The following is a 115,343-nucleotide window of genomic DNA, read 5'->3' as shown; positions in this document are numbered from 1 at the left end:
TTCCCGCCACCGCCGTCGCGCCGTTGCGGGCCTGGCTCACGCACCGCTCCCAGGAGCCCACGGCGCGGGCGGAGGCCATCGCACGCACGGCACACGGCGTCCTCCAGTCCCTGAACGTGCGGGTCCCGGAGCTCGCGGGCGCCGTCGCCATCCAGTACGCGGCCGCGCTACGGCTCACCTCCGCCGTCGACGAGGCCTACGGACACGAGCACGCGCGCGTACGGGAGCGTTTGCAGACGGGGGCCGTCCTCGCGGGCGACGCGCTGAAGCGGTGGCGCAGCTACCCCCTGGACTGCGGCGCGGGCGAGCTCCTCGACGCCGTCGCCGAGAGCCTTGAGGCGCTGCTGCTGTGCGCGGTGACCGCCGCCGACGAGCGGATCGACGAGGCGTGGCGGCGCGAACCGGCGGCCGCCGCCCCCGGCCTCGGCGGCCGTGACCGGTTCATCGAGGGCACGGAGAGCGCCGAGCACCGCATCGGGATGGCGGTACGACGCTGGCGACGCGTCCTGGAGGAGTACGCGGAGGACGAGGTCCGCGGGCTCGACCGGATCGAGAAGAACTTCCTCCCCGACCCCGAGATGGTGGCCGCCCTGCTCGCCACGGCCCTGCTCGGCGGCGACCGCGGACGCTCGGCGGGCGAAACGCTCGCCGAACGGATCGGCGCCCACGGAGCGCTCCGGCTGCGGGACCGGGGCGGACACCTGCTCACCACCTACCTGGACAACGTCCTGGACGCGGAACGCGAGCGACGCCTCGCCCCTCTCGACGCCCTCGACGTGAACCCCGAACCCCAGGCCGACCTGATCGCCGCGCTGTCCGTACTGCAGAAGGAGAGGTGACCCGCGGTGACTGCCGTCACTGATCACACCGAGCACGAGCGTGAGCGCGATGAGCCTCACGAGGAACCGGGGAACCCCGAGGGCGCCTCCGAGGAGACCCGCGGCGGATCCGAAACCGTCTGGGACGACGGGCTGATCGCGCGTCGCGGCGGTGCCACGCGCGAGGACGCCGCTCAGGGGGCCGGCGGTGGCGCGGGATGCGGCGCCGACCCGTATGCCCCCTCACAGACTCCGTCCGGAGCACTGTCCGTTACGCCATCCTGTGCTCCCTCCAGTACGTCTTCCAGTGCGTCTTCCAGCACGCCCTCCGGTACGTCGTCCCATGCTTCGTCCGGTATTTCGACCGCGTACGAAGGGCCTCTGCGCGCCCGGCTGGACGCGCTGCGTGAACTCGTCGGACTCTCCCGCACCCGCCTTGACAGCGCCACGCTCGCCGAGGCGAGCCGGGTACTCGACGAGGCCGCGGCCCGGCGCAGGCTCTCCGGCAGGCACACCGTCGTCGCCATCGCGGGTGCCACGGGGAGCGGCAAGTCGACGCTGTTCAACGCCCTGGCCGGCGTGACGATCTCGGAGACCGGCGTCCGCAGGCCGACCACGGCTGCCCCCATCGGCTGCAGCTGGACCGACGGCGCCGCGGCGCTCCTTGACCGGCTCGGCATCCCGGGACGGCTGCGCAGACGCCCGCTCCAGGGCCCCGACACGAACACCCTGGAAGGGCTCGTCCTGATCGACCTGCCCGACCACGACTCGGCGGTCGGCGAGCACCGCGCGCACGTGGACCGGATCCTCGCCCTCGTCGACGCGGTCATCTGGGTCGTCGACCCCGAGAAGTACGCCGACGCGATGCTCCACGAGCGCTACCTGCGGCCCATGGCGGGCCACGCCGAGGTCATGTTCGTCGTGCTCAACCAGGTGGACCGGCTGCCGGGCGACGCCGCCGACCAGGTGCTCGACGATCTGCGGCGGCTGCTCGACGAGGACGGCATCGCCCTCGGCGAGCACGGTGAACCCGGCGCCACCGTTCTCGCCCTCTCCGCGCTGACCGGAGACGGGGTCGATGAACTCCGGGAGTCCCTCGGCCAGTTCACCAAGGAGCGGGGCGCCGCCGCCCGGCGGATCGCGGCCGACCTCGACGCCACCGCCGACCAGCTGTGGCCCGTGTACGCGGCCGGGGCCGGGTGGCACGGAGGCCGGGGCAGGTCGTGGATCGGGCTCAGCGAAGAAGCGCGCGAGGAGTTCACCGACCGGCTCGCGGACGCGGTGGGCGCGGCGGCCGCAGGGCAGGCCGCGGAACGGGCCTGGCAGCGCAACGCGGGCAAGGCGTGCGGCACGCCCTGGCTTCGGCTGTGGCGTTGGTACGAGGCCCAGCGCGCGCCGCGGGGCATCGGCTGGCCCGTGGCGCAGGTGCCGCCGGACGAGGAGGCCACGGCTCGGCAGCGCGTCGAGCACGCGGTGCGAACCGTGGCCGACGAGGCTGCTGCCGGGCTGCCCCAGCCCTGGGGCCAGGCCGTGCGGGAGGCAGCGGTGCGCGGCGCCGAGGGGCTGCCCGAGGCGCTCGACCAGCTGACGGTGTCGGCCGGGGTGCCGGAGGGGAAGCCTCCGCGGCCCGGGTGGTGGCCGGTCGCGGTTCTCGCCCAGGCGGCGATGACGTTGCTCCAAGTCGTGGGCGGGCTCTGGCTGGTGGCGCAGATCATCGGGATCGCGGAGCCGAACCTGGGTGTGCCGGTGCTGCTGATGCTGGCCGGCATCATCGGCGGACCCTGTGTGGAGTGGGGGAGCCGGATGGCGGCACGGGGGCCGGCGCGACGCTACGGCCTGGACGCGGAACGGCGGTTGCGGGAGGCGGCCGCCGGGTGCGGGCGGGCGAGGGTGCTTGATCCGTTGGCGGCGGAGCTGCTGCGGTATCTGGAGGTGCGCGAGCAGTACGTGCGGGTGACAGGTGCGGCGGTGGGCTGAAAGGGGCGGGCGGGCGCCCCGTTCGGGTGAGGGAGTTTTCCACAACTGGCCGGTAGACCACAGGGCTCAGCGAGATCGTGCCGACCGGTCCACTCTGAGATCGAAGCCGCGGGACCGACCACCGCGGCGGCGGAAGCGGAGTGGACGAGGGAGGGGTTCGACATGAACGAGACCTTGGTGACGGTGGTGGGGAACGTCGCGACGACGCCGGTGTTCCGGGAGCTGCCCTCCGGGCCGGTGGCGCGGTTCCGGCTCGCGGTGACGGCGCGGTACTACGACGCGGTGCAGAACGTCTGGGCGGACGGGCACACCAACTTCTTCACGGTGTGGGCGAGGCGATCGCTCGGCGCGAATGTGCAGGGCTCCCTGACGATCGGTGAACCCGTCATCGTGCAGGGCAAGTTGAAGGTGCGCGACGAGGAGCGGGGCGGCCAGCACTGGACGTCGGCGGACATCGACGCGATCACGATCGGCCACGACCTCTCGCGCGGAACGGCCGCCTTCCGGCGCGTGCTCAAGGCGAACGCGGCACTGACGGATCCGGCGGCGGCACGCGAGCAGGTGCTTGAGCCCGAGCCCGAGCCGGTCGGGTGATGGGCCGTCAGGGGTCAGGCGAGGCCCCGACCGATGTGCGGCTTATCGGCGAGTGGGTTCCGTGGATTTGTCGATAAGACCGGTTCTGAAAGGTTGTTGGCGATAACGATTCCGAGTCGGATCGGTTATCGAACGGTAGGACTGGGGGCCGTGGTGTGCCGCATCCCTAGGATGCCGAGGGTAGCTAATGGGGCAGTTGGTAGTGGAGGCCACGCAGGTGGCAGGTGATTCTGCCCCTTTCGATCTGCTGGCGGGATCACCCCCCTCGAAGTGAACGGGTCCCGTCCGGAGGGGAATTCTGTGTCTTTTGCGCGTTCAGTGTTGTCGGCGTTCTCTGCCTTCTCCGGGGGCCGTGCGTGCTCTGCGCCGTCCCGGGGGAGACGGGGCGCCGGGCGCCTCGCCGCGGTGACGCTTGCGACCGGGGCCCTCGCGGCGGGCGCGATAGCCACCGCGGGTCCCGCCGCGGCTCAAGAGGCTCCGCAGCACAGGGGCGGAGCCGTCGCGACGCTGGGCGGGCTCCAGACGTACGGCCAGGCCGTCATCCGTGACAACGGGGCGAGCCAGCAGGTGCCCGCCGGGCTCTTCGAGATGTCCGTGGAGGACGGCGGCACCCTGCAGACGTACTGCATCGACATCCACAACCCCACGCAGAAGGACGCGGAGTACCAGGAGACCCCCTGGAGCGGCACTTCGCTGAACGGCAACAAGGACGCGGGCAGGATCCGCTGGATCCTGCAGAACTCCTACCCCCAGGTGAACGACCTCGCCGCGCTGGCCCACAAGGCGGGCGCGCGTGCGCTCACCGAGCAGGCGGCGGCGGCCGGCACACAGGTGGCGATCTGGCGCTACTCGGACAGCGCCGAGGTGGAGGCCGTCGACCCGCAGGCCGAGAAGCTTGCCGACTACCTCTACAAGAGCGCTCGCGGCGCGGCGGAGCCCAAGGCTTCGCTGACCCTCGACCCGCCCGCGGTCTCCGGGCGCGCGGGGGAGCGGGTCGGTCCGGTCACCGTGCGGACGGACGCGGAAGCCGTCTCCGTGACCCCGCCCGCGGACTCGGTGGCGAGCGGGGTGAAGATCGTCGGCAAGGACGGCAAGCCCGTCACCTCCGCGGCCGATGGCAGCCAGCTGTTCTTCGACGTCCCCAAGGACGCCCCGGACGGCTCGGCGGCACTCGCCGTGCAGGCGTCGACCACGATTCCGGTCGGCCGGGCCTTCGCCTCCGAGACCCGGAGCCAGACGCAGATCCTCGCGGGCTCCAGCGAGTCCATGGTCTCCGCGACGGCGAGCGCCACTTGGGCCAAGGAGGGCGCGATACCGGCGCTGTCCGCGGAGAAGAACTGCGCCAAGAGCGGCGTGGACATCACGGCGAGCAACACGGGCGACCGGCCGTTCACCTTCCGCCTCATGGGCCTGAAGCACACCATCGAGGCCGGCACGTCGCGGACGGTGACGATCCCCCTGCAGGAGGACCAGGCCTACGACTTCACGATCAAGGGCCCGAACGGCTTCGAGAAGCGGTTCAAGGGCGTGCTCGACTGCCGGACCGAGAGCAGCGCGATCGGCAGCAAGACGGAGCCGGTCTCCGACCCGAGCCCGGCATCGGCAGGCGGCACGAGCACAGGCGGCGGCGACCTCGCGGAAACGGGCGGCTCCAGCGCGACCCCGATGATCGCCGGAATAGCGGTCCTCATGGTCGTACTCGGCGCGGCAGCCATGTTCCTCCTCCGCAAGAAGAAGGACCCCACGACCACGGAGACGTCGACCGAGGACTGATCCGGGAGATCGTCCAGAAGCGAAGTCGAAGTACCCCAGTGGACCGCGTCCGCTGGAGGCGTGGACGCGACGACGCTCGGTATTGGGCTCAAAGGGACATCTATGTGGTGTCCTTGGCGGCCCTCCACCAAGCGAGCCAGGATCTGCATGTACCGACGAGCGTCCAGCGAATCAACCGCGGTCGACTGGCTCACGCCCGAAGAGGTCGCGCGGACCGGTCGGTCACCAAGGCGTCAGGATCCACACTTGCGGCGATTCCCTCGATCTGACACTGACCGTCGAGCATGTCGCTGCCGTGCTTCACGCTCACGTGTTATTTGAAATGCGCGACGCTAGGACATCGGTGGTGGAAAATCCCGACGAGGGAATGAATTTCCACCCCAGCGGCAGCTGTGGCCACAGCAGTCCTGACCTCTGTCGGCTGACCGTCTACGCGGTTCTCCAGTGCGCCAGTGCGCCAGTGCGCTAGTCACGAGTGCCTCAACATTATCCCGCGTGTTCGTATTGTCATCGCTCGCGCTCATAGCTCATGATGTATCGCTGTAGAGCGTCGCTCACACCAACCTGCGGCGTAGTCCCGCGTGGCGTTCCAAGGTCACCGTTTCGCCGGGTCGGCCGGGATCCACCCACCGTGATCTTCCGAATCTGCACTCCCGCGCACTCGAAGTCTCTCCATGTCTCTCCAAGTCTCTCCATGTTTCTGCCAACCGTGTCGGACAGAAGAGAAGGTTGGATGCCTCATGAAGGATTACGTTCCGCTCCTGGAGACCGCTCTGTGGGTGATCCTTGCCATCGCGGTACTGGTCGCGTTTCGGAAGCCGTTGCGTGAGAGGATCGAGAAGGGTTCATATCTCAAATTTGGGCCTGTAGAGATTGGCGAGCTCGTCGAAAAAGTCGACAACGTCCAACAGCGCGTGAATGAGCTTGGCGAGGCTGTGTCCCAGCTGTTTCTGCACACGATGTCGGGCCCTATGTTCACTAACCTGAAGAAATTGGCGTCAGGCAATTTCGGCAACTTCGAGATGAGTGAAGCGCTGAAGCGCGAGCTGTACCATTTGCGGGACATCGGATACATTCAGGTGTACTCGATCAGGTCCGTGCCGGCTAGCGGAGATGATCTCTCTCGATATATTGCAGTAACTCCGGCCGGATTGCAGTTCGTGGAATTGCGAGAAGCTGCACTAACGACGTCCGCGTGAGCAAGAACCTTTCAACGCATGCCCGGCCCGGACCCCGTCGGCCGACCCCGTAGGCGGATCGCGGAGCGTGAGTGGGCGCGCGGAGGCTGCTATGGGCAGGCAAGGGGGCTGGGAAAGCGTGCTGACGCCCAAGTCCCCCCGGAGGACACGTACCAGTTGCCGTGGGGGCTGCGGGGTATCACGGCAGCCATCAGGTGGGCGTTGCCGTGAATGCGCTGCGTGTCAGCGGCGGAAGCTGCTCGCAAGGCACAAGATCCCCGAGCTGAGTGCTGCCGTCTGTTCGCCGGATTCGTCACGCTGCCATGATCGCCGCGTGACTGAGTACAAATGGCCAGAGGGGCCTGAAGCGCCGTCCCCGGAGGAAATCCGGCGAAGCTGGGCGATGACCGTCGAGGTGCTGCCTGTTGGGGCCCCCGTCACAGGGCGGGTCATCGGGCGGCAGCAGTTCGGCGTCTTTATCCGTATCGAGGGTGTGCCCAGCGCTCTGGGCTTGGCGGAGGTCACGTCCATGCCGCAGGGGATGGAGCTGCCCGGCCTGGGGGCCTCCGTCGCCGGTGAGGTCATCTGGCTCGAAGACCGGAACGGCCAAGTGAAGATCAAGCTGGACGAGTGGAGTGGTCGCCAATGATCGTTCCTGGGCCGTCTGTGGGCCGTCCGAGGTCGCTCGGCACCGACCTGCAGCGACAGGCAGTGACAGATCAACTACCCAAGCGACCGGAGAACGTCCAGGTCATGGCCCCCCACCCATACTGGTTTCCCCCGGTAGGTGGCCGTCAGGCAAGATGGGGTGTATCTGCCCACTCACTGATTGCCGGACGGTTTCTCTTGGCTGAGTACATCTACACCATGCGCAAGACGCGCAAGGCGCACGGCGACAAGGTGATTCTTGATGACGTCACCCTGAGCTTCCTGCCTGGCGCCAAGATCGGTGTCGTGGGCCCCAACGGCGCCGGTAAGTCCACGGTGCTGAAGATCATGGCCGGGCTCGAGCAGCCGTCCAACGGTGACGCGTTCCTCTCGCCCGGGTACAGCGTCGGCATCCTCATGCAGGAGCCGCAGCTCGATGAGAGCAAGACCGTCCTGGAGAACGTCCAGGACGGCGCCGCCGAGATCATGGGCAAGCTCAAGCGCTTCAACGAGGTCGCCGAGCTCATGGCGACCGACTACTCGGACGCGCTCATGGAAGAGATGGGCAAGCTCCAGGAGGACCTGGACCACGCCAACGCCTGGGACCTCGACGCCCAGCTCGAGCAGGCCATGGACGCGCTCGGCTGCCCGCCCGGCGACTGGCCCGTCACCACCCTCTCCGGTGGTGAGAAGCGCCGCGTCGCGCTCTGCAAGCTCCTCATCGAGGCGCCCGACCTGCTCCTCCTCGACGAGCCCACCAACCATCTCGACGCCGAGTCGGTGAACTGGCTGGAGCAGCACCTCTCCAAGTACGCGGGCGCCGTTGTCGCCGTCACTCACGACCGGTACTTCCTCGACAACGTCGCCGAGTGGATCCTTGAGCTCGACCGCGGCCGCGCCCACCCCTACGAGGGCAACTACTCCACGTACCTGGAGAAGAAGCAGACCCGTCTCAAGGTCGAGGGCCGCAAGGACGAGAAGCGCGCCAAGCGGCTCAAGGAAGAGCTCGAGTGGGTGCGGTCCAACGCCAAGGGGCGGCAGGCCAAGTCCAAGGCGCGTCTCGCGCGCTACGAGGAGATGGCCGCCGAGGCGGACAAGATGCGGAAGCTGGACTTCGAGGAGATCCAGATTCCGCCGGGCCCGCGGCTGGGCTCGATCGTCGTCGAGGTCGAGAACCTTTCGAAGGCCTTCGGCGACAAGGTGCTCGTCGACAACCTCAGCTTCTCGCTGCCGCGCAACGGCATCGTCGGCATCATCGGTCCGAACGGCGCGGGCAAGACCACGCTGTTCAAGATGATCCAGGGCCTCGAGGAGCCGGACTCCGGCAGCATCAAGGTCGGTGACACGGTCAAGGTCAGCTACGTCGACCAGGGCCGCGCCAACATCGACCCGAAGAAGACCCTCTGGGCTGTCGTGAGCGACGAGCTCGACTACATCAACGTCGGCCAGGTCGAGATGCCCTCGCGCGCCTATGTGAGTGCCTTCGGGTTCAAGGGGCCGGACCAGCAGAAGCCCGCCGGGGTGCTCTCCGGTGGTGAGCGCAACCGCCTCAACCTGGCGCTGACCCTCAAGGAGGGCGGCAACCTGCTCCTCCTCGACGAACCGACGAACGACCTCGACGTCGAGACCCTTTCGTCGCTCGAGAACGCGCTGCTCGAGTTCCCCGGCGCGGCTGTGGTCATCTCCCACGACCGGTGGTTCCTCGACAGGGTCGCCACGCACATCCTCGCCTACGAGGGCGAGTCCAAGTGGTACTGGTTCGAGGGCAACTTCGAGTCGTACGAGAAGAACAAGGTCGAGCGCCTGGGTGCGGACGCGACCCGTCCGCACCGCGCCACGTACAAGAAGCTCACCCGAGGCTGAGGCTGTCATGAGCCGGCATATCTACAGCTGCCCCCTCCGGTGGTCGGACATGGATGCCTTCGGGCACGTCAACAACGCCGTCTTCCTGCGGTACTTGGAAGAAGCGCGGATCGACTTCATGTTCCAGCTGGCACCGGGCGACGGCAGCCCGTCGTTCTCGGGCGGGTCCGTCGTGGCCCGCCACGAGATCGACTACGTACGGCCGTTGGTCCACCGGCACTCGCCGGTGACCATCGAGTCGTGGGTGACGAAGATAGGCGCTGCCTCGCTCACCATCTCCTACGAGGTCAAGGACCCCGAGCAGGTGTACGTGCGGGCATCGACGATCGTCGTCCCCTTCAACCTGGAGGCACAGCGCCCCCGGAGGATCACGGCCGAGGAGAAGGCCGTGCTCCTGACGTTCATGGACGACGCGACCGACGACGGTGCGGAGGCGCTCGTCGCATGACGGCGCAGCTGCACTTCGCCGATGCCAGGGAGGCGGGGGATCTCGCCGCCTTCCTGGCGCGGCTCATCTACTACGACAAGGCCGCCGCGGTGCGGCTGCAGGCGATCGACGACACGCTTGCCGTGTTCGGCAGGCCGCCGTCGTTCGAAGTGCTCGCCATCCGTACGGCGCGGCTCGCCAAGCCGTACGAGCACGGGCTCGATTCCTCGCTCGATGTCACCGTCTCCGCCGGTGAACTACTCGAATCCGTGGGGGAGTCGGCCCAGTCCGTCGAGTCGGCGGGCGTGGCCTTCGTGCCGCAGGCCGTCACCGGGCCGCCGTGGGCCGGCATTCTTCCGCCACGGAGCGGCTGGCGGCAGGAGCAGGGGCTTGTGCCGGCGGACGCCGTCCGGGGCCTCGTGGCGGCCGCGGTCACCGAATTCAAGTCCCGGGTCGAGGAGTTGCCGCAGGAGCGGCGGGTCCGGGCGGAACTCGACCGGCTGGGCCGGGAGATCTGGTCCAGGACCATCGGGGACACGGGTCTGCCCGTGCGGGCCGCGCATGCCGCGCAGGCCCTGGGGTTCTTGCGGGGGGACTCGCTCGACCTGCTGTCCTGCGGTGCGTGGCTGCGACTGCGTACGAACTATGGGTCGATCGCCGTGCGCCGGGCCGGAGTCGGCGGGCTCACGGTGACGCCGGCCTAGCGGCCGGGCCACCGCCACCGAAAGAGCGCCGTAAGCCGTCAGCCCTCGGAGTTGACCATGGACGCCGCCGCGTACGTCAGGTAGTTCCACAGGGTCCGCTCATGCTCCTCGGAGAGCTTCAGCTCCTCGACGGCGGTCCTCATGTGCTTCAACCACGCGTCGTGCGCGGCCCTGTCGACCGTGAACGGGGCGTGCCGCATCCGCAGCCGGGGGTGGCCGCGGTTGTCGCTGTACGTGGTCGGGCCGCCCCAGTACTGCATCAGGAACAGGGCGAGGCGCTCCTCGGCCGGGCCCAGATCCTCCTCCGGGTACATCGGCCGCAGCAGCGGGTCCTCCGCGACCCCCTGGTAGAAGAAGTGCACCAGGCGCCGGAAGGTCTCCTCGCCGCCGACCTGTTCGTAGAAGGTCTGCTCCTGAAGCGTGCCGCGCGGGATCTCTTTCACACCGTCCATGGTCTCAGACGAGGCGGCCGAGGACGGAAGTCTTAGGACCCACGCCCGGATCGGTACGTTTCGCCGCTCGCATCGCGGGCCATACCGCAGCACAGTGGCTATATGGGACCCACAGTCGACCCACTCATCGCCGCGGAGGCCGGATCCGCCCTGGTGCGCGAGATCGAGGCGAGCGGCGCCTGGACGCGGGACCCCGGCCTTCGCGCGGCGTTCGAGCACGTCCCGCGGCATCTGTTCGTGCCGTACTACTACATCGCGTCCTCCGGTGGCGGCTACGAACGCCTCTGGGGCGAGGACCCCGACCCCGCACACCGGGCACGCTGGCTGCGCGGCGCCTACGCGGACGCCCCGCTCGCCACCCGCGTACGCGATGGAGACCTGCTCTCGTCCAGCAGCCAGCCCTCCCTGATGGCGAAGATGCTGGAGGAGCTCGACCTGCGCGACGGCGACTGCGATGTCCTGGAGATCGGCGCGGGTACCGGCTACAACGCGGCCCTGCTCGCCCACCGGGTCGGCGAGGAGCACGTCACCACCGTCGATCTGGACCCGGAGATCACCGAGTCCGCGCGGCGGCATCTCACGGCCGCCGGGTACCACCCGGCCGTCGTCACCGGCGACGGCAGCGCGGGGTGCCCCGAGCGCGCTCCGTACGACCGGATCATCGCGACCTGCACCCTGACCTCCGTGCCGCGCCCCTGGCTGGCCCAGTGCCGCCCCGGCGCCCGCATCCTGGCCCCGCTGGCCACCGGCCTGATCGCTCTGACCGTGAGGGACGCCGAGCATGCCGAGGGCCGCTTCCTGCACACCCCCGCGTACTTCGTGCCGCTGCGCGGAGGCAGCAGAAGGGCCCCGCACGCGCAGCACCTCGGGGGGCTGCCCCGCAGGTCCCTGCAGAACGAACTCTTCCGCTTCTTGCTCGAGCTGACCGCGGGAAGCCTCGACCCTTACGAGGCCCTCGCCCTGTGGCAGCGCGAGGACCGGCCGGTGCGCGAGCGGTTCGGCGTCTCCGTCAGCGGGCCGCACGAGTGGGCCTGGCTCGACGACCCCGAAGGGCCGTACGCCTGGCCACTCGTGTGAGCCCGCGGTATCAGCGGCTCAGCTGTGCCGGATCGTGATCGTCGTCCAGGCGCCCACGTGCACCCGGTCGCCGTCCTGGAGCGGCACCGGCACGAACGGCTGGATGGGCTCCTCGCCGTTGTTGACCGTGGTGCCGTTGGTCGAGTTCTGGTCGACGACCGCCCAGCTGCCGTCCGGCTGCTGGACCAGGACCGCGTGCTGGTGCGAGACGCCCGGGTCCTCCGGCGGCACCGAAAGATCGATGTCCGGGGTGTCGCCGGTGGAGTGCCTGCGCCGGCCGATGGTGATCTGGTTGCCGGCCAGCGGGCGCTGCTGCTCGGGCGAGTACGCGGGCAGGTTCAGGCCCGACGCCTCGGGACCGCTGCGGTGCATCATCGCCATGAAGTACTCACGGTCGGGCCCGATCGTCGCCGACCAGGTGACCGTGCCGGTGCTGGGGCCCGGCACCGCCTGATAGCCGGGAGGGCCCTGCGGCGCCTGCGTCTGCTGAGGCTGCTGCTGGCCCGGCTGCTGCTGGCCCCACTCGCCCTGCTCGGGAGCCTGCGGGGCGCCGGGACCCGGAGCGGACGTCGAGGGAGGCGGGAGCACCCAGTCGTCGCCACCGCCACCGAAGGACGGACCGCCGGGACCCGAGGGACCCGGGCCGGGAGGCGGCGGAGTCCCCGTCTCCTGCGGGAACGCGGGCGGCGCCGGCGGACCCTGCTGCTGGAACGCCTGCGGGGGCGGCCCCGACGGGTCACCGCCGTAGGGCGGCGGGGGCGCCTCGCCGCCGTACGGCGGGGGCACCTGACCGGAGGGGTTGCCGTTGCCGAACGGCGGGATGGGCTCGGCGGGCCGGTTCATCTGCGAGGGCCGCGAGCCCTGGTATCCGAACGGGTCCTGGCCGGGCTGGGTGCCGTGGGGCTGCTGGCCGGGCGGCTGCTGGAACTGCTGCGCCGGGTTGGACACGGGCGGGTGCGGGGCGGCCGGGGTGTACGAGGTCGCCGTGTTCGTCAGGAAGTTCCAGCGGCACTCCTCGCAGAACGGCGCGTTCGCCTCGCGGGGCGTGCGGCACTGCGGGCAGAGCTCGGCCTCTGCGGCCTGGTCCGGCACGGACGACAGATGCGGGCGTCCCTGGTTGTGCTGGGGATATCCGTATCCGGAGTCCTGGCCGGGGCCGGGGCCGGGCGGCGGCGGATAGCCGTAGCCCGGCGCTGCCGGGGGTGGCGGAGGCGGCGGTACGGCACCGGCCATGCGGTGACCGCAGACCTCGCACCAGTCATCGGAACCCGACTGGTGTCCGTTCGGGCAGGTCGGCATGTCGGCGCTTCCCCCTCTCCTTCTCCGGCCCGAGGGCCGTACGTGCTGCTGTGGGGCTAATGAGTATGGGTGGTGCTGGGTGGTGCTACTTCACACTGCTTCTACTTCACACTGCTACTTCTTCACGCGAACAGTCTTCGTGGACCGCGTCTCGAGAGTCATCTCGTCGGCCTCGGCAACCCTCGCCTTCAATCGAACAGTACCCGCCACGGCATCGACCACGTCGACCACCTTCGAAAGCAGCTTCGCGGTGTCCTCGTTGCCGGAGGCGCTGGCGAGCTGAACGGCACGGCCCAGTTTGGCCGTTGCTCCGTCCATATCTCCCGACTTGCGCGCATCGAGGCCCTGCTGGATCACCTGGGCCAGTTCCGCCTGGCCCGTGTAGTGCGCCACCTGCGGATTGATCGACGTCGAAGCGGACATGTCATCCGTCCACACGGCCCGCACCAGACCCTGGGAGAGCGTCTGGGCGCTGCCGTCCGGCTGCGGCACGATCAGCGAGACACGCGCCGCGAGCATCTCCTGGCCGAGCTCGGCGTTCGGCACCTCGACACAGATGTGGTAATCGCGGGACTCGTCGCCCCAGGACCCCGTGGGATAGTCGCCGGCGCGCGGCCCCGCCTCCGTGCGACGGCCGGTCAACTCCTCGACCGTGGGCGCCACTTGCTTGACGAACTTGATCTCCGCGCCCATCGGCGTCCACAGCCGCAGGCTGACGTCGGCGACCTCCTTGCCCATCGCCGCCTCCATCATCTGCGTGAAGTCGGCGGAGAGCCCCGAGGGGTCGGCGACGATGTCGGCGGTGCCGAGGAGCGCGGAGGCGATGCCGGTGACCTCCTTGACCTCCCAGTCGGTGCCGACACCGCGGGCGTCGCAGGTGAAGCGGCCCGTGCAGGCGTCGAGGGAGGCCCGCAGATCCTCAGGTGACTCGTGTTCATTGCGGCCGTCCGTCAGCACGATTCCGTGCCGTATGGAGACATCGGCCGAGGCCAGAAGCCGGTCGGCCAGGCGCAACCAGGTGCCGATGGCCGTACCGCCGCCCGCGCTGAGCTTGCGCAGGGCCTGCTTGGCCTGCTCCCGGGTTGTCGCGCTCGCGACCGCGAGGCGGCCATCTCCCGGATAGACCTCCTTGGCGACATGGGTGCCGCCGATCACGGCGAAGTGGACTCCGTCACGTACGGCGTCGATGGCGGCGGACGTGGCGTCGCGGGCGCCGCGCATCTTCGTCGGCGGGTAGTCCATCGAGCCCGAGCAGTCGACCATGATCGCCACGGCCGCGTCCGGGGTCTGCCCCGCCGAATAGAGATGCGGGGCGCTCACCGCGGACCCCACCGTGCCACCGCCCGTCGAGGTGACTGTGGCGATCGCGTTGACCTCGCGGCCGCCCTCCGGGAGGTACTCGTTCTGGTACACGTCGACCGAGAACTGCGGCACGTTCGACTTCGAGAAATTGGCCATGGATCCCTGCTCCCCCTAGACGTTCCCAGCGGCTTCCCCAAGCCGGTGGGTGACAAGTGCGCATGGGCGGCCCTCGGTGGCGGGGCCCTCCACTAGGCCGATCCTGCCCCTTGCGGCACGACACGGAACGGCAGAATCGCCACTGTTACGTTGTCGTGGCCGCCGCCGTCCAGTGCGTGGCCGACCAGGACCTGGGCGCTGTGCAGCGGGCGTTGGGCCGCATCGACGGGCACGGCGCGGGCCATTTCCTCCACCGCTTCCGCGTAGTTCCAGAGCCCGTCGGTGCATACCACCACTACACCCGCACGGTCCGGCTTGAAGGAAGCGGTGTGCGGCTCCAGTTCGTACGCGTCGGCGCCGAGCCAGCCCGTGATGGCGTGCGCGCGCTCGTCGGCGTACGCCTCCGCCTCGTTCATCAGGCCCGCGGCCACCATCTGCGCGGCCCATGAGTCGTCCTCGGTGAGCCGGACGGTCGGGCCGCTGCGGTCGTCGGGGACCCAGTAGGCGCGGCTGTCGCCGACCCAGCCGACGACCAGCAGACCACCGGCGACGATCGAGCCGACGAGCGTGCACGCTGGCGCGTTCTGGTGCGGGGAGTGCTCCCTGGCCCCGGTGGGCTCCGCGGCAAGGGCGTTGACGGCGTCGGACGCCGAGAGGATCGCGTCGTGCATGGCCTGCTGCGGGTGCGTGCCGCGCGGCAGGGCGGCGAGCAGCGACTCGTTGGCCGCGCGGGATGCCGCCAGCGAGGCCTCGTCGGGGCGGGTCGCGGACGAGACGCCGTCGCAGACGATCGCGACGACGGCGGGCGAGCCGTCCGGCAGCGCGGCCGACGAGATGGCGAACGCGTCCTCGTTGCGGTGGTGGCGCAGGCCCCGGTCGCTGACCGCGGCGACCGCGTCGAGCTCCTGCTCCATGTGGTCGCGCTCGCGCGGCTGCGCGTGCCCGCAGTTCTCGCAGTACCCGTCCGGGTCCACGCGGCCCGAACGGCACGCCACGCAGAGCTTGGTGCCCGCGGCCGGCGTGGGGTCGGACAGGACCGTCCGGGGATCGGCGGGCTCCGGCGGGGCGCCGGGGGCGGGCAGGGGGTACTCGTCCGGCTCGGCGGGCCGCGCGAAGGGAACGTCCGTGCGTACGTCCCCCGCACCCTGTGGGCCCTGTGCTCCCTGGGGGCCCTGCGCTGCCTGTGCACCCTGTGCGTCCCCCGCGTTCGGGGAGAGCTCGCCGCCCGAAGACTCCGTGACCGGCAGGTCGGTGGGCAGGTGCGCGGGCACCGGCATGTCGGAGCTGTCCACGTCCGGGGCGATGGGCCACTGCGACGACGCGTCGGGCGGTGGCGCGGACGACGAGCCGTTCATCGCGACGGTGGGGCGGTCGTCCGACCCGGCCGGCTGCGCCGACAGGTCGAACCCGCACGCCCCGCAGAACAGGTCACCCGATTCCAGCGGCTCTTCGCAGCCGGGGCACGTGGAACCTGCCCCGGCAGTCTGCTGGTGCATCTGCGACATCTTCACACCCACGTCCGAGGGCGGAAACGGTTGGCCCGCTCCACCAGTTCGATCCTTTCCTCGCCACCCTGTGCGAGCCGGGCAAGCGTTCGGTACGAGCGCTCCAGACCGAACCGGAGGCCCCGCTCGTCGAGGTCGCTGCCGAGCAGCACGGTCCGCGAGCCGCCTGCCGGTGCAGCGGGTGCTGCCGGCGGGGCGGAGGCGTGACCAGGGTGCCTACCGGAGAGTACCCAGTCCAACGCGGTGCCAAGGACCTCGGTGGACAGTCGCTCGCGGCGCACCGCGTCGAGGCCGAAGCCCGCGAGGGCCTCCACCTGGCCCGCAGAGGCCGTCAGATCGTCGAGGAAGTCGCCGAGACGGCCGCCGGGCGACGGCGCGGTGCCCGGCGTCATACGGTGCCGCAGCCTCGCCCGCACGGCCGCCACGCGGGCCGCCGTGTAGTGGATCGAGGCCTCGGGCACCGACTCCAGGGTGTGCACGGCACCGCGCCGGTCGTCCGACGCGAGCTGTACGCGGGCCAGGCCGAACGCCGCGCTGACATAGCTCGGGTCGGTGGCCCACACGAGGCGGTAGTACTCGGCCGCGTTGTCCAGCTGCTCCAGGACCTCCGCGCAGACGCCGAGGGCCAGCTTGGGCGCGGGCTCGCCGGGGAACGCGTCGTACACGGCGTCGAAGGACAGCGCCGCGTTCTCGTGGTCGCCGGTCGCCAGCGAGGCGACACCGCGGTACCAGACCACCCGCCAGTCATCCGGATGCTGTATCTCGAGCTCGGTCAACGCCTGGGCGGCAGACTCCAGTTCACCCATGGCGAGGCGCGCGCGGAGACCGCGAAGGCGCAGCTCCACGGAGTCGGTGGGCGCCACCCGCAGCGCCGTGATCAGCTCGGCGGGCGCGGAAGCCATGAGCCCGGCCAGGAACCCGGCGTTCGGGTCGTTAGGGTCGACGCGCGGCACCGGGAGCGCGAGGGCCGTCGCGGGGGCGTCCAGAGGCCGGACGATCCGGGCCGGAGGGGCGGCCGGAGGCACGGGCGGGGCGGTCGCGGGCGTGCCGTTGCCGCCCGCCCCCTGGCCCGCCGTCAGTTCGGGGCGTCCCGTGCGCCGCCCCGCGGGCAGTACACGTACCCCGAACTGCGAGACGTCCCCGGTCAGTTCCGCGAACAACTCCGTGTCCGTGACCTTCACCTCGGGCCCGAACAGCGTCGAGAGCGCGGGCCGCGGCCGGCCCGTCTGGAGGGCCACGACCTCCCTCAGGACGCCCGTGAGCTGCTCCGCCATCTCCTGCGCCGAGGCGAACCGGCGAGCCGGATCCGGATCGGTGGCGCGCACCAACAGGCGGTAGAACGACTCGTACGTACGGAAGACCTCGATGTTGTCGGGGTCCGGCAGGGAGTCCACGAAGACGTTCGTATAGCCCTGGAAGTCGAAGGTGAGCACGGCCAGGGTGCGCGCCACCGTGTACAGGTCGGAGGCCACCGACGGGCCGAGCTCGGCGACTTCGGGGCCCTGATAGCCGACCGTGCCGTAGATCGCCGACTCGTCGTCGTCCATGCGGCGGACCGCGCCCATGTCGATCAGCTTGAGCTGGTCCTCGGTCTGGATCGCGTTGTCGACCTTGAAGTCGCAGTACAGGAGATTACGGCTGTGCAGATGGCCGAGGGCCTCCAGAGCCTCGATGCCGAAGGCGCACGCCTGCTCCACGGGCAGCGGATCGCGCTTGCCCTGCGGCGTGCGGCGTTCGTTGGCGATCTCCTTGAGGGACTTGCCGCCGACGTACTCCATGACGATGTAGCCGTCCATGGAGCCCGTGCGCTGGTCGAGGTGCTCGACGAAGTTGTAGATGCGCACGATGTTGCTGTGTTCGATCTCGGCCAGGAAGCGGCGCTCGGAGATCGCGGCGGCCATCGCGTCCTGGTCGCCCGTGTCGAGCAGGCCCTTGAGGACCACCCAGCGGTCGGACACCGCGCGGTCGACGGCGAGATAGACCCAGCCGAGCCCGCCGTGCGCCAGACAGCCCACGACCTCGTACTGGCCGTGCACGATGTCGCCGGCGTTCAGCTTCGGCACGAACGAGTACGGGTGGCCGCACTTGGTGCAGAACCCCTCGGTGCGGCCGGGCCGCTCCCCGCGCGCGCGGCCCACCGGCGCCCCGCAGTCGGAGCGCGAGCAGAAGCGCTTGCGCTCGGGGACCTCGGGGTTCTCCTGCACCGCCTGGCGCGGATCGGGGCGCGGCACCTCGGGCACGAGCACCAGGCCCACGCCCAGCCTGCTGCGGCCTGACGTGCCGGCCGACGGGCCGGAGCTGCGCACCGAGACCGAGCGGGACGTCGAGCTGCCGGACAGCGAGCGCGACAGGCGCCCCGACACCGATCTGCGGGACGACTGGGACCGCGCGGAGCGCGACGACGACCGCGAACTCGACCGGGAGCTGCTGCTGCCCGATCCCTTGCCGCCGCCGGTGATGCCGGTCGGGGGAGAGGACACCATGCCCGTCGGCGAGACGACCGGGGCCAGGCCGCAGGTGTCGCAGTACAGCTCGCCGCCGCCCACGTCCTCGTACGACCCCGTGCATCCGGGTCGCTGGCACTTTTGCTGCTCGCTCATGCTTCCCCCCTCCGGTCGGTGGGACCGCCCTGTTGCGGGACCCTCGATGCAAGGACTTCGGCGGCCGCCTGCTGATAACGAAGCACGGCCTGTTCGGCGACGCGCAGATCGCAGGGCGCGCTCCACAGCATCCGGCGTGCCGCGTCGTACCGCTCGATCAGGAGCGGGTCCTCCGCGTGGCCGAGGCGGGAGACCTTCGCCTTGTACGCGTCCAGGCGGCCGCGCAGCTCCGCGCGGACCGCGAGGGGCTGGGTGACGGCCGTCAACGACTCACGGGCGCGCAGGAGTTCGTCCTCGGCTTTCTCCTCCAGGGACTCGAGGAGCGGGGAGAGGCGGTGCCACTGGGCGTGCCTGCGGTAGTCGGACGCCATCGCGAGCTGCTCCTGCAGCGCGGTCGAAGGACCGCTGACGGCAGGCACCTCGGACGCGGCGATCTTGGCGAGGACCTCGCCGCGCGCCGAGCGTGCCTCGGCCAGGGTGCGGTCCGCGCGCGAGAGCACGTCACGGAGCCTGCCAAGACGCAGCTCTGCGTCCTGCCGGACGGTGAGCACCGCGTCGATCTCACGGCGTACGTCCTCCAGGGCGCGGGCCTCGCGGTCGTACCGCTCGGTGTGCGGACGGCCGCCGCCGGGGGCCGAACTGCCCTGCGCGGGCTGCCAGAAGGCCAGCGGGTCGGAGATCACCTGCTCGCGAAGGAGCGTCAGCTCCGCCGTGATCCGCTCCAGGTCGTCGCCCGCCGGGTGCTCACCGGGGCGTACTCCCACGGAGTGGGCGAGCTGGCGGGTGCGCTGCAGTTCGGCCGCGAGGAGGTCGATGCGGGCGGGCAGCGCGGACCAGACCGCGTCGGCGGCGACGACCATGTCGAGCGAGTGCGCGTACAGGTCGTTCATCCGTGAGACGAGTTCGATCAGGGTGAAGCGTTCGGTGAGCTTGGCCGGTCCTGTGATCGAGGCCGACGGCGCGGGGGCGGCGCCGCCGGCGACGGTGACGCTCTCACCGCGCAGCAGCTCGGTGAGCTCCACCAGGTCGTCCCTGTTCGGCCAGCGTCTGCGCGCCCGCACCTCGTGCGCCGCACGCAGGGCGGCGGCGTACGCGTCGAAGTACGCCCACAGGAGGGTGATCTGCTGCTCGGTGGACTGCCAGCGCTCCTGCGTGGTGCCGGTGAGACCGGCGCCTTCGAGGAGCCTGCGGCCCGCGTGATCCTGAAGGGCGAGGAGCGAGGTCTCGATCGCCTCGTGCTCTGCGTCGAGCCGCGCCAGCGCACGGTCCGCCTCGTCCCGGTCCATCACAGGACCGGGGGGGCCCGCGACGCTCATCGATCACCTCTCCGCTCTGCGTTGCTGTGCATGTCCGGCTCAGTCGCTGTACTTCGGCGCGGGCGGTCCCGCCGATTCGCCGAGGGCCGGCTTCAGCCACTTGTCGTAGGACTTCTGCCAGCCGCTCTCGCCGTCGCCGCTCTTGCGGTAGTCCTCAAGGACTTGGTTGACCCGCCGCACCAGGTCGTCCCCGCCCTTCTCCGGCTTCTTCATCGCCACGCCGTAGTACTCCGTGTTGAGCGGTGCGTCGCCCTTGAGCTCGACCGTCGGGTCCTGCGCGGCCTGACTCGCGGCGAGCGCGCTGTCGGTCACGACGGCGTCCACCTCACCGAGCTGAAGCCTTACCAGGCAGTCGAGTTGGTTCGGGACCGTAGTCCCGATGTCGGCATCCAGGCCCTTCTTCTTGAGCTCTCCGAGCTTGGTGAGGGCTGTGGAACCCTTCGCGGAGCAGACCTTCTTGCCGTCCAGGGAGTCGTCGAACCCGGTGATGTCAGAGGACTTGGGGGCGAGCACCTGCTGCCCGGTCTTGAAGTAGGCGGTGGAGAAGGTGACTTCCTTCTCGCGGTCGCAGGTGATCGTCATGGTCCGCACGACCATGTCGACCTGGCCGCTCTGTATCGCCTTGACGCGCTGGTTGGTGGGGATGGCGCGGAAGAGCACCGCGTCGCGGTCACCGAGGATCTCCTCGGCGATCTTGTGCGCGAGGTCGATGTCGAAGCCTTCGAGCGTCGCCGTCTTCTTGTTCGGGTCGCGATAGCCCCAGCGGTAGCTGTTCTGGTCGACGCCGACGATGAGCTTCTTGACCGGGCGTTCGCGGATGGCCTCGATCGTCGGGCCGTCCTTGTCGTCCGGCGAGAGGCTCTCCTCCGGGGTCTCGCACTCCTCGGCGCGCGCGGGTGCGGCCGCCGCGGAACCCTGGGAGACCCGGCCCTCGCCCTTGTCGGACTTGACCGCGCTGCCGGCCTCCGGAAGCGCGAGTACGAGGGAGCCCGTGAGTGCGCAGGCCACCGCCATGGCGGCAGCTCCACCCCAGCCGCGCATCCTCGCCAGTCCTCGCGTACGCATCGTCCGCTCGCCCCCTCTCACCTGTACTCCGACAGCCTGCGCCCGATGCCGAGCACGGCGCCGATGGCGGCGAGCACGGCGAGCACGGCGGCGCCCACCGGGAGCCCGCTCATCGCTCCCTTGCCGTCCTCGGCCGCCAGCTTGAATTCGTTCCGCTCGTGCTTCAGCGCGTCGTCGAGCGCGTCGTCGACATTGTCGAAGCACTCGCCGGTGGGCTCGTCGTCCTTGTCGCCGACGACCTTGGCGAGCGCTCCCTTGTAGTCACCCGCGTCGTCGCTGTCCCGCGCGGTCTTGTGCCGGTCCTTCCAGACCGACACGTTCTTCGCGGCCTCCTTGACGGGGTTCCTGCCCGCGTCGTTGTCGGCGACGGCCACGGCCTTGCCGAGCAGCCCGCTGTCGGCGCTGCCGAGCTGCTTCATCTGCGACTGGTAGGCGACGTCGAACTTGTCCTTGATCTCCTTCGCCGCGCCCACCTCGACGGTCTCCGCACCCCGGCTGACCAGCGTGAGGTTCTCGTTGCTGCGGGCCTTGAGCGAGCTGATGCGGGCGTCGTTCAGGACGTTCAGGGACTTCACGCCGTTGTCGTACGAGTCGCTCAGCCCCGAGCGCGCGAAGGTGTGCCCCGCGACCAGCCAGAGCAGGACGACGGTGGCCGCGGCGGTCGCGGCGACCAGGCCGTGGTTGAACACGCGGTTCGTGCGGCGGTAGTTGCGGCGCTGGGCCCAGAACAGGGCGCCGAGCGCGAGCAGGCCGATGGCGATGGCCAGCCAGGGATACGGCTTCGCGTCGTCGTAGTCCCTGCTCAGCCGCTGCTTCTCCGCGGTGTAGAGCTGCTCGGCGGCCGGGAGCATCTGGGTCTGCATCTTGTCGTTCGCGTACCGCAGATAGGCGCCGCCCAGGGGCAGGCCCTGGCGGTTGCTCGCGCGGGCCCGCTCGATCAGGCCGGTGTACTCGGGGAGGAGCTTGTTCAGCTTGCTCACCGACGCGGCGGCCGACGAGCCCGAGCCCGCGTTCGACGCGGCGTTCGCCAGCTTCTCCGAGGCCCGCTCGATGTCGGCCTTGTACCGGTCGCGTACGTCTGCCGGTTCCTGGCCGCCTGCCAGGAAGCCGCTGGACGCGGCCGTGTTGGCGTCGGCGAGAGAGCGGTAGATGGCCGCCGCGTCGTCGCTCAGCGGCTGGCTGCGGTTCAGGACGCTGTCAGCGGCGGCCGAACGGTCGGACATCTGCCAGGTGGTGACCGCGCCGAACGCCACGACGAGCAGCGCGAGGAAGGCGCCGATGATCCGCAGCCTGCCCGGCTCCGTCGTCGCCGCCGCGCGCAGCCGGTCCCGGCCCTCGATCCACGCGGGACGGCGGGGCGCCGTGCCCGGCACGGCCTGTGCGGATGCCGCGGAGTCCGGCCCTGCCTGCGGCGGGACGGCGGGCATCGTCGGCGCGGCCTGTCCCGGCGGCGCGGCGCTGCCGTTCGGCGGGTATGTCACCTCGACCTCGACCTCCCCCTTGGTCATCGGACGTTCACTTCCGCCCGGCATGCGCGGTGCGGGAAGAAGTGCACGGCCGCAAGTATTGCCGCAGGGACTGACATCCGCACAGGCATTGACTGGATCTTGTTCTGATCATGCGTGCGCGGATCACCGTGTGTGGATCACCTTTTCCCGGTCGCCCCGCCCGGATCGCGCGAAGATCGCACACCACCCCTGCCCTTGAATACGCGATCCGGTGCGCTTCGGTTCCCTCCCGGGCCGACGAACTCAGCCGCCTCAGGCTCCCGTGCCACTCTCGTAGTGCCCCCGCACGCGCGCGTGCACCTCGGTCGGCGCCCCCACCTGGTCCAGGCCGAGCAGCGCCGCGCCGAGCACGGGGCGGGCGACGACCACCCTGGCCACCGCCTTGGGTGCCCGGTCGGCCAGCAAAGCCCGGACGCGGTCGTCGAGTTGCGGGTGGCGGGCGGCGAGGATGCTGCCGCCGAGCAGTACCGGGGTCTCCTCGCCGAGCAGGTCGAGGCGGTCGAGGGCCACGGTCGACATGGCGACGACCTCGTCGGCCATCCGGTCCACCAGCGAGCGGGCCACCGGGTCGCCCGCCGCCGCCGTGGCGAAGAGCACCGGCGTCAGCTCGTGCCGCCGTACGGGGGCGACGGAGCCCAGATGCAGGGCCTCGATCAGCGCGTACATGGAGGACAGCCCGAAGTGCGCGGGCAGCGCCTCGCGCAGTGCGGTCGCGTCGCCACGGCCGTCCTCGGCCCGCGCCGCGTGCCAGAGCGCCTCCTCGGCGAGGCCGCCACCGCCGCCCCAGTCGCCGGAGAGCCGGCCGATGGCGGGGAAGCGCGCGGTGCGACCGTCGGGCAGCATGCCCACGCAGTTGATGCCCGCGCCGCACACCACGGCGACGCCCCGCGGCTCGGCGTCCTCCAGGAGCCCGGCCCGCAGGATCGCGAAGGTGTCGTTGCGCACCTCGACCGAGGGTCCCCACGCACGCCGGCGCAGGGCAAGGCCCAACTCCCTCTCCTCGACGGGGAGATCGGCGTTGGCGAGACAGGCGGACACATGCCCGACGGAGTCCGTGCCCGCCTCGGCCAGAGCCCGCTTCACCGCCTCCTGAAGGACATCCACCGCCGCCTCGACGCCGACCCGGGGCGGCTGGAACCCACCGCCGCGGGCCGCGCCGACGACGGTGCCGTCGGCCGCGACCACCGCGACGTCGGTCTTGCTGTTGCCCGCGTCGATCGCGAGCACACTCATGCCTACGCCCACGCCAGGTGCTCCCGGTTGTGAGCGATGAGGCTGTCGGTGAGCGCTTCCGCGTACGCGTACTGGCCGACCAGCGGGTGGGCGAGCAGCGCCTTGAAGACGCGGTCGCGGCCCCCGTGCAGCGCCGCCTGGAGCGCCAGGTCCTCGTACCCGGTGACGTTCGCGACGAGCCCGGCATACAGCGGGTCGAGCTTCGGCACGGACAGGGGCTTGGCGCCCTTGCCGTCGACCGTGGCCTGCACCTCGATGACCGCGTCGTCCGGCAGGAACGGCAGGGTGCCGTTGTTGACGGTGTTCACCACCTGGTAGGGGCTGCCTCCGTTGCCGAGCAGTGAGGCGGCCAGGTCCACGGCCGCCTCCGAGTAGAAGGCGCCACCGCGCTTGGCGAGCAGCTCCGGCTTCTCGTCGAGCGTCGGGTCGCCGTACATCTTCAGCAACTCCCGCTCCATCGCCGCTACTTCGGCGGCGCGGGACGGCTTGGTCCGCAACTCCTCGACCACCGCGTCGTGCTGGTAGAAGTAACGCAGGTAGTACGAGGGCACGACGCCGAGCCGGTCGACGATCTCGCGCGGCATGCGCAGGTCGGCGGCGACCGCGTCACCGTGCTCGGCGAGCAGCCTGGGCAGGATGTCCTCCCCGGCCGGGCCCCCCAGACGTACGCCCGTCTCCCAGGTGAGGTGGTTGAGCCCCGCGTGATCCAGATGGACTTCACCCGGCGCGACGTCGAGCAGCTTGGCGAACTTGCGCTGGAAGCCGATCGCCACGTTGCACAGGCCGACCGCCTTGTGCCCGGCCTGGAGCAGCGCCCGCGTCACGATGCCCACGGGGTTGGTGAAGTCGATGATCCACGCGTTCGGGTTCGTACGCCGTACGCGCTCGGCGATGTCCAGGACGACGGGCACGGTGCGCAGGGCCTTCGCCAGGCCGCCCGCGCCGGTGGTCTCCTGGCCGACGCAGCCGCATTCCAGCGGCCAGGTCTCGTCCTGTTGGCGGGCCGCCTGCCCGCCGACGCGCAGCTGGAGCAGGACCGCGTCGGCGTCCGCGACGCCCGCGTCCACGTCGGAGGTGGTGACGATGCGGCCGGGGTGCCCCTGCTTGGCGAAGATGCGCCGCGCCAGGCCCCCGACGAGTTCGAGACGGTCGGCGGCGGGGTCGACGAGGACGAGCTCCTCGATCGGCAGGGTGTCCCTCAACCGCGCGAATCCGTCGATGAGTTCGGGTGTGTAGGTCGACCCTCCGCCGACCACTGCGAGCTTCATATCGGTTCTCAGCCCTTTACTCCGGTGAGGGTGACGCCTTCGACGAAGGCCTTTTGTGCGAAGAAGAAGATGATGATGACCGGCGCCATGACGAGCAGGGTCGCGGCCATGGTCATGTTCCAGTTGACGCTGTGGGCGCTCTTGAACGATTCCAGGCCGTAACTCAGTGTCCAGGCGCCGGGGTTCTGGGCGGCGTAGATCTGCGGCCCGAAGTAGTCGTTCCAGCAGTAGAAGAACTGGAAGAGCGCGATGGCGGCGATGCCGGGCTTGGCCATCGGTACGACGATCTTGATCATGGTGCGGAACTCGCCGCAGCCGTCGACCTTCGCCGACTCGATGTACTCCTTGGGGATGGTCAGGAGGAACTGCCGAAGCAGGAAGATCGAGTACGCGTCACCGAACGCCATCGGGATGATCAGCGGCCACAGGGTGCCCGACAGGTGGAACTGCTGGGCCCACACCAGATACATCGGGATCACGATGACCTGCGGCGGAAGCATCATCGTCGAGATGACCAGGAGCATCGCGGTGCGCCTGCCCCGGAAGCGGAACTTGGCGAGCGCGTACGCCACGGGGATCGCCGAGCAGACGGTGAAGAGGGTGCCGAGACCCGCGTACATGAGCGAGTTGCGCCACCAGTCCAGGAAGCCCGGCGTCTCGAACACGGCTTTGTAGTTCGACCAGTGCCAGGAGTCGGGCCACAGGTCGCCGCTCATCGCCTGCGAGTCGCTCATCACCGACGTCAGGAAGACGAAGACGAACGGCAGGACGAAGAGCAGCGCGACGGCTATCGCGACACTGTGCACGGCGATCCAGTGCAGGACCCGCTTGCGGCGGGCGCGGGCGGCTGCGGGGCCGCGCTGCTTCGGGGCGGCGGAGGCGGCGGGCGCGCTGGGCGCGCTGAGAGTCGTGGAAGTCATCGAAAGTCCTCAGTCCTCCGCCGAGAGCAGCCCGGAGCGCTTGCGCATCAGGAGCAGCGTGACGGCCATGGCGATGGCGAAGAGCACGAGCGAAAGCACGCACGCGGCGCCGGTGTTGAAGTTCTGGAAGCCCATCTGGTAGACGAGCTGGGGGACCGTGAGGGTCGAGTGGTCCGGATAGCCGGGCTGGATGACGGACCCGGGCCCGATGTTGACGCCGGATGCGACCTTCCCCGCCACCAGGGCCTGCGTGTAGTACTGCATGGTCTGCACGACGCCCGTGACCACCGCGAACATCACGATCGGCGTGATCGCGGGCCAGGTGACGTAACGGAACTTGGCGAACGCGCCCGCGCCGTCGAGCTCCGCGGCCTCGTACTGCTCCTTCGGCACGTCGAGCAGCGCGGCCATGAAGATCACCATCAGGTCGCCGATGCCCCACAGGGAGAGCAGCACCAGCGAGGGCTTGGCGGTGTCCGGGTCGTTGAACCAGTTGGGCCCGGAGATCCCGACCGCGCCGAGGATCTCGTTCACCGGCCCGGAGCCCGGGTTGAGCAGGAAGACGAAGGCGACGGTGGCGGCCACCGGCGGCGCGAGGTACGGGATGTAGAAGGCGGTGCGGAAGAACCCGGCCCCCGACTTGATCTTCGTGATGAGCAGCCCGAGCGAGAGCCCGAAGACCACTCGCAGGGCCACCATGATCACGACCAGCCAGAGGGTGTTCCACAGGGCCGGGCCGAACAGGGGCATCTGCTCGAACACGTACGTCCAGTTCCTGAGGCCCACGAAGGTGGGCTCCTTGATCTGGTTGTAGTGCATGAACGAGAAGTAGACGGTGGCGATCAGCGGGTACGCGAAGAAGACGCTGAAGCCGACCAGCCACGGGGAGAGGAAACCGAGCGTGCGCAGTCTGCGGCGCGCGGGGTTGGAGAGGGTCATTGCCACGAGGGGGCCTCAGCTCTTCGACTGGAGGGTGTCGGCGTCGATCTGCTCGTCGAGCTTCCGCAGGCCCTTGCGCAGGTCGGGGACGCGCCCGGCCTCCACGGAGTACGCGAAGTCCATCAGGGAGACGACGTAGGCGCCGCCGTTGACGGAGGGCGGCAGGGCCTTGCTGTGCTTGTTCTCCAGGATGTCGAAGAAGGTCCGGAAGGTCGGATCGGCGTCCAGGTCGGGCGACTTGAGCGCCGCGAACGTGGAGGGCACGTTGTGGATGGCGTTCGCGAAGTTCACGACCTGCTCGGTGTCCGCGGTCAGGAACCGCACCAGCTCCCAGGCGGCGTTCTGGTGCTTGCTGCTGTGCGCGATCCCGGCGACGGTGCCGGTGATGAACCCGCGCCCGTACGTGTCGGCCTGGTCGTCCGGGACGGGCAGCGGGGCCACGCCCCAGTCGAACTTCGCCTTCGCCTCGTCCAGCATCAGGCCGCGCCACTCACCGTCGAGGTGCATGGCCACCTTGCCGGTGAGGAAGGCGTTCTGGCTGGACATCTCGTCGCCGAACGACATCCGGAACTTCTCCAGATCGCTGAACCCGCCCTGCGCGTCGGCCAGTTGCCGTGTGGTCTTGAAGAACTCGTACGACGACGGCTCGTCGGCGAGCCGCGCTTCGCCGTCCGCGTCGAAGTACTGGGGGCCCCACTGCGCGAAGAGCCGGTCCGGACTGTTCTGGTAGAAGCGGAAGTTGGGCATGTACCCGACCTGCTTGTACGAGCCCTTGCCGTCGCGGATGGTCAGCTTCTTGGAGACCTCTTCGAACTCGGACATCGTGCGGGGCGGCCGTTCGATGCCCGCCTTCTCGTAGGCGTCCTTGTTGTAGTACATCCCGAAGGCGTCCGCGAGCAGCGGCAGGGCGCACTGGTTGCCCTGGTAACCCGTGTAGTCGAGCAGCGTCTTGGGGAACGTCTTGCGCTTGTCGAGCCCGGTCTTCGCCATGAACGGGTCGAGGTCCGCCCACATCCCGGAGTCGCAGTACTGGCCGACGTTGTTGGTGGTGAAGGACGACACCACGTCCGGGGCCTTGTCGCCGCCCGCGCGGAGGGCCTGGTTGACGGTCGCGTCGGACACGTTCCCGGTGGCCTGCACGTCGATGTTCGGGTGCAGCTTCTCGAAGCGGGCGATGCTGTCGTTGACGGCCTTGACCTCGCCGGGCGTCGACCAGCCGTGCCAGAACTTCAGGGTGACCGGCTCGGTCGGGTCGTCGTTCGCGCTGCCGACGCTCGGGTTGGCGCAGCCGGAGAGCAGGAGACCGGCTGCGGCGAGCGCCGCGGACGCGCAGGTGGGCATGCGCCATCGCGGCATGGCGGACTTCCTTTACGGGGGAGGGGCGGTTTCGGTGGTGCGCGGGAGACGGTTCAGGCCGTGTCGAAGACCTGGTCGCGGGCCTGTGTGAGGGCCGAGCGCAGGGCGCCGGTGAGGATCGGGTCGCCGTCGAGTTCGCTGATACGGACATCGGGGCGGGGGAGCGCGAGCCCGGTCAGCTCCTCCTCGACCCGGACACGCAGCTTGTCGCCGCCGGCCTGGGCCACCGAGCCGGAGAGCACGACGAGTTCGGGGTCGACGACGGCGACGACCGCGGCGATGCCGGTGGCGATGCGGCGAGCGATCTCGTCGAGCACGGAGTCGTCGGCGAAGGCGTCCGCCAAAGTGGCGGCGCCGCCCGCGAGTTCCCGTACGACCGGGGCGCAGACCAGGCTCTGGAAGCCGCCGCCCCCGTCCGGGCCGCGCGTCGCCTCGGGGCCACCGTGCGCCAACGGGGCGCCCGGCAGCGGCATGTAGCCGATCTCGCCCGCGCCGCCGGTGGCGCCGCGCAGCAGGGCGCCGCCGAGCACGATGGCGGCACCGACGCCGTCATCGAGCCAGGTGAGCACGTAGTTGTCGTTGTCCTGGGCCGCGCCCTCGTACTGCTCGGCGACGGCGGCGAGGTTCACGTCGTTCTCGATGTCGACGGGGGTACCGAGGACGGCGGCGAGGTCGTCGCGCAGCGTCCGCGAGTGCCAGCCCGGCAGGTGCGGGGCGTAGCGCAGCTGACCCGTGTGCGGGTCGATGGCGCCGGGGGTGCCGATGACGGCGGCCCCCAGGTCGTCGTGGCCGAGCCCCGCTTGGCGCAGCGCCTCGTCGACGGCCTCCGTGACCAGTTGTGCCGTGCGGTGCCGTACGTCCTCGGCCACGGCGTCCGCCTCGACGCGGGCCTGGCCGAGGACGGTGCCGGTGATGTCGGCGACGAGTGCGGTGATCCCGGTGGGGTCGGCGGACAGTGCGGCGACGTGCCCGGCGCCGGGATCGATCTCGTACAGCAGGGCGTTGGGTCCCGGCCGTCCGCTGAGGCTGCCGGTGGTGTGCACGAGACCGGCCGCTTCGAGCCGCCCGAGGAGCTGCGAGGTGGTGGGCTTGGAGAGCCCGGTCAGCTCACCGATGCGGGTGCGGGTGAGGGGGCCGTGCGCGACGAGGAGGTCGAGCACCGCCCGGTCGTTCATGGCGCGCAGGACGCTGGGCGTGCCCGGGGTACCCGGGGCCCCCGGGTACCCCGGAGTGCTGCCTGCTGCTGCCATGAAGACGCCTGCCCTTCGACTGTTCGCTTGTCCGCTGACTGTTAGGAAACTTTCCAATTGGTGAGGACCGTAAGGCTGGCGTGAATGAGGCGTCAATAGCGAAGAGCCTGGCGGCAACCAAGTCGTTACTTGGGGGGTGCTGCAGGGGGTGCGTACGGGGGGTCCGGTGGCTGGGGTGATCCTGCCGGGGCCACTGGCTGGGGTGGTCCTGCGGCCGCCCCGCTGGGGTGGTCCTGCGGGGGTTCCGTGCCGGGGCGGCGGCTTCGGACGGGCCGGGGGGCGTGGATGGTCACCGGGGCCGCCCGGCACTCGGGAGTGTGGCGCTTCCGGCGGTCCGGTCAAGGGCGCTCCTGCGTCGCGTCGGCTACGCCGATTCCGCTGCGCTCCACCCTTGACCGGCCCACCTCCACCGCGAGAACTCTTGCTTGGCCGGGCGGCCAGGAAGGGGGCGTATGGGGGAGGTGGATGGGTGTTCGGTCTCCCGTCGACGGCGGACCAGTTCTTCTGGAGTGACCGTCAGAGGGTGGGGTGCCGCCCGGCCAAGAGCCGAGGCATGCTCATGCTCACGTACCTGACGGATGTGCGTGGCGAGCGGATCGTGGTGGTTCAGGTGAGTTGGTTCGGCTGACAGCTGGAGGCCGTCGACAGCCGTGACCTGCATACGCAGCCGTCCTGCATACGTGGACACGACCCGAATACGTGGATGGGGGCGCCCCGAACCATCCGGCGCCCCCATCCACGTACCGACCGCTACTTCGAGAGATTCGGCGGCGGCGTGATCGGCGAGGCCGCGAGCGACTGCGGCGAGGTCGCGGACGCGTACGCCGAGGGGGCCGCCACGCCCGCCGACGGGTCGGCGGTCGCCTCTTCCGTCGCCTGGAGCGGGAGGCCGCCCACGATGCGGATGCCGGCCTCGTCGAAGGCCCGCTTGATGCGCCAGCGCAGCTCGCGCTCCACGCCGAGCGCGTTACCCGGCATCGTCTTCGCGGAGACCCGTACGACCATCGATTCGAGCAGCACGCTGTCCAGGCCGAGTACCTCGACCGGGCCCCACAGGCGCTCGTTCCACGGCTCGTCCTTGGCCATGGACTCGCCGACCTCCAGCAGCGTCGCCTGGACCTTCTCCAGGTCCTCGTCCGGGCGGACGGTGACGTCGACGCCCGCCGTGGACCAGCCCTGGCTGAGGTTGCCGATGCGCTTGACCTCGCCGTTGCGGACGTACCAGATCTCGCCGTTGTCGCCGCGCAGCTTCGTCACGCGCAGGCCCACCTCGATCACCTCGCCGGATGCCACGCCCGCGTCGATCGAGTCGCCCACGCCGTACTGGTCCTCAAGGATCATGAAGACGCCGGAGAGGAAGTCCGTGACGAGGTTGCGGGCGCCGAAACCGATCGCCACACCCGCGACACCCGCCGACGCGAGCAGCGGGGCGAGGTTGATCTGGAATGTGCCGAGAATCATGAGCGCGGCGGTGCCGAGGATCAGGAACGACGCCACCGAGCGCAGCACCGAACCGATGGCCTGCGAACGCTGGCGGCGGCGCTCCACGTTCACAAGCAGACCGCCGAGCGCCGTGCCGTTCACGGACTGCGCCGTGCGGTTCATGCGCTCGATGAGCTTGGTGATCGAACGCCGGATGACCACGCGCAGGACGACGGCGACGGCGACGATCAGCAGGATGCGGAGCCCGATGCCCAGCCACGCCGACCAGTTCTGCTCGACCCAGCTCGCGGCGTTCGTCGCGCGCTCCTGGGCGTCTTCGAGGGTCGGGGACTTCGGCGTCTTCTTGTCGTCCGGGTCCGTTCCGGCTGCTGACAGGACGGACAGGAACACGGCAGGTACCTCCAGGCATAGCGGCCTGCCCAGGAGATGCGCCGGGCAGAGACACCACACTAACGGGGCATTGTGTGTGGATCGTTGTCATGTTCGAGGGAGAGACGGTGCTCACCTGGGGAAGAACAGGGTGTCGCACATGTGTGGTCGAAAACACTCCGAGCCCGTTACCAGCACATGGTGGCGCTTGGACCAGGCATGAGGGGAGACTGGCTACAGATCGTCCCGGCGCGAGCCACGCGCCGCCGGCGTACAAGGAGGCATCCGCCGTGCCGCATGTCTTGGTCCTCAACGCGTCGTACGAGCCACTCGGCGTCGTACCGCTCCGCCGCGCGCTCGTCCTCGTCCTGGAGAACAAGGCTCTCTGCCTCGAGGAATCCGGCGCCTTCATGCACAGCGCAACGCGCACTGTCCCCGCACCCAGCGTGGTCCGCCTCAAGCGGTTCGTCCGGGTCCCTTACAGGGGGCCCGTTCCTCTGACCAGGCGGGCGCTCTTCGCCCGCGACGGCGGTCGGTGCATGTACTGCGGTGGCGTCGCAACCAGCGTCGACCACGTCATTCCGAAGAGCCGTGGCGGCCCGCACGCCTGGGAGAACGTGGTGGCGTCCTGCCGCCGCTGCAACCACACCAAGGCGGACCGTCATCTCCTGGAGCTGGGGTGGCGCCTGCGTCACAAGCCCGCGCCGCCCTCGGGGCTCGCGTGGCGCATCATCGGGACCGGGCACAGGGATCCGCGCTGGCTGCCGTACTTGCAGCCGTTCGGCGCGGACGACGCGATGGCCCGGATCGATGGCATTTCCGCCTAGGAATCGATCCGGGCTCTGTTGTACGTGGCCGCCTGTAAGGGGCCTGTACGTGGCCGTCGGCCGCCGTCAGTCCCCGGCGGCCACGGCGTACGCCTCCACCGACCAGAGCGAGTAGCCGAAGCGGGTGGCCCGCTTGTCGCCCTGGACGCGGATGAAGCGGGTGTCGCGGGCGTCCATGCGGACCGTCTCGCGGCCGCCCTTGCCGTCCTTGACGGTGGCCGCCGTGCGCCAGGTCCTGCCGTCCGCGGAGGTCTGCACGCGGTAGCCCGCCGCGTACGCGTCCTGCCAGCGCAGGACGACCTGGCCCAGCCTGACCGGCTCCGCGAGCTCCATCTGCCACCAGGCGCCGTCCTCGACCGGCGATGACCAGCGGGTCGTGGGGTCGCCGTCGTTCGCGCCGGACGCCGGGAAGTCCTTCGTCTCGTCGCCCGACGAGGAGGCCTTCGCGCCGCGCGCCAGGTCGGGGCCGCCGGTGCGCGGGTAGGCGCGGATCGAGACCGTGCGGCTCTGGCCGTCGAAAGTGACCGGGATCTCGTACGTCCCCGCGCGCGTGCCCGCGGGGACGGTGACGTCGACCGGGACGTCCACCCGCGTGCCGCGCGGCAGTGTCGACTGCTCCGGGGTGCGCACCTCGATGCCCTTGGGCGCCTTCGCCGTGACCTTGCCCCGTACGTCGCCGGGGCGCAGGGACGTCAGCTTCGCGGTGACCCGCTGCGGGCCGCCGCCGATCTCCGCGTCGGCCTCGGTGCGGGCCAGGGAGAAGCGGGCGGCGGGGGAGTCGGCGTACCAGGGGACGACGTGACGGACCGTGCCCTCGGTGACCGTGACGCGGACCGCGTCGGCGCGGGTGGCTGTGTCGTCCTTGGGCAGGAGCTTCGGCTTGGCCTCGGTGAAGCCGGTGCCGGACAGGGCCCCGATGCGGCGCCAGCCCTCGCCCGGGACGTGGGCCTCGACGCTGCCCTTGGTGCCGGGGTCGGTCAGCGCCGTCACCGCTGTCAGGGGGCGGGCGCGGGGGACACGGACCGTCGCACGGTCCGAGGCCTGCTCGCTGTCGAGCCCCACCCACGTCCCGTACGCCTTCTGCGATCGCGTCAGGAACGGGGCGAGGACGCCCTCGCCGACGGTCACCCGGGCCGCCTTCAGGTCCTTCTGGAGTCCGGTCAGGGTGCGCGAGGCACGCCAGGCGGCCGCGCCGTCGCCGGTGGACTGCGCGCGCAGCATGTCGACCGCCGTCTCGCCGGCTTCCCCGTAGCGCGCCAACTGCTCGACCCAGGGGCGCACTTCGGTGTCGAGGTCGCTGTCGGCGAGCCGCCGCGGGGCCTCCTTCATGACGGTGAAGGCGTCCCGCAGGGCCTGTGCGGACTTCTCGATGCGGGCGGCGTCAGTGGTCGTACGCGCGCGCCAGAAGTCGTCCATGAGCGGGCGCAGATACGCCGATTCGTCGGCGCCGAGCACGGACGACGCGTCATTGCCCGCGAGGGCCCGCAGGGCGCCCCGCACCTTCTTGTCACCGCCCGAGAGGTCGTCGATCGCGGCGAGCCAGGACTCGTGCGGACGGTAGGCGCGGGGGTTCCAGGCGTAGTCGGCGGCCGTGAAGAGGGGGATGCGGGAGGCCGACGGCTGCTCCATGGCGTTGCCGAGCAGCGCCGCCGAGCCGGTGGCCACGGCGGGCTCGCGACCGGTGTAGGGGCCGAGGAAGATACGGTCCTGCGCGAAGTCGTTGACGGGGTAGTTGTCCATCGTCACCAGCGGATGCGAGCCGAACGCCGTGCGGGCGCCCGCCAGTTCACGCCCGGTGATGGTCTTGGGGACCACGCCGACGCCGGTCCACGCCACCTCGACGCCCTCGTCGAGCCGGGCCGCGATGGCGTCGCGGTACTCCGTGGATCCGTTCTGGTAGTACTCCGTGGGCATCAGCGAGAGCGGCTTCGCTCCGGGGTGGCGCTCGGCCAGGTGCGCGGAGACGGCGTTGGCGACGCGCGACTGCGCCTTCGCGGCGGCCTCGGGCCCCGAACCGAAGGCGTCGGCGTCCGCGTCGCAGTGCCACTCGCTGTAGCTGACGTCCTGGAACTGCAGCTGGAACGCGCGTACGCCCAGAGCCCACATCGCGTCGATCTTGCGGTTCAGGGCCTTGATGTCCTTGTCGGACGACATGCACATGGCCTGGCCCGGGGCGACGGCCCAGGCGAGCGTCACGTGGTTGGCCCTGGCCCGCTCGGCGAGGGCGCGGAAGTCGGCGCGCTGCTCTGCGGGGTACGGCTCGCGCCAGCGTGCCTGGCGGTAGAGGTCGTCGCCGGGGGCGTAGAGGTAGCGGTTCTGTTTCGTCCGGCCCATGAAGTCCAGCTGGTCCAGGCGCTGTTCGCGGGTCCACGGGGTGCCGTAGAAGCCCTCGGTCATGCCGCGGACCGCGGTGCCCGGCCAGTCACGGATCTGGACGCCGGGGACAGTCCCCCGGGTGCTTCCGGTGCCACTGGTGGGCTTGGAGATCAACTGGCGGAGGGTCTGCACGCCGTGGAAGACGCCGTCATCGCCCGCGCCCGCGAGAGCGATGGTGTCCTGGCCGCCGATCCGGCCCACCGCGAGGCGATAGCCGCCGGACGGGAGGTCGCCCCGGGCGCGGGCGCCGAGAGTGCGCAGCGCCTGCTCGGCGCCGGTGCCTTCGGCGCGGATGACGAGCTTTCCGCCGCCCACGGGAAGCCGCTCGCCCTCCTTGACCTCCGTGATCCTGCGAGCACCCGCGTCACGGAGAAGGGCGCGCAGGGCGTCCATGGCGTACGGATCGGGGTCCTTGCCGGTGGCCAGGACGACCTCGTCGGTGATGGTGACCGGGGCTCCGGCCGTGGTCATCGACTGAGGGCGTGGCCAGACCGGGGGGAGGGCGCCGTCGCTCTCCCGGTCGTCGTCCGGGGAGGTGGCGGGGGCGCCGGGCTTTCCTGGGAGGCCGGGGGCGGCGACGGCGCCGGGGGCGCCGCTGAGTGCGCCTGCCATGACGGCGACGGCGATGGCCGCCGCGCCCTTCCTGCGCCGCAGTTGCACGGCCCTCTCCTCGTGGTCCTTCGTACTGATGATCACGGCTGGTGATCACGTGTGGTGCGCCAGTTGTCTCAGGGTGTCACTGAGCCCACCACTCGCGTGGCGGGGGTGTCAACGGGCGTGGGTGTTGTGGGGGTTTTCTTCCGTGTGAGAACGGCGAGTCCGCCGTCGAACGCCACAGGGGCTGCAATGCTTGCCCGGATCAGGGAAGGGCACGGATGGCGACGGGAGAAGGAAGATCTTGCGTCCGAACCCCCACTCAGGGAAACGAATGTGAGCACGCGCACGTTCATGCAACGGATATGTCTGCGATCCCGCGTACTGGGTAGGGCTGCTGCCGAAGACCCGTCCTGCCCCCTGACAATGGAGCCCACGTGCCCGCTTCCGCGAACCTCCTCCTCTCCGCTCTCTCCAAACAGGTGTCCGACCCCGACTCGGGACTCGACGGATCCTGCTCCTGCGGCTTCCTCGAGCCGCCCCTGACCAGCGAGCCCCCGCTGGCCGACGCCGCCCCCCTGACCAGCGAGCCCCCGCTCGCCGACGCCGCCCCGCTGACCAGCGAGCCGACCTCCATCGGCACCGCGTCGCACCTGGACTACATGGGGGTCTAGATGGCCCCACCCGGAGCGACCGGCCCCGCCGACGTGGCCGCTGTCCCCACCGGACTTTCCCGCCTTGCCGCCCTGCATGGCGTGGCGACTTCTTACTCCCCGTCTCCGGACCGCACGGTTCCGGCCACCGACGCCGCGGTGATCGCGGCCCTGGCCGCCCTCGACGTGGACGCGAGCACCCCCGAGGCGGTGCGGCGTGCCCTCGCGGCCCGCGAGGCGGAGCTGAGCGCCCGCCTCCTGCCGCCGACGGTGGTGGCGTGGCAGGGCGGCGACCCTGAGGCCCCTCCGCCCTGGGCTGTGCTGCCGCCGGGCACGCGCGTGTGCGTGGAGACGGAGCGGGGGGAGCGGGTGCAGTGGGATGTGCCGTTGTCGGATGCGGACCCCTCCGACCTCGCTGACGCACCGCGGGGTGATCCGGCGGGCGAGTGGGAGGCGACGCCGCGAAGCGGCGAAGGGGCAGAGCCGCGGGTGGCGCCCGCCCTGCCACTGGGGGTGCACACGCTCCTGGCCACGACCCCGGACGATCGCACAGCCACCGCCCACCTCATCGTCGCCCCGCACCGCCTGCCGCCCCCGCGCGAGAAGACGTACGGGCTGCTCGTCCAGCTCTACTCCCTCCTGTCCCGCCGCTCCTGGGGCATGGGCGACCTCGGTGACCTCGCCGAGCTCGCGGCGTGGTCCGGGCGGTCCATGCGTGCGGGGTTCGTGCAGGTCAACCCCTTGCACGCGGCCGTGCCGAAGCCTTCGGACGGGCCGTCCGACCCCTCCCCGTACCGCCCTTCGTCGCGCCGCTTCCCCGACCCGGTCCACCTCCGTGTGGAGGACATTCCCGAGTACGCCCACCTGGACGGCGAGGCCCGCGAACTGGCCGCCGACCTCACACGGCAGGCCGCCGCGCTCCGTGAATCCGTGCTCCAGCAGGGCCAGTTGATCGACCGTGACGCCGTCTGGGCCCTCAAGCTCCGGGCCCTGGAGCTGGTCCGCGAGGTCCCGCTCGGCCCCGGACGGCGTGCCGCCTACAACGACTTCCTCGCCGAGCACGGCGAGGACCTGGAGGACCACGCCACGTGGTCCGCTCTCGCCGAGCGGCACGGCCCCGACTGGCACACCTGGCCGGCGCCCCTGCGCGACCCCGCGTCACCCGAATCCGCGCGCGCCCGGCGCGAGTTGATGGACCGCGTGGACTTCCACTGCCGTCTCGCCTGGCTCACCGACGCCCAGCTCGCCGCCGCGCAGCGCGCCGCGCGGGACGCGGGCATGGACATCGGCCTCGTGCACGACCTCGCGGTCGGCGTGCACCCGGCCGGAGCCGACGCGTGGGCGCAGCGGCGGCACTTCGCCGAGGGCATGTCGACCGGCGCCCCGCCCGACGCGTTCAACGCGCGCGGCCAGGACTGGGGCCTCCCGCCCTGGCGCCCGGACCGCCTCGCCGAGTCCGGATACGCCCCCTACCGCGCCCTCCTGCGCGCACTGCTGCGGCACGCGGGCGCGATCCGCATCGACCACGTCATGGGGCTCTTCCGGCTCTGGTGGGTCCCGGAGGGCCGCGCACCCACCGAGGGAACGTATGTCCAGTACGACGCCGATGCGATGCTCGCCGTCCTCGCCCTGGAGGCGCACCGCGCGGGCGCCCTCGTCATCGGCGAGGACCTCGGCACCGTCGAGCCCGGCGTCCGCGAGACCCTGCAGCGCCGCGGTGTGCTCGGCACCTCCGTGCTCTGGTTCGAGCGGGACTGGGCCGGCACGGGACGGCCGCTGCCCCCCGAGAGCTGGCGAGCGGACTGCCTGGCCACCGCCACCACCCACGACCTGCCGTCCACCGCGGCCCGCATCACCGGCGAGCACGTCCAACTCCGCGACAGGCTCGACTTGTTGACGCGCCCTGCGGCCGTCGAACAGGCTGCCGCGGCGGCGGACGTGTCGGAGTGGCTCGCGCTGCTCTCCCGCCTCGGGATGCTGCCCGGCGGCGGTGGACACGAGCAGGAGGAGATCCGCGCCGTCCACCGCTTCCTGCTCGCCACCCCGGCCCGCATGATCGGCGTATGGCTGCCGGACGCGGTCGGCGACCGCCGCCCGCAGAACCTCCCCGGCACCTGGGACCAGTACCCGAACTGGCGGCTGCCGATCGCCGACGCCGCCGGCCGCCCCGTCACCCTGGAGGAACTGGCCGCGTCACCACGCCTGCACGCGTTCATGGACGTGTTCCGTACCCGCGAAGGGCCCCGTACGGCACCCCCGGGCGCGCGGCCCGTTTAACAGTTCGCTACGTTGGCACCGTGGACAAGAAGAACGCCCTGCGCGCCGGCGCCCTGGCTTCCGGTACGACGCTGATGATGCTGCTCATGTCGTCCCCCGCGCTCGCGCTCACGCGCGACGACGGTGACGACCCGGGTCCCGGTCTGAGTGTGATCGACACGCTCGGCCTCTATGTCGTGGCGCCCATCGTGCTGTTCCTGGTGATCGCGGGCCTCGTCATGGTCGGTGACAAGTCCCGCAAGCAGGAGAAGCAGGGCTGACGCCACTTCCCTTCCTGAGTTCTCCGTGGGGGGCTCTTCGTCGGTACGCGCACGCGTACGCCGACGGGGAGCCCCCTCCGTACGTCACGGCCGCTCGGCCGTGAGATACCGCTGCACCGTCGGCCCCACCCAGTCCGCCATCTCCTCGCCGGACAGGGCGACCGCGGGCGGGAACCGCAGCACGTAGCGGGTCAGCGCCATGCCGAGGATCTGCGAGGCGCAGAGCCCGGCCCGCGTCGCGGCATCGGCGGGATCGGGGCAGACGCGGCGCGCGACCGGCAGCAGCTGGTCCCTGAAGATGCCCTGCATGCGCTCGGCGCCCGCCGTGTTCGTGATGCCGACCCGGAGCATCGCCGTCAGCACCTCGTCCTTCTCCCAGACGTCCAGGAAGTGGGCCACCAGGGCCCGCCCGACGGCCTCGCGCGGCACGGCGGTGAGATCGGGCAGCCGCAGGTCGATGGAGCAGGCCGCGGCGAACAGGCCCTCCTTGTTGCCGTAATAGCGCATCACCATCGACGGATCGATCCGCGCGTCCTTGGCGATGGCGCGGATGGTGGCCCGCTCGTAGCCGTCTGCGGCGAACCGCTCGCGGGCGGCCGCGAGGATCGCGCCGCGGGTCGCGTCGGAGCGGCGGGGTGCGGCTGTCCCGGTCTCTGGAACTGGTGCGCTCTCAGTCATGCCAACAATCGTAGGCCAACAAGTGTTGACAGTCCATGGCGGCGGTCCTACGTTAGCCAACAAGCGTTGACCAACAGTTGTTGGCGCAAGGAGCCGAGGAGGCCGTCATGAACGGGACCCAGGACACGACCGGCACCACGAACCCCGCTGTGATCGTCGTCGGCTCAGGCCCCACCGGGCTTCTGCTCGCCGGGGACCTGGCCGCCGCGGGCGTCCCCGTCACCCTGCTCGAGAAGCGGCCGCACGAGATCAGCAACCTCTCGCGCGCCCTCGTGCTGCACGCCCGCACCCTCGAACAGCTCGACGCCCGCGGCCTCGCCGACGAGCTGGAGGCCAAGGGCCGGACGCTCGACCGCCTGCGCCTCTTCGGCCGCCTCGAAGTGGGCCTCGACAAGCTGCCCTCGCGCTACAACCACCTCCTGGTCCTGCCGCAGTACGAGGTGGAGCGGGTCCTGGAGCGGCGGGCGGTCGCGGCCGGTGTCGACTTCCGGTACGAGAGCGAGGTCACCGGGCTGACCCAGGACGCGGACGGCGTGACCGTCGAAGTCAGGGGCCCGGGCGGTGAGTCGAGCACGCGACGGGCCGCGTACGTCGTCGGCGCGGACGGACTGCACAGCCCGGTCCGCAAGGCCATCGGCCTGCCCTTCCCCGGTAAGTCCGCCATCCGCTCGCTCGTGCTCGCCGACGTCAAGCTCGCCGAGAAGCCCGCGTCGGTCCTCACGGTGAACGCCGCCGGTGACGCCTTCGCCTTCATCGCGCCCTTCGCCGACGGTTACTACCGCGTGATCGGCTGGAACCGAGCGCACAACGTCCCCGACAGCGAGCCCCTCGACCTCGAAGAGGTCAAGGAGATCACCCGCCTCGCGCTCGGCCGCGACTACGGCATGCACGACGCCCGCTGGATGTCCCGCTTCCACAGCGACGAGCGCCAGGCGCCCGCCTACCGGGTCGGCCGGGTCTTCCTGGCCGGCGATGCCGCGCACGTACACACCCCGGCGGGCGCACAGGGCATGAACACCGGACTGCAGGATGCCGTGAACCTGAGCTGGAAGCTGGTGGCCGCGGTCAACGGCCGTGCGTCGGAAGGCCTGTTGGACACCTATCAGTCCGAGCGGCACCCCATCGGCAAGTCGGTCCTGCGCAGCAGCGGCGGGATCGTGCGGCTCGCGATGGCCAAGCGCCCGTGGTCGCGGGCGGGCCGCGCCGTGCTCGCGTCCTTCATCGGCGCCGTGCGCCCGGTCCGCGACAGGGCGATCGGCCGGATCACCGGCATCGGCTACAGCTACCCCGCCCCCAAGGGGGCCCACCGCCTGACCGGCCACCGCGCTCCGGACATCGCGCTCAAGGAGGGCCGGCTCTACGAGGCTCTGCGCGAGGGCGAGTTCGTGCTGGTCGCTCCGCAGGGCGTGGAGTGCGCCGCGGGGCGGGCCGTCGCGACGCACTGGGCGAGCGACCGGCGCACGACCGTCCTGGTCCGGCCCGACGGGTATGTGGCGTGGGCGGCGGAGGAGGCGGACGCGGGGGAGGTGCGGGCCGCACTGGAAAACCATTCAGTTTAGCTTCAATAATGTCTCGAAAAGATTCGATGGACCTGATGGGTGTGCGGGTGCGACGGTAGTCCCGCAACCAACCAAGTGATCGAGCCAAGAGATCCCCGCCGGGTGGTTACCACCTCGGCGGGGTTCGTGTTTTCCCGGGCGGACCGGGAGAGAGACAAGGGATATCAGTGACTGTCCTGGACCGGACGACCCCCACCCGCACCGCGACGACGGCGACGGCCGAGGCGACCGCGACGACGGCGACGGACGCGACGGCGGCGACGGCGGTGAGCAAGGGGGTGCAGCGGGCCGCGGGCCCCATCGGCCTCGGTCTCGCCCTCGCGGCGCTCGCCACGGTCGTCTGGTCGGGCAGCTTCGTCACCTCGCGCGCCCTGGCCGACAGCGTGCCGCCCATTCAGCACGCGTTCTGGCGGTGGGTCATCGCGATCGCGGCCGTGGCGCCCTTCGCGGCGCGTCAGACCTGGCGGCAGCGGGCCCTGCTCCGCGAGCACATCCGCTTCCTGCTCCTCGCCTCGCTCCTCGGCGTCACCATCTACAACACCCTGGTCAACCAGGCGGGCGTCACCACCACCGCCGGCAACATGGGCATGATCATGGCGGCGTCGCCGGTCCTGATGGCGGTGTACGAACGCCTCGGCGGCGCGAAGCTCGGCGCGCGCCGGGTGGCCGGCATGCTGATCGCCTGCGCGGGCGTCCTGGTCCTGGTGTCCGGCGGATCGCTCTCCATGGACTTCGCAGTGGGTGACCTGTGGATCATCGCGGGGGCCGTCTCCTTCGGCTCGTACAGTGCGCTGCTCAAGCGCAAGCCGGCGGAGATCGGCGGACTGCCGTTCCTCTTCGCGACGTTCACGCTCGGCGCGCTGATGCTGCTTCCGGTGTTCGTGGCCAGCTATGTGATCCAGGGCGGCTTCGAGCCGACGGTCGGCACGGTCTCCCCGCTCCTGTACGTCGGTGTCGTCTCATCCGCGATCGCCTTCTTCGCCTGGAACAAGGCGATCTCGATCATCGGCGCCGCCCGCGCCGGGGTCATCTACTACCTCCAGCCGGTCTGCGTCGCCCTGCTCTCCTTCGCGGTGCTCGGCGAGGCGATGGGGTGGCTGCAGGTGATGTGCATGGGGCTGATCCTCGGTGGGGTCGTGCTGGGCGCGGCGCGCAGGAAGTAGGGGGCGCGTCCGGTGGGATCACCTCTCGTGACCAGTCGGTACGTTGACTCCATGAGCGAGTGGGACATCAAGAAACTGCAGATCCTGCGTACGTTGAGTGAGCGGGGCACGGTCACGGCGACGGCGCGTGCGCTGCGGATGACGCCGTCGGCCGTGTCGCAGCAGCTGTCCAACCTCGCCAAGCAGTTGGGGGTGCCGCTGCTCGAGGCGCACGGGCGGCGGGTCCGCCTCACGGACGCGGCGCACCTCGTCCTGCGGCACGCGGAGGCGGTCTTCGCTCAACTGGAGCTGGCGGACGCGGAGTTGGCGGCCTATGCGCAAGGTGAGGCGGGGGAGGTGCGGGTGGGGGCCTTCTCGACCGCGGTGCCCGCGCTGGTGGTCCCCGCCGTGCGGGAGCTGCGGGCGGCGGCGCCGGGGATCTCGGTGCGGGTACGTGAGGTGGAGGCGGCGGAGGCGTACGAACTGCTGGCCGCGGGGGAGGTGGACGTGGCCCTCTCCCTGGCGGTGACGGCGCCGGCCGCGGCGGACGCGGACACGCGCTTCACCCGGGAGTCGCTCGTCGCGGACCCGCTGGACGTGGCGCTGCCGGGGGAGCATCCGCTGGCGTCGGTGGAGGGGCTCCGGCTCGCGGATCTGGCCGGGGAGCCGTGGATCTTCGGGGGGAGCGGTCCCTGGTCGGAGATCACGCGGGCGGCGTGCGAGGGGGCGGGATTCACGCCGGAACAGGCGCACTCCGCCTCCGGCTGGACGGCGATCCTGGCGATGGTCGAGGCGGGGATGGGGGTCGCCCTCGTCCCGCGGATGGCGGCGGTCCGCCGTGACGGGGTGGTGATGCGGACCCTGTCCGCCGACCGCCCCCGCCGCCACGTGGTGGCGGCGGTTCGCCGCGGGGCGGCGGGGGGTGCGGCGGTCAGCAGGGTCTTGTCGGCGCTCCGTGACGTGGTCCCTGCGCGGGGGGCGGGGGCGGAGTAGGGAGCCACGCCACAGCCACGGCCGGCTCCCACCTTTCCCGCGCACCCACCCGATTGCCCCGGGGTGATCGGGTGGGTGGGTGGGTGGGAGACATCCGCGCGGAGCGCGGGCAAGTCGGACGTGGCGGACGGACGGGGGCCGGTAGCGCGGTCCGCCCCCGCCGGGGGAGTGGCGGAGTGTCCCCGGGCGGGGTGGTCGGCGTTAGGCGTCCGCTGCCTGTGCCCGCAGGGCCCTCTCCACGCCGGCTCGGGACTCCGTGATCAGGCGGCGCAGGGCCGCCGAGGGGGACGCGGAGGCCAGCCAGGCGTCCGTCGCGTCCAGCGTGGCCTGGGACACCTGGAGCGAGGGGTAGAGGCCCACCGCGATCTGCTGCGCCATCTCGTGCGAGCGAGAATCCCACGCCCCCTTGACCGCCGCGAAGAACTTCTCCGCGTACGGGGCGAGGAGTTCGCGCTGGTCCGTCTGGACGAAGCCGCCGATCACGGACTCCTGGATCGCGTTCGGGAGCTTGTCGGACTCGACGACCGAGGCCCACGCCTCCGCCTTCGCCTCCGGCGTGGGCCGCGCCGCCCGCGCCGCGGCCGCGTGCCGCTCGCCCGCGGCCGTCTTGTCACGGTCGAGCTCCGCCGTGATGCCCGCCTCGTCAAGACGGCCCGTCGCCGCGAGCCGGTGCACGAAGGCCCAGCGCAGCTCCGTGTCCACCGCGAGACCCTCGATGGCCTGCTTGCCCGACACCAACTCCTCGAGCAGCGTCAGCTGCTCCTCCGTACGCGCCGTCGCGGCGAACGCCCGCGCCCACGCCAGCTGGTGGTCGCTGCCCGGCTCCGCCGAGCGCAGGTGCGAGAGCGTCGCCTCCGTCCAGCGGGTGAGCGCCTCATCGCGCCCGGACGGCGCCGCGTACAGTTCGAGGGCCAGTTTCACCTGCCGGTGCAGGGACTGGACGACCCCGATGTCCGACTCCTTGGCGATGCCGGACAGGACGAGGGAGAGGTACTCCCGCGTCGGCAGTTCCGCGTCCCGCGTCATGTCCCACGCCGACGCCCACGACAGCGCCCGCGGCAGCGACGCCTGGAAGTCACCGATGTGCTCCGTCACGAACGCGAGCGACTCCGCGTCCATGCGGACCTTCGCATACGAGAGGTCGTCGTCGTTCAGGAGGATCACCGCCGGACGCTCCCGGCCCACCAGCGCGTCCACCGCCGTCAGTTCGCCGTCCACGTCCAGCTCCACGCGGTCCGTGCGCAGCAGCTTGCCGGAGTGCTCGTCCAGGTCGTACAGGCCGATCGCGATCCGGTGCGGGCGCAGCGTCGGTTCTCCCTTCGCGCCCGCGGGGAGCGCCGGCGCCTCCTGCTTCACCGCGAACGACGTGATCCTGCCGGACGTGTCGACGTCCACCACCGGACGCAGGACGTTGATGCCGGCCGTCTCCAGCCACTTCTTCGACCAGGTCCTGAGGTCGCGCCCGCTGGTCTCCTCCAGCGCGCCGAGCAGATCGGACAGGCGCGTGTTGCCGAACGCGTGCGCCTTGAAGTACGCCTGCACGCCCCGGAAGAACTCGTCCATGCCGACGTACGCGACCAGCTGCTTGAGCACCGACGCGCCCTTGGCGTACGTGATGCCGTCGAAGTTGACCAGGACGTCGTCGAGGTCGCGGATGTCCGCCATGATCGGGTGCGTCGAGGGGAGCTGGTCCTGGCGGTACGCCCACGTCTTCATGGAGTTGGCGAACGTCGTCCAGGAGTGCGGCCAGCGCGAGTTCTCCGCGTACGCCTGGCAGGCGATGGACGTGTACGTGGCGAACGACTCGTTCAGCCAGAGGTCGTTCCACCACTCCATCGTCACCAGGTCGCCGAACCACATGTGGGCCAGCTCGTGGAGGATGGTCTCCGCGCGCGTCTCGTACGCCGCGTCCGTCACCTTCGAACGGAACACGTACTGGTCGCGGATGGTCACCGCGCCCGCGTTCTCCATCGCGCCCGCGTTGAACTCCGGCACGAAGAGCTGGTCGTACTTCGCGAAGGGGTACGCGTAGTCGAACTTCTCCTGGAACCAGTCGAAGCCCTGCCGCGTGACCTCGAAGATCGCGTCGGAGTCGAGGAACTCGGCCAGCGAGGGACGGCAGTAGATGCCGAGCGGAACCGACTGGCCGCCAGGACCCTCGTACGAACTGTGGACCGAGTGATACGGACCGACGATGAGCGCCGTGATGTACGTCGACATGCGCGGCGTGGGCTCGAAGACCCAGACGTCACCGCTGGGCTCGGGGGTCGGCGAATTCGAGATGACCGTCCAGCCGGACGGCGCCTTCACGGTGAACTGGAACGTGGCCTTGAGGTCGGGCTGCTCGAAGGAGGCGAAGACACGACGCGCGTCGGGGACCTCGAACTGCGTGTAGAGATAGGCCTGTTCGTCGACCGGGTCGACGAAACGGTGCAGCCCCTCACCCGTGTTGGTGTAGTCGCAGTCGGCGATCACCTTCAGCTCGTTCGGCCCCGCCTCCAGGTGCCTCAGCGCGATGCGCGAGTCACGGAAGACGGCGGCCACGTCCAGGGAGTGGCCGTTCAGGACAACCTCGTGGACCGCGGGGGCCACCAGGTCGATGAAGGTCTCGGCGTTCGCCTCGGCGGAGTCGAAGCGCACCGTGGTCACCGACCGGTAGGTGCCGCCCTCTTGCGCGCCGGAGAGGTCGAGATCGATCTCGTACGAGTCAACGGTGAGCAGCTTGGCCCGCTGCTGCGCCTCTTCGCGGGTCAGATTGGTGCCGGGCACGCGGTCATCTCCTCAGGTACGTCAGGTGCGACTTGTGGCGTTTCCGGCCATCCTTCCACGTGGGTACGCGAACGTGTCCGGGCATGGTCGGTGGGCCGCCGCGCGGCATTGTTCGCGGGCTGCCGTGCCGCTACCATCCGCGCGTCGACCAACGCCCCGGGGGGAGCGTTCATGGGACTCAGACGGCCATTGCGATTACCGCGACTACGGCGATTATCGCGGTTACCCCGATCACATCGACTACATCGACTACAGGGATCGCCCGGCGCGAGGTGTGCCCCGTGATCGACGTACTCGTCGCCGGAGCCGGCATCGGCGGGCTCACCACGGCGCTCAGTCTGCATGCGGCGGGCATCGGGGTACGGGTCATCGACGCGGTGGACGCGCTGCGGCCCGTCGGCGTCGGCATCAACCTTCTTCCGCACGCGGTCCGGGAGTTGACGGAGCTCGGCCTCGGCGCCGAGCTGGCCGCCACGGCTGTGCCGACCGCCGAGACGATCCACTTCGACCGGCACGGCAACCACATCTGGGGCGAACCGCTGGGACTCGCCCGCGGTCACCACTGGCCGCAGTACTCCTTGCACCGCGGCGCCCTGCAGCTGATCCTCCTCGACGCCGTGCGCGACCGCCTCGGAGAGAACGCCGTCCAGACCGGTACGGCGTTCGTGCGGTACGCCGAGCCGGAGGGGTCGGGGGCGCTGCGGGTGACCCTGCGGGATGTGCGGCGCGGGCGGGAGTTCGCGGTGCCGGTGCGGGCCCTGATCGGCGCCGACGGCCTGTACTCGGCGGTGCGGGCCCGGCTGCACCCCGGGGAGGGGCCGCCGCTGTGGAACGGCATCCGGATGTGGCGGGGTGTCACCGAGTGGGATCCGGTGCTCGGCGGCCGGACGATGGCGTTCGCGGGCAGCAACGCGGCCGCGAAGCTCGTCGTCTACCCGATCTCGCGGGAGGCGGAGGTGCGGGGGCGCGCGCTGCTCAACTGGGTGGCGGAGGTGCGCTTTCCGGTCCATCACCACGGGTCGCCGGGCCCTGTGGACTGGAACCGCTCGGGACGCCTCTCCGATGTCCTGCCGCACTTCTCCGGGTGGCGGATCGGAGACCTGGATGTGCCCGCGCTCCTCGCCGCGACCGGGTCGACGGGGCGGATCCTGGAGTACCCGATGGTGGACCGGGACCCGCTGCCGTGGTGGGGGCGCGGCCCCGTGACCCTGCTGGGCGACGCGGCTCATCCGATGTACCCCGTGGGGTCGAGCGGCGGCTCGGAGGCGGTGCTCGACGCGCGGGTGCTCGCGCGGTGCGTGGCCCTTGCCGGGGTGGACCGGGTGGGCGGTCTGCGGGCCTACGAGGCGGAACGGTGGGGCCCCGCCAATGCCGTGGCCCTGGCCAATCGTGCGATGCCGGTGGACGAGGTCCTTCGGACTGTCGCGGAGAGGGCGCCGGAGGGGTTCGCGCGGGTGGAGGACGTGTTGACGGGGGAGGAGCTGGCGGGGTTGGGGGAGGGGTATCGGCGTATGCGGGGGTGTTGGTAACGGTCTTTTGCCTCAAGCAACTCCGCATCACCGACCACGCCGGCAACCCCTGCTTGCCCCACGTGGACACGGAAGGCGGCGACCCCCTCCGCTGCTGCCTGCGCCCCATCGCCCCCGGCGAGAACGTAGCCCTCGTCTCGTACGCCCCCCTGCGCCGTTGGGCGGCCCAGACCGGTGCCACCCCCGGCGCCTACGACGAGCGGGGACCCGTCTTCATCCACGCGGAGGACTGCGAGGGCCCCGCCCAGGAGGAGGGCTACCCCTTCGCGCGCCCCGGAGCCCTGCGCACCCTGCGCCGCTACAACGCCGAAGGCCGCATCATCGGGGGCCGCCTGATGGAGATCCCGGACCCGGCGACGGAAGGCTTCGACGCCGCCTTCGCGGAAGCCTTCGCCGACCCGGAAGTCGCCCTCGTGCACGTCAGGGCCGTCGAGTACGGCTGCTTCCACTTCGAGGTCCGCCGACCCTAGCCAGGGGCCCCCACCGCCCGCGCGAACGCCCGCACCCGCTCTGTCTCCCCGTCCCGGCGCCACACCATCCCGAGCACCGAATCCGGCACCCCCTCCACGGACACGAACGTGACGTCGCGCCGCCCGTGGTACTCCGCCGTGGGGCGGCACAGCAGCATCGCCCCGCGCTCGGCCGCGACCAGCGTCAGGCCCTCCTGGAGGGTGCGCACCTCCGGCGCCGCGACGGAGGAGGGGGCCTGCGCAGCGCGCCAGTACGCGGGGGCCGGCGCCGTCGCGGAGATCAGCGGAGTCCCCGCCAGGTCGGCCGCGTGCAGCGAGGCGCGGCCCGCGAAGGGATGCCGTACGGACACCGCGACCGTCTGCTGTTGGCGGGAGAAGAGCGGGCCGAGCACCAGGTCGGGCTCCTCGACGGGCAGCAGCACGATCGCCGTGTCCACGTCCCCGTGCCGCACCGCCCCGAAGGGATCCGAGAAGGGCACTTCGACGATCTCCGTCACGCAGCCCGGATGCGCCTCCTGGAAGTCGGTGATCGCCCCCATCAGCCGCGCGTCCGCCGTCCCCTGAAAGCCGATCCGCAGCCGCCCCGTGACCCCTCGCGCCGCCTCCCGCGCCGCGTCCACCGTGGCGCTCAACGTCTCGTACGCCGGGCGCAGTTCGGCCAGGAACCGCTCGCCCGCCGGAGTCAGCCGCACCCGCCGGCTCGACCGCTCCACGAGCCGTGTGCCGATCCGGCGCTCCAGGTCGCGCAGCAGCTGGCTGACGCGGCTCTGCGACACGTAGAGCCGCTCGCCCGCACGGCCGAAGTGCAGCTCGTCGGCGAGCGCGATGAAGCACTCCAGCTCCCGTATCTCGAGCCCGCCCACCACAACCGCCCCGCCTCTCATCGATGAGCCTCGCTCATTCAAGGATGAGATCTTCGCCGTTGTTCCCGGCAGGGCGTCCGACGAAGGCTTGACCCCATGAACGACCTCACGAAAGCCACCCTGGGCACACTCCCCGCGCTCACGGAGCCGCGGCGCTTCCTGCCCCTGTCCGTCCTCACCGTCGCCGCCACCACTTTCTCCGTCGTCACCACGGAAATGCTGCCGGTCGGCCTCCTCACCTCCCTCTCCTCAGGGCTCGGCGTGTCCGACGGGACCGCGGGCCTGACCGTCACGCTGCCCGGCGTCATCGCGGCGCTCGCCGCCCTGCTGCTTCCGGTCGCCGTGCGGCGTGCCGATCGGCGGACGGTGCTCGTCGCGCTCATGGCCCTGCTCACCGCCGCCAATCTCCTCTCCGCGTTCGCGCCCACTTTCGGGGTGCTGCTCGCCGCACGGGTTCTTGTGGGCGTGTGCATCGGGGGCGTCTGGGCGATCGCGGCCGGGCTCGGCGTACGGCTCGTGCGCGAGGAATCCGCGGGGCGGGCCACCACGGTGATCTTCAGCGGGATCGCGGTGGCGTCTGTGCTCGGCGTCCCCGCCGGTACGTTCCTCGGTGAACTCGCGGGCTGGCGCTGGGCGTTCGCGGTGATGGGCGCGTTCGCGCTGGCGGTCGCGGGGCTGCTCGCGGCGGTGCTGCCGCCGCTGCCCGCGTCGTCGGCCGTACGGCTCGGCACGTTCCCCGGGCTGCTGCGGAACGCGCGGCTGCGGGCGGGGCTCCTGGTGGTGCTGCTCCTGGTGACCGGGCACTTCGCCGCCTACACCTACGTACGCCCCGTCCTGGAACGGGTGCCCGACCTGGGAGCCGGGCTGATCAGCGGGCTGCTCCTCGCGTACGGGGTGGCGGGCATCGTCGGCAACTTCGCGGGCGGCGCGCTCGCGGCCCGCGACCCCCGCCGGGCGCTGCTCGCCATCTCCGCGGCTCTGGCCGCCGTCGTCCTGCTGCTCGGGCCGGCGGGTGGCTCGCTGATCGCGTCGGTGGCGCTCCTCGTCGCCTGGGGGCTGGCCTACGGCGGGGTCTCCGTCTCCACCCAGCACTGGATCCTGGCCGCGGCGCCCCGCGCCCGCGAGGCGGCGTCGGCGCTCTTCGCCGGGGTGTTCAACGCGGCGATCGCCCTGGGCGCGCTGACCGGCGGCCTGGTCGCGGACGGCTTCGGGACCACGGACGTCCTGTGGCTCGGGGGCGGGCTCGCGGGTCTTGCCCTGCTTGTCGTGGGGTACGCGAAGGGGGCGGCCACCGGGTACGCGAAGGGGGCGGCCACCGAATGAATATCGGCGCCCGCCCCCATCGGCGTACGGATGACGAGGTAGGACCTAGCCCTTGAGCTCGGCCGCCACCAGCTCCGCGATCTGCACCGCGTTCAGCGCGGCGCCCTTGCGGAGGTTGTCGTCGGAGATGAAGAAGGCCAGGCCGTTCTCCACCGTCTCGTCCCTGCGGATGCGGCCCACGAAGGAGTCGTCCTTGCCCGCCGCGACCAGCGGGGTCGGGACGTCCGTGAGGACGACGCCCTCGGCCGACGCGAGGATCTCGGCGGCGCGCTCGGCGCTCAGCGGACGCGCGAAGCGGGCGTTGACCTGGAGGGAGTGACCGGTGAAGACCGGCACGCGGACGCAGGTGCCGGAGACCTTGAGGTCCGGGACCTCCAGGATCTTGCGCGATTCGTTGCGGAGCTTCTGCTCCTCGTCGGTCTCGTTCAGACCGTCGTCGACGATGGAGCCCGCGAGCGGCAGGACGTTGTACGCGATCGGCGCGACGTACTTGTCCGGCGTCGGGAACTCCGTGGCCGAGCCGTCGTGCGTGAGCTTCGGGGCGTCGTCGCCGACCTTCTTGACCTGCTCGAACAGCTCGTCGACACCGGCGAGACCCGAGCCGGACACGGCCTGGTACGTGGCGACGACGAGCGCGGTGAGCCCGGCCTCCTCGTGCAGCGGCTTGAGGACCGGCATCGCGGCCATCGTCGTGCAGTTCGGGTTGGCGATGATGCCCTTGGGGCGGTCCGCGATCGCGTGCGGGTTGACCTCGGAGACGACGAGGGGGACCTCGGGGTCCATTCGCCAGGCCGAGGAGTTGTCGATCACGACAGGGCCCTGCGCTGCGACCTTCTCGGCCAGGGCCTTCGACGTGGCGCCGCCCGCGGAGAACAGGACGATGTCGAGGCCGCTGTAGTCGGCCGTGGAGGCGTCCTCGACCGTCACGCCGTCGAGCTTCGAGCCGGCCGAGCGGGCCGATGCGAACAGGCGCAGCTCGTCCACCGGGAAGTCCCGCTCGACGAGGATCTTGCGCATGACCGTGCCGACCTGACCGGTGGCTCCGACGATTCCGACCTTCACAGGGACATCCTCCGTGTGTGCATGGGCACAGGCTTTGGCCTGCGCCGGTTCCATCATGCGTCTGTCCACGGCCGCCTTGTCCAATCCATTGTCCGAAGTTCGGGATGTCACATTCCTGTGGCCCGTGGCCGAACGTTTCGGGCGCTCCCGGCGTCCTAGGGGAAACGTGGGGACGGGAGGGTGTCTTGCTGCGCGGAAAAACGCGACGGGACCGGCGGGAGAGGGCCGATCCGCTCGACGCGGCCCAGGAGGACCGGGTGCGGGCGGTGCTCGCGCTCGGCGGAGTGCCGCACGCCGATCTGCCCGACGGCGTCCAGCAGGTCAGGCTCAAGCTCCTGGAACGTGCGGCGGACGGGCGGGAGGCGCCTCGTGACGTGGCCGCGTGGGCGGCGGTCGTCGCCTCCAACCTCGCCATGGACTGGCATCGGGCACGCCGACGGCAGGAGCGGCTCGGGGAGCGGCTCGCCGTGCTGTGGCGGGAGGCGACGGACGAGGACGGGGCGGAGTCGCGGGCGCTCTCGATGGCCGTGACCCAGGGCCTGGACGCACTGCCCGGCATTCAGCGGCAGGTCGTCGTCCTGCGCTTCTACGCCGATCTGCCGGTACGGGCGATAGCGGACGAACTGGGCATTCCGGAGGGCACGGTCAAGAGCAGGCTGCATACGGCGGTACGGGCCTTGCGGACGCGGCTGCACGAGGGCGAGGTGGTGTGACGGTGGCCGAGGACGACGTGGCCGGGAACGAATACGACGCGCTGATGTTCGCCCTCCTGAACGAGCCCCTGACCGGTGTCTCAGGGCGGGACCCGGAGCTCGCTGCGGAGCACGCCGCGGCTGTGGCGGATGTCGCACTGCTGCGGGAGCACATCGGAGTGGTCGGCCGTGCGCTGGCGGTGCCGGAGCGGCGGATCGGTATACGTCCTGCCGAGCCCTCCGGGACCCCCGGGGCGCTGCGGCGGCACGGTGTGAAGGTGGCGCTCGGTCTTGCCGCGACCGTGGCGGCCGTCTCGCTGGTGGGCGGGACCGCCTGGCTCGCGATGCAGGGCGGAGGGGGCATCAGCGGCAGCTCGGACTCCGACGCGGCGAAGGGGGAGGCCCAGGAGGACAGCAAGGACGGCGGCGGGGCCGCGGAGGACCTCTCGCCCGAGGGCTACGTGGCCTGCGCGCGGCTCATCGTCGAGGGAACGGTGAACCGGGTCGAGCCGATCCCCGGAGCGGAGCAGGAGCGGATCGTCCTGGACGTCTCCCGCTACTACAAGCCGGTCAGCGGCAAGAAACAGATCACGTTCGTGATGGACGTGGACGTGGACCCGCGGCTCCGCCCGGGCGACCGGACCCTGATCGGCATCCCGAAGGGCGAGGCGTCGCCGGACATCTGGGCCACGCGGGGGGCGGACATCGCCAAGGACCGGGCGTGGATCGAGCGGGCGCTGCCGCGAGCGGAGGGGATGCGGTGCTGAACGCGCCCGAATGTGCTGGATGTAAGGGTCTCAGTATGCTTATGGTTACTACATGAAGCCCCAAGTGCCCGCGCCCGAGCCCGACTTCACGCCGACCGACGACGTCTTCGTGCGGAAGCACCTGGGCGTGCCGGACATCGATGCCGCCGACTGGGCGCTGGTGGTGGAGGGGCTCGTCGAGCACCCGTTGCGGCTCGACATGGCCGCCGTTCTCTCCCTCGGGACGCAGCGGCTCGCCGCCTTCCACGAGTGCTTCGGGAGCCCCTTCGCGCCGGATGTACCGACGCGGGCGGTGGCGCAGGTGGAGTGGGCCGGGGTGCCGCTCGCCGCGCTCCTGGACCGTGCGGTGCCGAGCGCGGCCGCGCGGCACGTCTGGTTCGAGGGCGCGGACACGGGGTCCTTCCAGGGGCAGGACGGCGTCACGTACGTCAAGGATCTGCCCCTGCCGGTGGCCCGTGACGGTGTCTTCCTCGCGCACGGGATGAACGGTGAGCCGCTCCGTCCCGAGCACGGCTTTCCCTTGCGGGCGGTGGTGCCGCGGATGTTCGGCACGAACTCGGTGAAATGGCTGACCCGCGTCGTCCTGGCGGACCGCAGGGCGGACGGGCTGTTCACCACGCAGCTCTACAACCGCGTTCTGCCGGGGGAGTCGTCCCGGAGCCCGGTGCGGGAGGTTGACGTGAGCAGCAAGTTGTTCGTGCCGAGGGAGGGGGCGCAACTCCGTCCCGGGGAGGTGGAGTTGAGTGGCCGGGCGTGGAGTGCGACGGAGGTCGTGAGCGTCGAGGTATCGGTCGACGGAGGGCCTTGGGAGACGGCCGCGGTGGACCCGCCGGGCGCCGGGCCGACGTGGCAACGCTTCTCCCTCGTGAGGAAGTTGGCGCCTGGGCGGCATTCGATCCGCTGTCGGGCGCGGGATCTCGCGGGGCGCGTACAGCCGCTCGCGGGGGCGCGTAATGCGGTGCACGAGGTGGGGGTTGAGGTCAAAGACGGCCTCAAACGCCGGCCGGGCTATTTCTAGCCCGTCCGGCGATTGAGGACGAACTCGGCGAAGCCGGTGATGACGGCACGCAAGGCTCAGGCGCAGCCTACGGCGCCGTCACCTTCTCGATCAGGACACTGCCGGTGCCGGCAACCGTCCCCCGACCGTTCAAGAGAGACACCTCACCGAACAGCTGACGCCCCTCCGCCGCGGGCGCGTCCGCCGCGACCTCCGCGGTCACCTGGGCGGAAGCCTCGTTCGCCAGCTTCACCGGCGCCGACTCGTCCACCTTCACCGAGCCCAGCGCGCCCGAGAAGAAGACATCCCGGTAGTCGTAGGCGGTGGTGCCGGACGGGATCGAGTAGCCGGCCACCTCGATCTCGTACGTACCGGCGGCGGGCTTGGTGAGGCTGACCGACTCCTCCGAGTCGCCGTCCGCCGACGAACCCACGACCGCCCCGTCCTTCGAGACCGACAGGTCGAGGTCGGCCGCGGTGTCCGCCGTCGAGCCGATGGCCACGTCGAGCCGCTCTGCACCCTCCGGCACGACCACGGTCGTCGTCTGCGTCTCGCCCTGCTTGATCGACGGCTTCGCCGCCTTCGCGGAGCCGAGCGGACCGCCCTTCAACTTGCCGTCCACGGCGGCGAAGTTGTTGGTGACCTTCCAGGAGACGGGCGCCGGCGTGCCGACCTTCGCCTCGGGCACCGTCTGCACGGCGGGGTCGAAGGCGACACCCAGCGCGGAGACGTCCAGCTTGTAGGGGTTGTCCAGAAGCGGCGACGTCCTGCGCGACTCGACCTCGATCTCCCACACGCCCGGCTGCGGCTCGGGGTACGAACGCAGGTCGGGGCGGCAGGTGTTGGCCGGGTTCTCGTAGTTGGCGTAACACGTCAGTGACGACGTCGAGTCGACCGGGACGCCGTACGGGTGCACCGCGATGAACCGCGTCTGGCTCTTGCCCTTCAGGCCGCCGAGCGCCACCTCAAGGGACTTGGCGCCCTTGGGGACGGTGACGAAGTACGACTCGGTGCTGTTGCGCTTCACCGCGTCGGACGCCGAGAACGTGAACGCGGGCTTGGCGAGCGGCGCCGAGACGACGACCGTCGACATGATCTGCTGGTCGATGCCCTCGGAGCGCTCGTCGTCGACCGTCAGGATCGCGCTGTGCAGACCGGCCGACTTGGCCTTCGCCTGCACCTTGACCGTGACCGGCTTGTTCAGCGGCAGCGTCACCGCGCCCTTGCCGAGCAGCTCGAAGGTGCGCTCGTGGTTGTTGACCAGGTCCAGCTCGTGGCGGATGCCGCGGTCCGGGCCCGATGTGCGGGTGATCGTGACGTCGTACGTCCGCTTCTGGCCGGTCTTCAGGCCGCCCTCACGGTCGTAGATGCCGGTGCCGGGCTTCTTCAGCTCCTGCTCCAGGGCGGTGTCGACCGGGGCCTTCACCGTGTACGTGTGCGCCTTCGCGTCGTCCTCGATGGCGTTCCAGGCGTCGACCACGTTGATCAGGCCGGTGCCCTGCGCGTACGCCTGCTCACCGCGGATACGGTCCGCGGTCGAGGTGAGCGCCGTGCGCAGCTTCGCCGGGGTCAGGTCGACCTTCTCTCGCTTCGCGGCGGAGAGCAGCAGCGCCGAGGCGCCCGCGGCCTGCGGGGATGCCATCGACGTGCCCTGCAACATCGAGTAACCGGCGGGCAGTTGGTAGCCCGCCTCGGCGACGGGCGAGCCCGGCAGCCAGGTCTGTGTGGTGTTGATGGCCGAGCCCGGTGCGGAGATGATCGGCGCGAAGCCGCCGTCCTCACGCGGGCCGCGCGAGGAGAACGGCATCATCGCGTACGACTTCTCCACGGCGGAGCCGTAGTTGGCAGCCCAGGTCTCCTTGGAGATGGAGGCGCCGACCGATATGACCTTGTCGGCGAGGCTCGGGTCGCCGATGGTGTTCGCGCCGGGGCCCGAGTTGCCCGCGGAGATCACCAGCTGGACGCCGTACTCGTCGATGAGGCGCTTGTAGAGCTCGGCGCGCGCGTTGTTGCCGTCGTTGAGCGCCGGGAGGCCGCCGATCGACATGTTCACGATGTCGACGCCGCGCTTCGTCACGAGGTCGATCATGCCCTCGGTGAGCGCGACGTTCGTGCAGCCGCCGGACCAGGTGCAGGCGCGCGAGGAGACGAGCTTGGCGCCGGGAGCGGCGCCGTTCATCTCGCCGCCGAACAGGCCGTTGGCCGCGGTGATGCCCGCGACGTGCGTGCCGTGCTCGGACTCGATGACGCCGATGTTGACGAAGTCGGCCTTCTTGCCGACCCAGTCGCCGCCGTACGGGTCGGTCGGCACGTCCTTGCGGATCTCGACGACGAAGGGGACGCGCTCGACGACGTCGGTCGCCGGGTCGTCCTTGCCGAAGTAGGCGACTTGGTGGCCGTCCTTGTACGGCTTCATCGTCTCGTCGTCGGTGAAGTCGTTGTTGTCGTTCAGGTCGACGCGGACCGTCCCGGCAGCCGGGTCGTACAGGACGCCCCAGCTGTCTGTGGTGTCGCCGTCGCGGTTGATGTCGCCGTTGGCGTCGCCGCCGACGGTGGCCGACTCGCGGAAGCGGTTGACCTGGAAGGAGCCCGCGGGGGCCTTCCACGTCTCGCTGTCCCAGGTGAAGACGGGGCCCGTGACGGGGTTGGTCATGCGCCGCCAGGTGCCGTCCGCGTCCACGATCGGGTCGGTCGCGGTCACCCAGTCGGTGATCTTCCGCTCGCCCGTGGTGGTCTTCCGGAGCGCGGGGTGGCCCAGGTCGACGCCGGAGTCGAGGATGCCGATGGTGGTGCCGCGGCCGTCCGCCTTCGGGTGCTTCTTCACGAAGTCGACGGCGCCCGTCTCGAAGGACGGGTTGTACGGGTTCTTCGCCGGGGTGTTCTTACCGGGCCCGGCGTACGTCCCCTCGGCCGCCTTCTTCGCGCCCTTGGCGCGGTCGGCGGCGGGCGTCGGGTCGTCGAGCTCGATCTCGTGCCGCAGGTCGATGCCGTGCACGGACGACAGCCTGCCCGCGGCCTCGATGGCGGACTCGGCCTTGCCGGTGGGCACGGTGGCGCGTACGTAGCCGAGCTTGTCGTACGTCCGGCCGACCGAGCCGCCCTTGACGGCGTCGAGCTGGCCGGCGACCTGCTCGGTGGCGCCGGGCGCGGTGGCGACCATCATCGTGACGGTCTTCTCGCCCTCCGCCTTCGCGTCGGCGAGGAGATCGGCGTCGGCCGAACCCAGCTTCTTCTCGGCGGACTTGGGGGTGGTCTGGCCCCCGGGGTCGCCGTCGGCCGCGAGAGCCATGGGTATGGGCCCGGCGGCGGAGAGCGCGGCGGTCAGACCGACGGCTATCGCGAGGCGGGTCGTGCGTCTAGCACTGGATCTGTGCATCAGCATCCCTGTACGTAAAGGTCGAAAAGGTCCGGAATCCGGAACCGGATGACCGCTCAGCCTTACGTAAGTGACTGCTGTTTGGGGAGAGTTGTCCGGAGAGGATCAGGGCGTGGCGCAATTCCGCCATGCGCCATCGGTGACATAGCGGGTGATTCAGGCCTCGCGGGCGCGGGCGTAGTGGCGGGAGGCCTTCGCCCGGTTTCCGCAGGCGGCCATGGAGCACCAGCGTCGCGTGCCGTTGCGCGAGGTGTCGAAGAAGTGCAGGACGCAGGCCTCGTGAGCGCAGGGGCGGATGCGGTCGGGCGCGGTGGCGAGCAGCGTCAGGTAGTCCCGCGCCGCCAGCCAGGCCGCGCCCCACGTCACGTCCTTGAACTCGGGCTCCTCGCCAGGGCCTTCGGGGGACAGGGTCGCCCGGATCCGCCCGTGTCCGAGGATCTTGTTGACGCGGGCGATCCCCGCCACCGCGTCCGGGCCGTCCACGACGGTGGAGATCGCGTCGCGCGCCCGTAGTACGTGCTCCAGCGTCGCCTCGTCCGCGCCGAAACGGTCGTCGAGCCGGTGGGCGGCGAGCCAGACGGTCAGCCCATCGGTGTCCGTGAGCAGATCCCGGCGCACGCCGTCCGCCGTCCACCGGGTGTTGAGCAGGTCGAGGGAGAGCGGCTCGCCGACGAGGGGGCGGGGGTCGTGGAGGTCGCGGGGCGCGGCGGTCATGGGAGCTCCCTTCGAGGCTAACCAGCAAAGGGTACGTGACTGGTTGACTCGATCTGAGTCTAACCGCTAAAGTAATTGTCAAAGGTTACCCGCGTAGGGTGGGCCGCCGAAAAGCGGAGTGTCATGACCCCGTACGACCCGTACCACCACGGCTCCCGCGCCGTTCAGGATCGCGTCGGCGTGCGGGAGTCGGCCGATCACGTGGGCCGGTCCATCGGCGACGGCATCCGCCCCGTCGCCGCCGCCTTCCTCGAACTCCAGCCCATGCTCGTGATCGGCGGCGCCGACCACGCGGGCGCCGTCTGGGCCTCGTTGCTCACCGGAGAACCGGGGTTCATGCGGGCCACGGGGCCGCGTCAGCTGTCGATCGCGGGCGGCCTCAGCCGGGCCGACCCCCTCGCGCGGGCCCTCGCCCGGGAGGGCACTCCCGTGGGCACGATCGCCCTGGACCCCCGCACCCGGCGGCGCCTGCGGCTGAACGGCCGGGCGCGGCCGACACCCCGCGGCCTGGCGATCGAGGCCGATCAGGTCTTCTCGAACTGCCCGAAGTACATCCAGAAGCGGCAGCTTCCGCAGGGCGCCATGGCGGACCGCCCGAAAGCGCCTCGCCGCGGAGTGAAGCTCACCGGCGACCAGCGCGCGTTCCTGGCCGAGGCGGACACCTTCTTCCTCGCCACCGTCCACGCACAGGGCGCCGACGCCAGCCACCGGGGCGGCAATCCCGGCTTCGTCCAGGTCCCTTCCCCCTATGAACTCACCTGGCGGGACTACCCCGGCAACTCCATGTTCCTGACCCTCGGCAACCTCGCCACCGACCCCCGCGCCGGCCTCCTCTTCCTCGACTGGGCGACCGGAACGACCCTCCAGCTCACCGGCACGGCTCGCACGGACCACGCCGACGACGGCTCCCGCACGGTCCGCTTCACCCTCACCGAGGCAGTGGAGACCCTCTGCGCGAACCCCTGGAGCTGGACCGCTCCCGAGTACTCCCCTGCCAATCCCACCCAAGGGGACTAGCGTCACTCTGTGAACAAAGAGCTCCGGGTGGCGGCCTACGCCGTATGCGTGCAGGACGGGCAGTTGCTGCTCGCCCGCTGGGTGGCGGGCGACGGCAGCAAGCGCTGGACGCTGCCCGGCGGCGGAATGGACCACGGGGAGGACCCGTACGACACGGTGATCCGCGAGGCCGACGAGGAGACCGGGTACGTCATCGAGCCGCGCGCGCTGCTCGGCATCGACTCGCTGCGCCGCCGCTACCCGCGCAAGCTCGGTGCCGTGGCCGACTTCCACGGCCTGCGGATCGTCTACGAGGCGCGGATCACCGGCGGCGAACTGCGTCACGAGCGGGGCGGTTCCACCGATCTCGCGGCCTGGCACGCGCTGGCGGACGTCCCCGCACTCGACCGGGTCGGCCTCGTCGACATCGGGCTCGACCTGTGGCGGACCCGGCCCGATGACGGACACCTGCCGGCGCCCTCCTGAGGCCCCCCACGGCCTTCCCTTCCCCGAAAGATGAACGTGGAGTGACCGCCTCCTCTCCGCTGGGAGAGGGGTGTGTGACCGCGGAGGGTGCCTGATGATCCACGTACGGTGATCGGCGTTGCCCGTTGCGGTCTCGTTAACGTGCAGGTCATCCCGGATGCCAACGATCCAGTACGAGCGGGAATTTCGCCTGGTGCGGAGCTGCCCGCGACCACTGCCGACGCGTTCGCAATCGGGGAGACGCGCATGTCGCGCATACGCTCTGTCGCCACCGCCGCCCAGTCCGCCACCCACTCCGCCGTGTCCGCCGTGGACCGCCGGGCCTTCCTCGCGGCCACCGGAGCCGTCTCCCTCTCCGCGGGCATCGGCTACGCCCTGAGACCCGCCACCAGCCACGCCGCCGCCGCGCGCGGACCGGCTCCCGTCGCGCTCTCCCGGCAGGCGCCCGCCGCGCCGCTGGCGCCGTACCGTGGCGGCACCACGCTGGGGGCCGTCGCCACCCCGCGCGGCACCTCGGGCTATCGGCGGCTCGGCGACGGTCCCGCCTGGGAGCGGGTGGTCCGCGGTGATCTCGCCGCCGCCAAGAACGGCCGCGAGGGGCGGCGCACCCCGCTCGCCGCGTTCGTCCAGTTCACCGACCTGCACCTGGTCGACGTACAGCACCCGCTGCGGTACGAGTATCTGCGCGCCCAGACCGCGAGCGCCTGGCGCCCGCAGGAGGCTCTCTCGGTGGCCGGCGCGGTCGCGCTCGTCGAGCGGGTCAACGCGCTGCGCGGCGCCCCCGCCACCGGATCGCCGCTGCACTGCGTGGTGACGACGGGCGACAACACGGACAACAACTCCCGCTCCGAACTCGACTGGTTCCTCAAGACCATGAGCGGCGGGCGCATCAACCCCAACACCGGTGACCCGCGCCGCTACGAAGGCGTCCAGGACAGCGGCCTGAAGCTGTACTGGCACCCGGACGACGACCTCCGCGACTCCGACAAGGCCCTCGGCTTCCCGCAGGTCGACGGTTTCCTGGAGGCCGCGCTCCGCGAGGTCAACAGCCCAGGACTCGGGCTGCCCTGGTACTCGACGGTCGGCAACCACGACGCGCTGCCCGGCGGCTGCTGGGGCCCCGGAGACTCGTACTTCTCCGAATTCGCCGTCGGCGGCCGCAAGTTGATGTCCCTCGACGAGTCGCGCGGCGCCGCCCTGTGGAAGGCCGTCAAGAAGGGCCGTGACCCCAAGGGCGAGCACTTCAAGGAGCTTTTGAAGAGCGAGGCGCGGCGGATGCGCTCGGTCACCCCCGACGAGAGCCGAGCGCCCTTCACCCCCGCCCAGTACGTCGAGGCCCACCTCGACCCGGCGTACAAGGGACACGGTCCCGTCGGCCACGGCTACACGCAGGAGAACCTCGACGCGGGCACCCAGTACTACTCCTTCCGCATCAGCGACGACGTGCTCGGCATCAGCCTGGACTCGACGGACCCCGGCGGCCACTACGAAGGCTCGCTCGGCACGGCCCAGATGGAGTGGCTGGAGCGGGAGTTGCGGGCGAACGAGCAGAAGGACGGCGGCGGGTCGTACGTCATCGTCCTCAGCCATCACACCAGCCGCACCATGCGGAATCTGCGCCAGGACCCGGACCGCCCGCGCGAGGGCAGGCACGGGGGCAACGAGATCGTCGCGCTGCTCGGCCGCCACCGTTCCGTCCTGGCGTGGGTCAACGGACACAGCCACAAGAACAGGATCACCCCGCACCAGACCCCGCGCGGCTCCTTCTGGGAGATCTCCACGGCCTCGCACATCGACTTCCCGCAGCTGGCCCGCGTGGTGGAGCTGAGCGACAACCACGACGGCACGATCTCCCTGTTCACCACCCTCATCGAGTCGTCGGCCCCGCACCGCACCGATTACGCCGACCTCTCCCAGACCGGCCTCGCCGCGCTCTACCGCGAACTTTCCTTCAACGCCCCTGGCGCGAAGCCCGCGTTGGGTGGCGAGCCGAGGGACCGGAACACGGAACTGATCCTCAAGAAGGGCTGAAACACGCTCAACCCGCGCACGGCGTTCAACCTCCTCACCGGCCCCGGGAGTCCCTCCGGCCGACCGCAGTCGACAACGGAGGAGAACGGATGTCAGTACGTGCGAGAGGCCTGACGGGCGTGGCCGCGGGGGTGGCCATGGCGGTGACGGCGGGGGTGTTCGCGGGGCCCGCGTTCGCGGGGGAGCCCGGTGGCGGTGGTGGGCACGGCGACCGGCACCGGGCGACGCAGCGGGCGATGGAAGCCGCGGTCAACGACGAAGCCCCCGGCGTGACGGTCCAGGTGAAGGACAGGCACGGTGGCTGGGACTCGGCAGCGGGCATCGGGGACGTCGAGCGGCAGACTCCGCGCGGCGCCCACGACCACTACCGCGTCGGCAGCATCAGCAAGACGTTCCTTTCCACGGTGCTGCTCCAGCTGGTGGCCGAGGGGGAGCTGAGCCTCGACGACACAGTGGGGCGGTGGCTGCCGGGCGTGGTCGAGGGCAACGGCCACGACGGCGACCGCATCACGGTGCGCCGGCTCCTCAACCACACCAGCGGGATCTACGACGTACTGGCCGACCCCGGGGTCCAGGACACGGTGTTCACCGAGAAGTTCCTCGCCCACCGCTACGACACCTGGACCCCCGAGCAGCACGTGGCCATCGCCATGCGCCACGAGCCGGACTTCGAGCCCGGCGAGGGCTGGAACTACTCCAACACCAACTACATCCTCGCCGGCATGATCATCGAGAAGGTGACGGGCGAGACGTACGCGGACGAGATCCGGCGGCGCATCATCGAGCCGCTGGGGCTCGGCGGCACCAGTGTGCCCCCGCGTACGGAGTTCGGTCTGCCGGAGCCGAGTTCGCGCGCGTACATGAAACTGTCCGGCGTCCCGGACGCCAGGACCCACGACGTGACGGAGCTGAATCCGTCCATGATGGGCGCATCGGGCGGGATGATCTCCAACTCCGCTGACCTGAACCGCTTCAACACCGCCCTGCTGCGCGGCAAGCTCCTGCCGAAGAAGCAGCTCGCCGAGATGAAGAGGACCGTCCCGCAGGGGGAGGGCGGCGAGGACGGGGGTTACGGGCTCGGCCTGGTGAGCCGCACGACCAAGTGCGGCAAGGTCGTCTGGGGCAACGGCGGTGATGTGCACGGCTCGACGACGATGATGCTGTCGACCGAGGACGGCCGCCATGCGCTCGCCGCCAACTTCAACAGCATGCAAGGCGACTTGTACGCGGTCCTGAACGCCGAGTTCTGCGGGAAGTGACGCGAAAGGGGCGGGGCCCGTCGTGCGCCCCGCCCAGGGTCCTACCTGGGGAGAACCACCACATACGCCGCCGGATCGCGGTCACCCGAAGCCATCAACGCGGTCCGTACGACCGTCGCCTGCTGTTCGAGCGACTCGCGCAGCTTCTTGGGTGTCAGGTGGACGACGGTGATGCCGAGCCGCTCCAAGTGCTCGCGCTTGCGGGCGTATTCGGACCACAGCGCGTCGTCGTCCGGCCTGAGTCCCTGCCGGGGTGCGCGCGTGTCCAGCTCGACCGCGACGGCCAGATCGGGCCAGTAGGCGTCGACGCCCCCCAGATGCGGCCCGCCGGGCAATCGCAGATCGACGTTCCACAGCGGATCGGGCAGGCCGTGCTCGGCGACCATCCGGTACAACCGGTCCTCGGCGATGGCCCGGCCTTCGGCCAGCAGCGAGTCCACCGCGTCCACCACGTGCGGGCGGGTGAGCAGCTTCGCCTGGTTCAACTCCCGCACGATGGCGGCCGGTTCGCAGTGACCGCCACGCACCGCCTCGGTGAGCAGCCTGCGCACCGCGCCCGCCTCGGTGAGCCCCGCCACGGCGTCGGCGAGGGCGCGCGGCACCGGGGCCACCGGAACTCCGTTGATCTGTACGGCGGTCGGCAGCGCCTGGGTCCGCACGAGCCGGGTGAAGCCGGTGGAGCGCAGCCGCCGGGTGCGCGGGACGAGGACGTCGATGCGGTCCAGGGAGAGCAGCGGGGGAGCCGACGAGAAGCGGTGCAGGGCGAGCGCGGCGAGCCCCGTGATCAGGGCGTCGGCGTACGGGGCGTGGGACTCGCCCGCGCCGGGCTGCGCGGGCACGGTCTTCGCCGCCTTGGCCGGCGGCCGCCCCGCGAACAACAGGGCGCCGTGCAGGCGCTCTTCACTGGTCGGCGGGCCCGGGTGCAGCAGGCAGACTCCCGGGAGCAACTGCTGCCAGGGCCCTTCAGGACGGCAGTGGGCGGCGATGTCGGCGGGGGAGATGCCGTGGGCGCGGAGCTGGGCGGTGCTCATGACGCGACGCTGGACGTCGGCGAGGTGACGGAGGGGGCGGGGGGAGAGCGGGGTGTTGTGGTTCATGACCGGGCCATTCCCGCTGCCCCTCCGCCCCCTAACCGCTGTTACAGGCCCGTCGACATAACCGGACAACCCCGCACTAAAGTGCAGACGTTCGACTGCCGAAAAGGTCTGTTTGCGCGCGGTACGTTCCGCCGGCCGCTCTCCCTCTCGGCCTAGGAAGCGGCAGCCGAGTCGCACCCCTGCGCCCGCAGCGACCGGGCAAGGTCATCCCGGGCCTCGAGTACGAGCCGCCGCAAGGCGGGGGCGGCCGACTCGTGCGAGGCGAGCCACAGATCAGCCGCGTCCAACGTCCCCTGATCGGCCTGGAGGATGGGGAAAAGACCCTTCACCACGTCCATCCCGATCTGGATGGACCGCTCGGCCCACAACCGCTCGATGGCGGCGAAGTACCTGGGCGCGTACGGAGCGACCAGCTCCCGCTGCGAAGACTGGGCGAAGCCCGAAATCGTCGCCCCCACCAGCGCGTTGGACAGGGAGTCGGACTCCACCACGGCGGCCCACGCCTGCGCCTTGACCGCCTCGGAGGGCCGCGCCGCCAGGCACCGCACCTGATGCCGCTTGCCCGAAGCCGTGTCGTCACGGGCCAGCTCGGCGGCGAGCATCCGCTCATCGGCCACGCCGTGCGCGGACAGCGGGCCGAGCAGGGACCAGCGCAGCTCCTGGTCGACGTCCAGGCCGTCGATCTTCGCCGTCCCTTCGAGCAGGCCCTGCAGCAGCTGGAGATCCGCCGCCGACGAGGCCACCGCGGCGAAGAACCGCGCCCATGTCAGCTGGTGCTGGCTGCCGGGCTCCGCGATCCGCAGCTCCCGCAACGCGCCCTCGGCGAGCGCACGCCCGCCCTCCTCGCGCCACTCGGGGGCGGCGTAGAAGGTGAGGGCCGAGTCGGCCCAGGTGTGCAGCGTCTGAAGGACACCGATGTCGCTCTCGCGCCCCGCGAACCGCAGCACGAGCCCGATGAAGTCCCGGGCGGGCATGAGCGCGTCCCGGGTGAGGTTCCACAGCGCGGACCAGCACAGCGCGCGGGCGAGCGGGTCGGTGATGTCCCCGAGGTGCGCGCGCAGCGTGTCGAGGGAGGTCTCGTCGAAGCGGATCTTGCAGTACGTCAGGTCGTCGTCGTTGACCAGGACGAGCTCGGGAGCCTCCTCGCCGGCCAGCTCGGACACGACCGTGCGGGCTCCTTCGACGTCCAGCTCAGCGCGTGCGTACCGCGTGAGCTCGCCTTCGGGCGTGCGGCGGTACAGGCCCACCGCCACGCGGTGCGGCCGCAGTTCGGGGTGCGACTCGGCGGCTTCCTGCACCACGGAGAGCTCGGTGATCCGGCCCTCCGCGTTCAGAATGACCTGGGGCGTCAGGGAGTTGACGCCCGCCGTCTGCAGCCATGCCTGCGACCAGGACGCCATGTCGCGCCCGGAGGTCTCCTCGAGGACCGAGAGGAGGTCGCCGAGGCGGGTGTTCCCGTACGCGTGCCGCTTGAAGTAGCGCCGGGCGCCCTCGAGGAACGCGTCACGTCCGGCGTAGGCGACGAGCTGCTTCAGTACCGAGGCACCCTTCGCGTACGTGATCCCGTCGAAGTTGAGCTTGGCGTCCTCCAGGTCGCGGATGTCGGCCGTGACCGGGTGCGTGGAGGGCAGCTGGTCGGCGCGGTAGGCCCACGCCTTGCGGTTGTTGGCGAAGGTGATCCAGCCGTTGGTGAAGCGCGTCGCCTCGGTCATCGAGAAGGCGCCCATGAAGTCGGCGAAGGACTCCTTGAGCCACAGGTCGTCCCACCAGCGCATGGTGACGAGGTCGCCGAACCACATGTGCGCCATCTCGTGCAGGATGACGTTGGCCCGGCGCTCGTACGACGCCTGGGTCACCTTGCCGCGGAAGATGAACTCCTCGCGGAAGGTCACGAGGCCGGGGTTCTCCATCGCGCCCAGGTTGTACTCCGGGACGAAGGCCTGGTCGTACTTCCCGAAGGGGTAGGGGTAGTCGAAGTTGTCGTGGAAGAAGTCGAGCCCCTGCTTGGTGACCAGGAAGACGTCGTCCGCGTCGAAGTGCTTGGCGAGCCCCTTCCTGCACATCGCGCCGAGCGGGATGTCCAGCGTCGTGCCGTCGTCGAAGGTGCGGCTGTAGGAGTCCGTCACATAGTGGTAAGGGCCCGCGACGACAGCGGTGATGTAGGTCGAGATCGGCTTCGTCTCGGCGAACTTCCATACACCGTCGGCCAGTTCACCGGCGCCGTTCGACCAGGCGGTCCATCCGTCGGGTGCCTGCACCTCGAACCGGAAGGGCGCCTTCAGGTCGGGCTGCTCGAAGTTGGCGAAGACGCGGCGCGAGTCCGCGGGCTCGTACTGCGTGTAGAGGTAGACCTCGCCGTCCTCCGGGTCGACGAAGCGGTGCATGCCCTCGCCGGTGCGGCTGTAGGCGCACTGGGCGTCCACCACCAGTTCGTTCTCCGCGGCCAGGTCCTCCAGCGTGATCCGGGTGCCGTCGAAGACCTCGGCGGGGTCCAGGTCCCTGCCGTTGAGGGAGAGCGCGGTGACGCTCGGGGCGATCAGGTCGGCGAAGCTCGTGGCGCCCGGTTCGGCGGAGCGGAAGCGGAGGGTGGTGACGGAGCGGAACGTGCGCGGCTCCTGGTCGCTCTCGCCGATCGCGGAGCGCAGGTCGAGAAAGACCTCGTACCCGTCGACGGACAACAGCGCGGCCCTTTCCTGGGCCTCGTCGCGGGAAAGATTCTCACCGGGCACGGGCGGTACTCCCTTGTACTCGCAGGTGTAAGTCGTGGATCGCACGACCTGTACGAATGTCTACGATCCTCGCATGTGCCCTCAGCGCGCGGTATCCGGGAATGCCCGGGTAGATCACTGACGTTCCCCTGGCCAAGCGCGCACGTATTCCCTAGGGAGAGACATGTCCGAGAACGGCAAGTCCGGCAAGACCCCTGTTGACTTCTGGTTCGATCCGCTGTGCCCCTGGGCCTGGATGACCTCGCGCTGGATGCTCGAGGTGGAGAAGGTCCGCGATGTCGAGGTCCGCTGGCACGTCATGAGCCTTGCCGTACTGAACGAGGACAGGCTCGACGAGCTGCCCGAGGAGTACCGCGACATGCTGGAGAACAAGGCCTGGGGCCCGGTCCGCGTGGTCATCGCCGCCCAGCAGAAGCACGGCGACGAGTACACCGGCAAGCTCTACACCGCCCTTGGTACCCGCTTCCACAACCAGGGCGAGGGCCCGACCCGTGAGGCGGTCGCCGCCGCGCTCAAGGACGTCGGCCTGCCCGAGGAGCTGGCGGAGTACGCGGACTCGGACGAGTACGACACCCAGCTGCGCGCCTCCCACAAGGAGGGCATCGACATGGTCGGCCAGGACGTGGGCACGCCCGTCATCGCCGTTCCGGGCGCGGACGGCGAGCAGGTCGCCTTCTTCGGACCGGTCGTGACACCCGCCCCCAAGGGCGAGGCCGCGGCCAGGCTCTGGGACGGCACGCTCCTGGTCGCGTCCACGCCGGGCTTCTACGAGATCAAGCGGACGCGTACGCAGGGGCCGATCTTCGACTAACGGAACTGCTCGGGGAGGCGGAAGCCGCGCTTGTAGTCGAAGTGCGGCTGGACGCGCAGGCAGCCCGGGTGGGTGCAGCGCCGGAAGGTCCCGGCATCCGCGCGGCCCACCTTCGAGACGACGTACGCCAGCTCCAGGTCGTTGAGCCAGCGGAACAGCTGGTAGCTGTCACCGCAGCTGAGGCAGCGCTTGGAAGGGTCCGACATGGGCCTACCGTCCCCCGGAACCCGGCATACCGAAAGGCCCCCGTGAGTCATGTCCTCACGGGGGCCTTTCGTCTATCCGCCTGCCTCGGCGAAGGTTGAGAAGACGATCACGAGGCGGGGCGTTTCAGGGGGCAGGCTCAGGGGGCGAGCAGCAGGCTGTTCACGCGCTGCTTCGCGGCGTCGTAACGCCTGGCCACGTCCTGCCAGTTGACGACGGCCCACATGGCGTCGATGAAGTCGACCTTCTGGTTCTTGTACTGCAGGTAGAAGGCGTGCTCCCAGGCGTCGAAGACCAGGATCGGCGTCGAGCCCTGGCCGACGTTGCCCTGGTGGTCGTAGACCTGCTCGACGATGAGGCGGTTGCTGAGCGGCTCGTAGGCGAGCACGCCCCAGCCCGAGCCCTGCGTGGTCGCCGAGGCCTTGGTCAGCTGGGCCTTGAACTTGGCGAAGGAGCCGAAGGACTCGGTGATCGCGTCCGCGAGGTCGCCGACACCGTCCGCGGCCAGCGGCTCGCCGCCGCCACCGTCCTTCGGGCTGTTCATGTTGTGCCAGTAGATGCTGTGCAGGATGTGGCCGGAGAGGTGGAAGGCCAGGTTCTTCTCCAGGCCGTTGATGGCACCCCACGTCTCCTTGTCGCGCGCCTCCTCCAGCTGCTCAAGGGTGTCGTTCGCGCCCTTCACGTACGCCGCGTGGTGCTTGTCGTGGTGCAGCTCGACGATCTGGGGATTGATGACCGGCTCGAGCGCCGCGTAGTCGTACGGAAGTTCTGGAAGCGTGTAAATAGCCATGATCCGAGCCCTCCGACTGCTGCTCTGCTGTAGTGCAACGCTTATTGCAACCTGTATGCAAGTGCAGGCTAGCAGCAGGTGCACTACGGAGTTGATCAGCCCTTCGTCCTAGGACCGGAGTCCTGGGAGACGCGAGAGGGCCCCGAGTCCGTCGACTCGGGGCCCTCTCGCGCGAAGAGCGCAGGTGCCGCTACTCGGCGGCCACCGCAGCCCGCTTCTCCGCCGTCTTCTGCCGCACGAAGCCGATCACCGCGAGCACCAGCGTCAGCGTGCCCGTGGCCAGGAGTTGCTTGCGCGTGTCGGGCTGTTCCGTCATCAGGTAGAAGATGTACGCCATCGCGGCGAGCGCCACCCACGTCAGGAACGGGTAGGCCCACATCTTCACGACCAGCTTCCGGGGCTCCTCGCTCTCCGTCCTGCGGCGCAGGATCAGCTGCGAGACGGCGATGAAGATCCAGACGACCAGGATCATCGCGCCGATCATGTTCAGGAGCCAGGGGAAGACGTCGTCGGGGCGCCAGTAGCTGAGCAGGACGCAGACGAAGCCGAAGACCGAGGAGGCGAGGACCGCGAGGCGCGGGACGCCGCTGTCGACGCGGCCGAGCACCTTGGGGCCCTGGCCGCGCGCGATCAGGGAGTACGACATGCGCGAGGCGCCGTAGATGTTGGCGTTCATCGCGGAGAGCAGGGCGATCAGGACGATGACGTTCATGATCTGGCCGGCGCCGGGGATGCCCAGGTGGTCGAGCGTGGCGACGTACGGGCCCTTCGCGACGACCTCCTTGTTGTCCCAGGGGAGCAGCGTGACGACGACGAGCATCGAGCCCACGTAGAAGAGGGCGATGCGCCACATCGCCGTGCGCACGGCCTTGGCGACGCTCTGGACCGGGTTCTTGGACTCCGCGGCCGCGATCGTGACGGTCTCCAGACCGCCGTACGCGAAGACGGACGCGAGGAGGCCGATGATCAGGCCGTCCGTGCCGTTCGGCATGAAGCCGCCCACGCCGGTGAGGTTGTCCGTGCCGGGGGCGGAGACGTCGGAGCCGGGCAGGATGCCGAGGATCGCCAGGACGCCGATGCCGAGGAAGAGCGTGATCGCGCCGACCTTGAGGGCGGCGAACCAGAACTCGAACTCGCCGAAGTTCTTCACGGCCGTCAGGTTGGCCCCGCAGAACACCAGCATGAAGAGGGCGACCCAGGCCCATTCGGGGCTGTCGGGGAACCAGCCCACCATGATCTTCGCGGCGCCGATGCCTTCGAGACCGACGGCGACGCAGAGCAGGAACCAGAAGCCCCAGCCCGCGGTGAAGCCCGCCCACGGGCCGATCGCCCGCTCGGCGTGGACCGAGAAGGAGCCTGACGCCGGGTTCGCCGCCGACATCTCACCGAGCATGCGCATCACGAGCATGACGAGCGCGCCGGAGATCGCGTACGCGAGGACGATCGAAGGGCCGGCCGCGGCGATGCCCGCTCCGGAGCCCACGAAGAGGCCGGCTCCGATGACGCCACCGAGGGCGATCATGGAGAGATGCCGCTGCTTGAGGCCGTGAACGAGCGGTGAATCGACCTTGGAGGCCTCGGGGGCCGCGTCGGGTGATGCGTCCTTGGGGGTGGACGTCCGAGACATGGGCGTGCCCTGTTCAGTAGCTGAGACGGGGGAGCTGAGCGGAGTGAGCAAGCGGCCCACAGCAGGGTGAGCGAGCGGCCCACAGTCTGAAGTCCGGCACCGCTGACAGGGAACACCTGACCGCTATACGGACACGACGCTCACACGTTGTGAAGCCGTGGACACGAGATGTTCACATCCGTTTCATGTGCGCCTCGCGCCACTCCCGCAGCGCCATTCCCGCAGCCCCGCGACGACGAGTACGAGGCCCGTCGCGCCCGCCGACCACAGCAGCTGGGGCCGCGCTCCGTCGTCGGTCAGCATCAGGCCGAGTACGGCCGCCATCGCCGCGAGCGCCGCCCACGTCAGATACGGGAACGCCCACATCCGCAGGACAAGGCGCTCCGGCGCCTCGCGCTCGATGCGCCGCCGCAGCCGCAGCTGCGAGACCGCGATCAGCGCCCACACGAAGAGCAGCACCGCGCCGACCGAGTTGAGCATGTAGAGGAAGACCGAGTCCGGCCACCTCAGATTCAGTACGACGGAGACGAAGCCGAAGGCCACCGACGCGAGGACGGCCCGCCGCGGCACCCCGCCGCCCGACACCTTCAGGAGGGCCTTCGGGGCCTCGCCGCGCTCGGCCAGGGAGAAGACCATCCGGGATGAGCCGTAGAGGTTGGCGTTCAGCGCCGAGAGCAGCGCCACGAACACCACGATGTTCATGATCGTGCCCGCGGACGGCACCCCGATCGAGTCGAGGACCGTCACATACGGACTGACGCCGGCCTTCTGAGCCGTCCACGGCAGCACCGTCACGATGACCAGCATCGAGCCGACGTAGAAGAAGAGGATGCGGTAGACGGCGCTGCGCACGGCGCGGGAGACCGAGCGCACCGGGTCGTCGGACTCGGCCGCGGCGATCGTCACGACCTCCAGGCCACCGAAGGCGAAGACGACGGCGAGCACCCCGGACGTCACGCCCTCCCAGCCGTTGGGCAGGAAACCGCCGTCACCGGTGAGGTTGGTGAGGCCCACGGGGTCCCCGGAGGAATGCGACGCAGCCGGAAGCACCCCGAGGACCGCGAGCAGCCCGAGCACCAGGAACGCCACGATCGCGAAGACCTTCAGGGCGGCGAACCAGAACTCGAACTCGCCGAAGTTCTTCACGGCGGCGAGGTTGGCCGCCGTGAACACCAGCATGAAGATCAGCACCCAGGCCCACTGCGGCACACCCGGCGCCCAGCCGTTGGCGATCTGCGCGGCACCGGTCGCCTCCACGGCGAGCACGACGACCAGCAGGAACCAGTACAGCCACCCGACGCTGAACCCCGCCCAGCGGCCGAGCGCACGCTCGGCGTGCACGGAGAAGGACCCGGATGCGGGCATCGCGGCCGACATCTCGCCGAGCATCCTCATCACGCACATCGCGAGCGCGCCGGCGATGAGATACGAGACGACGATGCCGGGCCCCGCGACGGCGATCCCGGCGCCGGAGCCGACGAAAAGCCCGGCCCCGATGACCCCGCCGAGTCCGAGCATGGTGAGATGCCGCTGCTTCAGGCCGCCGCCGAGCGGCTCGGGTTCCGTTCCCGTCGTGCCCGCGCTGCTGGGCGCCGATGACTCGGGGGGTGCGTCGTGCATGGTGCTCAGCGCTGCTCTCGGGCTCACAAAGACTTTGGCGGGAACCTACAGTCTCCCTGGGCGGCATCCCCGTACGCAAAACGGGGCGCTCACCCCGCCCACCTCCGTGACGAGCATCACGCTGCCGCAGGGGGTAGGCCCCGCATATTGTCCAGAGCCCACCAACAAGGTGCCCCGCACCTTGTCACCCGCACACCGTGAGAGGCGTCCCCGCCTGGGATAGCGTCGCGGAGTCCCAACTGCCCGTCCCAGAACCCGCGGAGTCCCGATGAGCATCGCCGCCGTCTCTTCCCGTCCCGGCCAGGTCCTGGCGGACCTGCTGCCCGCGTCCCGCGCGAAGGACGCGGTGCTCGTCCTCGGCGGCGCCGCCCTCACCGGCATCGCGGCCCAGATCGCCGTGCCCGTCCCCGGCTCGCCCGTACCGGTGACCGGGCAGACCTTCGCCGCACTCCTCGTCGGCACCGCCCTCGGCGTCCGCCGCGGCTTCCTCTCCCTCGCCGTGTACGCCCTCGTCGGCATGGCGGGCATGCCGTGGTTCGCGGAGGCGGGCTCCGGCGTCGCCGCGCCGTCCCTCGGGTACGTGCTCGGCATGCTGCTCGCCGCCACCGTGGCCGGCGCCCTCGCCCGCCGCGGCGGCGACCGTTCCGTCCTGCGCACCGCGGGCACGATGGTGCTCGGCTCGGCGATCATCTACGCGGTCGGTGTTCCTTACCTCGCCGCCGCGACCGGCATGTCGATGACCCAGGCCGTCGCCGCCGGGCTCACGCCCTTCCTGATCGGCGACGCCCTCAAGGCCGCGCTCGCGATGGGCGTGCTGCCCACGGCGTGGAAGTTCCTCGACCGGTAGCAGCCGTCAACCGGCAGCGCTCACGCCGTAGTTCCGCCTGAAGAGGTTCGCCGGGTCGTACGTGGCCTTCAGCTCGGCGAGCCTCTCGCGCGTACCCGCGTCGTACAGGCCCTCGGGCCGGTCCCCGGCGGCGAAGGCGAAGTTGAGCAGCCGCCCCGCGCTCCCCTGCGCGAAGAGACCGAACGCCTGCGCCTGCACGGCCCGCACCGCGTCGAGGCCGGGGCCCTCCAGCGGCGAGAGCACCCGCACCAGCCACCCCGCCTCCCGGTAGGGCACCGCGTTGCCCGCGGGCTTCGCCAGCGCCCCGCCCAGCTGGTTGATCTGGACCACGTGCATCGACTCGGCGGCCGGACCGGTCATCGTCAGCAGCTCACTGGCCGCCGCGAGATCCAGCTCGCGCACCACCACGCTGTCCCCGTAGTAGGAGTGCGGGAAGTCGGGGTCGCTGTGGATCGTGTGGCTCTCGGTGTACGGCATCTCCCGCATCGAGTCCGACACGGTGGGCCCGATCTCCCGCAGCGGCGCCACCAGGCGTTCGCCCTCGGCCTCCGAGCCCGTCCAGGCGACCCGGACCGTGAGGAGATAGCGGCCCCGCAGAGAGGGCGGCAGCTGCGGCATGTCCGGATAGACGAGCGCCGCCACCGACGAGGTCAGCTCGTCCGGCACCGTCCGCGTCCACGCCTCGTACGCCCGCAGCACCCGGCCGGGGTCGACCTCACGCCCGTCGAAGTCGATCGCCCCGCCGTACAGCCGCGCCACCGGCACAAGACCGGTCTCCAGGGCCGTCACCACCCCGAGGTTCGCGCCCCCGCCCAGAAGCCCCCAGAAGAGCTCGGGCTCGCTCTCCGCTGTGACATGGCGCAGAGTGCCGTCCGCCGTGACGACGTCGAGCCACCGGACGTGGTCGGCCGCGTATCCGAACTCCCGGGCCAGGACGCCGAGTCCGCCGCCCAGCGTGTACGAGACAGCGCCCACGCCCGGCGCCGAACCGTTCAGCGGCGCGAGACCGTGCGCCGCGGCGGCGTCGATGACCTGGCCCCAGCGGACGCCCGCGCCGACGGTGGCCGTGCGCGTGGCGGCATCGATCCGGACGGCGTCCATCCGCCGGGTGCTGATCAGTACGCCGCCCTCCGAGGACCCCGGAAGCCCGTGCCCGGTGGCCTGGACGCCGACGGGCAGTCCCGCGTCCGCGGCGTACGACACGGCGGCGACGACGTCATCGGCGCTGCCGGCCGCGAACACGATCGCGGGCCGCTGCGTGAAACCGGTCTGGAATCCGGCGATCTCCTCGTCGTACCCGTCGTCGCCGGGCCGGAACACGAGTCGCTGAGCGGTGAAGTCCACGGTGATCCCTCCGAGAAGTGCTGCTGACGCGACAGAGCTTCGCCGGAAAACCTGACACCTTCCGTCAAGTTTTCCCAGCTGCCGCAGGGGATCGGGAATCCGGGTGAACTGTGCTGTCATGAAAGGAGAGTTGGGAGCAGATGGGGGTGGACACCCATGCCGGAGCTCCGCGTGCTTGCGGGCCGCTATCGCCTGCTCGACGTCATCGGCCAGGGCGGCATGGGCCGCGTCTGGCGCGCTGCCGACGAACTCCTCGACCGCCGTGTGGCCGTGAAGGAGATGCGGGTCGATGAGGCCGTCGAAGGCGCCGAGACACAGGACGCGCGCGTTCGCAGAGAACGCGCGCTGCGCGAGGCGCGGGCCATCGCGCGGATCGACCACCCCGGCGTCGTACGCGTCTATGACGTGGCGGAGGAGGGCGGCCGCCTCTGGATCGTCATGGAACTGGTCGACGCGCGCTCACTCGCCCGGTACGTCGACGACGAGGGGCCCCTGGACGAGCGCGGGGCGGCGCGCGTCGGCCTCGCGCTGGTGGCGGCGCTGCGCAGGGTGCACGCGGCGGGCGTGGTGCACCGTGACATCAAGCCGGAGAACGTCCTGCTGGCCACGGGAGGGTCTGCCGGCCGGGTCGTCCTCACCGACTTCGGCATCGCGGCGCTCCAGGACACGGGTCGCCTCACACAGGCGGGCCTGCTGGTGGGCTCGCCCGAGTACATGGCGCCCGAGCGCGTCTCCGGGGCCGAGCAGGGGCCGCCGTCCGACCTCTGGTCCCTGGGGGCGACGCTCTGCACGGCGCTGCGCGGCAGCTCGCCGTTCGCTCGCGCGTCGGCCCTGAACACGCTGGTCGCGGTCCTGCAGGAGGCGCCCGAACTACCGCCGGAACCAAGCGGGTTACGGCCGCTCCTGTCGGCGCTGCTGGCCAAGGACCCGGCGGCGCGACCGGATCTGGACGCGGTGGAGGAGGCGCTGCGGGCGGTGCTCGCGGCGCCCACGCCGGCATCGCGTGAGCCCGACGACCGCCCTCGGCCCGACTGGCGGCGGTACCTGCTGCCCGCCGTGGTGCTGCTGGTCGCGGCCGCCGTGGCGGCCGTCATGTTCGTCACGGCGCGCGATCAGGGCGGCGGCGGGCCGCCGGGACCGACCACGCGTCCGCCGACGGTGGCGGGTACGTCGACCGCGCCACCGTCGGGCGGGACCGGCTAGGCGTCGACCGAGCCTGTGTCGACCGAATCGGTGTCGACCGAGTCGGTGCCGACACTCGCCTCCGCGGCGTCGCGGGGCCGCACCTTCTCCCGTACGAGCGAGAAGACGACCACGAACGCCGCCGCGAGCAGCGAGAGCAGGACCTGCTTGCGCCCGGTCTCGTCGGTCAGCATGTAGACCAGCACGAACGAGATCATCGCGATCGTGACCCAGGTCAGATACGGGAAGAGCCACATCTTCACGACGAGCTTCTCCGGCTGTTCGCGCAGGATGATCCCGCGCATCCGCAGCTGCGTGAACGCGATCATCAGCCAGACGAACAGGGCCACCGCCCCCGAGGAGTTCAGCAGGAAGTCGAAGACGGTGTCCTTCCACTGGTAGTTGAACCAGACGGCGACGAAGCCGAAGACGACGGACCCGAGGATCGCGGTCTGCGGCACACCACGCTTGTTGGTGCGCGCGAAGGACTTCGGCGCGTCACCGCGCTGGCCGAGCGAGAACGCCATGCGGGAAGCGGTGTAGAGCCCGGAGTTGAGACACGAGAGCACGGCCGTCAGGACGATGACGTTCATGACCTGGCCGGCGTGCGGGATGCCGATCGAGTTCAGCGCGGCGACGTACGAACCGTCCTTGACGATCGACTTGTCGTTCCAGGGGAGCAGCGTGATGACGACGAAGATCGAGCCGAGGTAGAAGACACCGATACGCCAGATGACACTGTTCGTCGCCTTGGTGACGGCGCGCTGCGGGTCCTCGGACTCGCCGGCGGCCAGCGTGACGATCTCGGAGCCCATGAACGAGAAGACGACCATGAGCACGCCCGTGAGGATCGCGCCCGCGCCCTGCGGCATGAATCCGCCCGCGTCGGTGAGGTGCGCGAATCCGGCGCCGGGGTTGTCGGAGCCGGGCAGCACGCCGAAGACGGCGAGCAGACCGATGATCACGAAGCCGCCGATGGCGACGACCTTGATCCCGGCGAACCAGAACTCGAACTCACCGTAGGAACCGACCGAGACGAGGTTCGTCAGGGTCAGCACCACCATCACGATGAGGGCCCATCCCCACTGCGGGACGGCCGGTATCCATCCGTTGAGGATGACGGCCCCCGCGGTGGCCTCCACCGCGAGCACCACGACCCAGAAGAACCAGTAGAGCCAGCCGATCGAGAAACCGGCCCAGCGGCCGAGCGCCTGGTCCGCGTAGGTGGAGAAGGAGCCCGATGTGGGCCGTGCGGCGGCCATCTCGCCGAGCATCCGCATCACGAGGACGACCATCGTGCCGACGAGGGCGTACGACACGAGGATGGCGGGCCCCGCGGCGGCGATGCCGGAGCTTGAGCCGACGAAGAGTCCCGCTCCGATGACGCCACCGATGGCGATCATGGAGAGGTGGCGGTTCTTCAGCCCGGCCTTCAGGCCGTCGCCGGTGTCTCCAGGCTGCGAATCCCCAGGATCGACGGGGTTGCGGTCTGCCTTCGCAAGGGAGGGTTGCGAGGTCATGGACGAATCCTTAAGTTCTCGGGTCACGAGCCCCCGCATTCAAACTCAGGGGTGAACGTGACGGAAGTCCCGACTCCGGATCGTTGTATTCCGACCCAATGGCCCAGACCTTGGTGATCAATGGCCCGGACCAGTGGGGAGAAGGTCCGGCCCCCGGTCGCCGCTACCCGCCCCGTGACGTGCCACACTCGGACGCATGCGCGTGTACCTCGGCTCGGATCATGCCGGCTACGAACTGAAGAACCACCTGGTCGAATGGCTCAAGAGCCACGGCCACGAGCCCGTCGACTGCGGGCCCCACATCTATGACGCCCAGGACGACTACCCCCCCTTCTGCCTCCGCGCCGCGGAGAAGACGGCGGCGGACCCCCAGTCGCTCGGCATCGTGATCGGGGGCTCCGGCAACGGGGAGCAGATCGCCGCGAACAAGGTGAAGGGGGTTCGGGCCGCCCTCGCCTGGAGCGAGCAGACCGCTGCGCTCGGGCGTGAGCACAACGACGCGAACGTGGTGTCGATCGGCGGCCGGATGCACACGCGGGAAGAGGCGACGAAGTTCGTCGAGATCTTCCTGACGACGCCGTACTCGGGTGAAGAGCGTCACACTCGGCGGATCGACATGCTGTCCGCCTACGAGGCATCGGGCGAGCTGCCCCCGATCCCGGCGCACCACCCGCAGCAGTAGCGAGGCCACGGGGCTCCGCCCCGGACCCCGCTCCTCAAACGCCGGAGGGGCTGTTTTTCCCACCCACCCGCCCGATTGCCCTGCAGTTTTCAGCCTGTCCGGCGTTTGAGGACGAATTCGGCGGAGCCGGTGACTGACCGAGCCACGTCGGGGTCCGGGGCGGAGCCCCGGTTTCGGGAAGGGGCGGGATTGGAGAAAAGGAGCCCGCTCCGACCTGAACCCAGGAGGACCCCGTGCCGGAGGGGCACACGATTCACCGCCTCGCGGAGGACCACCGCGCCCGCTTCGAAGGCCGCGGCCCCCTGAAGGTCACCAGCCCCCAGGGCAAGTTCTCCGACAGCGCGGCCCTGCTCGACGGTCAGGAGATGGACACCGCCGAAGCCCACGGCAAGCACCTCTTCCTGGGCTTCGCGGACACCGGCTGGATCCACATCCACCTCGGCCTCTTCGGCAAGTACGCCCTCGGCGAGACCCCGGCCCCGCCCCCCACGGACACCGTCCGCCTGCGCCTCCTGAACGACGCGTACCACTCCGACCTCCGCGGCCCCACGACCTGCGCCCTGATCACGGACGAGGAGAAGCAGGCGATACACGCCCGCCTCGGCCCCGACCCCCTCCGGGAGGCGGACGACCCGGAGAAGGCCTACCGCCGCATCGCGCGCAGCCGCACCACCATCGCCGCCCTCCTCATGGACCAGAAGGTCATCGCGGGCGTCGGCAACGTCTACCGCGCCGAGGTCCTCTTCCGGCACGGCATCGACCCGTACACCCCGGGCAAGGACATCAAGCCCGCCCTGTGGACGGCGATCTGGGAGGACCTGGTCGCCCTGATGCGCGAGGGCGTGCGGCTCAACCGCATCGACACCGTCCGGCCCGAACACACGCCGGAGGCGATGGGCCGTCCGCCGCGCGTCGACGACCACGGCGGCGAGGTGTACGTGTACCGCAGGGCCACGATGCCCTGCCACATCTGTGGCGGCGAGATCCGCACCGCCGATCTCGCCGCCCGCAATCTCTTCTGGTGCCCGAAGTGCCAGCGGCCCGGCCGATCCCGACGAAAGGGCGGCTGACCATGTTCGCCGGCATCGGCCTCCTTGCCGCCACCCTGTTCGCGCTGCTCAGCCTGGCGCTCTTCCTCCTGCCGTCCCTCATCGCCTTCAACCGGGGTATCGACAACCGCTGGCTCGTCCTGGTCGTCAACCTCGTCCTCGGCGTCTCCGTCATCGGTTGGCTGATCGCCCTGTATCTGGCCACCCGCAAGGCCAAGGCGGCGCTGCCGGGGCCGTCCGAAGCCCCCGGCTAGAACCCGTGCGGCAGCCACGGCGCCACGTCCGAGCCGAACGCCAGTGCCGCTTCGGCCAGCGCGCCCGGCCGTAGTTCCCGCACCCGGCCCGCGGCCGCGAGGGACGTCAGGGACACGCCGCCGAGGTAGGCCGAGCCCAAGTCCCGTACGGACAGGGCGAGATCGGCGTCGTCGTCGGTGCGCTCGCAGGTCGCGCCCTTCAGATCGCCCGTGAGGCGCCAACGGCCCGCGTTCCAGGGGCAGAAGGCGTCCTCGACGTCCAGGACCAGGTTCACCGGCGTTCGGTAGGTGCGCGCCTCGAGGGCGGCTGCCACCTCCACCAGGCGTACGTGCAGCGAGTCCCGCACCTGGATCCGGCAGCGCCGCATGTCCGAGACGAGGTGGAACAATGCGTCGTCCGTCGGGCGGCTGTGCGCCTCGACCGTCGACGTCAGGTCGATGCCGAAGAGGAACCGCCACAGCGCCGCGGACACCGCCGGGCCGTCGGCCTCCAGGTCGCGCAGCCGGACCGTGCCCTTGGGGCCCGCCCCGTCCCAGTCGGGCTTCACCTGGAAGCGCGCGTACCCCGCGAGCTCCCCGTCGCGCTCGGCGACCACGCACTGCAGCGGCGACGAACCGTGCCGCTCGCTCTCCGGGTCCAGCAGGCCGAGCCGCTCCCAGCCGGGCTGCCTGGCCAGCATTCCCGGCCGCTCGCTCACCCGTCGCGCGTACAGCTCCTCGCACGCCTCGTGGACGTCGGCGGGCTTGGCGTAGCGCAGCCCTACGTCATCCGTACCGGCCGGCACCGACAGGCTCACGCGTGACGTGTCGATCTCGGCCTTCGTGGCGAACGTCGCAGCGCCGTACCCGAACCGGCCGTAGATGACGGGTTCGGAGGCCGTGAGCACGGCCAGGAACTCGCCCTTCGCGCGTACGTCGTCGAGCTGGCGCCGCATCATCGACGTCAGGATTCCGCGCCGCCGGTGCGTCGCCGCGACGCTGACCATCGTCACGCCGGCCGCGTCCACCAAGGAGCCGCCCGGTACGCAGAGGCGGAAGCTGAACGCTCCCGTCGTGCCGACGCAGGTCCCGCCCTCCCAGGCGCCGAAGAAGCGGTCGAACTCGGTCAGCGCGTTCCAGAGCTCATGCTCCTCCTGCGCCTCGGCGACGCCACCGAAGGCGAGCTCCAGCGTGCCGTAGTACTCGTCCCAGTCTTCCTGTCGCAACTCCCGCATTTCCGTCGTCATATGCCATGCCTACCAGGGTGAAGCGGGCGGAGCGACAGGATTTACGCGGGCTGACAGCATGCCCCTGTCGGGGGACAACCGGCACCTCCCGTGCGAAGTGCCTGGCACGGTGGATAGGGTCCGGGAGCAATGGCAGGCAGGCGAGCGGAAGCCGAGACGTTCACAGCCCGGATGAAGAAGCGGATCCACCGGGCTCGCATAGGGCTGCGCAAATCCGGGGTGGACTACTTCAGGGGCGACGGTTCGGACTGGATCGCGCTCGCGGGGCTGCTCGTCACCATCCCGGTGATCACCTTTTTCACCATCGTCAACAACGTCTGGTTCTCGCCCGCCGCGCTGGTCCTGCCCATCGTGGCCGGCGGCCTGCTCCTGCGGCCCTCCAGCCTGCTCGGCCTGTACGCGACGGCCGCCGCCGCGCTCATCGTGGAGTCCGTCCAGCTCGGCCCGTACACGCAAGGGCCATCCCGGGTCACGCCCGGAGTGGTCCTGGTCGTCGCGGCCTGCGGATTCTTCGGGCTGATCATCGCGCAGTTCCGCAGCCGGGTCGGCGTGCCCTGGCGCGGCGGCGGAACGATGCTGTTCGACCTGCGTGAACGTATCCGCGTACAGAGCAAACTGCCGAAGCTGCCCCGCGGCTGGCACCGCGAGATGGCCCTGCGGCCCGCGGGCGGCCAGTCCTTCTCCGGCGACTTCGTGGTCGCGGCCCGCACGAACGGCGGCCGCACCCTGGAGGTCGTCCTCACGGACGTCTCCGGCAAGGGCATGGACGCGGGCTCCCGCGCGCTGCTCCTGTCGGGCGCCTTCGGTGGTCTGCTCGGCTCGCTCCCGCCGCACGCGTTCCTGACCGCCGCCAACGGCTACCTCCTGCGCCAGGACTGGGACGAGGGCTTCGCGACCTCCATCCATCTGGTCCTCGACCTGGAGAGCGGCGACTACGAACTCTTCACGGCGGGCCACCCGCCGGGTCTCCAGCTCAGCGCGGGCAGCGGCCGCTGGGAGGAGAAGGCCGCGGAGGGCCCGCTCCTGGGGGTCTACGACGGGGCGCAGTTCGACCCGGTGAAGGGCTCCCTGCGCCCCGGCGACGTCCTGATGCTCTTCACGGACGGCCTTGTCGAGACCTCCGACCGGGACATCAGCGAGGGCATCGACCGCCTCACCGGGGAAGCCGACCGCTATGTGGCGGGCGGCTTCCACGGCGCCGCGTGGCATCTGATCGAGGCGGTCGCCAAGGACGTGAACGACGACCGGGCGCTGCTGCTGATCTGCCGGGAGCCGTCAGCGAGCGCCTGACAACTCGGGCTCCGGGTCCGCTGCGGCGCCCCGCCCGCCCGGCAGGATCCGGGCCAGCCACTGGGAGCGTCCCGCCGCCAGTGGTCCGAGTACCGCGAGCAGCAGCACGTACCCCGCGATGAAGGGGGAGAGCCGCTCGTCGAGGCCCGCGGTGGCCGCCATGGTCGCCAGGATCAGGGCGAACTCGCCGCGCGCGAGCAGGGTGGTGGAGATGTTCGCCGCCGGCCCGGCCCCGAATCCGTAGATACGCGCCGCGCCGAGTCCGGCGAGGACGTTCATGAGCAGCGTCAGCGCCACGGCGGCGAGCACCGGCCAGAGCACCACGGGCAGGTCGCCGGGGTCGATCGAGAGTCCGAACGCGAAGAAGAAGATCGCCCCGAAGGCGTCCCGCAGCGGATGCACCAGCTTGCGGATGCGCTCGCCGGACGTCGTGCTGCCCAGCATCAGACCCACCATGAACGCGCCGATCGCGTCCGCGACCCCGAACCACTCCGAGACTCCGGCGACGAAGACCGCGGCCCCGAGGAAGGAGATGACGAGCAGCTCGTCGTCACGGGTGTCCATGAGCCGCCCGACGACCTTCGTGCCGAAGCGGGCCACGAGAGCGAGCAGCAGCAGGAAGCCGAACGCCTTGCCGCCGTCCATGACGGCCGCCGCGAGGCTGTCGGCGCCGGAGAGGACCGGCTGCAGCGCCGCCAGATAGAGCGCGAGGAAGATGTCCTCGACGACGATGATGCCGAGGATCGGCTTGGTCTCCGGATTGCCGAGCCTGCCGGTGTCGACGAGCACCTTGGTGACGATCGCCGACGACGAGATGCCGAGCACCCCGGCGAGGACCAGAGCCTCGGAGGTGCCCCAGCCGAGGGCGAATCCGAAGCCGAGGCCCGCGCCGACGTTCAGCGCGAGATACGTCCCCCCGGCGAGGGCCATCTTGCGGCCGCCCGTCTTGAGGTCGTCCATGTGGAACTCGAGGCCCAGGTAGAAGAGCAGCAGTACCAGGCCGAGCGCCGAGAGCATCTCCAGGTCGTGCGGGTCGGAGAGCAGGACCACGCCGGGCGTGTGCGGGCCGAGGAGGATCCCGGCCAGGATGAAGAGCGGAATGGTGGGGAGTCCGATGCGGCCGCCCACGCGGGCGAGCACCGCGGCGGCGAGAAAGGCGCCGCCCATGGCTATCAGGGTGTCTGCGTGTCCGATGGGCCCGTTCCTCCTGGTAGTCGGCGACGCACCCACCGCATGCGAATGGCAAAGGGCGCGTCAAGAACGCGTCAATAGTTAGCTTACCAAACGATTGACGGAGCAACCTTTGGTGACCGGAGGTGGGGTTCTCCCCACCCCGGGTCCGCCGGGGACCCTCATGGCCCACAGCACCCGCAATCCGTACGTTCGAGGTATCGATCAGATCGATCAGATCGATCAGGACGTACGGACGGAAGGTGGACGAAGTCATGGGGCTGCGGCGCAACAGGCAAACCGACGAGGGCAGTTCAGCGGTACCCCCGATGCCCCCGATGCCCTCGATGCCCGGCGAGGCCCCCCGCGGCGCCGACTGGGCCGTCGAACTGCACGGCGTGCGCCGCAAGTACGGCAGGGGATCCGGCGCCGTGCACGCCCTCAGCGGCATCGACCTCGCCCTGGAACGCGGCAGCTTCACCGCCGTCATGGGGCCATCGGGCTCCGGCAAGTCCACCTTCCTGCAGTGCGCGGCCGGACTCGACCGGCCCAGCGAGGGCACGGTGCGCCTGGGCGGCACGGAGATCACGTCCATGAGCGAGAACAAGCTGACCGCGCTGCGCCGCACCCGCCTCGGCTTCGTCTTCCAGGCCTTCAACCTGCTGCCCTCGCTGACCGTCGAGCAGAACGTCGTCCTGCCGATGCGCCTCGCGGGCCACCGCCCTGACCGCCGCAGGGCCGCCGACCTGCTCCACCGCGTGGGCCTTGGCCCCGACAAGCACAAGCGCCGCCCCGGCGAGCTCTCCGGCGGCCAGCAGCAGCGCGTCGCGATCGCCCGCGCCCTGGTCACGAACCCAGACGTGATCTTCGCCGACGAGCCGACCGGCGCCCTGGACACCACCACGGCCGCCGAGATCCTCACCCTGCTCCGCTCGGCCGTCGACGCGATGGGCGCCACGGTCGTCATGGTCACCCACGATCCCGCCGCCGCGGCCTACGCGGACCGGGTGCTCTTCCTCGCCGACGGCGTGATCGTGGACCGCCTTGAGCGGGGCTCGGCGGCGCAGATCGCGGCCCGCATGACGACGCTCACGGCACCGGCGTACGCGACAGCGGCGGCATAGCCCCGCATTCCCGCCCTTTCACGACTCCGGAGAATCCCATGCCCAACGGCCTCGCCCGCGCCGCCGTCCGCTTCAAACCCGCCGCATTCGTGGGCACGTTCGTCGCGCTGATGATGGCCGCGCTGATCGTGTCCGCCTGCGGCGTCCTCCTGGAGACGGGGGTGCGCGCATCGGTGCCGCCCACCCGGTACGCGAGCGCCCCCGTGGTGGTGGCCGCCGACCAGCGGGCCCACTTCGTCACGGGCAGCGGTGAAAGCCGCTCCGAGTCCGCCACGCCGCTGCCCGACCGGGCCCGGATCGACAACTCGCTGGTGGCGAAGGCGGGTTCGGTGCCCGGAGCGCGCGCCGCGGTCCCGGACGTCGCCTTCCCGGTGCAGTCCGGCGGCAAGGAAGTCACCGCGCACGGCTGGGGCTCCACCGCCTTCACCGGCGAGAAGCTGACCGCGGGCCGCGCCCCCCACCCCGGCGAGGTCGTCATCGCCGCGCCCGGCACGTCCGTCGGTGAGCACACCACGCTCACCACGGCGGACGGACCGCGCGACTTCCGGATCTCCGGCACCGTGGATGCCGGGCGTGGCACGCCCAGCGCCTGGTTCACCGACTCCGAGGCCATGCGGCTCTCCGGTCACCCCGACCGCATCGACGCCGTAGCCGTCCTGCCCAAGGACGGCGTCACGGACACCGTCCTCAAGTCCCAGGTGGCGCACGCCGTCGGCAGCAGGGCCGACGTCCACACCGGCGACGACCGCAGCGAGGCCGAGGGCTCCGAGCTCGCCTACGCGCAGGAGATGCTCACCGGTCTCGGCGGGTCCTTCGGCGGCGTCGCCACCATGGTCGCCATGTTCACCGCGGCCGGCACGGTGGCGCTCTCCGTCGGCCAACGAGCCCGTGAGTACGCGCTGTTGCGGGCCATCGGTACGACGCCCCGCCAGATCCGCCGCACCATCGCCACGGAGGCCCTGCTCGTCGCGCCCCTGGCAGGAGGGGTCGGTGTGCTGCCCGGCATCGCCCTGGCCCGCTGGTGGTTCGGCCAGCTGAAGGACAGGGGAGCGATCCCCGAGGCCCTGAACCTCTCGGTCTCGTTCATCCCGCTCGTCTCGGCCGTCGGCGTCGCCGTGCTCACGGCCCTGGTCTCCGGCTACCTGGCGGCCCGCCGCCCCTCCCGCATCAGGCCGGGCCAGGCCCTGAGCGAATCCTCCGTGGAACGCCTGCGCTTCGGCTGGATCCGTACGCCGCTGGGGATCGCGGCGGCCGTCGGCGGCTGCGTCCTCGCCGGGATCGCCTCATCCATGACGGGTGACGACGCGGCCAACGCGGCCCTCGGCATCGTCATGCTGTTCATGCTCGCCGTGGCCCTGCTCGGCCCGCTGGTCGCCCGCGCCTGCGCGGCCCTGTTCGGCCTCCCGCTGCGCGGCGCGGGCGCCTCCGCCTCGCTCGCGGCGGCCAACACCCGTACGAACGCGCGCCGTCTGGCATCGGCGATCACCCCGATCGTCCTCGCGATGGCATTCTCATCGACCCTCGTCTTCATGCACACCAGCGAGGACCGCGTGGCGGCCGACCAGCAGCGGGAGGGCATCACGGCGGACCACATCGTCACCGCGGCCGGAGCGGGAGTGACGTCCGACGGGGTGACGAAGGCCGCGCAGTCCCCGGGAGTCACCTCGGCCGTGGGCCTCCTCAAGACCTCCGTCCTGGTGCCGGTGGGCTCGGGCGGAGACCGCTGGCTGGAGTCGGCGTCGACGCAGGGCGTGACGGGTTCGCCACGTGACCTGGCCGAGGTCCAGGACCTGGGCGTCAGGACGGGCACGATGGCCTCGCTCGGCAAGGGCGAGATCGCCGTGGACGCGAAGCTCGCGGACTCCGCGAACGTGAAGACGGGCGAGCGCATCGCCCTGCGCATGCCGGACGGCACGAAGGCGGCACCGAGGGTGGTGGCCACGTACGACCGTGGCCTGGGCCTCTCCCAAGTCACGCTCACCTCCTCGGACTTGAAGCAGCACATCACCTCGTCCTTCTCCTCGGAGATCTGGACGAAGGGCAGGGCGCCGCGAGCCCTCACCGCCCTCGGCACTCTCCAGGACCGCGACGGCTACGCCACCGCGCAGTCCACGGACCGGGCGGTCAACGCCTGGGCGAACACGGTGATGGCGGCCGTACTGGGTGGGTTCGCGGCCATCGCCGCGGTCAACACCCTGGTGATGACGGTCCTCGACCGCCGCCGCGAACTCGGCACACTGCGCCTGATCGGCTCCACCCGGCGCCAGGTGATGCGGATGGTGCGCTGGGAGGCGCTCCTGGTCGCCTGCGCGGGCATCGCGATCGGCTCGGCCATCGCGATGGCGACGCTGATCCCCATGATGAACGGCCTGACGGGCGAGTCCCCGCACATCCCACCGCTGGTCTACGGCTCCTTCGTGGCGGCGACGCTGGCCCTGGGCCTGGCAGCCACTGCGCTACCGGCGAGGGCGGCGCTGAAAGCGAAAGGCTGACTGTCCCCAACCCCGCCCCTTCCCGAAAACTCGCTCGGCGCGAGGGCCCTCCTCTAACGCCGGAGGGGCTGAAAGATTCAGCCCCTCCGGCGATCGAGGGATTCCAGCCCGTCCGGCGTTTGAGGACGAACTCGGCGGAGCCGGTGATGACGGTACTCAAGGCCCCCGCGCCAGCGGGTTTTCGGGAAGGGGCGGGGTTGGGGAAGATCTCCCCATGAACCCCAGCCCCCTCCTCACCCTCCCCGAGGTAGAAGCAATCGCCCGCGAGGCCCACGCCACCCAGAAGGACAAAGCGGGCCGCCCCTACACAGAGCACCTGCGAGCCGTGGCAGAGGGAGTCGAGGCCCGAGGCGGCTCCCAGGAACAGATCGCCGCGGCCTGGCTCCACGACGCCACCGAGGACAACGCCCTCACCGAGGAGTGGCTGCGGGACGCGCCCCTGACGCAACGTACGAAGGACATCGTGCGAGCCCTCACCAAGAGGGCGGGCGAACCCCCCGAGGCCTACGCCACCCGCATCCTCAACACCCCCGGCGCCCGCCTCGTCAAGGAGGCGGACCTGGCCCACAACGCGAATCCGGCCCGCCTAGCAGAGCTAGACGGGCCGACACGCACCCGCCTCACAGCGAAGTACGCCAACATGCGTGCCCTACTGGGCATCCAGTCGCAGGGCTAGACAGAAGCCTTGGACCGCTCCCGAGCCAACGCCGCGGCATCCCGCTTGAACGCCCACTCCATCTTCGGCTCCATGGCGAAGCGGAACATCCGCTGCACCGGAGGCGTACAGAGGAGCGTCACCACTGCCGCGGCCACCAACGACACGATCACCTGTCCGACAGGCGTGTGCATCCAGTCGTAGTTGTCGAACCAGCCCCAGAAGCGCGAGCCCTTGGCGAGGAAGCCGTGCAGCAGATAGCCGTACAGCGTGCCCGCGCCGAGCACCGTGAACCACATCTTCCGGCGCGGAACCCACGCGAAGAAGCACGCGGTCAGGATGGCGGAGCAGCCGAACAGCGCCAGCGTCATCACGACGCCCGCCCACCACGGCGCACCCAACTCCTGCGCGCTGTCCCGGCGGTAGAACCAGGCCGACGTCATCCGCGGACCGGCCCAGTACGCGAGGAGCAGCGCGCTCGCGAAGATCGGGATGGAGAGCAGCCGCACCTCGCGGCGCCGCACCAGCTGGAAGTACTCGGGCTTCATGAAGAGGCCGAGCACGAAGAAGGGCAGGAACTGCAGCACGCGTTGCAGATCGAGGTCGTCACCGATGTCCGGCGAGATCGTCGCGAGCACGGCGATGGCGAGCGCGAGCGGAATCGGCCAGCGGACCAGCTTCCACAGCGGGGTCGTCAGACGCCAGACGAACAGCGCGACCAGGAACCAGGTGAGGTACCAGGGGTCGAGCAGACTGATCGGCTGCGTCGGATCGTTGTCCGCGTAGCGCTTGAAGAAGGTGTAGGCGACTTCGAAGATGACGTACGGGACGGCGATGCCGGTCACCAGGCGCTTGAGGCGGTCGGACCGCATGTCGAAGCTGCGCGAGAAGTAGCCGGAGATGAGGATGAACGCCGGCATGTGGAAGGTGTAGACGGTCATGTACAGCGCCTCTGCGGCGCGGCTGCCGTCGGTCAGTGGCTCCCAGGCGTGCGCCATCGCGACCAGAACGATCGCCAGGTACTTGGCGTTGTCGAAGAAGGAGTCGCGCTGTTTGGCGGGTTGACCCGTTGGGGAGGGTCTGCCCGGGGAAGCGGGGTGGCCCGTGGAACCGGAGTGGCCCGTGGAACCGGGGCGAGCGGTGGTGCCGGCCGGGGCGTGGGGAACGGTCGCGGCCATGGTGGACTGGGGGGCGCGGGGGCCTGGAACTCCGTCCGCGGGCACATGTGCCGGGGGGAGCGGCGCCCGGTGGCGGCCGTGCGGTTGAACCGAGTTCGTCACAGGCCCTCCCACCAAGAGCTCGGTGAGACGATCCTGGACCGCACTGCGCTTGCGGGGATGGTGGCAGCGTGGAACATCTGAGGCACCCTAGCGTCGCTCCTGTGTATTCGTAAAACCCCCAACTCGGCTGTCATCTCAATCACAGACGGATCAGGGCTATTGCGGTCCGAGTACCCCGGAAATCATCGGAGCCGACATGGAGATTCGCCTCCTGTCACCCTCGATATGACGAGCTGAATGTCCAATACGTCACAACTCATCCCCCTTAAACGTTGCATACCGCCCGCAGGCGACTCTGGTGAAATGTCCGATTGATTGGGTCTTTGTGAAGCCGGTGGTGTGCGTCCGGCGACAATTCGAATTTCTGGCGAACGAGTTGTGTGGCGATGGAAACGATCAAGCCGAATTAGCGGTCACGCGCGACCTTCGAATTGCCGTGCGGGGGCGCGGTGTTCATACGCCCCAAGGGCGCCCTCGCGCGCCGAGCCCGCGCCGGGCGCGTGATGGCTTGGCCGACGATGTGTCACCGGCCGCATAGGGACGGCGCGTTGGTGGCACGATGGTCCTGGCGGGGGTGTGCGGGGTCGTACCCCCCGGGCCGGGGAGAGACCGACCTAGGGTGTGATCAGTGTGGCCATTTCGCTGTCAGTGGTGTTGCTGTTGGCGATCATCCTCATCGTGCTGATCCGTGGGGGATCGATCAAAGCGGGGCCCGCCATCGTCGCGGTGCTCTTCGGGTTCTTCCTCGCCTCAACTGGAATGGCCCCCTCCATAAATCGCTTCCTCAATGAGGTGGCCGAGACCATCAACTCGATCAGCTTCTGATCGGCGCGGGGCGGCGCGGGTCGGCGCGAGTCGGCGGGGACGCAGAAAAGCCTCCGGCCCGGTTCCGAGGAACCGGGCCGGAGGCCACAGAGCGGGTGACGGGAATCGAACCCGCGTAGCTAGTTTGGAAGACTAGTGCTCTACCATTGAGCTACACCCGCACAGCTCGCGCCACAGTACATCGAGGACTCTGCTGGTCAGCGACCGCGGCACGGCAAGCATCGTAGCGGGTCGGACGCCCAGTCCGCACACCCCGTACGTACTCGCGATTAAGCGGGCGCCGCACTGCCTGCGGGCATGTACCCTACGTGTCGCACCGACGGGGTGTGGCGCAGCTTGGTAGCGCGTCCGCTTTGGGAGCGGAAGGCCGTGGGTTCAAATCCCGCCACCCCGACCAGCAGGTCTCCCTCACAAGATCGCATTGTGGGTCGGCTCCCGCTTGCCGTTACTATGCAAGCTGTGTGCCCGTGTGTCTCTGAGCCGGGCTCAATCCCAAGAAGTCAGCCCCAAGGAGACCGAACCGTGAAGAGCGCCGTGGAGACCCTGAACCCGACCCGGGTTCGGCTCACTGTTGAGGTGCCCTTCGAGGAGCTCAAGGACAGCCTCGACGCGGCCTACAAGAAGATCAACCAGCAGGTCACGGTGAAGGGCTTCCGCAAGGGCAAGATCCCGGCCCGAGTCATCGACCAGCGGTTCGGCCGCGGCGCCGTCCTCGAAGAGGCCGTCAACGACGCGCTCCCGAAGTTCTACACCGAGGCCGTGAACGAGGCCGAGCTCAACGTCCTGGGCCAGCCCGAGGTGGACATCACCGAGCTGAAGGACAACGAGACCCTCAACTTCACCGCTGAGGTCGACATCCGTCCCGCGATCGAGATCCCGGACTACTCCGGCATCGAGGTCGAGGTCGACGCGGTCGAGGTCAGCGACGAGGACGTCGAGAAGGCCGTCGAGGAGCTCCGTGAGCGCTTCGCGTCCACCTCGCCGGTCGAGCGTGCCGCCGAGGAAGGCGACGTCGTGACGCTCGACCTGGAGGCCAAGGTCGAGGGAGAGGTCCTGGAGGACGGCGTCGCGTCCGGCGTCTCCTACACGATCGGCTCCGGCGAGCTCCTCGAAGGTATCGACGACGCCGTCAAGGGCCTGGAGGCCGGTGGCGAGGCCACCTTCACCTCCGAGCTCAAGGGCGGCTCGGCGGCCGGCAAGGAGTCCGAGGTGACCGTCAAGGTCACCCAGGTCGCCGCCCGTGAACTGCCCGCCCTGGACGACGACTTCGCGCAGCTCGCGTCGGAGTTCGACACCCTGGACGAGGTCAAGGCGGACAGCCGCAAGCGCCTCGAGAACATGAAGCAGTACGACCAGGCGACGCAGGCCCAGGAGCGCGTCCTGGAGAAGCTGCTCGAGCTGGTCGAGGTCCCCGTCCCCGAGAAGCTCCTCGCGGACGAGATCGAGACCCGCAAGCACAACCTGGTCAACCACCAGCTCGGCCAGATGGGCCTCGACCTCGCGAAGTACCTGGAGATCCAGGGCAAGACCGAGGAAGAGTTCGACGCCGAGACCAAGGAGCAGGCCGAGAAGGGCATCAAGACGCAGTTCGTCCTTGACGAGCTCGTCAACAAGGAGAAGCTGAACGTGAACCAGGAGGAGCTCACCGAGCACCTCATGCGTCGCGCGCAGTCCTCCGGCATGTCCCCCGACCAGTTCGCCCAGGCCGTCGTCGAAGGCGGCCAGGTCCCGATGCTGGTCGGCGAGGTCGCCCGCGGCAAGGCCCTCGCGGTCGTCGTGGAGGCCGCGACGGTCAAGGACACGAACGGCGAGGTCGTGGACCTCGACGACGAGGAAGAGGCTCCCGCCGAGGGTGAGCAGGCTTCCGAAGCCGCCGAGGAGAAGACCGAAGCCTGAGCTTCGCTCTGACGCACGTACGACGAGGCCCCCGGGAGTCAATCCCGGGGGCCTCGTCGTGCCCCGTAAGGGGCGCGGGGAGCGAGCAAACCCTGAACAAGCCGCACCCGCCGTGGGACGTACCGCGGCAGACGCGCCTGCGACCGCGCGGGGGCGGGCCGAGCAGTTCCCCGCGCCCCTGCCGGGGCACCCCGGCGGCACTGCCCGAGGCGCCCCCGCCAGAACCTGCGCTCACAGCGAACAGGTCCCTTTGCGGGATTCCCCGGACGGGGCTGAGCGTTAGGGTCCATGAATACGAGGGCAGGGGAGTCCCCGAAGCCGCCCCGGAGCGGCGAGCACGCGGGGTCCCAAGCCTCAGAAGAAGACGTGAGACGGCCCGGCGCCGTCGTAAGACGAGCAGGTGGATACGTGACGAATCTGATGCCCTCCGCCGCCGGCGACCCCTCCATCGGTGGTGGCCTCGGCGACCAGGTCTACAACCGGCTGCTCGGCGAGCGGATCATCTTCCTCGGCCAGGCCGTGGACGACGACATCGCCAACAAGATCACGGCGCAGCTGCTGCTCCTTGCCGCTGAGCCGGACAAGGACATTTTCCTTTACATCAACAGCCCTGGTGGATCCATCACGGCCGGCATGGCGATCTACGACACCATGCAGTACATCCAGAACGACGTGGTGACGATCGCGATGGGCATGGCGGCCTCCATGGGCCAGTTCCTGCTCAGCGCCGGCACCCCCGGCAAGCGCTTCGCGCTGCCGAACGCCGAGATCCTGATCCACCAGCCCTCCGCAGGACTCGCGGGCTCCGCGTCGGACATCAAGATCCACGCCGAGCGTCTCCTTCTCACCAAGAAGAAGATGGCGGACCTCACCGCGTTCCACACGGGTCAGACCGTCGAGCAGGTCACCCGCGACTCGGACCGAGACCGCTGGTTCGACCCGCTGGAGGCCAAGGAGTACGGCCTCATCGACGACATCATGCCCAACGCGGCCAGCATGCCGGGCGGCGGCGGTACCGGAGCCTGAGCCTCGCCGCTCAGCCCTTCCGAAGCCGACCCCAGCCCACGCTCCTCAGGAGACCTACAGAGATGAAGAACTTCCCCGGCAGCGGCCTCTACGAGGGCGCCCAGGCCGAGTACACCGGCCCGAGCGCCGAGTCCCGCTACGTCATCCCGCGCTTCGTCGAGCGCACCTCGCAGGGCGTGCGCGAGTACGACCCGTACGCGAAGCTCTTCGAGGAGCGCGTGATCTTCCTCGGCGTGCAGATCGACGACGCGTCGGCCAACGACGTCATGGCGCAGCTCCTGTGCCTGGAGTCGATGGACCCCGACCGTGACATCTCGATCTACATCAACAGCCCCGGCGGCTCCTTCACGGCGCTCACGGCCATCTACGACACGATGCAGTTCGTGAAGCCCGACGTGTCGACGGTCTGCATGGGCCAGGCCGCGTCCGCCGCCGCCGTGCTCCTCGCGGCCGGTACGCCGGGCAAGCGCATGGCGCTCCCGAACGCGCGCGTCCTGATCCACCAGCCCTACAGCGAGACGGGCCGCGGTCAGGTCTCCGACCTGGAGATCGCCGCGAACGAGATCCTCCGGATGCGCGCGCAGCTGGAGGAGATGCTGGCCAAGCACTCCACGACGCCGATCGAGAAGATCCGCGACGACATCGAGCGCGACAAGATCCTCACTGCCGAGGACGCGCTGGCGTACGGCCTTGTCGACCAGATCATCTCCACTCGGAAGATGAACAACGCCTCGGTCGTCTGACGCAGCGCTGTAGCATCTGCCGTTCCTTGGCACGGTCCACGTCAAAGTGAACCGTGCCAAGGGGGGCCCGAACGGGGGGCCGGGCAAGGTACCGTCAGACAGAGGCACCAGGAGTCGCTGAACGTGGCGTCTCCCAGGCGAAGGGGAAGCACCTCGTGGCACGCATCGGTGACGGCGGCGATCTGCTCAAGTGCTCGTTCTGCGGGAAGAGTCAGAAGCAGGTCAAGAAGCTCATCGCAGGTCCCGGTGTGTACATCTGCGATGAGTGCATCGACCTCTGCAACGAGATCATCGAGGAAGAGCTCGCGGAGACGAGCGAGGTGCGCTGGGAGGAACTCCCCAAGCCTCGCGAGATCTACGAATTCCTCGAGGGGTATGTCGTGGGCCAGGAGCCCGCGAAGAAAGCCCTCTCGGTAGCGGTCTACAACCACTACAAGCGGGTCCAGGCCGGGGAGACCGGCGGCGCGCAGGGCCGTGACGACGCGATCGAACTCGCCAAGTCCAACATCCTGCTGCTCGGCCCGACCGGCTCCGGCAAGACGCTGCTCGCGCAGACGCTCGCGCGCATGCTGAACGTCCCGTTCGCCATCGCGGACGCGACGGCGCTCACGGAGGCCGGCTATGTCGGCGAGGACGTCGAGAACATCCTCCTGAAGCTCATCCAGGCCGCTGACTACGACGTCAAGAAGGCCGAGACGGGCATCATCTACATCGACGAGATCGACAAGGTGGCTCGCAAGAGCGAGAACCCCTCGATCACGCGCGACGTATCGGGTGAAGGCGTCCAGCAGGCCCTGCTGAAGATCCTGGAAGGCACGACGGCCTCCGTCCCGCCGCAGGGCGGCCGCAAGCACCCGCACCAGGAGTTCATCCAGATCGACACGACGAACGTGCTCTTCATCGTGGGCGGCGCCTTCGCCGGCCTCGAGAAGATCATCGAGTCGCGGGCGGGCGCGAAGGGCATCGGCTTCGGCGCCACGATCCACTCCAAGCGCGAGCTGCAGGAGAAGGACCGGTTCGAGGACATCATGCCGGAGGACCTGGTGAAGTTCGGGATGATCCCGGAGTTCATCGGCCGCCTCCCCGTGATCACCTCGGTGCACAACCTGGACCGCGAGGCCCTGCTCCAGATCCTGGTGGAGCCGCGCAACGCACTCGTGAAGCAGTACCAACGCCTGTTCGAACTCGACGGCGTGGAGCTGGACTTCGAGCGCGAGGCCCTTGAGGCCATCGCCGACCAGGCGATCCTGCGCCAGACCGGCGCGCGTGGCCTGCGCGCCATCATGGAGGAGGTCCTCCAGTCGGTGATGTACGAGGTCCCGTCCCGCAAGGACGTGGCCCGTGTGGTCATCACGGCGGACGTCGTCCACTCGAACGTGAACCCGACGCTGGTGCCGCGCGACGCGCGGGGCCCGGGCGCGGGCGAGCAGAAGTCAGCGTAGTTCAGGCGTACGTGAGAGGGGCGCCCGGCGATTCGATCGCCGGGCGCCCCTTCTCCGTTCCTCTACCGCCTACTTGACCTCGACGCGCACGTCGTCACGGAGGTTGGTCACCAGGCTTGCGACGTTCTCCAGCTTGATGTCCGTGCCGCTCGCGGTCGCGGCGACATCGGAGTAGGCCGTGGACGCCACCGTGCTGTGGTCGCCCCAGACGCACATCGGCGTCTTGAAGCTGTTCGGGACACCCTCGTCGTCAGGGCCGACGTCGCCCATCTTGAACTCGGCTTCCTGGCACTTCATGACGCCGTTCTCGAAGCCGTCCGGAGTGAACTCCTCGGGTTCGCCGATGAGCTGGATGCTCCCGGGCTCCTCCGTGGCCTTCTTCTTCATCTCGGCGAACATGGCGTCGACGACTTTCTCCGGGTCGTCGATCTCGCCGTACACACCGGAGTAGTTGAGGGACTTCATCGTCTGCCCCTCGCCGTAGTTGTACGCGGCGAAGACGTCCTTGGGGTTGCTGACGCCCTGCTGCTCCAGCTCCTTGAGGTCGCTGGAGGACATGCCGCCACCGCTGCCGCCCGACGTGTCCTTCTTGTACTCGCCGCCGAGCACGGACGCGGGCGCCGTCAGCTTGTACGTCTTGCCGTCATCGGCGACGGAACCACTGTCCTTGCCCGCGGTGAACCACCACACGCCGGCGCCTATCGCGGCGATCGCGACAACGGCACCGATGACGAGCCCGGCCTTCTTGCCGCCGCCGCTCGGCGGCGCCATGGGCGGGGGCACATGCCCGTACGGGCCCTGCGGCTGCTGCCCGTACGGGCCCTGCGGCTGCTGCCCGTACGGGGCTTGGGGCTGCTGCCCGTACGGGGCTTGGGGCTGTTGGGGGTAGCCGTAGCCGGGCTGCGGTGCCTGCGGCTGCTGACTGCCGTACGGACCAGGCTGGTTGTAGCTCATTACGTTCGTTCTCCTCGACTGTCAGAGCTTGACGCGGACTTCCTTGCGGAACTTGGCCGTCTTGTCCGCGGCCTCGTCGAGGTCGGCGCTCTTGCCGGCCATCGCGTTCGCCACATCCGTAGTGATCACGATGCCGAGCGTGCTCTGGTCACCCCAGATGCAGGTGGCCATCGACATCTCGCTGGGGCCCGAGGTGCTGCCGGTCCCGGACGAGCCCAAGTCGAGCTTCATCTCCTGGCACTTGAGCACCGCACCGTCGAGCCCGGCGGGGCTGTACGACTTGGGGCTACCGACCAGCGTCATCTTCTCGCCGGTGCTTCCGCTGCCGCCTTCCTGGGCGTTCTTCTCCGCCTCGCCGAACATCGCGTCGACGACCTTCTCCGGGTCCGCTATGTCGCCGTAGACGCCGTTGAACTGCAGGATCTTCTGCGAGAGCGGGTTGTCCTTGTCGCCCGCCTGGTACTGCCCCGCGACGTCCTCGGCGTTCTTCACGCCGTGCTCCTCGGCCTTCTCGACGTCACTGGAGCTCATGCCGCTCTCGGCGGCGCCCTCCTCGCCCTTCTTGTACTCGGAGAGGACCACCGCCGGAGTGATCAGCTTGTGCGGACCGTCGTCCTTGATGCCACCCGCGTCGTCGCCACCACCCGCCACGTCCGAGGAGCCGCCACCCTTGCCCTTGTCGTCGTCACCGCCCGCGAAGACGAAGTAGCCACCCACGGCGACCGCCACGACCGCGACCACGGCGGCGATGATGACGCCGGCCTTCTTCCCGCCGCCCTGGGGCGGAGGCGGCGGGACCTGCCCGTAGGGAGCCTGCTGGCCGTAAGGGGCCTGCGGCTGCTGGCCGTACGGGCCCGGCTGCTGCGGCGGCACGCCCTGCGGGGGCTGCGGGGGGTAGCCGTAGCCGGGCTGCGGGGCCTGCGGCTGCTGGCCGTACGGTCCGGGCTGCTGAGGCTGCTGGCCGTACGGGCCTGGCTGGTTGTAGCTCATGACGTGGGTTCCCCCGTGAGTGCGCTTATGTGATGCCGACATCCTGACGGAAGCAGCCCCGGCCGAAGCGACCGGGGCTGCTGTGCGCGCAGTTGTGCCGTCAGGGCATCAGGCCTTGACGCGAACTTCCTTGCGGAGCTTCGTCGTGGTGTCCGCGGCGTCTTCCAGCGAGGCGCTCTTTCCGGTCATGGCGCTCGCCATGTCGACCGGGATCGTGATGCCGAGGGTGCTGTTGTCGCCCCAGATGCAGACCGGCATGCGGATCGACTTGGGTCCGGAGCCGCCACCCTTGATCTCCGTCTCCTGGCACTTGATGACCGCGCCGTCGGCGTCGAAGTTCTTCGGGCTGCCGATCAGCTTGCCGGTGGAGGTGGAGGCGCCCTCCTTGTTCGACTCCTCCTTCATCTTGTCGAACATGCCGTCGACGACCTTGGTCGGGTTGTCGATCTCGCCGTAGACGCCCATGAACTTGATCATCTTCTGCGCCAACGGGTTGCTCTTGTCGCCCGACTGGTACTCGGCGTCCACGGGCTTGCCGTCCTTGACGCCGTCCTTCTCGGCCCGCTCCATGTCGTCGTCGCTGAAGCCGCCGTCGGTGGAGGCCTGCTTCTTGTATTCGGAGAGGACCGTCTCGGGCGTCACCAGCTTGTGCTTGCCGTCGTCCGCCACCGCCGAGTTGCCCGCCGACGAAGAGCTGTCGTCCTTGCCCGCCGTGAACCACCAGACGCCGCCGCCGATGGCGACGAGCGCGACGACCGCGCCGATGATGAGCCCGGTCTTCTTGCCGCTGCCGCCACCCGCGGGCGGGGGCGGCGGGACCTGCCCGTAGGGGCCCTGTTGGTTGTGGTCGTACGGACCCGGCTGCTGCGGCTGGCTGTAGCCGCCCTGCTGCGGGGGGACACCCTGCGGCGCCTGCTGGGGGTAGCCGTAGCCGGGCTGGGGCGCCTGCGGCTGCTGGCCGTAGGGGCCAGGCTGACCCGGCTGCTGCCCGTAGGGACCGGGCTGCTGGGGCTGCTGCCCGCCGTACGGGCCAGGCTGGTTGTAGCTCATTGCGTGGGTTCCCCTCCGAACGCTTATGTGTTCCTGACATCCTGTACGAAGGCGCCGCCCCCATGTGACTCGGGGCCGCAACCGTTACTCAAGAATCCGGTTTCGGGACGGGTCTGTGACACCTCTAAACTGGCCCGGTGACCGAGAACACTCAGCAGCAGAATTCAGCGCCCATCACCGAACTGCCGACCCAGTACGCGCCGGCCGAGGTAGAGGGGACGCTGTACGAGCGCTGGGTGGAACGCGGCTACTTCTCCGCCGACGCGGCGAGCGAGAAGCCCCCGTACACCGTCGTCATCCCGCCGCCGAACGTCACCGGCTCCCTGCACCTGGGCCACGCCTTCGAGCACACGCTCATCGACGCCCTCACGCGCCGCAAGCGCATGCAGGGCTTCGAGACGCTGTGGCAGCCGGGCATGGACCACGCGGGCATCGCCACGCAGAACGTCGTGGAGCGCGAGCTCGCCAAGGAGGGCAAGTCCCGCCACGACCTGGGGCGCGAGGAGTTCATCGAGCGCGTCTGGCAGTGGAAGGGTGAGTCCGGCGGGCAGATCTCCGGGCAGATGCGCCGCCTCGGCGACGGCGTCGACTGGTCGCGTGAGCGGTTCACGATGGACGAGGGCCTCTCCCAGTCCGTCCAGACCATCTTCAAGAAGCTCTACGACGACGAGCTGATCTACCGCGCCGAGCGCATCATCAACTGGTGCCCGCGCTGCCTGACCGCGATCTCCGACATCGAGGTCGAGTACCAGGACGACGACGGCGAGCTCGTCTCGCTGAAGTACGGCGACGGGGACGAGACCCTGGTCGTCGCCACCACCCGCGCCGAGACGATGCTCGGTGACACCGCCATCGCCGTCCACCCCGACGACGAGCGGTACAAGCACCTCGTCGGCAAGCTGATCAAGCTGCCCCTGACCGACCGCTCGATCCCCGTTGTCGCGGACGAGCACGTCGACCCCGAGTTCGGCACGGGCTGCGTCAAGGTGACCCCGGCGCACGACCCGAACGACTTCGAGATCGGCCAGCGCCACGACCTGCCGAACATCGCGGTCATGGACGAGCACGCGGTCATCACGGTCCCCGGCCCCTTCCAGGGCCTGGACCGGCTCGAGGCCCGCTCCGCCATCGTCGGCGCCCTGCGCGCCGAGGGCCGCATCGTCGCCGAGAAGCGCCCGTACACGCACTCGGTCGGCCACTGCTCGCGCTGCAAGACCACCATCGAGCCGCGCCTGTCGATGCAGTGGTGGGTCAAGGTCGGCCCGCTCGCGAAGGCCGCAGGCGACGCGGTCCGCGACGGCAAGGTCAAGATCCACCCGCAGGAGATGGAGAAGCGCTACTTCGACTGGGTCGACAACCTCCACGACTGGTGCATCTCGCGCCAGCTGTGGTGGGGCCACCGGATCCCGGTCTGGTACGGGCCGAAGGGCGAGGTCGTCTGCGTCGGGCCCGACGACGAGGTGCCCACGGGTGAGGGCTGGACCCAGGACAGCGACGTCCTCGACACGTGGTTCTCGTCCGGCCTGTGGCCGTTCTCCACGCTCGGCTGGCCCGAGGAGACCGAGAGCCTGGCGAAGTTCTATCCGAACTCCGTCCTGGTCACCGGCTACGACATCCTCTTCTTCTGGGTCGCCCGGATGATGATGTTCGGTCTGTACGCGATGGACGGCACCCCGCCGTTCCACACGATCGTGCTGCACGGCATGGTCCGCGACCAGTTCGGCAAGAAGATGTCGAAGTCCTTCGGCAACGCGGTCAACCCGCTGGACTGGATGGACAAGTACGGCTCGGACGCCGTCCGCTTCACGCTCGCCCGCGGCGCCAACCCCGGCGTCGACGTGCCGATCGGCGAGGACTGGGTCCAGGGCTCGCGGAACTTCGCCAACAAGATCTGGAACGCCACGCGCTTCGCGCTGATGAACGGCGCCACGATCGAGGGCGAACTGCCGCCCGCGGAGCAGCTTTCGGCGACGGACCGCTGGATCCTGTCCCGGCTGAACGCGACGGTCGCCGAGGTCGACGCGCTCTACGACGACTACCAGTTCGCCAAGCTGTCGGACGCCCTCTTCCACTTCGCGTGGGACGAGGTCTTCGACTGGTACGTCGAGCTGTCCAAGACCACGTTCATGGGCGGCGGCGAGGCGGCGAAGGTCTCGGGCCGCGTCCTGGGCGAGGTCCTGGACGTCACCCTGCGCCTCCTGCACCCGATCGTCCCGTTCGTGACGGAGACGCTCTGGACGACCCTCACCGGCCGCGAGTCCCTCGTGATCGCCGAGTGGCCGTTCGACAGCGGCTTCCGTGACTCCGCGGCCGAGCAGGAGATCGAGACGCTCCAGCAGGTCATCACCGAGGTCCGCCGCTTCCGTGCCGACCAGGGTCTGCAGCCGGGCCAGAAGGTCCCGGCCAGGCTCACCCTGGACGGCACGGCACTCGCCCCGCACGAGGCGGCCATCCGTCAGCTCCTGCGCCTCCTGCCGGAGGGCGACGGCTTCGCGGCCACCGCGACGCTGCCGGTCTCGGGCGCCACGGTCGCGCTCGACCTGTCGGGCACGATCGACGTCGCGGCGGAGCGCAAGCGCCTCGCCAAGGACCTCGCCGCGGCCGAGAAGGAGAAGGCGCAGGCCACGGCGAAGCTCGGCAACGAAGCGTTCCTGGCGAAGGCGCCGGACAACGTGGTCGACAAGATCCGCGGCCGCCTCACCAAGGCGGACGCCGACATCAGCCGGCTGCAGGCCCAGCTGGACGGCCTGCCGCAGGCCTAGTCAGGCGGTGGTGACAGGGCCCATGGAACCGCGCGGTTCCATGGGCCCTGTCCCGTTCTCGTGGCCCGTCTGGTCGTGACCCATCTGTTCGTGTCCCGTCTCCTGTACGGGGATGTACACCTGCTCGGGGATGTGCAGCCCGAGGCGCACCAGCTCCGCCTCGGCGAGCGCGTCGATGATGACGGGGTCGCCGCCGCGCCAGCCCTCGGCGAGGCTGCCGGCGGTGGCGTCGGGGAGTTCGTACGCGGTCCGCGCGACCTCGTCCAGGGGCCGCAGCAGGGCGCGCAGGGCGAGCAGTTCGCGGCCGTCGTCGCTGGCGGCGAGCTCGTGGGCGGCGGCTGCCTGCCGGATCCAGCGCAGGCGGCGGGGGAGCCAGCTGCTGAGCAGGAGACCGACGGGTACGAGGAAGACGATGACGGCGCCGACGATCACCGCGGCGCGCACGGTCACCGGGTCCCCGGCACCGGCGACGTCCGCGGCGGCCCGCAGCGCGGAGTCGACGCGATCACCGACCAGGGGCAGGCGTGAGGGGTCGCCGATGGGTGGGGGCGGTGCCTCCTGGGCGGGGCGGGTGAGCAGAAGGGCCAGCCGGTAGGCGACGACGGCGGCGGCGCTCCACAGCGCGGTCCAGAGCAGGACCGCGCCGTCGCCGAGGAGCTGGCGGGTCCGTCGGCCGGGGTTCTGGGCATACCACATGGTCTGATTTGACCCCCGGGGCCGGCCTTTGCGGGACCGCCACGCCGACGTGTCACACTTCACGAAATAAAGGTCATAAGTCTGATGATTCGGGCAGAAAGGCCTTGGATGATGGTGGACATGCACGACCGGCCCGTCGCCCAGGCGATCCGCGAGGCGGCGGCCGCGGGCCGTCGTCTCGGCGGGCGCTGGGCGCGTGCGCCCCGGGTGCAGGACGCTGTCACCGCCCTGAGCTGCCTGGCCCTGATGAGTCTGGACATCCCCGGACTCGCCGAGGCGGACAACTCCCTCAACGGCCCGCTCGCGGCCCTGGTCCTCACCTTCGGCGCCGCGTCCCTGCTGCTGCGCCGCCGCGCTCCCTGGGTGACGTACGCGGTGGCCCTCGCGCTCGTCGGCTGGCTGCACGAGCTGACCCTCGCCCAGTTCGCCCTGTACTCCCTCGGCAGATACCGCGGCCGTCTCGCCGGTACGTTCGGTGTGCTCGGCTATGTGGCTTTCGCGTACGTGATGTTCACTCTGCCCGGCTGGCCGGTGCACCGCGGGGACAGCCTGAGCTCCTTCCTCAGCCTGGTCGTGCCGATCGGTGTGCTCGCCGCGGGGGTCGGCGTGGCGGCCAACCGTCAGGACCTGGTGCGGGCGCTTCAGGCCCAGCGGGCCGAGACGGACGCGTTGCACGCGGTCCAGCGGGAGCGGGCCCGTATCGCACGGGACGTGCACGACTTCGTCGGCCGTGAGCTGACGCTGCTGAGCGTGCGCTCGCAGGTCCTTGCCCGCCGGGCGACGGGCGGGGCCTTCGAGGACGGCTTCGAGGAACTCTCCGAGACGGCGCGGTCGGCGCACCGGATGCTGAACGAGATCATCGTGCGGCGCGGCGTGGACGGGGCTCCGACGCCGGGACTCGACGCCCTGCCGGGCCTTGCCGAGCGCAGTGAGCGCGCGGGCACGCCGGTCGATCTCCTGATCGACGGCTCGGCCTACCGCCTCTCGCCGATCCGGCAGGCCGCGGTGCATCGGGTGGTGCAGGAGTGTCTGACGAACGCGGCGAAGCACGCGCCGGGGGAGCGGGTGGACGTACGGGTGCAGGTGGCCGACGGGCACCTGCGCGTGAACGTCCGCAACGCCCTGCCCGCGGCCGGCTCCGCCGCGTCCCCCGTCTCCGCCGGGACCGGCACCGCGGGGATGGCCGAGCGGGTCCACACGGTGGGCGGCGACTTCTCGGCGGGCCCCTGCGGGGGGCTCTACACGGTCCTGGCGACGCTGCCCGCGGGGGACTTGGCCTGAGGGCCGCCTGCGGCGGGGTGGACGCCGCGTTCACCGCTCCCGACAGCGGTCTCACCGAAAGGCTTTCCCGCCCACCCACCCGTTACCCCGCACCCACGCACGGACCAGCACCGCACCGTCAAAGCCCTACGCCGCAGACATCACCCGCTCAAGCCCGTCGAAGTCCTCCACGCACTTCCCGCACCCCATCGCCACACTGTCCAGCGGATCCTCCGCCACGAACACCGGGATCCCGGTCTCCGAAGCCATGCGCAGGTCGAGCCCCGGCAGCAGCGCGCCGCCGCCCGTCAGGATGATGCCGTGTTCCATGACGTCGCCGGAGAGCTCCGGTGGGCACTCCTCCAGCGTCGTCCGCACCGCGGAGATCACCGCCTCCACCGGCTCGTCGAGCGCCGCCCGCACCTCACGCACCGTCAGCTCCACCGTCTTCGGCAGCCCCCGCACCTTCTCCCGCCCCCGCACCGTGAACGTCCGGGACTCCAGCGCGTCGTCCCCCGGCACCGGCCACGCCGAGCCGACCGCGACCTTGATGTCCTCGGCGGTCCGCTCGCCGATCAGCAACCCGTGCTCCTTGCGCACGTAGTTCGTGATCGCCTCGTCCAGGCGGTCCCCGCCCACCCGCAGCGACTGTGCCGTGACGATCCCCCCGAGGGAGATGACCGCGACCTCGGTCGTACCGCCGCCGATGTCGACCACCATCGAGCCCTGCGGCTCCGCCACCGGAAGCCCCGCCCCGATCGCCGCGGCCATCGGCTCCTCCACCAGATGCACGGCGCGCGCCCCCGCCCGCTGCGCCGCGTGCACGATGGCCCGGCGCTCGACCTGCGTGACGCCGCTCGGCACGCACACCACCATCCGGATACGGGGACGGCGCCCCGGCACCGCCTTGCGCACGAAGTGCCGGATCATCTCCTCGGCGGCTTCGTAGTCACTGATCACGCCGCCCTTCAGGGGGCGGATCGCGGTGATGGATCCCGGAGTACGGCCGATCGTCTCCTTGGCCTCCGTACCGACGGCGAGGGCGGTCCGCGCGCCTTCCTTGATGGCGACCACGGACGGCTCGTTGAGCACGATCCCCTGGCCGCGGACGTAGAGAAGGGTGTTCGCTGTGCCGAGGTCGATACCTATGTCCATGATCGCCAAGTTTGCCCGTCGATGGACCGGACCGGAGGGACCAAGGTCCTGAATCGGACGGGACCAAAGTCCCGAGCGGGCCCGAGCAGGTCCCGACGGCGGCTGTCACACCCCGTCCGTAGACTGGCGTACGTGAGTGACCTCCCCCCGCCTGACAGCGACCACCCCGACCACGACGACCGTGACGACAGCGACGACCGTTTCGAAGAGATCGTCGAAGCCGAGACCGACCGCGACCCCGACCTCGCCGTGATCGAGGCGGGCAGCCGCACCCTGCGCACCCAGGCGGGCCCGCCCCAGGGCGACATCCCCTCCCGCCCCACCGACCCGGAGATCGACAAGGCGCTGCGCGAGGTCGAGACCGAGCTCGCGAGCCGCTGGGGAGAGACGAAGCTGGAGCCCTCCGTCAGCCGGATCGCCGCGCTGATGGACGTCCTGGGCGAGCCCCAGCGCGCGTACCCCTCGATCCACATCACCGGCACGAACGGCAAGACGTCCACGGCCCGCATGATCGAGGCCCTGTTCAGCGCCTTCGAGCTGCGCACGGGGCGCTACACCTCGCCGCACGTCCAGTCGATCACCGAGCGGATCAGCCTGGACGGCGCCCCCATCGAGGCCGAGCGCTTCGTGGAGACGTACAACGACATCAAGCCGTACGTCGAGATGGTCGACGCCCAACAGGAGTACAGGCTCTCCTTCTTCGAGGTGCTCACCGGCATGGCGTACGCGGCCTTCGCGGACGCCCCCGTGGACGTCGCCGTCGTCGAGGTCGGCATGGGCGGCAGCTGGGACGCGACAAACGTGATCGACGGCTCGGTCGCGGTCGTCACGCCCATCGACCTGGACCACACCGACCGCCTGGGCAACACGCCGGGCGAGATCGCCGCCGAGAAGGCCGGCATCGTCAAGCCGGACGCGACGGTGATCCTCGCCCAGCAGCCGGTGGACGCGGCGCAGGTGCTTCTGAAGAAGGCCGTGGAGGTCGACGCGACGGTGGCCCGCGAGGGCCTGGAGTTCGGCATCGTCTCCCGCACGGTGGCGGTCGGCGGCCAGCTCCTGACCCTGCGCGGCCTCGGCGGTGAGTACGAGGAGATCTTCCTGCCCCTGCACGGCGCCTACCAGGCGCACAACGCCGCCGTCGCGCTCGCCGCGGTGGAGGCGTTCTTCGGCATCGGCTCGCAGCACGCGCGCGTCCTCGACATCGACACCATCCGCAAGGCGTTCGCCTCGGTCTCGTCGCCGGGCCGCCTGGAGGTCGTGCGCACCTCGCCGACCGTCGTCCTGGACGCCGCGCACAATCCGGCGGGCGCCCGCGCCACCGCCGAGGCGATCAGCGAGGTCTTCGACTTCAGCAGGCTGATCGGCGTGGTCGGGGCGAGCGACGGCAAGGACATGAAGGGGCTGCTCGAAGCCTTCGAGCCGATCTTCGCCGAGGTCGTCATCACCCAGAACTCCAGCTACCGCGCGATGGACGCCGACACGCTGGCCGGCCTCGCCGTCGAGGTCTTCGGCGACGACCGCGTCCAGGTCGAGCCGCGTCTGCCGGACGCGCTCGAGGCCGCGATCACCCTCGCCGAGGAAGAGGGCGAGTACGCGGGCGGTGGCGTCCTGGTCACCGGCTCCGTCATCACGGTCGGCGAGGCCCGACTGCTCCTGGGGAGGGGCTGACTCCTGTGCGTACGCTCTGCGCTTCGACGCTGATCGGCGAGTTCTTCGTCATCGGCTTCGCCGGTCTGGTCGCCATGAAGGACCCGGATCTGACGATGGGCACGGTCTGGACGGTCTGCGGCATCGCGATGCTGTTCTGCGTCCTGCTGTGCGGGATGATCACCAGGCCCGGCGGGGTGCAGCTGGGCTGGGCGCTGCAGATCGCGCTCATCGCGAGCGGCTTCGTCGTGCCGATCATGTTCTTCATGGGCGCGGTGTTCGCCGCGCTGTGGTGGGCCTCGATCCACTTCGGCCAGAAGATCGACGAGGCGAAGGCCAGGTTCGCCGCACAGGCCGAGGCCCAGGCCTAGCCCCTGCCCGGCGGATCAGGGCCGGGGCCGGGGCCGGAGGTAACGCGGTGTAGTGGGTGCCGGTATCCTGCCGGGCAACCCACACGCTCGTAGAAAAACTGCTTGGAGCCGCACATGACCCAGCGCACTCTCGTCCTGCTCAAGCCCGACACCGTCCGTCGTGGCCTGATCGGCGAGATCATCGGCCGCATCGAGCGCAAGGCGGGCTGGACGATCTCCGCGCTCGAACTGCGCTCGCTCGACCAGGAGACGCTGGAGCAGCACTACGGCGAGCACAAGGGCAAGCCCTTCTACGAGCCGCTGGTCGACTTCATGTCCTCGGGTCCGGTCGTCGCGCTCGTCGTCGAGGGTGAGCGCGTCATCGAGGGCGTGCGCGCCCTCGCGGGTCCGACCGACCCGATCGCCGCCGCGCCCGGCTCCATCCGCGGCGACTTCGGCAGCATCGTCCGGGAGAACCTCATCCACGCGTCGGACTCCGAGGAGTCCGCCGAGCGCGAGCTGAAGATCTTCTTCCCGGGTGTCGTCTGACGCCGGGCGCGTCTCGCCTGACGGACACCTGAGGGATACAGGTAAAGAGTTCCGTAAAGACTTCTGACGCCCAGTCAGCGGGGCACGGCCCTGACCAGGGGTGGCCGAGAAAACCGGCCGCCCCTTGGCATATGCGCCCCAATTGGGGGAACCCGTGCCTCCGATGGCACGTCTCCAAGAGCGAGGCGGCGCATCATCTGCTGACAATGGCGAAGACCCTAGCGCCGTGTTCGTGCAGGCGAGACTACGATGGAAGCCTCCACGCCACACAGCACCCACCTCGCCTACCTAAAAAGCCATCAGAAGCTCCAGGGAAGGCCAGACGCATCCTCATGGGGAACAACATGTCGTTCATCGGCCGTGACATGGCTGTCGACCTCGGGACCGCCAACACGCTGGTGTACGTCAGGGGTCGCGGGATCGTTCTCAACGAACCGTCCGTCGTCGCGATCAACACCAACACCGGTGGCATCCTCGCTGTCGGCGCCGAAGCCAAGAAGATGATCGGTCGCACGCCGGGCAACATCGTTGCCGTGCGCCCGCTGAAGGACGGCGTCATCGCCGACTTCGAGATCACCGAGCGGATGCTCCGCTACTTCATCCTGAAGATCCACAAGCGGCGCTACCTCGCCCGCCCGCGGGTCGTCGTCTGTGTGCCCTCCGGCATCACCGGAGTCGAGCGCCGCGCCGTCATCGAGGCCTCCTCGCAGGCCGGCGCCCGCCAGGTGCACATCATCGAGGAGCCCATGGCCGCGGCCATCGGTTCCGGCCTGCCGGTCCACGAGGCCACCGGCAACATGGTGGTCGACATCGGCGGCGGCACCACCGAGGTCGCCGTCATCTCGCTCGGCGGAATCGTCACGGCACAGTCGATCCGCGTCGCGGGCGACGAGCTGGACAACGCGATCATCCAGCACATCAAGAAGGAGTACTCCCTCCTCCTCGGTGAGCGCACGGCCGAGCAGATCAAGATCACCATCGGTTCGGCGTACGACATGGACGCCGACGAGCACACCGAGATCCGCGGCCGGGACCTGGTCTCCGGGCTGCCCAAGACCGTCGTCATCTCCGCCGCCGAGGTCCGCAAGGCCATCGAGGAGCCGGTGAACGCGATCGTCGACGCGGTCAAGACGACCCTGGACAAGTGCCCGCCGGAGCTTTCCGGTGACGTGATGGACCGCGGCATCGTTCTCACAGGAGGCGGCGCCCTGCTGCGTGGCCTCGATGAGCGTCTCCGCCGTGAGACGGGCATGCCGATCCACATCGCCGAGGACCCGCTGGACAGCGTGGCGCTCGGTTCCGGCAAGTGCGTCGAGGAGTTCGAGGCGCTCCAGCAAGTGCTCGACGCATCGCCGCGCCGTTGAGGGTGGCGCGAACCCGCTGAAAGGGTGTCCGCCGTACGAGTGCCTGTCACCTCGTGCGGCGGATCGTTGATATAGAGGCAAGGCAAAACATGGGCAAGGCATAACAATTCCGCGGCGTCCGCAGACGCCGCGGAATCGGATTGTTTAGATTTGCTCCTACATACGCACAGTTGCTCAGAATTCCAAGGATTTCCAACTGAGGAAGGCACGGCCGCCGCACGTGAGGGACACACGAGAGAGCCGGCTGCTCCTGGTGCTGCTGATCGCCATCGCGTTCGCTTTGATCACGGTGGACATCCGTGGTGGCGAGGACTCGCCGGTCGACGGTGCCCGCCAGGCCGCCGCCACGGTCTTCGGCCCGGTCGAGAACGGCGTGTCGTCCGCCGTCGACCCGATCGGCAACGCCATCGGCGCGGTACGGGACTCCGGTGACCGGCATGACCGGATCGCAGAACTCACGCGGCAGAACGCCGCGTTGAAGGCGAAGCTCGGCAGCGACGACCGCAACCGCAGTCGCGTCAGACAGCTGGACAGCATGCTCAAGAGTGCCGGTGCCGGTCAGTACGGCATCAAGGGCGCCGAAGTCATCGGCATAGGAGCGGCCCAGGGCTTCTCCTGGACCGTCACCATCGACGCCGGTGCCAACGACGGGCTCAAGCGGGACATGACCGTCCTGAACGGCGACGGCCTGGTCGGCCGCGTCACCACGGTCGGCCCGAGCACCGCGACCGTCCTGCTCGCCAACGACCCCGACTTCACCGTCGGCACCCGCATGGAGAAGACCGACGAGCTCGGCTTCGCCACCGGACAGGGCGACCGCCCGTTGTCGGTACAGATGCTCAACGGCAAGGCGGAGATCAAGAAGGGTGACCGCCTGGTCACCTTCGGATCGCAGAAGGACAAGCCGTTCGTGCCGGGCGTACCGGTCGGTGAGGTGGTCCGCGTCGACCCGTCGGGCGGTGACCTGACGCGCAACATCTTCATCAAGCCGTACGTCGGCTTCACCAAGCTGGACATCGTCGGAGTCGTCGTAGAAGCGCCCCGCGAGGACCCGCGCGACACGGTCCTGCCGAAGAAGCCCGCCAAGCCGAAGCCGACCCCGACGGTGACCGTCACGGCCACCCCGTCAGGACAGCCCCCGGCCGACGGCGCCGACAACGGCAACGAGCAGTAGGAGCCCCGGACCCATGCGCTTCAACCGAATCCTGCTCTCCTCCACCCTGATCGTCGTCGCCCTGGTCATCCAGGTCAGCGTCCTTGCCCGGCTGCAGTTGCCGGGCGCGGTCCCGGACCTGGTGCTGCTCACGGTGCTCGGCCTCGCCCTGGTCTACGGCCATGTGGGCGGCGCCCTCATCGGCTTCGGCGCCGGACTCCTCGCGGATCTGGCGCCGCCGGCCGACCACGCGGCCGGGCGGTACGCCCTGGTCCTGTGCGTCGTCGGCTACCTCGCGGGCCTGGCCAAGCCGGAGACCGGACGGCTCAGGTCGGCCACCGCGCCGCTCGTCGTGGTCGTGGGGGCAGCCATCGGATCGACCCTGCTCTACGCGGGCGTGGGCGCCCTCGTCGGCGACACCGCGGCCCGCCACGTGGGCATGGTCAAGCTCCTCTTCACGGCCGCCCTGTACGACCTGCTGCTCGCGCCGTTCACGGTGCCGCTGATCATCGCGCTCGCCCGCAGAGCCGAGAACGACCCACTGGGGGAGACCTCACCCGCCAACAAGGCCGCCACGGACGTCGCGTCCGGCTGGCTCTCCTCCGGCACCGGCCTGCGCATCGGCAACCAGCGCGGCGGCCTGCGGATGAAGGCGGCCAAGGCCCGTGTCGCGCGCGCCGGACGCATCAAGGGGGTCAAGCGCCTGTGACCGCAGCGCAGTTGACCCCGTACACGACCGGCAGGGCACACAGCTCGGTCGTGTACACGTACTACTCGTACACACACTGAGAGGGGGAGCAACAGCAGTGACCAACATCCCCGAGACCGGACGGACCCCACGGGTCCAGATCCGTCTCATCGTCATCCAGATCCTCGTGCTCTCCCTCCTCCTCACCCTCGGCGGCCGCCTCTGGTACCTCCAGATCCGCAACGGCGAGGAGTACGCGGAGGAAGCCTCCGGCAACCACGTCCAGCAGGTCGTCGACCCCGCCGTACGCGGCTCGATCCTCGACGCCCGCGGCGTGCCGATCGCCGACAACGAGACCCGCCTGGTCGTCTCCGCGTCCCGCACGGACCTGATGAAGATGAAGGACGACGGCAAGGCGGCCCTCGCCAAGCTCGCCGACGTCCTCGGCATGACGCCCAAGGAGGTCTCCGACAAGGTCCGCCTCTGCGACTCCAAGACCCCGCAGCCCTGCTGGAACGGCTCGCCCTACCAGCCGATCCCGATCACGGACGAGGCCTCGCCCAAGCAGGCCCTCCAGATCCGCGAGCGCGCCGAGGACTTCCCCGGCATCACCGCCGAGCCCACCGCCGTCCGCCGCTATGCCGCGCCCGGCAAGTCCAACACCGCGCAGGTGCTCGGCTACCTCTCGCCCGTCACCGACGAGGAGATCAAGAAGGCCGAGCACACCAACTCGCCGTTCCTGCGCTCCGACCAGGTCGGCCGCTCCGGCCTCGAACGCACCTACGACGCGCAGCTGCGCGGCAAGGCGGGCGTCACCCGCTACGAGGTCGACAACCTCGGCCGCGTCATCGGCAAGGCCAAGGACGACCCGGCCCAGCCCGGCGCGAACGTCGTCACCAGCATCGACGCGCGCGTACAGGCCCTGTCCGAGTACTGGCTGAACGACGCGATGAAGAAGGCCCGCCAGGAGTTCGACAAGAACACCAACGAGAACTACAAGGCGGACGCGGGCGCCGTCGTCGTCATGGAGAACAAGACCGGACGCATCGTCTCCATGGCGTCCAACCCGACCTACGACCCGAACGCCTGGGTCGGCGGCATCTCCGGCAAGGACTACACGCAGCTCACCGGCAAGACGTCCAACTACCCGCTCCTGAACCGCGCCATCCAGGGCCAGGCGGCCCCCGGCTCGATCTTCAAGGTCATCCCGACGGCGGCGGCGGTCAACGCGGGCTACGACTTCAACGGCAGCTACCCCTGCCCGAGCTCGTACTCCATCGGCGGCCAGGTCTTCAAGAACTTCGAGTCCCAGGGCCACGGCAGCATCAGCCTCGGCCAGGCCCTCGAGGTCTCCTGCGACACCGTCTTCTACAAGCTCTCGCACGACCAGTGGGCCAAGGACGGCGGCAACAAGCCGAAGAAGGACGCCAAGGACTGGTTCTACAAGACCGCCCACCAGTTCGGCCTCGGCAAGGAGACCGGCATCGACCTGCCGAACGAGGTCACCGGACGCGTCCCGGACCGCCAGTGGAAGAAGGACTACTGGAAGGCCAACAAGGACGGCTGGTGCAAGCAGGGCAAGAAGGGCGGGGACTACGTCGAGAAGATCGCGTACGAGAACTGCCTCGAAGGCATGAAGATGCGCGCCGGTGACTCCGTCAACTACTCCATCGGACAGGGCGACACCCTCGTCACGCCGATACAGATGGCCACGATCTACTCCGCCATCGCCAACGGCGGCACCCTGTACGACCCCACGGTCGGCAAGGCGATCGTCAGCGCCGACGGCAAGCAGGTCCAGGAGATCGCGCCGAAGTCGCACGGCAAGCTGCCCATGGACAAGAAGACCCGCGACGACATAGACGGTGCCCTCGCCGACGTCGCCACCAAGGGAACGGCCGCCTGGCGGTTCGGCGGCTGGCCGCAGGACAAGATCCCGATGCACGCCAAGACGGGTACGGCGGAGGTCCACGGCAAGCAGACCACCTCGTGGTTCGCGACGTACACCAAGGACTACTCGATCGTGATGACGATCTCCCAGGGCGGTACGGGTTCCGGTGCTTCGGGCCCCGCCGTCCGCAAGATCTACGACGGCATCTACGGCCTGGACGACGAGGGCAAGCAGGACCCCAAGAAGGCCCTGCTCCCCGAGCCGCAGAAGGACCTGCCGAAGATCGAGACCGACGGTTCGATCAAGTCCCCGAAGATCAAGCCGTACAAGCCGGAGGCCCCCAAGCCGTCCGAGGCGCCGCAGGAACTGGCGGGCGCGCCCGCGAACGGGAGGCGCGACTAGTGGCCGGCAACAATGGCTTCTCCGTCTCGGGCTACGGGCCCGAGCGCTCCTCGCTCTCGGCCCGCCTGTTCGCCCGCGACTCGCTGGTGCGCAGGATGGACTGGCCGATACTGCTCTCCGCGATCGCGCTCTCGGCGATCGGCTCCGCGCTCGTCTACTCGGCGACACGCAACCGCACCGACCTGGTCGGCGACGACCCGTACTCCTTCCTGTTCAAGCACCTCCTGAACACCGGCATCGGTATCGCCCTGATGGCGGGCACAGTGTGGCTCGGGCACCGGACGCTGCGGACGGCCGTGCCGATCCTCTACGGCATCTCCGTCTTCCTCGTCCTGCTCGTCCTCACCCCGCTCGGCGCGACGATCAACGGCGCGCATGCCTGGATCGTGCTGGGCGGCGGGTTCTCGCTGCAGCCCTCCGAGTTCGTGAAGATCACGATCATCCTGGGCATGGCGATGCTGCTCGCGGCCCGGGTGGACGCGGGCGACCGGGACCACCCCGACCACCGCACGGTCGTGCAGGCCCTCGGCCTGGCCGCCGTACCGATACTGATCGTGCTGCTCATGCCCGACCTCGGGTCGGTCATGGTGATGGCGATGATCGTGCTCGGCGTGCTGCTCGCGTCGGGTGCCTCCAACCGCTGGGTCTTCGGGCTCCTCGGCACGGGCGCGGCCGGCGCGATCGCCGTCTGGCAGCTCGGCATCCTCGACGACTACCAGATCGCCCGTTTCGCGGCCTTCGCCAACCCCGCGCTCGACCCGGCGGGCGTCGGCTACAACACCAACCAGGCGCGCATCGCGATCGGCTCCGGCGGCCTGTCGGGCACCGGCCTCTTCAAGGGCTCGCAGACCACGGGGCAGTTCGTGCCCGAGCAGCAGACGGACTTCGTGTTCACCGTCGCGGGCGAGGAGCTCGGCTTCGTGGGCGCGGGCCTCATCCTGGTGCTGCTCGGCATCCTGCTCTGGCGTGCCTGCCGCATCGCGCGCGAGACGACCGAGCTGTACGGCACGATCGTCGCCGCCGGGATCATCGCCTGGTTCGCCTTCCAGTCGTTCGAGAACATCGGGATGACGCTCGGCATCATGCCGGTGGCCGGTCTGCCGCTGCCCTTCGTCTCGTACGGAGGGTCATCGATGTTCGCGGTCTGGGTGGCCGTCGGGCTGCTCCAGTCGATCAAGGTGCAGCGACCGATGTCGGCCTAGGGTCCTTCTGGCTCGGCTCCGGGGCGTCTGGGGGACTGCCCAGCGCCCCGGATCCCGTCTAGATTCGGTTCATGGCGGAGACAAAGCGGGAGATCGAGCGGAAGTACGACGTCGAAGCAGCTGCGGAGCTGCCTGATCTGACCGGTGTCGCCTCAGTGGCGAAGGTCGTCGACAAGGGTGTCGTCGAACTGGATGCCGTCTATCACGACACGACCGACCAACTCCTGCTCACCGACTCGATCACCCTGCGCCGCCGCACGGGCGGCGACGACGAGGGCTGGCACCTGAAGCTGCCGGTCTCCCTCACGCAGGGTGTGCGGGACGAGATCCGGGCGCCCCTGTCGGACTCGGTGCCGTCCGAGCTGTCCGCGCTGGTGCGGTCCCGGGTGCGCGGCGCCGAACTCGTACCTGTCATGCGGCTGTTGACCGCGCGGGACCTGCGCCACCTCCTCGACGGAAAGGGCGCGCTCCTTGCCGAGCTGAGCATCGACCGGGTCAGGGCCGAGCGGCTCACCAAGGGCGGCGGCACCACCGAGTGGGCCGAGATCGAGGTGGAGCTTGCGGACGACGTGGATCCCGCGCTGCTCGACGAGATCGAGAAGAAGCTGAAGAAGCTGGGCGTCGAGAGGTCGGACGCCGCGTCGAAGCTGGCCAAGGCCCAGGCGGGAACGGCACTGAGCGCGGCCCGGCAGCGGCTCGCGGAGGGCGGGCTGAAGCCTGGCAAGGGCAGGAGGGGGCAGAAGGGTGAGCGGTACACCGTCATCCAGCTGAAGGACCCCGCCGTGCAACCTGACCCCGTCACCGCTGCCGACCACGTCCTCGCCTACATCCGCACCCAGCGCGACGCCCTCGTCGCCCTCGACCCCGACGTCCGCCGCGACCTGCCGGACTCCGTGCACCAGATGCGGGTCGCCACGCGGCGCATGCGCAGCGCCTTCCGCTCGTACCGGAAGCTGCTCGACCGCTCCGTCACCGACCCGATCGGCGACGAACTGAAATGGTTCGCGGGTGAACTCGGCGTCGACCGCGACCAGGAGGTCCTGGCCGAGCGGCTCACGGACCGGATCGACGCCGTGCCGGGGACTCTGCTCCTCGGTCCTGTGCGGGCCCGTCTGCGCATCTGGAACGTCGTCGGCGCCGATGACGCCCGGAGCAGGACCGTCGCCGCGCTCGAAGGGCAGCGGTACGTGCAGCTCCTCGACTCCGTCGACGCGCTGCTCGCCGACCCCCCGCTGCGCAAGGCCGCCGCCGCGTCCCCCGCCAAGGCCCTGCCCAAGGCCGTCCGGAAGGACTACGCCCGCCTGGAGGCCCGCATCGAACACGCCCTCGCCCTTGCGCCCGGGGAGGAGCGCGACGTGGCGATGCACGGCGCCCGCAAGGCCGCCAAGCGCGCCCGGTACGCGGGCGAGGCGGCCAAGCCCGCGCTCGGCAAGCCCGCCAAGCGGTTCGCGAAGCGGATGAAGGCCGTCCAGAAGGTGCTCGGCGATCACCAGGACAGCGTGGTCGCGCGCGACGCACTGCGGAACCTCGCGATCCAGGCCCACGCGGCGGGCGAGACCGCCTTCACCTGGGGTCTTCTGTACGGCCAGGAGGAGGCCAGGGCCGTCGAGCGCGAGAACGAGCTGCCGGCGGTGTGGCACCGGGGGTCCCGGCCCAAACTGCGGTCGGCATTGGGCGGCTGAGTACCGGGGTACGCTTGATGGTCACCCCTGCCAGATCATGAGAACCCTGCCGAAAGACGCTGTGATGCCTGTCGAGTCCGTCTTCCCACGCCTGGAAGCGCTTCTCCCGCACGTCCAGAAGCCCATCCAGTACGTCGGCGGAGAGCTCAACTCCACCGTCAAGGACTGGGACGCGTGTGACGTCCGCTGGGCGCTCATGTACCCCGACGCGTACGAGGTCGGGCTGCCCAACCAGGGCGTCATGATCCTCTACGAGGTACTGAACGAGCGCGAGGGCGTCCTCGCCGAGCGCACGTACAGCGTCTGGCCGGACCTCGAAGAGCTGATGCGGGAGCACAAGGTCCCGCAGTTCACCGTGGACAGCCACCGCCCGGTCGGCGCGTTCGACGTCTTCGGGCTCAGCTTCTCCACCGAGCTCGGTTACACGAACATGCTCACGGCCCTGGACCTCGCGGGCATCCCGCTGGAGTCCAAGGACCGCGGAATCGACGACCCGATCGTCCTCGCCGGAGGCCACGCGGCCTTCAACCCCGAGCCGATCGCGGAGTTCATCGACTGCGCGGTCATCGGCGACGGTGAGCAGGCCGTGCTCGACATGACGGCGATCATCCGCGAGTGGAAGTCCGAGGGCCGCCCCGGCGGCCGCGAGGAGGTCCTCTTCCGCCTCGCCAGGACCGGCAACGTCTACGTCCCCGGGTTCTACGACGTCGAGTACCTCCCGGACGGGCGGATCGGCCGCGTCGTACCGAACAAGTCCGGTGTCCCGTGGCGCGTGTCCAAGCACACCGTCATGGACCTGGACGAGTGGCCCTACCCCAAGCAGCCCCTCGTGCCGCTCGCGGAGACCGTCCACGAGCGCATGTCCGTGGAGATCTTCCGCGGCTGCACCCGCGGCTGCCGCTTCTGCCAGGCCGGCATGATCACGCGCCCCGTGCGGGAGCGAAGCATCACCGGCATCGGCGACATGGTGGAGAAGGGCCTCAAGGCGACCGGCTTCGAAGAGGTCGGACTGCTCTCCCTCTCCTCTGCGGACCACACGGAGATCGCGGACGTCGCCAAGGGCCTCGCGGACCGGTACGAGGAAGACAAGATCGGCCTCTCGCTGCCCTCGACCCGTGTCGACGCCTTCAACATCGACCTGGCGAACGAGCTGACGAGGAACGGCCGCCGCTCCGGCCTGACCTTCGCCCCCGAGGGCGGCAGCGAGCGGATGCGGAAGGTCATCAACAAGATGGTCTCCGAAGAGGACCTGATCCGCACCGTCGCGACCGCGTACGGCAACGGCTGGCGCCAGGTGAAGCTGTACTTCATGCTCGGCCTGCCCACCGAGACCGACGAGGACGTCCTGCAGATCGCGGACATGGCGGCGAACGTCATCGCCAAGGGCCGCGAGGTCGCGGGCAACGACATCCGCTGCACGGTCTCCATCGGCGGCTTCGTGCCCAAGCCGCACACGCCCTTCCAGTGGGCCCCGCAGCTGTCTGCCGAGGAGACGGACGCCCGCCTCACGAAGCTGCGCGACAAGATCCGCGGCGACAAGAAGTACGGCCGCTCGATCGGCTTCCGCTACCACGACGGCAAGCCCGGCATCGTCGAGGGCCTGCTCTCGCGCGGCGACCGCCGCATCGGCTCCGTCATCCGCGCGGTGTACGAGGACGGCGGCCGCTTCGACGGCTGGCGCGAGCACTTCAGCTACGACCGCTGGATGGCCTGCGCCGAGAAGACGCTGCCCGAGTTCGGCGTGGACCTCGACTGGTACACCACGCGTGAGCGCACGTACGAGGAGGTCCTGCCCTGGGACCACCTGGACTCCGGTCTCGACAAGGACTGGCTCTGGGACGACTGGCAGGACTCGCTCGACGAGACCGAGGTCGAGGACTGCCGCTGGACCCCCTGCTTCGACTGCGGCGTGTGCCCGCAGATGCAGACCGAGATCCAGATCGGCCCGACCGGCAAGAAGCTCCTCCCGCTGTCGGTCGTGAAGTAGATGTCGCGGCCGGGGCCGGTGGCCGGAGCGGGTCCTCGACTCGTCCCGCCCACCGGCCTCGTGCATCACTCCTTCATCGCCGCGATGGAGGAGTTCCGCGCCGAGGGGCGCGGCGGCGATGACGACGACACGACACTCGGCCGCACCCTGCGCGACTACGGCGACAAGTGGCACGACCCGGTGGTCTTCGAGCGCTACGTGACCGAGGTCCGCGCCGCCACGCACCCCGCCGAGCCGCTCGCCGTCCCCGTGACGACCCTCTGGTATGCGGACGGCGCCGACTACTTCGGCCGCCTCGCCATCCGGCACAACATCAACACGCGCTTCCTGCGGGAGTACGGCGGCCACATCGGCTACGACGTACGGCCCACCGCCCGCCGCCGAGGCCACGCCACGGCCATGCTGATCGGCTCCCTGCCGTACGCCCGCGAGCTGGGCCTCGTCTCCGTCCTGGTCACCTGTGACACCGACAACACCGGTTCGCGCAAGGTGATCGAAGGCGCGGGCGGGGACTTCGAGGACGAACGCGGCGGAAAGCTGCGGTACTGGATCCCGACCGGCGCCCGACCGAACCAGCACCACTACTGACGCGTCTAGGACGGCATGGACCTGGAAAAGCGGCCCCTCACCGCACCACAACCGCAGGCCGAGGGCTGTCTCGCCGTCGCGATCCGCATTCCGGTGCGGATCGTGGTGCTCGTACTCGTCGTGCCGGTACGCCTGGTGTGGGACGCCCTCGCCGTGTGCGGCCGTTTCCTGTACTTCAGGGGCCTGCGGCCCGTGGGGCGCGCTCTGGCGTGGCTGGGACGGACGCTGATCGTCACGCCGCTGGTCTGGCTGATCGAGTACGTCATCATGCCGGTCGCGCTCGGCGTCACCCAGGCCACGGTGTGGCTGCTCAAG

Annotated in this window: 93 protein-coding genes, 2 tRNA genes and 1 pseudogene (1 of these 96 running past the window's edge); 57 read left to right on the top strand and 39 right to left on the bottom strand. The window is 70.1% G+C overall.

The window, feature by feature from the left end:
• The 9 genes from ACZ5WE_RS05095 to ACZ5WE_RS05055 all read left to right on the top strand — a co-directional run.
• Nucleotides 1-839, top strand: the 3' portion of a protein-coding gene (locus tag ACZ5WE_RS05095; protein WP_467687393.1) for a dynamin family protein. It extends 817 nt beyond the left edge of the window; the window shows 839 of its 1,656 coding nt (coding positions 818-1,656); its start codon lies beyond the left edge, outside the window; the stop codon is at nt 837-839.
• 6 nt (nt 840-845) lie between these two features.
• Nucleotides 846-2,795, top strand: a complete 1,950-nt coding sequence (locus tag ACZ5WE_RS05090) for a YfjP family GTPase (protein ID WP_467687395.1) — start codon at nt 846-848, stop codon at nt 2,793-2,795.
• Between the two features lie 162 nt (nt 2,796-2,957).
• Entirely contained in the window at nt 2,958-3,389 is a 432-nt protein-coding gene (locus tag ACZ5WE_RS05085) for a single-stranded DNA-binding protein (protein ID WP_467687397.1), read from the top strand.
• A 318-nt stretch (nt 3,390-3,707) separates the two neighbouring features.
• Nucleotides 3,708-5,162, top strand: a complete 1,455-nt coding sequence (locus ACZ5WE_RS05080) for a Cys-Gln thioester bond-forming surface protein (protein ID WP_467687878.1) — start codon at nt 3,708-3,710, stop codon at nt 5,160-5,162.
• 740 nt (nt 5,163-5,902) lie between these two features.
• Nucleotides 5,903-6,361 (top strand): hypothetical protein, encoded by a 459-nt coding sequence (locus tag ACZ5WE_RS05075; protein ID WP_467687399.1) that lies wholly within the window; start codon nt 5,903-5,905, stop codon nt 6,359-6,361.
• 313 nt (nt 6,362-6,674) lie between these two features.
• On the top strand, nt 6,675-6,989 hold the full coding sequence (locus ACZ5WE_RS05070; protein ID WP_469157277.1) for a hypothetical protein: 315 nt from the start codon (nt 6,675-6,677) through the stop codon (nt 6,987-6,989).
• Nucleotides 6,990-7,186: 197 nt separating this feature from the next.
• A complete protein-coding gene (gene ettA, locus ACZ5WE_RS05065; RefSeq protein ID WP_467687402.1) occupies nt 7,187-8,851 on the top strand; it encodes an energy-dependent translational throttle protein EttA in 1,665 nt (554 codons plus the stop codon).
• 7 nt (nt 8,852-8,858) lie between these two features.
• Nucleotides 8,859-9,299 (top strand): acyl-CoA thioesterase, encoded by a 441-nt coding sequence (locus tag ACZ5WE_RS05060; protein ID WP_467687404.1) that lies wholly within the window; start codon nt 8,859-8,861, stop codon nt 9,297-9,299.
• Nucleotides 9,296-9,982: a DUF8185 domain-containing protein gene (locus ACZ5WE_RS05055; RefSeq protein WP_467687405.1), complete on the top strand. Its 687-nt coding sequence runs from the start codon at nt 9,296-9,298 to the stop codon at nt 9,980-9,982. Before ACZ5WE_RS05060 ends, ACZ5WE_RS05055 begins: the two co-directional genes overlap by 4 nt.
• A 38-nt stretch (nt 9,983-10,020) precedes the next feature.
• On the opposite strand, the gene ACZ5WE_RS05050 is transcribed toward ACZ5WE_RS05055, so the two are convergent.
• Nucleotides 10,021-10,434 (bottom strand): globin, encoded by a 414-nt coding sequence (locus ACZ5WE_RS05050; RefSeq protein WP_467687407.1) that lies wholly within the window; start codon nt 10,432-10,434, stop codon nt 10,021-10,023.
• A gap of 102 nt (nt 10,435-10,536) precedes the next feature.
• Between ACZ5WE_RS05050 and ACZ5WE_RS05045 the strand changes: the two genes are divergently transcribed.
• Nucleotides 10,537-11,511 carry a methyltransferase domain-containing protein gene (locus ACZ5WE_RS05045; RefSeq protein ID WP_467687408.1) on the top strand — a complete coding sequence of 325 codons (975 nt, stop codon included), beginning with the start codon at nt 10,537-10,539 and terminating at the stop codon, nt 11,509-11,511.
• A gap of 18 nt (nt 11,512-11,529) precedes the next feature.
• On the opposite strand, the gene ACZ5WE_RS05040 is transcribed toward ACZ5WE_RS05045, so the two are convergent.
• The 14 genes from ACZ5WE_RS05040 to ACZ5WE_RS04975 form a co-directional block, all read right to left on the bottom strand.
• Nucleotides 11,530-12,810, bottom strand: a complete 1,281-nt coding sequence (locus ACZ5WE_RS05040; protein ID WP_467687410.1) for an FHA domain-containing protein — start codon at nt 12,808-12,810, stop codon at nt 11,530-11,532.
• A gap of 114 nt (nt 12,811-12,924) precedes the next feature.
• Nucleotides 12,925-14,268, bottom strand: coding sequence for a VWA domain-containing protein (locus ACZ5WE_RS05035; protein WP_467687412.1), 1,344 nt, complete (start codon nt 14,266-14,268; stop codon nt 12,925-12,927).
• 92 nt (nt 14,269-14,360) lie between these two features.
• Nucleotides 14,361-15,773, bottom strand: a complete 1,413-nt coding sequence (locus ACZ5WE_RS05030) for a PP2C family protein-serine/threonine phosphatase (protein ID WP_467687414.1) — start codon at nt 15,771-15,773, stop codon at nt 14,361-14,363.
• 2 nt (nt 15,774-15,775) lie between these two features.
• The gene (locus ACZ5WE_RS05025; RefSeq protein ID WP_467687416.1) at nt 15,776-18,373 is read right to left on the bottom strand and encodes a serine/threonine-protein kinase; all 2,598 of its coding nucleotides are present in this window, start codon (nt 18,371-18,373) and stop codon (nt 15,776-15,778) included.
• Nucleotides 18,370-19,689 (bottom strand): coiled-coil domain-containing protein, encoded by a 1,320-nt coding sequence (locus tag ACZ5WE_RS05020; RefSeq protein WP_467687418.1) that lies wholly within the window; start codon nt 19,687-19,689, stop codon nt 18,370-18,372. Before ACZ5WE_RS05020 ends, ACZ5WE_RS05025 begins: the two co-directional genes overlap by 4 nt.
• 39 nt (nt 19,690-19,728) lie before the next feature.
• A complete protein-coding gene (locus ACZ5WE_RS05015) occupies nt 19,729-20,754 on the bottom strand; it encodes a glutamate ABC transporter substrate-binding protein (RefSeq protein ID WP_467687420.1) in 1,026 nt (341 codons plus the stop codon).
• 17 nt (nt 20,755-20,771) lie between these two features.
• Complete coding sequence (locus tag ACZ5WE_RS05010; RefSeq protein ID WP_467687880.1) at nt 20,772-22,235, bottom strand: hypothetical protein; 1,464 nt, start codon at nt 22,233-22,235, stop codon at nt 20,772-20,774.
• Nucleotides 22,236-22,514: 279 nt separating this feature from the next.
• Nucleotides 22,515-23,495 carry an N-acetylglucosamine kinase gene (locus ACZ5WE_RS05005; RefSeq protein ID WP_467687422.1) on the bottom strand — a complete coding sequence of 327 codons (981 nt, stop codon included), beginning with the start codon at nt 23,493-23,495 and terminating at the stop codon, nt 22,515-22,517.
• A 2-nt stretch (nt 23,496-23,497) separates the two neighbouring features.
• Nucleotides 23,498-24,763 carry a 6-phospho-beta-glucosidase gene (locus ACZ5WE_RS05000; protein ID WP_467687424.1) on the bottom strand — a complete coding sequence of 422 codons (1,266 nt, stop codon included), beginning with the start codon at nt 24,761-24,763 and terminating at the stop codon, nt 23,498-23,500.
• Nucleotides 24,764-24,771: 8 nt separating this feature from the next.
• Entirely contained in the window at nt 24,772-25,683 is a 912-nt protein-coding gene (locus ACZ5WE_RS04995) for a carbohydrate ABC transporter permease (RefSeq protein ID WP_467687426.1), read from the bottom strand.
• Nucleotides 25,684-25,692: 9 nt separating this feature from the next.
• Nucleotides 25,693-26,622 carry a carbohydrate ABC transporter permease gene (locus ACZ5WE_RS04990; protein ID WP_467687428.1) on the bottom strand — a complete coding sequence of 310 codons (930 nt, stop codon included), beginning with the start codon at nt 26,620-26,622 and terminating at the stop codon, nt 25,693-25,695.
• Nucleotides 26,623-26,637: 15 nt separating this feature from the next.
• Nucleotides 26,638-27,978, bottom strand: coding sequence for an ABC transporter substrate-binding protein (locus ACZ5WE_RS04985; RefSeq protein ID WP_467687430.1), 1,341 nt, complete (start codon nt 27,976-27,978; stop codon nt 26,638-26,640).
• Nucleotides 27,979-28,031: 53 nt separating this feature from the next.
• Nucleotides 28,032-29,228, bottom strand: a complete 1,197-nt coding sequence (locus ACZ5WE_RS04980) for an ROK family transcriptional regulator (RefSeq protein ID WP_467687432.1) — start codon at nt 29,226-29,228, stop codon at nt 28,032-28,034.
• Nucleotides 29,229-29,978: 750 nt separating this feature from the next.
• Nucleotides 29,979-31,061: a mechanosensitive ion channel family protein gene (locus tag ACZ5WE_RS04975; RefSeq protein WP_467687434.1), complete on the bottom strand. Its 1,083-nt coding sequence runs from the start codon at nt 31,059-31,061 to the stop codon at nt 29,979-29,981.
• Nucleotides 31,062-31,330: 269 nt separating this feature from the next.
• On the opposite strand from ACZ5WE_RS04975, the gene ACZ5WE_RS04970 reads away from it, so the two are divergent.
• Entirely contained in the window at nt 31,331-31,867 is a 537-nt protein-coding gene (locus ACZ5WE_RS04970; RefSeq protein ID WP_389907065.1) for an HNH endonuclease, read from the top strand.
• A gap of 66 nt (nt 31,868-31,933) precedes the next feature.
• Here the strand turns inward: ACZ5WE_RS04970 and ACZ5WE_RS04965 are convergent, their stop codons facing one another.
• The gene (locus tag ACZ5WE_RS04965) at nt 31,934-34,903 is read right to left on the bottom strand and encodes a beta-N-acetylglucosaminidase domain-containing protein (protein ID WP_467687882.1); all 2,970 of its coding nucleotides are present in this window, start codon (nt 34,901-34,903) and stop codon (nt 31,934-31,936) included.
• A gap of 371 nt (nt 34,904-35,274) precedes the next feature.
• Between ACZ5WE_RS04965 and ACZ5WE_RS04960 the strand changes: the two genes are divergently transcribed.
• Genes ACZ5WE_RS04960 through ACZ5WE_RS04950 form a run of 3 tightly spaced genes read left to right on the top strand, consistent with a single transcriptional unit; the run spans nt 35,275 to nt 38,027 of the window.
• Complete coding sequence (locus tag ACZ5WE_RS04960) at nt 35,275-35,511, top strand: hypothetical protein (protein ID WP_367041953.1); 237 nt, start codon at nt 35,275-35,277, stop codon at nt 35,509-35,511.
• Nucleotides 35,512-37,767 (top strand): 4-alpha-glucanotransferase, encoded by a 2,256-nt coding sequence (malQ, locus tag ACZ5WE_RS04955; RefSeq protein WP_467687436.1) that lies wholly within the window; start codon nt 35,512-35,514, stop codon nt 37,765-37,767.
• Between the two features lie 20 nt (nt 37,768-37,787).
• Complete coding sequence (locus ACZ5WE_RS04950) at nt 37,788-38,027, top strand: hypothetical protein (RefSeq protein ID WP_160505069.1); 240 nt, start codon at nt 37,788-37,790, stop codon at nt 38,025-38,027.
• Between the two features lie 84 nt (nt 38,028-38,111).
• On the opposite strand, the gene ACZ5WE_RS04945 is transcribed toward ACZ5WE_RS04950, so the two are convergent.
• Nucleotides 38,112-38,705: a TetR/AcrR family transcriptional regulator gene (locus ACZ5WE_RS04945; protein WP_467687438.1), complete on the bottom strand. Its 594-nt coding sequence runs from the start codon at nt 38,703-38,705 to the stop codon at nt 38,112-38,114.
• Between the two features lie 107 nt (nt 38,706-38,812).
• Between ACZ5WE_RS04945 and ACZ5WE_RS04940 the strand changes: the two genes are divergently transcribed.
• From ACZ5WE_RS04940 to ACZ5WE_RS04930, 3 genes are all read left to right on the top strand, one after another.
• Nucleotides 38,813-40,264, top strand: a complete 1,452-nt coding sequence (locus ACZ5WE_RS04940) for an FAD-dependent monooxygenase (RefSeq protein ID WP_467687440.1) — start codon at nt 38,813-38,815, stop codon at nt 40,262-40,264.
• A 167-nt stretch (nt 40,265-40,431) separates the two neighbouring features.
• Nucleotides 40,432-41,427 (top strand): DMT family transporter, encoded by a 996-nt coding sequence (locus ACZ5WE_RS04935; RefSeq protein ID WP_467687442.1) that lies wholly within the window; start codon nt 40,432-40,434, stop codon nt 41,425-41,427.
• A gap of 51 nt (nt 41,428-41,478) precedes the next feature.
• A complete protein-coding gene (locus ACZ5WE_RS04930) occupies nt 41,479-42,399 on the top strand; it encodes a LysR family transcriptional regulator (RefSeq protein WP_467687444.1) in 921 nt (306 codons plus the stop codon).
• Nucleotides 42,400-42,600: 201 nt separating this feature from the next.
• Here the strand turns inward: ACZ5WE_RS04930 and pepN (ACZ5WE_RS04925) are convergent, their stop codons facing one another.
• Entirely contained in the window at nt 42,601-45,168 is a 2,568-nt protein-coding gene (gene pepN, locus ACZ5WE_RS04925; RefSeq protein ID WP_467687446.1) for an aminopeptidase N, read from the bottom strand.
• A 284-nt stretch (nt 45,169-45,452) separates the two neighbouring features.
• Here pepN (ACZ5WE_RS04925) and ACZ5WE_RS04920 point away from each other — a divergent pair, with 284 nt between their 5' ends.
• On the top strand, nt 45,453-46,697 hold the full coding sequence (locus ACZ5WE_RS04920; RefSeq protein ID WP_467687884.1) for a flavin-dependent oxidoreductase: 1,245 nt from the start codon (nt 45,453-45,455) through the stop codon (nt 46,695-46,697).
• A complete protein-coding gene (locus ACZ5WE_RS04915) occupies nt 46,688-47,167 on the top strand; it encodes a DUF1203 domain-containing protein (RefSeq protein WP_467687448.1) in 480 nt (159 codons plus the stop codon). Before ACZ5WE_RS04920 ends, ACZ5WE_RS04915 begins: the two co-directional genes overlap by 10 nt.
• Here the strand turns inward: ACZ5WE_RS04915 and ACZ5WE_RS04910 are convergent.
• Nucleotides 47,164-48,051 (bottom strand): LysR family transcriptional regulator, encoded by an 888-nt coding sequence (locus ACZ5WE_RS04910; protein ID WP_467687450.1) that lies wholly within the window; start codon nt 48,049-48,051, stop codon nt 47,164-47,166. The genes ACZ5WE_RS04915 and ACZ5WE_RS04910 overlap by 4 nt on opposite strands.
• Before the next feature lie 75 nt (nt 48,052-48,126).
• On the opposite strand from ACZ5WE_RS04910, the gene ACZ5WE_RS04905 reads away from it, so the two are divergent.
• Nucleotides 48,127-49,353 carry an MFS transporter gene (locus tag ACZ5WE_RS04905; RefSeq protein WP_467687452.1) on the top strand — a complete coding sequence of 409 codons (1,227 nt, stop codon included), beginning with the start codon at nt 48,127-48,129 and terminating at the stop codon, nt 49,351-49,353.
• 45 nt (nt 49,354-49,398) lie between these two features.
• On the opposite strand, the gene ACZ5WE_RS04900 is transcribed toward ACZ5WE_RS04905, so the two are convergent.
• Nucleotides 49,399-50,415, bottom strand: coding sequence for an aspartate-semialdehyde dehydrogenase (locus tag ACZ5WE_RS04900; protein ID WP_467687454.1), 1,017 nt, complete (start codon nt 50,413-50,415; stop codon nt 49,399-49,401).
• 185 nt (nt 50,416-50,600) lie between these two features.
• Between ACZ5WE_RS04900 and ACZ5WE_RS04895 the strand changes: the two genes are divergently transcribed.
• The 3 genes from ACZ5WE_RS04895 to ACZ5WE_RS04885 are packed head-to-tail and all read left to right on the top strand — an operon-like array spanning nt 50,601 to nt 52,892.
• Complete coding sequence (locus ACZ5WE_RS04895; protein ID WP_467687456.1) at nt 50,601-51,128, top strand: RNA polymerase sigma factor; 528 nt, start codon at nt 50,601-50,603, stop codon at nt 51,126-51,128.
• A 2-nt stretch (nt 51,129-51,130) separates the two neighbouring features.
• Nucleotides 51,131-51,874, top strand: a complete 744-nt coding sequence (locus tag ACZ5WE_RS04890) for a hypothetical protein (protein ID WP_467687458.1) — start codon at nt 51,131-51,133, stop codon at nt 51,872-51,874.
• A 52-nt stretch (nt 51,875-51,926) separates the two neighbouring features.
• Nucleotides 51,927-52,892: a molybdopterin-dependent oxidoreductase gene (locus tag ACZ5WE_RS04885; RefSeq protein WP_467687460.1), complete on the top strand. Its 966-nt coding sequence runs from the start codon at nt 51,927-51,929 to the stop codon at nt 52,890-52,892.
• Nucleotides 52,893-52,959: 67 nt separating this feature from the next.
• Here the strand turns inward: ACZ5WE_RS04885 and ACZ5WE_RS04880 are convergent, their stop codons facing one another.
• The gene (locus ACZ5WE_RS04880) at nt 52,960-56,253 is read right to left on the bottom strand and encodes a S8 family serine peptidase (protein WP_467687462.1); all 3,294 of its coding nucleotides are present in this window, start codon (nt 56,251-56,253) and stop codon (nt 52,960-52,962) included.
• Nucleotides 56,254-56,403: 150 nt separating this feature from the next.
• Nucleotides 56,404-56,961 carry a CGNR zinc finger domain-containing protein gene (locus ACZ5WE_RS04875; protein WP_467687464.1) on the bottom strand — a complete coding sequence of 186 codons (558 nt, stop codon included), beginning with the start codon at nt 56,959-56,961 and terminating at the stop codon, nt 56,404-56,406.
• 123 nt (nt 56,962-57,084) lie between these two features.
• On the opposite strand from ACZ5WE_RS04875, the gene ACZ5WE_RS04870 reads away from it, so the two are divergent.
• The 4 genes from ACZ5WE_RS04870 to ACZ5WE_RS04855 all read left to right on the top strand — a co-directional run bounded on the left by ACZ5WE_RS04870 (nt 57,085) and on the right by ACZ5WE_RS04855 (nt 61,733).
• Entirely contained in the window at nt 57,085-57,978 is an 894-nt protein-coding gene (locus tag ACZ5WE_RS04870; protein ID WP_467687466.1) for a pyridoxamine 5'-phosphate oxidase family protein, read from the top strand.
• 9 nt (nt 57,979-57,987) lie between these two features.
• Nucleotides 57,988-58,443: an NUDIX hydrolase gene (locus ACZ5WE_RS04865; protein WP_467687468.1), complete on the top strand. Its 456-nt coding sequence runs from the start codon at nt 57,988-57,990 to the stop codon at nt 58,441-58,443.
• 246 nt (nt 58,444-58,689) lie between these two features.
• On the top strand, nt 58,690-60,474 hold the full coding sequence (locus ACZ5WE_RS04860; protein ID WP_467687470.1) for a TIGR03767 family metallophosphoesterase: 1,785 nt from the start codon (nt 58,690-58,692) through the stop codon (nt 60,472-60,474).
• Nucleotides 60,475-60,563: 89 nt separating this feature from the next.
• Nucleotides 60,564-61,733 carry a serine hydrolase domain-containing protein gene (locus tag ACZ5WE_RS04855; protein WP_467687472.1) on the top strand — a complete coding sequence of 390 codons (1,170 nt, stop codon included), beginning with the start codon at nt 60,564-60,566 and terminating at the stop codon, nt 61,731-61,733.
• 41 nt (nt 61,734-61,774) lie between these two features.
• Here ACZ5WE_RS04855 and ACZ5WE_RS04850 read toward each other — a convergent pair whose 3' ends face one another.
• Nucleotides 61,775-62,830 (bottom strand): hypothetical protein, encoded by a 1,056-nt coding sequence (locus tag ACZ5WE_RS04850; protein ID WP_467687474.1) that lies wholly within the window; start codon nt 62,828-62,830, stop codon nt 61,775-61,777.
• 152 nt (nt 62,831-62,982) lie between these two features.
• Nucleotides 62,983-65,559 (bottom strand): aminopeptidase N, encoded by a 2,577-nt coding sequence (pepN, locus tag ACZ5WE_RS04845; RefSeq protein WP_467687476.1) that lies wholly within the window; start codon nt 65,557-65,559, stop codon nt 62,983-62,985.
• A 163-nt stretch (nt 65,560-65,722) separates the two neighbouring features.
• Between pepN (ACZ5WE_RS04845) and ACZ5WE_RS04840 the strand changes: the two genes are divergently transcribed.
• Nucleotides 65,723-66,370, top strand: coding sequence for a mycothiol-dependent nitroreductase Rv2466c family protein (locus ACZ5WE_RS04840; protein ID WP_467687478.1), 648 nt, complete (start codon nt 65,723-65,725; stop codon nt 66,368-66,370).
• On the opposite strand, the gene ACZ5WE_RS04835 is transcribed toward ACZ5WE_RS04840, so the two are convergent.
• The 4 genes from ACZ5WE_RS04835 to ACZ5WE_RS04820 form a co-directional block, all read right to left on the bottom strand.
• Complete coding sequence (locus ACZ5WE_RS04835; RefSeq protein ID WP_467687480.1) at nt 66,367-66,576, bottom strand: hypothetical protein; 210 nt, start codon at nt 66,574-66,576, stop codon at nt 66,367-66,369. The genes ACZ5WE_RS04840 and ACZ5WE_RS04835 overlap by 4 nt on opposite strands.
• Before the next feature lie 137 nt (nt 66,577-66,713).
• Complete coding sequence (locus ACZ5WE_RS04830; protein WP_467687482.1) at nt 66,714-67,364, bottom strand: superoxide dismutase; 651 nt, start codon at nt 67,362-67,364, stop codon at nt 66,714-66,716.
• Between the two features lie 190 nt (nt 67,365-67,554).
• Nucleotides 67,555-68,991 carry an amino acid permease gene (locus ACZ5WE_RS04825; RefSeq protein ID WP_467687484.1) on the bottom strand — a complete coding sequence of 479 codons (1,437 nt, stop codon included), beginning with the start codon at nt 68,989-68,991 and terminating at the stop codon, nt 67,555-67,557.
• A gap of 183 nt (nt 68,992-69,174) precedes the next feature.
• Nucleotides 69,175-70,611, bottom strand: coding sequence for an amino acid permease (locus ACZ5WE_RS04820; protein ID WP_467687486.1), 1,437 nt, complete (start codon nt 70,609-70,611; stop codon nt 69,175-69,177).
• A gap of 268 nt (nt 70,612-70,879) precedes the next feature.
• On the opposite strand from ACZ5WE_RS04820, the gene ACZ5WE_RS04815 reads away from it, so the two are divergent.
• A complete protein-coding gene (locus ACZ5WE_RS04815) occupies nt 70,880-71,458 on the top strand; it encodes a biotin transporter BioY (protein WP_467687488.1) in 579 nt (192 codons plus the stop codon).
• Nucleotides 71,459-71,464: 6 nt separating this feature from the next.
• Here the strand turns inward: ACZ5WE_RS04815 and ACZ5WE_RS04810 are convergent, their stop codons facing one another.
• Nucleotides 71,465-72,802 carry an FAD-binding oxidoreductase gene (locus tag ACZ5WE_RS04810; protein WP_467687490.1) on the bottom strand — a complete coding sequence of 446 codons (1,338 nt, stop codon included), beginning with the start codon at nt 72,800-72,802 and terminating at the stop codon, nt 71,465-71,467.
• Between the two features lie 156 nt (nt 72,803-72,958).
• Here ACZ5WE_RS04810 and ACZ5WE_RS04805 point away from each other — a divergent pair, with 156 nt between their 5' ends.
• The gene (locus ACZ5WE_RS04805; RefSeq protein WP_467687492.1) at nt 72,959-74,005 is read left to right on the top strand and encodes a serine/threonine-protein kinase; all 1,047 of its coding nucleotides are present in this window, start codon (nt 72,959-72,961) and stop codon (nt 74,003-74,005) included.
• Here the strand turns inward: ACZ5WE_RS04805 and ACZ5WE_RS04800 are convergent.
• Nucleotides 74,002-75,504 carry an amino acid permease gene (locus ACZ5WE_RS04800; protein ID WP_467687494.1) on the bottom strand — a complete coding sequence of 501 codons (1,503 nt, stop codon included), beginning with the start codon at nt 75,502-75,504 and terminating at the stop codon, nt 74,002-74,004. The genes ACZ5WE_RS04805 and ACZ5WE_RS04800 overlap by 4 nt on opposite strands.
• A 196-nt stretch (nt 75,505-75,700) precedes the next feature.
• On the opposite strand from ACZ5WE_RS04800, the gene ACZ5WE_RS04795 reads away from it, so the two are divergent.
• The 3 genes from ACZ5WE_RS04795 (at nt 75,701) to ACZ5WE_RS04785 (ending at nt 77,489) form a co-directional block, all read left to right on the top strand.
• Nucleotides 75,701-76,186: a ribose-5-phosphate isomerase gene (locus ACZ5WE_RS04795; RefSeq protein WP_467687496.1), complete on the top strand. Its 486-nt coding sequence runs from the start codon at nt 75,701-75,703 to the stop codon at nt 76,184-76,186.
• Nucleotides 76,187-76,419: 233 nt separating this feature from the next.
• A complete protein-coding gene (locus tag ACZ5WE_RS04790; protein ID WP_467687498.1) occupies nt 76,420-77,256 on the top strand; it encodes an Fpg/Nei family DNA glycosylase in 837 nt (278 codons plus the stop codon).
• A 2-nt stretch (nt 77,257-77,258) separates the two neighbouring features.
• Nucleotides 77,259-77,489 carry a superinfection immunity protein gene (locus ACZ5WE_RS04785; RefSeq protein ID WP_467687500.1) on the top strand — a complete coding sequence of 77 codons (231 nt, stop codon included), beginning with the start codon at nt 77,259-77,261 and terminating at the stop codon, nt 77,487-77,489.
• On the opposite strand, the gene ACZ5WE_RS04780 is transcribed toward ACZ5WE_RS04785, so the two are convergent.
• Complete coding sequence (locus ACZ5WE_RS04780; protein ID WP_467687502.1) at nt 77,486-78,715, bottom strand: GNAT family N-acetyltransferase; 1,230 nt, start codon at nt 78,713-78,715, stop codon at nt 77,486-77,488. The two genes, ACZ5WE_RS04785 and ACZ5WE_RS04780, sit on opposite strands and share 4 nt — an antisense overlap.
• A 129-nt stretch (nt 78,716-78,844) precedes the next feature.
• Here ACZ5WE_RS04780 and ACZ5WE_RS04775 point away from each other — a divergent pair, with 129 nt between their 5' ends.
• Nucleotides 78,845-80,005, top strand: coding sequence for a PP2C family protein-serine/threonine phosphatase (locus ACZ5WE_RS04775; protein ID WP_467687504.1), 1,161 nt, complete (start codon nt 78,845-78,847; stop codon nt 80,003-80,005).
• Here ACZ5WE_RS04775 and ACZ5WE_RS04770 read toward each other — a convergent pair.
• Entirely contained in the window at nt 79,991-81,172 is a 1,182-nt protein-coding gene (locus ACZ5WE_RS04770; protein WP_467687506.1) for a cation:proton antiporter, read from the bottom strand. The two genes, ACZ5WE_RS04775 and ACZ5WE_RS04770, sit on opposite strands and share 15 nt — an antisense overlap.
• Nucleotides 81,173-81,504: 332 nt before the next feature.
• On the opposite strand from ACZ5WE_RS04770, the gene ACZ5WE_RS04765 reads away from it, so the two are divergent.
• The 3 genes from ACZ5WE_RS04765 (at nt 81,505) to ACZ5WE_RS04755 (ending at nt 85,467) form a co-directional block, all read left to right on the top strand.
• Entirely contained in the window at nt 81,505-82,299 is a 795-nt protein-coding gene (locus ACZ5WE_RS04765; RefSeq protein WP_467687886.1) for an ABC transporter ATP-binding protein, read from the top strand.
• A gap of 38 nt (nt 82,300-82,337) precedes the next feature.
• Nucleotides 82,338-84,791 (top strand): ABC transporter permease, encoded by a 2,454-nt coding sequence (locus ACZ5WE_RS04760; protein WP_467687508.1) that lies wholly within the window; start codon nt 82,338-82,340, stop codon nt 84,789-84,791.
• A 214-nt stretch (nt 84,792-85,005) separates the two neighbouring features.
• Nucleotides 85,006-85,467, top strand: a complete 462-nt coding sequence (locus ACZ5WE_RS04755) for an HD domain-containing protein (protein ID WP_467687510.1) — start codon at nt 85,006-85,008, stop codon at nt 85,465-85,467.
• On the opposite strand, the gene ACZ5WE_RS04750 is transcribed toward ACZ5WE_RS04755, so the two are convergent.
• A complete protein-coding gene (locus ACZ5WE_RS04750; RefSeq protein WP_467687512.1) occupies nt 85,464-86,726 on the bottom strand; it encodes an acyltransferase family protein in 1,263 nt (420 codons plus the stop codon). The two genes, ACZ5WE_RS04755 and ACZ5WE_RS04750, sit on opposite strands and share 4 nt — an antisense overlap.
• A 630-nt stretch (nt 86,727-87,356) precedes the next feature.
• On the opposite strand from ACZ5WE_RS04750, the gene ACZ5WE_RS04745 reads away from it, so the two are divergent.
• Nucleotides 87,357-87,551 carry a hypothetical protein gene (locus tag ACZ5WE_RS04745; RefSeq protein ID WP_160505028.1) on the top strand — a complete coding sequence of 65 codons (195 nt, stop codon included), beginning with the start codon at nt 87,357-87,359 and terminating at the stop codon, nt 87,549-87,551.
• Between the two features lie 90 nt (nt 87,552-87,641).
• Here the strand turns inward: ACZ5WE_RS04745 and ACZ5WE_RS04740 are convergent.
• Nucleotides 87,642-87,712: transfer RNA gene (locus ACZ5WE_RS04740), tRNA-Gly, on the bottom strand.
• 159 nt (nt 87,713-87,871) lie between these two features.
• Between ACZ5WE_RS04740 and ACZ5WE_RS04735 the strand changes: the two genes are divergently transcribed.
• The 5 genes from ACZ5WE_RS04735 to clpX all read left to right on the top strand — a co-directional run bounded on the left by ACZ5WE_RS04735 (nt 87,872) and on the right by clpX (nt 92,658).
• Nucleotides 87,872-87,948, top strand: a tRNA-Pro gene (locus ACZ5WE_RS04735).
• A 125-nt stretch (nt 87,949-88,073) separates the two neighbouring features.
• A complete protein-coding gene (gene tig, locus ACZ5WE_RS04730; RefSeq protein ID WP_467687514.1) occupies nt 88,074-89,447 on the top strand; it encodes a trigger factor in 1,374 nt (457 codons plus the stop codon).
• A gap of 420 nt (nt 89,448-89,867) precedes the next feature.
• The gene (locus ACZ5WE_RS04725; RefSeq protein ID WP_249593023.1) at nt 89,868-90,473 is read left to right on the top strand and encodes an ATP-dependent Clp protease proteolytic subunit; all 606 of its coding nucleotides are present in this window, start codon (nt 89,868-89,870) and stop codon (nt 90,471-90,473) included.
• Nucleotides 90,474-90,535: 62 nt separating this feature from the next.
• A complete protein-coding gene (locus ACZ5WE_RS04720; protein WP_467687516.1) occupies nt 90,536-91,216 on the top strand; it encodes an ATP-dependent Clp protease proteolytic subunit in 681 nt (226 codons plus the stop codon).
• Between the two features lie 155 nt (nt 91,217-91,371).
• On the top strand, nt 91,372-92,658 hold the full coding sequence (gene clpX / locus ACZ5WE_RS04715) for an ATP-dependent Clp protease ATP-binding subunit ClpX (protein ID WP_160505024.1): 1,287 nt from the start codon (nt 91,372-91,374) through the stop codon (nt 92,656-92,658).
• A gap of 69 nt (nt 92,659-92,727) precedes the next feature.
• Here the strand turns inward: clpX and ACZ5WE_RS04710 are convergent, their stop codons facing one another.
• The 3 genes from ACZ5WE_RS04710 to ACZ5WE_RS04700 form a co-directional block, all read right to left on the bottom strand.
• Nucleotides 92,728-93,612, bottom strand: a complete 885-nt coding sequence (locus ACZ5WE_RS04710; protein ID WP_467687518.1) for a hypothetical protein — start codon at nt 93,610-93,612, stop codon at nt 92,728-92,730.
• Nucleotides 93,613-93,633: 21 nt separating this feature from the next.
• Nucleotides 93,634-94,602, bottom strand: coding sequence for a hypothetical protein (locus tag ACZ5WE_RS04705; protein WP_467687520.1), 969 nt, complete (start codon nt 94,600-94,602; stop codon nt 93,634-93,636).
• 108 nt (nt 94,603-94,710) lie between these two features.
• Entirely contained in the window at nt 94,711-95,652 is a 942-nt protein-coding gene (locus ACZ5WE_RS04700; RefSeq protein ID WP_467687522.1) for a hypothetical protein, read from the bottom strand.
• Between the two features lie 137 nt (nt 95,653-95,789).
• On the opposite strand from ACZ5WE_RS04700, the gene ACZ5WE_RS04695 reads away from it, so the two are divergent.
• A complete protein-coding gene (locus ACZ5WE_RS04695; protein ID WP_467687524.1) occupies nt 95,790-98,414 on the top strand; it encodes a valine--tRNA ligase in 2,625 nt (874 codons plus the stop codon).
• On the opposite strand, the gene ACZ5WE_RS04690 is transcribed toward ACZ5WE_RS04695, so the two are convergent.
• Nucleotides 98,415-99,110: a hypothetical protein gene (locus tag ACZ5WE_RS04690; protein WP_467687526.1), complete on the bottom strand. Its 696-nt coding sequence runs from the start codon at nt 99,108-99,110 to the stop codon at nt 98,415-98,417. It lies immediately after the preceding gene.
• Nucleotides 99,111-99,230: 120 nt separating this feature from the next.
• Between ACZ5WE_RS04690 and ACZ5WE_RS04685 the strand changes: the two genes are divergently transcribed.
• Nucleotides 99,231-100,391: a sensor histidine kinase gene (locus tag ACZ5WE_RS04685; RefSeq protein WP_467687528.1), complete on the top strand. Its 1,161-nt coding sequence runs from the start codon at nt 99,231-99,233 to the stop codon at nt 100,389-100,391.
• A gap of 126 nt (nt 100,392-100,517) precedes the next feature.
• On the opposite strand, the gene ACZ5WE_RS04680 is transcribed toward ACZ5WE_RS04685, so the two are convergent.
• Complete coding sequence (locus tag ACZ5WE_RS04680; protein WP_467687530.1) at nt 100,518-101,525, bottom strand: rod shape-determining protein; 1,008 nt, start codon at nt 101,523-101,525, stop codon at nt 100,518-100,520.
• A 132-nt stretch (nt 101,526-101,657) separates the two neighbouring features.
• On the opposite strand from ACZ5WE_RS04680, the gene folC reads away from it, so the two are divergent.
• From folC to ACZ5WE_RS04620, 12 genes and pseudogenes are all read left to right on the top strand, one after another.
• Nucleotides 101,658-103,193: a bifunctional tetrahydrofolate synthase/dihydrofolate synthase gene (folC, locus tag ACZ5WE_RS04675; RefSeq protein WP_467687532.1), complete on the top strand. Its 1,536-nt coding sequence runs from the start codon at nt 101,658-101,660 to the stop codon at nt 103,191-103,193.
• A gap of 5 nt (nt 103,194-103,198) precedes the next feature.
• A complete protein-coding gene (locus ACZ5WE_RS04670; RefSeq protein ID WP_467687534.1) occupies nt 103,199-103,543 on the top strand; it encodes a DUF4233 domain-containing protein in 345 nt (114 codons plus the stop codon).
• Between the two features lie 114 nt (nt 103,544-103,657).
• Nucleotides 103,658-104,071, top strand: coding sequence for a nucleoside-diphosphate kinase (gene ndk / locus ACZ5WE_RS04665; RefSeq protein ID WP_363211189.1), 414 nt, complete (start codon nt 103,658-103,660; stop codon nt 104,069-104,071).
• Nucleotides 104,072-104,415: 344 nt separating this feature from the next.
• Nucleotides 104,416-105,435, top strand: coding sequence for a rod shape-determining protein (locus ACZ5WE_RS04660; RefSeq protein WP_160505014.1), 1,020 nt, complete (start codon nt 104,416-104,418; stop codon nt 105,433-105,435).
• Nucleotides 105,436-105,655: 220 nt separating this feature from the next.
• Nucleotides 105,656-106,609, top strand: coding sequence for a rod shape-determining protein MreC (mreC, locus tag ACZ5WE_RS04655; RefSeq protein ID WP_467687536.1), 954 nt, complete (start codon nt 105,656-105,658; stop codon nt 106,607-106,609).
• Between the two features lie 13 nt (nt 106,610-106,622).
• On the top strand, nt 106,623-107,297 hold the full coding sequence (gene mreD, locus ACZ5WE_RS04650) for a rod shape-determining protein MreD (protein ID WP_467687538.1): 675 nt from the start codon (nt 106,623-106,625) through the stop codon (nt 107,295-107,297).
• Nucleotides 107,298-107,394: 97 nt separating this feature from the next.
• Nucleotides 107,395-109,569, top strand: a complete 2,175-nt coding sequence (gene mrdA, locus ACZ5WE_RS04645) for a penicillin-binding protein 2 (RefSeq protein WP_467687540.1) — start codon at nt 107,395-107,397, stop codon at nt 109,567-109,569.
• Nucleotides 109,569-110,771, top strand: coding sequence for a rod shape-determining protein RodA (gene rodA / locus ACZ5WE_RS04640; protein ID WP_467687542.1), 1,203 nt, complete (start codon nt 109,569-109,571; stop codon nt 110,769-110,771). Before mrdA ends, rodA begins: the two co-directional genes overlap by 1 nt.
• A 71-nt stretch (nt 110,772-110,842) precedes the next feature.
• Nucleotides 110,843-112,453, top strand: coding sequence for a CYTH and CHAD domain-containing protein (locus ACZ5WE_RS04635; protein ID WP_467687544.1), 1,611 nt, complete (start codon nt 110,843-110,845; stop codon nt 112,451-112,453).
• A 64-nt stretch (nt 112,454-112,517) separates the two neighbouring features.
• Nucleotides 112,518-114,440, top strand: coding sequence for a TIGR03960 family B12-binding radical SAM protein (locus ACZ5WE_RS04630; RefSeq protein WP_467687546.1), 1,923 nt, complete (start codon nt 112,518-112,520; stop codon nt 114,438-114,440).
• On the top strand, nt 114,441-115,028 hold the full coding sequence (locus ACZ5WE_RS04625; RefSeq protein WP_467687548.1) for a GNAT family N-acetyltransferase: 588 nt from the start codon (nt 114,441-114,443) through the stop codon (nt 115,026-115,028).
• Nucleotides 115,029-115,043: 15 nt separating this feature from the next.
• Nucleotides 115,044-115,343: pseudogene (locus ACZ5WE_RS04620) on the top strand (hypothetical protein); the annotation flags it as partial.

The sequence above is a fragment of the Streptomyces sp. NPDC033180 genome (genome assembly GCF_055577645.1).
This window is presented reverse-complemented; position numbering and strand designations above follow the sequence as displayed.

What these genes read in the sequence shown, in the direction of transcription:
- ACZ5WE_RS05030 (WP_467687414.1), bottom strand. Translation starts at nt 15,773, where the DNA reads ATGTCGCAGATGCACCAGCAGACTGCCGGGGCAGGTTCCACGTGCCCC.
- ACZ5WE_RS04855 (WP_467687472.1), top strand. Translation starts at nt 60,564, where the DNA reads ATGTCAGTACGTGCGAGAGGCCTGACGGGCGTGGCCGCGGGGGTGGCC.
- ACZ5WE_RS04805 (WP_467687492.1), top strand. Translation starts at nt 72,959, where the DNA reads ATGCCGGAGCTCCGCGTGCTTGCGGGCCGCTATCGCCTGCTCGACGTC.
- ACZ5WE_RS04815 (WP_467687488.1), top strand. Translation starts at nt 70,880, where the DNA reads ATGAGCATCGCCGCCGTCTCTTCCCGTCCCGGCCAGGTCCTGGCGGAC.
- ACZ5WE_RS04830 (WP_467687482.1), bottom strand. Translation starts at nt 67,364, where the DNA reads ATGGCTATTTACACGCTTCCAGAACTTCCGTACGACTACGCGGCGCTC.
- ACZ5WE_RS04755 (WP_467687510.1), top strand. Translation starts at nt 85,006, where the DNA reads ATGAACCCCAGCCCCCTCCTCACCCTCCCCGAGGTAGAAGCAATCGCC.
- ACZ5WE_RS04995 (WP_467687426.1), bottom strand. Translation starts at nt 25,683, where the DNA reads ATGACTTCCACGACTCTCAGCGCGCCCAGCGCGCCCGCCGCCTCCGCC.
- ACZ5WE_RS04780 (WP_467687502.1), bottom strand. Translation starts at nt 78,715, where the DNA reads ATGACGACGGAAATGCGGGAGTTGCGACAGGAAGACTGGGACGAGTAC.
- ACZ5WE_RS04820 (WP_467687486.1), bottom strand. Translation starts at nt 70,611, where the DNA reads ATGCACGACGCACCCCCCGAGTCATCGGCGCCCAGCAGCGCGGGCACG.
- ACZ5WE_RS05020 (WP_467687418.1), bottom strand. Translation starts at nt 19,689, where the DNA reads ATGAGCGTCGCGGGCCCCCCCGGTCCTGTGATGGACCGGGACGAGGCG.
- ACZ5WE_RS04630 (WP_467687546.1), top strand. Translation starts at nt 112,518, where the DNA reads ATGCCTGTCGAGTCCGTCTTCCCACGCCTGGAAGCGCTTCTCCCGCAC.
- mreD (WP_467687538.1), top strand. Translation starts at nt 106,623, where the DNA reads ATGCGCTTCAACCGAATCCTGCTCTCCTCCACCCTGATCGTCGTCGCC.
- ACZ5WE_RS04680 (WP_467687530.1), bottom strand. Translation starts at nt 101,525, where the DNA reads ATGGACATAGGTATCGACCTCGGCACAGCGAACACCCTTCTCTACGTC.
- ACZ5WE_RS04705 (WP_467687520.1), bottom strand. Translation starts at nt 94,602, where the DNA reads ATGAGCTACAACCAGCCAGGCCCGTACGGCCAGCAGCCTCAGCAGCCC.
- ACZ5WE_RS04870 (WP_467687466.1), top strand. Translation starts at nt 57,085, where the DNA reads ATGACCCCGTACGACCCGTACCACCACGGCTCCCGCGCCGTTCAGGAT.
- ACZ5WE_RS05025 (WP_467687416.1), bottom strand. Translation starts at nt 18,373, where the DNA reads ATGAGCGAGCAGCAAAAGTGCCAGCGACCCGGATGCACGGGGTCGTAC.
- ACZ5WE_RS04765 (WP_467687886.1), top strand. Translation starts at nt 81,505, where the DNA reads ATGCCCCCGATGCCCTCGATGCCCGGCGAGGCCCCCCGCGGCGCCGAC.
- ACZ5WE_RS05005 (WP_467687422.1), bottom strand. Translation starts at nt 23,495, where the DNA reads ATGAGTGTGCTCGCGATCGACGCGGGCAACAGCAAGACCGACGTCGCG.
- ACZ5WE_RS05050 (WP_467687407.1), bottom strand. Translation starts at nt 10,434, where the DNA reads ATGGACGGTGTGAAAGAGATCCCGCGCGGCACGCTTCAGGAGCAGACC.
- ACZ5WE_RS04860 (WP_467687470.1), top strand. Translation starts at nt 58,690, where the DNA reads ATGTCGCGCATACGCTCTGTCGCCACCGCCGCCCAGTCCGCCACCCAC.
- ACZ5WE_RS04720 (WP_467687516.1), top strand. Translation starts at nt 90,536, where the DNA reads ATGAAGAACTTCCCCGGCAGCGGCCTCTACGAGGGCGCCCAGGCCGAG.
- ACZ5WE_RS04930 (WP_467687444.1), top strand. Translation starts at nt 41,479, where the DNA reads ATGAGCGAGTGGGACATCAAGAAACTGCAGATCCTGCGTACGTTGAGT.
- ACZ5WE_RS04980 (WP_467687432.1), bottom strand. Translation starts at nt 29,228, where the DNA reads ATGGCAGCAGCAGGCAGCACTCCGGGGTACCCGGGGGCCCCGGGTACC.
- ndk (WP_363211189.1), top strand. Translation starts at nt 103,658, where the DNA reads ATGACCCAGCGCACTCTCGTCCTGCTCAAGCCCGACACCGTCCGTCGT.
- ACZ5WE_RS04940 (WP_467687440.1), top strand. Translation starts at nt 38,813, where the DNA reads ATGAACGGGACCCAGGACACGACCGGCACCACGAACCCCGCTGTGATC.
- ACZ5WE_RS04795 (WP_467687496.1), top strand. Translation starts at nt 75,701, where the DNA reads ATGCGCGTGTACCTCGGCTCGGATCATGCCGGCTACGAACTGAAGAAC.
- ACZ5WE_RS04710 (WP_467687518.1), bottom strand. Translation starts at nt 93,612, where the DNA reads ATGAGCTACAACCAGCCTGGTCCGTACGGCAGTCAGCAGCCGCAGGCA.
- ACZ5WE_RS05055 (WP_467687405.1), top strand. Translation starts at nt 9,296, where the DNA reads ATGACGGCGCAGCTGCACTTCGCCGATGCCAGGGAGGCGGGGGATCTC.
- ACZ5WE_RS05085 (WP_467687397.1), top strand. Translation starts at nt 2,958, where the DNA reads ATGAACGAGACCTTGGTGACGGTGGTGGGGAACGTCGCGACGACGCCG.
- ACZ5WE_RS04875 (WP_467687464.1), bottom strand. Translation starts at nt 56,961, where the DNA reads ATGACCGCCGCGCCCCGCGACCTCCACGACCCCCGCCCCCTCGTCGGC.
- ACZ5WE_RS04635 (WP_467687544.1), top strand. Translation starts at nt 110,843, where the DNA reads ATGGCGGAGACAAAGCGGGAGATCGAGCGGAAGTACGACGTCGAAGCA.
- ACZ5WE_RS04945 (WP_467687438.1), bottom strand. Translation starts at nt 38,705, where the DNA reads ATGACTGAGAGCGCACCAGTTCCAGAGACCGGGACAGCCGCACCCCGC.
- ACZ5WE_RS04685 (WP_467687528.1), top strand. Translation starts at nt 99,231, where the DNA reads ATGCACGACCGGCCCGTCGCCCAGGCGATCCGCGAGGCGGCGGCCGCG.
- ACZ5WE_RS04785 (WP_467687500.1), top strand. Translation starts at nt 77,259, where the DNA reads ATGTTCGCCGGCATCGGCCTCCTTGCCGCCACCCTGTTCGCGCTGCTC.
- ACZ5WE_RS05000 (WP_467687424.1), bottom strand. Translation starts at nt 24,763, where the DNA reads ATGAAGCTCGCAGTGGTCGGCGGAGGGTCGACCTACACACCCGAACTC.
- ACZ5WE_RS05060 (WP_467687404.1), top strand. Translation starts at nt 8,859, where the DNA reads ATGAGCCGGCATATCTACAGCTGCCCCCTCCGGTGGTCGGACATGGAT.
- ACZ5WE_RS04990 (WP_467687428.1), bottom strand. Translation starts at nt 26,622, where the DNA reads ATGACCCTCTCCAACCCCGCGCGCCGCAGACTGCGCACGCTCGGTTTC.
- ACZ5WE_RS04825 (WP_467687484.1), bottom strand. Translation starts at nt 68,991, where the DNA reads ATGTCTCGGACGTCCACCCCCAAGGACGCATCACCCGACGCGGCCCCC.
- malQ (WP_467687436.1), top strand. Translation starts at nt 35,512, where the DNA reads ATGGCCCCACCCGGAGCGACCGGCCCCGCCGACGTGGCCGCTGTCCCC.
- ACZ5WE_RS04625 (WP_467687548.1), top strand. Translation starts at nt 114,441, where the DNA reads ATGTCGCGGCCGGGGCCGGTGGCCGGAGCGGGTCCTCGACTCGTCCCG.
- ACZ5WE_RS04850 (WP_467687474.1), bottom strand. Translation starts at nt 62,830, where the DNA reads ATGAACCACAACACCCCGCTCTCCCCCCGCCCCCTCCGTCACCTCGCC.
- ACZ5WE_RS04700 (WP_467687522.1), bottom strand. Translation starts at nt 95,652, where the DNA reads ATGAGCTACAACCAGCCTGGCCCGTACGGCGGGCAGCAGCCCCAGCAG.
- ACZ5WE_RS04660 (WP_160505014.1), top strand. Translation starts at nt 104,416, where the DNA reads ATGTCGTTCATCGGCCGTGACATGGCTGTCGACCTCGGGACCGCCAAC.
- ACZ5WE_RS04840 (WP_467687478.1), top strand. Translation starts at nt 65,723, where the DNA reads ATGTCCGAGAACGGCAAGTCCGGCAAGACCCCTGTTGACTTCTGGTTC.
- ACZ5WE_RS04905 (WP_467687452.1), top strand. Translation starts at nt 48,127, where the DNA reads ATGAACGACCTCACGAAAGCCACCCTGGGCACACTCCCCGCGCTCACG.
- ACZ5WE_RS04835 (WP_467687480.1), bottom strand. Translation starts at nt 66,576, where the DNA reads ATGTCGGACCCTTCCAAGCGCTGCCTCAGCTGCGGTGACAGCTACCAG.
- ACZ5WE_RS04880 (WP_467687462.1), bottom strand. Translation starts at nt 56,253, where the DNA reads ATGCTGATGCACAGATCCAGTGCTAGACGCACGACCCGCCTCGCGATA.
- ACZ5WE_RS04885 (WP_467687460.1), top strand. Translation starts at nt 51,927, where the DNA reads ATGAAGCCCCAAGTGCCCGCGCCCGAGCCCGACTTCACGCCGACCGAC.
- ACZ5WE_RS05045 (WP_467687408.1), top strand. Translation starts at nt 10,537, where the DNA reads ATGGGACCCACAGTCGACCCACTCATCGCCGCGGAGGCCGGATCCGCC.
- ACZ5WE_RS04725 (WP_249593023.1), top strand. Translation starts at nt 89,868, where the DNA reads ATGCCCTCCGCCGCCGGCGACCCCTCCATCGGTGGTGGCCTCGGCGAC.
- ACZ5WE_RS04690 (WP_467687526.1), bottom strand. Translation starts at nt 99,110, where the DNA reads ATGTGGTATGCCCAGAACCCCGGCCGACGGACCCGCCAGCTCCTCGGC.
- ACZ5WE_RS05075 (WP_467687399.1), top strand. Translation starts at nt 5,903, where the DNA reads ATGAAGGATTACGTTCCGCTCCTGGAGACCGCTCTGTGGGTGATCCTT.
- ACZ5WE_RS04770 (WP_467687506.1), bottom strand. Translation starts at nt 81,172, where the DNA reads ATGGGCGGCGCCTTTCTCGCCGCCGCGGTGCTCGCCCGCGTGGGCGGC.
- ACZ5WE_RS04800 (WP_467687494.1), bottom strand. Translation starts at nt 75,504, where the DNA reads ATGACCTCGCAACCCTCCCTTGCGAAGGCAGACCGCAACCCCGTCGAT.
- ACZ5WE_RS04910 (WP_467687450.1), bottom strand. Translation starts at nt 48,051, where the DNA reads ATGAGAGGCGGGGCGGTTGTGGTGGGCGGGCTCGAGATACGGGAGCTG.
- ACZ5WE_RS05035 (WP_467687412.1), bottom strand. Translation starts at nt 14,268, where the DNA reads ATGGCCAATTTCTCGAAGTCGAACGTGCCGCAGTTCTCGGTCGACGTG.
- ACZ5WE_RS04985 (WP_467687430.1), bottom strand. Translation starts at nt 27,978, where the DNA reads ATGCCGCGATGGCGCATGCCCACCTGCGCGTCCGCGGCGCTCGCCGCA.
- ACZ5WE_RS05015 (WP_467687420.1), bottom strand. Translation starts at nt 20,754, where the DNA reads ATGCGTACGCGAGGACTGGCGAGGATGCGCGGCTGGGGTGGAGCTGCC.
- ACZ5WE_RS04760 (WP_467687508.1), top strand. Translation starts at nt 82,338, where the DNA reads ATGCCCAACGGCCTCGCCCGCGCCGCCGTCCGCTTCAAACCCGCCGCA.
- ACZ5WE_RS05040 (WP_467687410.1), bottom strand. Translation starts at nt 12,810, where the DNA reads ATGCCGACCTGCCCGAACGGACACCAGTCGGGTTCCGATGACTGGTGC.
- ACZ5WE_RS04775 (WP_467687504.1), top strand. Translation starts at nt 78,845, where the DNA reads ATGGCAGGCAGGCGAGCGGAAGCCGAGACGTTCACAGCCCGGATGAAG.